The 83,657-nt window shown below is 44.9% G+C and carries 78 protein-coding genes, 4 tRNA genes, 2 pseudogenes and 1 riboswitch; of the genes and pseudogenes, 22 read left to right on the forward strand and 62 right to left on the reverse strand.

Annotated elements, in window-relative coordinates:
* The first annotated feature begins 176 nt into the window (after positions 1-176).
* The gene (locus AC3WTF_RS17005; protein ID WP_007407844.1) at positions 177-1,565 is read left to right on the forward strand and encodes a sugar porter family MFS transporter; all 1,389 of its coding nucleotides are present in this window, start codon (positions 177-179) and stop codon (positions 1,563-1,565) included.
* Positions 1,566-1,607: 42 nt separating this feature from the next.
* On the opposite strand, the gene htpG is transcribed toward AC3WTF_RS17005, so the two are convergent.
* Both htpG and AC3WTF_RS17015 read right to left on the reverse strand, forming a co-directional pair.
* Entirely contained in the window at positions 1,608-3,485 is a 1,878-nt protein-coding gene (gene htpG / locus AC3WTF_RS17010; RefSeq protein WP_492314316.1) for a molecular chaperone HtpG, read from the reverse strand.
* Between the two features lie 177 nt (positions 3,486-3,662).
* Positions 3,663-3,905, reverse strand: coding sequence for a hypothetical protein (locus AC3WTF_RS17015; RefSeq protein WP_492314317.1), 243 nt, complete (start codon positions 3,903-3,905; stop codon positions 3,663-3,665).
* A 127-nt stretch (positions 3,906-4,032) separates the two neighbouring features.
* Here AC3WTF_RS17015 and AC3WTF_RS17020 point away from each other — a divergent pair, with 127 nt between their 5' ends.
* On the forward strand, positions 4,033-4,854 hold the full coding sequence (locus AC3WTF_RS17020) for an SDR family oxidoreductase (protein WP_047936332.1): 822 nt from the start codon (positions 4,033-4,035) through the stop codon (positions 4,852-4,854).
* Between the two features lie 56 nt (positions 4,855-4,910).
* Here AC3WTF_RS17020 and AC3WTF_RS17025 read toward each other — a convergent pair whose 3' ends face one another.
* The 4 genes from AC3WTF_RS17025 to AC3WTF_RS17040 all read right to left on the reverse strand — a co-directional run bounded on the left by AC3WTF_RS17025 (position 4,911) and on the right by AC3WTF_RS17040 (position 9,216).
* On the reverse strand, positions 4,911-5,510 hold the full coding sequence (locus tag AC3WTF_RS17025; protein WP_007407848.1) for a response regulator transcription factor: 600 nt from the start codon (positions 5,508-5,510) through the stop codon (positions 4,911-4,913).
* Entirely contained in the window at positions 5,507-6,643 is a 1,137-nt protein-coding gene (locus AC3WTF_RS17030) for a sensor histidine kinase (protein WP_020958074.1), read from the reverse strand. Before AC3WTF_RS17030 ends, AC3WTF_RS17025 begins: the two co-directional genes overlap by 4 nt.
* A gap of 118 nt (positions 6,644-6,761) precedes the next feature.
* Positions 6,762-7,811: a Delta(5) desaturase DesA gene (desA, locus tag AC3WTF_RS17035; RefSeq protein WP_007407850.1), complete on the reverse strand. Its 1,050-nt coding sequence runs from the start codon at positions 7,809-7,811 to the stop codon at positions 6,762-6,764.
* Between the two features lie 247 nt (positions 7,812-8,058).
* A complete protein-coding gene (locus AC3WTF_RS17040; protein ID WP_020958075.1) occupies positions 8,059-9,216 on the reverse strand; it encodes a TetR/AcrR family transcriptional regulator in 1,158 nt (385 codons plus the stop codon).
* 141 nt (positions 9,217-9,357) lie between these two features.
* Between AC3WTF_RS17040 and AC3WTF_RS17045 the strand changes: the two genes are divergently transcribed.
* Complete coding sequence (locus AC3WTF_RS17045) at positions 9,358-10,695, forward strand: aldehyde dehydrogenase family protein (RefSeq protein ID WP_129004215.1); 1,338 nt, start codon at positions 9,358-9,360, stop codon at positions 10,693-10,695.
* A gap of 37 nt (positions 10,696-10,732) precedes the next feature.
* On the opposite strand, the gene AC3WTF_RS17050 is transcribed toward AC3WTF_RS17045, so the two are convergent.
* Both AC3WTF_RS17050 and AC3WTF_RS17055 read right to left on the reverse strand, forming a co-directional pair.
* Positions 10,733-11,953 (reverse strand): outer membrane protein assembly factor BamB family protein, encoded by a 1,221-nt coding sequence (locus AC3WTF_RS17050; protein WP_129004235.1) that lies wholly within the window; start codon positions 11,951-11,953, stop codon positions 10,733-10,735.
* 130 nt (positions 11,954-12,083) lie between these two features.
* Positions 12,084-12,503, reverse strand: coding sequence for a DUF5391 family protein (locus tag AC3WTF_RS17055; RefSeq protein ID WP_053104143.1), 420 nt, complete (start codon positions 12,501-12,503; stop codon positions 12,084-12,086).
* A 142-nt stretch (positions 12,504-12,645) separates the two neighbouring features.
* On the opposite strand from AC3WTF_RS17055, the gene AC3WTF_RS17060 reads away from it, so the two are divergent.
* The 3 genes from AC3WTF_RS17060 to AC3WTF_RS17070 all read left to right on the forward strand — a co-directional run bounded on the left by AC3WTF_RS17060 (position 12,646) and on the right by AC3WTF_RS17070 (position 14,727).
* Positions 12,646-12,957 (forward strand): ArsR/SmtB family transcription factor, encoded by a 312-nt coding sequence (locus AC3WTF_RS17060; protein ID WP_015240918.1) that lies wholly within the window; start codon positions 12,646-12,648, stop codon positions 12,955-12,957.
* A gap of 78 nt (positions 12,958-13,035) precedes the next feature.
* Positions 13,036-14,202 (forward strand): MFS transporter, encoded by a 1,167-nt coding sequence (locus AC3WTF_RS17065; protein ID WP_053104145.1) that lies wholly within the window; start codon positions 13,036-13,038, stop codon positions 14,200-14,202.
* Between the two features lie 69 nt (positions 14,203-14,271).
* Complete coding sequence (locus tag AC3WTF_RS17070) at positions 14,272-14,727, forward strand: RDD family protein (RefSeq protein WP_014419310.1); 456 nt, start codon at positions 14,272-14,274, stop codon at positions 14,725-14,727.
* A gap of 36 nt (positions 14,728-14,763) precedes the next feature.
* Here AC3WTF_RS17070 and AC3WTF_RS17075 read toward each other — a convergent pair whose 3' ends face one another.
* Positions 14,764-15,450 carry a VOC family protein gene (locus tag AC3WTF_RS17075; RefSeq protein ID WP_047936337.1) on the reverse strand — a complete coding sequence of 229 codons (687 nt, stop codon included), beginning with the start codon at positions 15,448-15,450 and terminating at the stop codon, positions 14,764-14,766.
* Between the two features lie 298 nt (positions 15,451-15,748).
* On the opposite strand from AC3WTF_RS17075, the gene ahpC reads away from it, so the two are divergent.
* A complete protein-coding gene (gene ahpC / locus AC3WTF_RS17080) occupies positions 15,749-16,312 on the forward strand; it encodes an alkyl hydroperoxide reductase subunit C (RefSeq protein WP_004393188.1) in 564 nt (187 codons plus the stop codon).
* A gap of 13 nt (positions 16,313-16,325) precedes the next feature.
* Positions 16,326-17,855, forward strand: a complete 1,530-nt coding sequence (ahpF, locus tag AC3WTF_RS17085; RefSeq protein WP_007614902.1) for an alkyl hydroperoxide reductase subunit F — start codon at positions 16,326-16,328, stop codon at positions 17,853-17,855.
* A 44-nt stretch (positions 17,856-17,899) separates the two neighbouring features.
* Here ahpF and AC3WTF_RS17090 read toward each other — a convergent pair whose 3' ends face one another.
* On the reverse strand, positions 17,900-19,132 hold the full coding sequence (locus AC3WTF_RS17090; protein WP_129004219.1) for a Fic family protein: 1,233 nt from the start codon (positions 19,130-19,132) through the stop codon (positions 17,900-17,902).
* 139 nt (positions 19,133-19,271) lie between these two features.
* Positions 19,272-20,618 (reverse strand): amino acid permease, encoded by a 1,347-nt coding sequence (locus AC3WTF_RS17095; RefSeq protein ID WP_007614904.1) that lies wholly within the window; start codon positions 20,616-20,618, stop codon positions 19,272-19,274.
* A gap of 145 nt (positions 20,619-20,763) precedes the next feature.
* Positions 20,764-20,844, reverse strand: a riboswitch (glycine riboswitch).
* A gap of 298 nt (positions 20,845-21,142) precedes the next feature.
* On the opposite strand from AC3WTF_RS17095, the gene fbp reads away from it, so the two are divergent.
* Positions 21,143-23,068 (forward strand): fructose-1,6-bisphosphatase, encoded by a 1,926-nt coding sequence (gene fbp, locus AC3WTF_RS17100; RefSeq protein WP_492314318.1) that lies wholly within the window; start codon positions 21,143-21,145, stop codon positions 23,066-23,068.
* 39 nt (positions 23,069-23,107) lie between these two features.
* Here fbp and AC3WTF_RS17105 read toward each other — a convergent pair whose 3' ends face one another.
* The 6 genes from AC3WTF_RS17105 to AC3WTF_RS17130 form a co-directional block, all read right to left on the reverse strand.
* A complete protein-coding gene (locus AC3WTF_RS17105) occupies positions 23,108-23,566 on the reverse strand; it encodes a (2Fe-2S)-binding protein (protein ID WP_015418586.1) in 459 nt (152 codons plus the stop codon).
* The gene (locus AC3WTF_RS17110; RefSeq protein WP_007407864.1) at positions 23,559-24,401 is read right to left on the reverse strand and encodes an FAD binding domain-containing protein; all 843 of its coding nucleotides are present in this window, start codon (positions 24,399-24,401) and stop codon (positions 23,559-23,561) included. Before AC3WTF_RS17110 ends, AC3WTF_RS17105 begins: the two co-directional genes overlap by 8 nt.
* On the reverse strand, positions 24,388-26,718 hold the full coding sequence (locus AC3WTF_RS17115) for a xanthine dehydrogenase family protein molybdopterin-binding subunit (RefSeq protein WP_492314319.1): 2,331 nt from the start codon (positions 26,716-26,718) through the stop codon (positions 24,388-24,390). The genes AC3WTF_RS17110 and AC3WTF_RS17115 overlap by 14 nt, the downstream gene beginning before the upstream one ends.
* Positions 26,719-26,723: 5 nt before the next feature.
* The gene (locus AC3WTF_RS17120; protein ID WP_492314320.1) at positions 26,724-27,344 is read right to left on the reverse strand and encodes an NTP transferase domain-containing protein; all 621 of its coding nucleotides are present in this window, start codon (positions 27,342-27,344) and stop codon (positions 26,724-26,726) included.
* Positions 27,341-28,357, reverse strand: coding sequence for an XdhC family protein (locus tag AC3WTF_RS17125; RefSeq protein WP_253620474.1), 1,017 nt, complete (start codon positions 28,355-28,357; stop codon positions 27,341-27,343). The genes AC3WTF_RS17120 and AC3WTF_RS17125 overlap by 4 nt, the downstream gene beginning before the upstream one ends.
* Before the next feature lie 69 nt (positions 28,358-28,426).
* Positions 28,427-29,443: an FUSC family protein gene (locus tag AC3WTF_RS17130; RefSeq protein WP_492314321.1), complete on the reverse strand. Its 1,017-nt coding sequence runs from the start codon at positions 29,441-29,443 to the stop codon at positions 28,427-28,429.
* 191 nt (positions 29,444-29,634) lie between these two features.
* Here AC3WTF_RS17130 and AC3WTF_RS17135 point away from each other — a divergent pair.
* The 6 genes and pseudogenes from AC3WTF_RS17135 to AC3WTF_RS17160 form a co-directional block, all read left to right on the forward strand.
* A pseudogene (locus AC3WTF_RS17135) lies at positions 29,635-29,925 on the forward strand (fructose-bisphosphatase class III); the annotation flags it as partial.
* Positions 29,926-30,431: 506 nt separating this feature from the next.
* Positions 30,432-33,185, forward strand: coding sequence for a type I restriction endonuclease subunit R (locus AC3WTF_RS17140; protein WP_047936343.1), 2,754 nt, complete (start codon positions 30,432-30,434; stop codon positions 33,183-33,185).
* Between the two features lie 186 nt (positions 33,186-33,371).
* Entirely contained in the window at positions 33,372-33,962 is a 591-nt protein-coding gene (locus tag AC3WTF_RS17145) for a restriction endonuclease subunit S (RefSeq protein WP_047936344.1), read from the forward strand.
* 23 nt (positions 33,963-33,985) lie between these two features.
* Entirely contained in the window at positions 33,986-35,539 is a 1,554-nt protein-coding gene (locus AC3WTF_RS17150) for a type I restriction-modification system subunit M (protein WP_047936345.1), read from the forward strand.
* Positions 35,540-35,541: 2 nt separating this feature from the next.
* Complete coding sequence (locus AC3WTF_RS17155; protein ID WP_047936346.1) at positions 35,542-36,747, forward strand: restriction endonuclease subunit S; 1,206 nt, start codon at positions 35,542-35,544, stop codon at positions 36,745-36,747.
* A gap of 69 nt (positions 36,748-36,816) precedes the next feature.
* Positions 36,817-37,470, forward strand: coding sequence for a hypothetical protein (locus AC3WTF_RS17160; protein ID WP_047936347.1), 654 nt, complete (start codon positions 36,817-36,819; stop codon positions 37,468-37,470).
* 84 nt (positions 37,471-37,554) lie between these two features.
* Here the strand turns inward: AC3WTF_RS17160 and rlmH are convergent, their stop codons facing one another.
* From rlmH to AC3WTF_RS17185, 5 genes are all read right to left on the reverse strand, one after another.
* Positions 37,555-38,034: a 23S rRNA (pseudouridine(1915)-N(3))-methyltransferase RlmH gene (rlmH, locus tag AC3WTF_RS17165; RefSeq protein WP_007614932.1), complete on the reverse strand. Its 480-nt coding sequence runs from the start codon at positions 38,032-38,034 to the stop codon at positions 37,555-37,557.
* Positions 38,035-38,114: 80 nt separating this feature from the next.
* The gene (locus tag AC3WTF_RS17170; RefSeq protein WP_004393147.1) at positions 38,115-38,285 is read right to left on the reverse strand and encodes a CxxH/CxxC protein; all 171 of its coding nucleotides are present in this window, start codon (positions 38,283-38,285) and stop codon (positions 38,115-38,117) included.
* Positions 38,286-38,438: 153 nt separating this feature from the next.
* Positions 38,439-38,609 (reverse strand): hypothetical protein, encoded by a 171-nt coding sequence (locus AC3WTF_RS17175; protein ID WP_007407875.1) that lies wholly within the window; start codon positions 38,607-38,609, stop codon positions 38,439-38,441.
* Positions 38,610-38,927: 318 nt separating this feature from the next.
* Positions 38,928-40,088 carry a YycP family beta-propeller protein gene (locus AC3WTF_RS17180; protein ID WP_129004221.1) on the reverse strand — a complete coding sequence of 387 codons (1,161 nt, stop codon included), beginning with the start codon at positions 40,086-40,088 and terminating at the stop codon, positions 38,928-38,930.
* Between the two features lie 10 nt (positions 40,089-40,098).
* Entirely contained in the window at positions 40,099-40,848 is a 750-nt protein-coding gene (locus AC3WTF_RS17185) for a YiiX/YebB-like N1pC/P60 family cysteine hydrolase (RefSeq protein ID WP_020958093.1), read from the reverse strand.
* Between the two features lie 181 nt (positions 40,849-41,029).
* Between AC3WTF_RS17185 and AC3WTF_RS17190 the strand changes: the two genes are divergently transcribed.
* Positions 41,030-42,010 carry an aldo/keto reductase gene (locus AC3WTF_RS17190; RefSeq protein ID WP_119027060.1) on the forward strand — a complete coding sequence of 327 codons (981 nt, stop codon included), beginning with the start codon at positions 41,030-41,032 and terminating at the stop codon, positions 42,008-42,010.
* Between the two features lie 29 nt (positions 42,011-42,039).
* Here AC3WTF_RS17190 and AC3WTF_RS17195 read toward each other — a convergent pair whose 3' ends face one another.
* The 8 genes from AC3WTF_RS17195 to AC3WTF_RS17230 all read right to left on the reverse strand — a co-directional run bounded on the left by AC3WTF_RS17195 (position 42,040) and on the right by AC3WTF_RS17230 (position 48,870).
* Complete coding sequence (locus tag AC3WTF_RS17195; RefSeq protein WP_076424842.1) at positions 42,040-42,513, reverse strand: GNAT family N-acetyltransferase; 474 nt, start codon at positions 42,511-42,513, stop codon at positions 42,040-42,042.
* 47 nt (positions 42,514-42,560) lie between these two features.
* Positions 42,561-42,695, reverse strand: a complete 135-nt coding sequence (locus AC3WTF_RS17200; protein WP_007407881.1) for a hypothetical protein — start codon at positions 42,693-42,695, stop codon at positions 42,561-42,563.
* On the reverse strand, positions 42,682-43,797 hold the full coding sequence (locus tag AC3WTF_RS17205) for a response regulator aspartate phosphatase (protein ID WP_032868107.1): 1,116 nt from the start codon (positions 43,795-43,797) through the stop codon (positions 42,682-42,684). The genes AC3WTF_RS17200 and AC3WTF_RS17205 overlap by 14 nt, the downstream gene beginning before the upstream one ends.
* Before the next feature lie 130 nt (positions 43,798-43,927).
* Positions 43,928-44,818, reverse strand: coding sequence for an arginase (rocF, locus tag AC3WTF_RS17210; RefSeq protein WP_007407883.1), 891 nt, complete (start codon positions 44,816-44,818; stop codon positions 43,928-43,930).
* Positions 44,819-44,891: 73 nt separating this feature from the next.
* On the reverse strand, positions 44,892-46,292 hold the full coding sequence (locus AC3WTF_RS17215; protein ID WP_020958097.1) for an amino acid permease: 1,401 nt from the start codon (positions 46,290-46,292) through the stop codon (positions 44,892-44,894).
* Positions 46,293-46,515: 223 nt separating this feature from the next.
* Positions 46,516-47,721 (reverse strand): ornithine--oxo-acid transaminase, encoded by a 1,206-nt coding sequence (locus tag AC3WTF_RS17220; protein WP_004393130.1) that lies wholly within the window; start codon positions 47,719-47,721, stop codon positions 46,516-46,518.
* Positions 47,722-47,950: 229 nt separating this feature from the next.
* Positions 47,951-48,586, reverse strand: coding sequence for an SdpI family protein (locus tag AC3WTF_RS17225; RefSeq protein WP_032869257.1), 636 nt, complete (start codon positions 48,584-48,586; stop codon positions 47,951-47,953).
* Positions 48,583-48,870 (reverse strand): autorepressor SdpR family transcription factor, encoded by a 288-nt coding sequence (locus AC3WTF_RS17230; RefSeq protein ID WP_492314322.1) that lies wholly within the window; start codon positions 48,868-48,870, stop codon positions 48,583-48,585. Before AC3WTF_RS17230 ends, AC3WTF_RS17225 begins: the two co-directional genes overlap by 4 nt.
* 174 nt (positions 48,871-49,044) lie before the next feature.
* On the opposite strand from AC3WTF_RS17230, the gene AC3WTF_RS17235 reads away from it, so the two are divergent.
* Entirely contained in the window at positions 49,045-50,460 is a 1,416-nt protein-coding gene (locus tag AC3WTF_RS17235; RefSeq protein WP_015418605.1) for a sigma-54 interaction domain-containing protein, read from the forward strand.
* Between the two features lie 41 nt (positions 50,461-50,501).
* On the opposite strand, the gene AC3WTF_RS17240 is transcribed toward AC3WTF_RS17235, so the two are convergent.
* The 20 genes from AC3WTF_RS17240 to dnaB all read right to left on the reverse strand — a co-directional run bounded on the left by AC3WTF_RS17240 (position 50,502) and on the right by dnaB (position 69,997).
* Positions 50,502-51,221, reverse strand: a complete 720-nt coding sequence (locus AC3WTF_RS17240) for a cupin-like domain-containing protein (protein WP_007407887.1) — start codon at positions 51,219-51,221, stop codon at positions 50,502-50,504.
* A 13-nt stretch (positions 51,222-51,234) separates the two neighbouring features.
* Entirely contained in the window at positions 51,235-52,860 is a 1,626-nt protein-coding gene (locus AC3WTF_RS17245; RefSeq protein ID WP_042635660.1) for an ABC-F family ATP-binding cassette domain-containing protein, read from the reverse strand.
* A 27-nt stretch (positions 52,861-52,887) separates the two neighbouring features.
* Complete coding sequence (locus tag AC3WTF_RS17250) at positions 52,888-54,078, reverse strand: MFS transporter (RefSeq protein WP_014306161.1); 1,191 nt, start codon at positions 54,076-54,078, stop codon at positions 52,888-52,890.
* An 18-nt stretch (positions 54,079-54,096) separates the two neighbouring features.
* Positions 54,097-55,419, reverse strand: coding sequence for a periplasmic substrate-binding domain-containing protein (locus tag AC3WTF_RS17255; RefSeq protein ID WP_007407889.1), 1,323 nt, complete (start codon positions 55,417-55,419; stop codon positions 54,097-54,099).
* On the reverse strand, positions 55,416-56,423 hold the full coding sequence (locus AC3WTF_RS17260; protein WP_032869251.1) for a ThiF family adenylyltransferase: 1,008 nt from the start codon (positions 56,421-56,423) through the stop codon (positions 55,416-55,418). Before AC3WTF_RS17260 ends, AC3WTF_RS17255 begins: the two co-directional genes overlap by 4 nt.
* A 231-nt stretch (positions 56,424-56,654) precedes the next feature.
* Positions 56,655-58,073 carry a sensor histidine kinase gene (locus tag AC3WTF_RS17265; RefSeq protein WP_061046526.1) on the reverse strand — a complete coding sequence of 473 codons (1,419 nt, stop codon included), beginning with the start codon at positions 58,071-58,073 and terminating at the stop codon, positions 56,655-56,657.
* On the reverse strand, positions 58,070-58,279 hold the full coding sequence (locus tag AC3WTF_RS17270) for a winged helix-turn-helix domain-containing protein (protein WP_007407892.1): 210 nt from the start codon (positions 58,277-58,279) through the stop codon (positions 58,070-58,072). Before AC3WTF_RS17270 ends, AC3WTF_RS17265 begins: the two co-directional genes overlap by 4 nt.
* A 511-nt stretch (positions 58,280-58,790) precedes the next feature.
* A complete protein-coding gene (locus tag AC3WTF_RS17275) occupies positions 58,791-59,987 on the reverse strand; it encodes a S1C family serine protease (protein ID WP_007407894.1) in 1,197 nt (398 codons plus the stop codon).
* A gap of 86 nt (positions 59,988-60,073) precedes the next feature.
* Positions 60,074-60,868, reverse strand: coding sequence for an MBL fold metallo-hydrolase (locus tag AC3WTF_RS17280; protein ID WP_007407895.1), 795 nt, complete (start codon positions 60,866-60,868; stop codon positions 60,074-60,076).
* Positions 60,869-60,882: 14 nt separating this feature from the next.
* Positions 60,883-61,722, reverse strand: a complete 840-nt coding sequence (locus AC3WTF_RS17285; RefSeq protein WP_080130850.1) for a two-component system regulatory protein YycI — start codon at positions 61,720-61,722, stop codon at positions 60,883-60,885.
* A complete protein-coding gene (walH, locus tag AC3WTF_RS17290; protein WP_015418614.1) occupies positions 61,709-63,067 on the reverse strand; it encodes a WalRK two-component regulatory system regulator WalH in 1,359 nt (452 codons plus the stop codon). Before walH ends, AC3WTF_RS17285 begins: the two co-directional genes overlap by 14 nt.
* The gene (walK, locus tag AC3WTF_RS17295; protein ID WP_004393106.1) at positions 63,057-64,892 is read right to left on the reverse strand and encodes a cell wall metabolism sensor histidine kinase WalK; all 1,836 of its coding nucleotides are present in this window, start codon (positions 64,890-64,892) and stop codon (positions 63,057-63,059) included. Before walK ends, walH begins: the two co-directional genes overlap by 11 nt.
* Positions 64,893-64,898: 6 nt before the next feature.
* Positions 64,899-65,606, reverse strand: coding sequence for a cell wall metabolism DNA-binding response regulator WalR (walR, locus tag AC3WTF_RS17300; RefSeq protein WP_004393104.1), 708 nt, complete (start codon positions 65,604-65,606; stop codon positions 64,899-64,901).
* Between the two features lie 336 nt (positions 65,607-65,942).
* A tRNA-Phe gene (locus AC3WTF_RS17305) sits at positions 65,943-66,015 on the reverse strand.
* A 36-nt stretch (positions 66,016-66,051) separates the two neighbouring features.
* Positions 66,052-66,128 (reverse strand) — tRNA-Asp (locus tag AC3WTF_RS17310).
* A gap of 84 nt (positions 66,129-66,212) precedes the next feature.
* Positions 66,213-66,284 (reverse strand) — tRNA-Glu (locus tag AC3WTF_RS17315).
* Positions 66,285-66,292: 8 nt separating this feature from the next.
* A tRNA-Lys gene (locus AC3WTF_RS17320) sits at positions 66,293-66,368 on the reverse strand.
* Between the two features lie 202 nt (positions 66,369-66,570).
* Positions 66,571-67,863, reverse strand: coding sequence for an adenylosuccinate synthase (gene purA, locus AC3WTF_RS17325; RefSeq protein WP_004393102.1), 1,293 nt, complete (start codon positions 67,861-67,863; stop codon positions 66,571-66,573).
* 238 nt (positions 67,864-68,101) lie between these two features.
* A complete protein-coding gene (locus tag AC3WTF_RS17330; RefSeq protein ID WP_007407899.1) occupies positions 68,102-68,515 on the reverse strand; it encodes a VOC family protein in 414 nt (137 codons plus the stop codon).
* A gap of 117 nt (positions 68,516-68,632) precedes the next feature.
* On the reverse strand, positions 68,633-69,997 hold the full coding sequence (gene dnaB / locus AC3WTF_RS17335; RefSeq protein WP_004393100.1) for a replicative DNA helicase: 1,365 nt from the start codon (positions 69,995-69,997) through the stop codon (positions 68,633-68,635).
* 170 nt (positions 69,998-70,167) lie between these two features.
* On the opposite strand from dnaB, the gene AC3WTF_RS17340 reads away from it, so the two are divergent.
* A complete protein-coding gene (locus AC3WTF_RS17340) occupies positions 70,168-70,365 on the forward strand; it encodes a DUF2188 domain-containing protein (RefSeq protein ID WP_007407900.1) in 198 nt (65 codons plus the stop codon).
* A gap of 30 nt (positions 70,366-70,395) precedes the next feature.
* Here the strand turns inward: AC3WTF_RS17340 and AC3WTF_RS17345 are convergent, their stop codons facing one another.
* Positions 70,396-70,605: a hypothetical protein gene (locus AC3WTF_RS17345; RefSeq protein ID WP_015418617.1), complete on the reverse strand. Its 210-nt coding sequence runs from the start codon at positions 70,603-70,605 to the stop codon at positions 70,396-70,398.
* Positions 70,606-70,723: 118 nt separating this feature from the next.
* On the opposite strand from AC3WTF_RS17345, the gene AC3WTF_RS17350 reads away from it, so the two are divergent.
* Together AC3WTF_RS17350 and AC3WTF_RS17355 are read left to right on the forward strand one after the other, a co-directional pair.
* Positions 70,724-70,867, forward strand: coding sequence for a YycC family protein (locus AC3WTF_RS17350; RefSeq protein WP_007407902.1), 144 nt, complete (start codon positions 70,724-70,726; stop codon positions 70,865-70,867).
* Between the two features lie 86 nt (positions 70,868-70,953).
* Positions 70,954-71,205 (forward strand): annotated as a pseudogene (locus AC3WTF_RS17355) (mannosyltransferase YkcB-related protein); the annotation flags it as partial.
* Between the two features lie 79 nt (positions 71,206-71,284).
* Here the strand turns inward: AC3WTF_RS17355 and AC3WTF_RS17360 are convergent.
* From AC3WTF_RS17360 to AC3WTF_RS17405, 10 genes are all read right to left on the reverse strand, one after another.
* Entirely contained in the window at positions 71,285-72,577 is a 1,293-nt protein-coding gene (locus tag AC3WTF_RS17360; protein WP_020958106.1) for a glycosyltransferase family 4 protein, read from the reverse strand.
* A 22-nt stretch (positions 72,578-72,599) separates the two neighbouring features.
* Entirely contained in the window at positions 72,600-73,655 is a 1,056-nt protein-coding gene (locus tag AC3WTF_RS17365) for a phosphotransferase (RefSeq protein ID WP_007407905.1), read from the reverse strand.
* On the reverse strand, positions 73,648-74,835 hold the full coding sequence (locus tag AC3WTF_RS17370) for a carboxylate--amine ligase (protein WP_015418621.1): 1,188 nt from the start codon (positions 74,833-74,835) through the stop codon (positions 73,648-73,650). Before AC3WTF_RS17370 ends, AC3WTF_RS17365 begins: the two co-directional genes overlap by 8 nt.
* A complete protein-coding gene (locus AC3WTF_RS17375) occupies positions 74,825-76,159 on the reverse strand; it encodes a glycosyltransferase family 4 protein (RefSeq protein ID WP_032866864.1) in 1,335 nt (444 codons plus the stop codon). Before AC3WTF_RS17375 ends, AC3WTF_RS17370 begins: the two co-directional genes overlap by 11 nt.
* On the reverse strand, positions 76,156-76,812 hold the full coding sequence (locus tag AC3WTF_RS17380) for a PIG-L deacetylase family protein (RefSeq protein WP_007407908.1): 657 nt from the start codon (positions 76,810-76,812) through the stop codon (positions 76,156-76,158). The genes AC3WTF_RS17375 and AC3WTF_RS17380 overlap by 4 nt, the downstream gene beginning before the upstream one ends.
* Before the next feature lie 87 nt (positions 76,813-76,899).
* Positions 76,900-77,598 (reverse strand): kinase, encoded by a 699-nt coding sequence (locus AC3WTF_RS17385; protein ID WP_079891422.1) that lies wholly within the window; start codon positions 77,596-77,598, stop codon positions 76,900-76,902.
* A gap of 6 nt (positions 77,599-77,604) precedes the next feature.
* Positions 77,605-78,054 carry a 50S ribosomal protein L9 gene (gene rplI / locus AC3WTF_RS17390; protein ID WP_007407910.1) on the reverse strand — a complete coding sequence of 150 codons (450 nt, stop codon included), beginning with the start codon at positions 78,052-78,054 and terminating at the stop codon, positions 77,605-77,607.
* The gene (locus tag AC3WTF_RS17395; protein ID WP_015240959.1) at positions 78,051-80,030 is read right to left on the reverse strand and encodes a DHH family phosphoesterase; all 1,980 of its coding nucleotides are present in this window, start codon (positions 80,028-80,030) and stop codon (positions 78,051-78,053) included. Before AC3WTF_RS17395 ends, rplI begins: the two co-directional genes overlap by 4 nt.
* Before the next feature lie 30 nt (positions 80,031-80,060).
* On the reverse strand, positions 80,061-80,996 hold the full coding sequence (locus AC3WTF_RS17400; protein WP_032866869.1) for a YybS family protein: 936 nt from the start codon (positions 80,994-80,996) through the stop codon (positions 80,061-80,063).
* 243 nt (positions 80,997-81,239) lie between these two features.
* Positions 81,240-81,392 (reverse strand): hypothetical protein, encoded by a 153-nt coding sequence (locus AC3WTF_RS17405; RefSeq protein ID WP_004393059.1) that lies wholly within the window; start codon positions 81,390-81,392, stop codon positions 81,240-81,242.
* Positions 81,393-81,525: 133 nt separating this feature from the next.
* Here AC3WTF_RS17405 and AC3WTF_RS17410 point away from each other — a divergent pair, with 133 nt between their 5' ends.
* Positions 81,526-82,011: a spore coat protein gene (locus tag AC3WTF_RS17410; RefSeq protein ID WP_007407913.1), complete on the forward strand. Its 486-nt coding sequence runs from the start codon at positions 81,526-81,528 to the stop codon at positions 82,009-82,011.
* 36 nt (positions 82,012-82,047) lie between these two features.
* On the opposite strand, the gene AC3WTF_RS17415 is transcribed toward AC3WTF_RS17410, so the two are convergent.
* Positions 82,048-82,419, reverse strand: coding sequence for a winged helix-turn-helix transcriptional regulator (locus AC3WTF_RS17415; RefSeq protein ID WP_015240961.1), 372 nt, complete (start codon positions 82,417-82,419; stop codon positions 82,048-82,050).
* A gap of 206 nt (positions 82,420-82,625) precedes the next feature.
* On the opposite strand from AC3WTF_RS17415, the gene AC3WTF_RS17420 reads away from it, so the two are divergent.
* Positions 82,626-83,555 carry a manganese-dependent inorganic pyrophosphatase gene (locus AC3WTF_RS17420; RefSeq protein WP_004393053.1) on the forward strand — a complete coding sequence of 310 codons (930 nt, stop codon included), beginning with the start codon at positions 82,626-82,628 and terminating at the stop codon, positions 83,553-83,555.
* Positions 83,556-83,657 lie beyond the last annotated feature (102 nt).

Here is an 83,657-nt window from a genome sequence, read left to right on the forward strand (position 1 = left end):
CTAATTTCGGATAACAATCATCCGTATTCAAACTTGAAGGTGTTTTTATTTGTCTCATCTTATGGGGTCAGTCCCTAAAGGGGCGTGTTTTTTTATGTTTATATTTTTCTCTTCGGGGAATGAAATAGTTATCTAAATAAACTATTATGCGTTCCAAAAGATGAGGAGGATCATCTGTGAAGAAAAACACCAAAAAATACCTGATTTACTTTTTCGGAGCATTAGGCGGGCTGCTTTACGGCTATGACACCGGTGTGATTTCAGGGGCTTTGTTATTTATTAACAATGATATTCCTTTAAACACGCTGACCGAGGGATTGGTCGTCAGCATGCTGCTGCTCGGTGCGATTTTCGGGTCCGCCTTAAGCGGGACATGCTCTGACCGATGGGGCCGGAGAAAAGTGGTTTTCGTCCTTTCACTCATTTTTATTATCGGTGCGCTTGCCTGTGCGGCTTCGCAAACCGTCACCATGCTGATTATCTCCCGTGTCATTCTCGGGTTAGCCGTCGGCGGCTCAACGGCGCTGGTTCCCGTTTATCTATCTGAGATGGCGCCGACGAAAATACGCGGAACGCTCGGCACATTGAATAACTTAATGATTGTAACCGGAATTTTACTCGCATATATCGTGAATTACATATTCACCCCGTTTGAAGCTTGGCGCTGGATGGTCGGTCTCGCCGCAGTACCGGCGGCGCTTTTATTAATCGGAATCGCGTTTATGCCGGAATCTCCGAGATGGCTCGTCAAACGCGGCCGTGAGCAGGAAGCCAGACAAGTCATGGAAATGACCCACGACAAAGAGGATATCGCCGTTGAATTGGCGGAAATGAAACAAGGAGAAGCCGAGAAAAAAGAATCTACGCTCGGCTTGCTGAAAGCCAAATGGATCCGCCCTATGCTGCTGATCGGGATCGGCCTCGCCATCTTCCAGCAGGCGGTCGGTATCAACACGGTGATTTACTATGCGCCGACTATCTTTACAAAGGCAGGACTCGGCACTTCGGCGTCCGTTCTCGGCACGATGGGCATCGGTGTCTTAAACGTCATCATGTGTATCACCGCCATGATCTTAATTGACCGGATCGGCCGGAAAAAACTGCTAATGTGGGGAAGTGTCGGCATTACCTTGAGCCTGGCGTCACTATCAGCCATTCTCCTTCTGGCCGGCCTGTCAGCTTCAACAGCATGGCTGACCGTGCTGTTTCTCGGCATCTATATCGTTTTCTACCAGGCGACATGGGGTCCCGTCGTATGGGTTCTGATGCCGGAGCTGTTCCCGTCAAACGCACGCGGAGCCGCAACCGGATTTACGACATTGATCCTGTCGGCAACCAACCTGATCGTTTCACTGGTATTCCCACTTATGCTGAGCGCCATGGGCATCGGCTGGGTATTCGGAATATTCTCAGTCATTTGCCTCTCATCCTTCTTCTTCGCCGCTTACATCGTTCCTGAAACGAAGGGCAGAAGTTTAGAAGAAATCGAAACGCACTTGAAAAAACGGTTCTCCTTAAAGAAGCGCAGCAAACAAAATCAAATTCTTAAACAGCGCACACTGTAATAAAAAAAGGAATCGCCCCCGCTGGGCGATTCCTTTTTGGCGTCATACCATAACTTTGCAAATGTCATTCGTAAATTCGACCGGATCATGGATCGGCAGCCCTTCAATCAGAAGCGCCTGATTGTAGAGAAGATTTGTGTATAATGCAAGCTTTTCCCGATCTTGTCCGTGCGCGTTCTTTAACGTCTCAAACACTTCGTGATTCGGGTTGATTTCCAGCACTTTTTCCGCTTTGACCTGCTGGCTGTCAGGCATAGCATTCAACACTTTTTCCATTTCGATCGTCACTTCGCCGTCTGTCGCAAAACAGACCGGATGAGATTTTAAACGTTTCGACGCTCTGACGTTCTTTACTTTATCGGCAAGAATCTCTTTCATGCTTTCGAACAGGTCTTTATATTCGTTCTCTTCGGCTTCGGTCTGCTTTTCATCCTCATTGTCGATGCCTAAGTCTGCGCTTGATACGGATTTGAACTCTTTTTCCTCATAGCTTGTCAGCATTTTGATCGCGAATTCATCAATATCTTCCGTGAAATATAAAATTTCGTAGCCTTTGTCCGCCACCATTTCAGTTTGCGGCAGCTTTTCAATCCGCTCATATGAATCGCCGGACGCGTAATAGATATATTTTTGATCCTCAGGCATTCTGGACACATATTCGTCCAGAGTGACGAGCTTTTTCTCCTTAGATGAATAGAAGAGAAGCAGATCTTTTAATACGTCTTTATTCGCGCCGAAATCATTATAGACGCCGAATTTCAGCTGTCTGCCGAAAGATTCATAGAAAGATTCGTATTTTTCTCTTTTGTTCTTCAGCAGGCTCTTCAGCTCGGCTTTGATTTTTTTATTGATGTTTTTCGCAATCAGCTTCAGCTGGCGGTCGTGCTGCAGCATCTCTCTGGAAATGTTCAGCGACAGATCCTCAGAATCCACCATGCCTTTTACAAAGCTGAAATGGTCCGGAAGCAGGTCGGCGCATTTGTTCATGATCAGCACGCCGTTGGAATACAGCTCCAATCCTTTTTCGAATTCCTTCGTATAATAGTCAAACGGCATGTTTTCCGGAATAAACAAAATCGAATTGTAGCGCACCGCTCCATCAACGCTGATATGCACATGGGTCAGCGGTTTATCAAAACCGTAATGCTTCTCGGCGTAAAAAGCCTCGTAATCCTCATCCGTCAGCTCGCTTTTATTTTTTCTCCAGATCGGCACCATGCTGTTGACCGTCTGTTCCTCCTGAACTTCTTCAAACTCGTTCTCGCTGCCCTCTTTCGGCTTGTTGACCGTCTCTTCCATTTTGATCGGGTAGCGGATAAAGTCAGAGTACTTTTTCACGATCGCTTTGATGCGGTAGTTTTCTAAAAACTCATCATAGCTTTCATCTTCTGTGTTTTCTTTTATTTTCAAGGTGATTTCCGTACCGACGGTTTCCTTGTCACACGGCGCGATCGTGTAGCCGGCAGCCCCTTCCGACTCCCATACATACGCCTCGTCACTGCCGAGCGCCTTACTTTTCACCGTGACTTTATCAGCCACCATAAATGCCGCATAAAACCCGACGCCGAACTGGCCGATAATGTCATGGCCGTCTTTCGAGTCATTTTCTTGCTTGAAAGCGAGTGAACCGCTTTTCGCAATTGTGCCGAGATGCTGTTCAAGCTCGTCTTTTGTCATCCCGATACCGGTGTCTGTGACGGTGAGCGTTCTCGCTTCTTTGTCCGCCGTCACTTTTATGTAGTAATTGTCTTGATCAAACGTTAATGAATCATCGGTTAACGCCTTGTAATAGATTTTGTCAATCGCATCGCTCGCGTTGGAAATTAACTCGCGGAGAAAAATTTCCTTCTGCGTGTAAATGGAGTTAATCATCATGTCCAGCAATCGCTTGGATTCTGCTTTAAACTTTTTTTTCCGCACTTCAGATCTCTCCTTTAATTATGCTTTGATGTTATGTAAAATCTTTTCAGCATCTATTTATCATATACAGTGACAATTGTCAACTAGGATTAGCAGATGCATATATTGTAAATTTAACATGTTAATGGATTCATTTCACCCATTTTATCAATAAAAAAGAGAGAATGTTGATCATCCTCACCTCTCTGCTTCTTTCCGGCGGCCGAATTCCTTCTTCATCCATATGTATGACGGATAGAAAAACAAACTAAATAAGATAATTGATCCCAAGTTTCGCAAAGACTCATGAAGAACATTTCTTACAGTGAGAGGAAATATGATGTCCTGAAATAGAATAGAGATAACGGTGTAAATCACAAATCCCATAGGAACAATGGCATAACAATAAAACGCTATCTCCTTCTTATGCTGTATCTTCAAAATATGTAAACCTCCCAATGATGTATATACATAATATTAACATATTTAATAGGTATTTAGAAACAGACCTCCGTATGTTTATCCCCCTATTCAGCGGGAACAGATATAAAAAAGGAGGAATCGCAATATGGGAAGATTAACAGACAAAACCGCAATCATCACAGGGGCCGCGACAGGCATCGGACAAGCGACGGCACGGGTTTTCGCCGATGAAGGCGCCCGCGTGATCTGCGGTGACATCAATGAAAGCGAACTGAATGAAACCGTCAGCGCTATCAGAAAAAACGGCGGAGAAGCAGAAGCCTTTCACCTTGATGTATCAGACGAAGAAAACGTAAAGTCTTTTGCGGACAGCATTCAGCGAAAGTACGGAACAATTGATATTCTGTTTAACAATGCTGGTGTTGACCAAGAGGGCGGAAAAGTCCATGAATACCCGGTCGACCTGTTTGACCGGATCATCGCCGTCGATCTGCGCGGCACATTTCTTTGCAGCAAATACCTGATTCCGCTCATGCTCGAAAAAGGAGGCTCCATCATCAACACCTCCTCCATGTCCGGCCGGGCCGCAGACCTTGACCGCTCAGGCTATAACGCCGCAAAAGGCGGAATCACGAACCTGACGAGAGCGATGGCCATTGATTACGCCAGAAGCGGAATCCGCGTCAATTCCTTATCGCCGGGGACGATTGAAACGCCGCTCATTGATAAATTGGCAGGCACGACAGAAGACGAAATGGGCGAGGCGTTCCGTGAAGCCAACAAATGGATCACGCCGCTCGGCCGGCTTGGAAAACCGGAAGAAATGGCAGCCGTCGCGCTCTTCCTCGCTTCAGACGACAGTTCTTACGTCACGGGAGAAGACATCACCGCAGACGGCGGCATCATGGCATACACTTGGCCGGGAAAAATGCTGATTGATAAGAAGTGGAAGGAAGAGACGGAGTGACGGCGAAAAAGAAACAAGCCAGTGCAAAAACACTGGCTGAACAAGCTGAGGGCAGGTTACTTAAACCAGCCCTTTTCTTTTGATCGGGTAATGGCTTCAATTCGATTTTTCACTTCTAATTTATCCAGGATCATCGAAACGTAATTGCGGACTGTGCCGCTTTTGATGCTGAGGGCGTTTGCGATTTCTTTCGTGTTTTTCCCGTCTGCGACAAGCTCGAGCACCTCTTTTTCCCGTTCGGTCAGCGGGTTTTCTTCACTATAGATGTCCTCCATTAATTCAGGGGCGTAGACGCGTCTTCCTTTCATGACGCTGCGGATGGCGCTGACGAGCTCATCGCTCGGGCTGTCCTTGAGCATGTACCCGCTGACGCCGGCTTTTAGCGCCCGCTGAAAATAGCCGGAGCGGGCAAAGGTCGTCAAAATGATGATTTTCACACCGCTGTCCTTGAGTTCTTCTGCCGCTTCAAGACCTGATTTCCCGGGCATTTCGATATCCATCAGACAGATGTCGGGCGCATGTTTTTCCACGAAATCGATGGCATCCTGGCCGCTTGTGCCTTTACCGACAACCGTCATATCCTCTTCTAAATTCAACAGCGAACCGAGTGCGCCGAGCAGCATTTGCTGATCCTCGGCAATGAAGATGTTGATCATCTGCTACCATCCTTTTCTTTTGATTTTGAATCATTCGGGATTCTCATGGTCAGCTTTGTTCCGGCGGCTGTATCAATGGCTAAACTGCCGTTTGCGAATTCAAGACGTTCCCTCATTCCAAGCAGGCCGTGCCCCTTTGAAAAAAAGCGGTCTTCTTTGCATTGAAAGCTGCCGTCATCTTCTACCGTAATGACAACCTCTTTCCAAAGCTGCTGAATGGTGATGCGGCATACTTTGGCGCCGCTGTGTTTCACGACATTGGTGACGGCTTCTTTAATGCACATGCTGACGATGTTTTCGTTCAGCAAAGAGATATGTTTGGGCGCTTCTTTTTCTTCATACACAAAATCAATTCCTGCCGCTTCAAGAATTTGCCGAACATTGCCGAGCTCATCCTTCAATCGGATGCCTTTCATCGATGAGACGATTTGTCTGACCTCATTTAACGAGGTGCGGGCCGTCTGCTGCACGCTTTTCAGCTCAGTGCGGGCCTGTTCAGGGTCCTTATATATCAGCTTTCGGGCAAGGTCGCTTTTCAGCCCGATTAAGGAAAGCTTTTGTCCAAGTGTATCGTGAAGGTCCCGGGCGATGCGCTGCCTTTCTTCCAGCTTCACAAGATCGGCGATTCGCTCATTTGCATATTCTAATTTCTCCTCAAGGCGCTCCCGTGCTTTTCTGCTTCGAATGCTGAGCGGGAGCAGGATGGCACTGATCAGTGTAATGACGATAAACGGAATTTGTGTCAAAAACCACCCTTTTTTCAGAACAAGGCTGAAGTTGACGGCAACCGCCGCACTGATGATATGAATGTAATATAAGATGTAAAAAGGAACTTTGTCTCGGATATGGCCGATGAAGTAGGCGATAAAGAAGGCGAAGTAAATATAGCTGAACAGCATAACTGAGCCGGTCGAAATGCCGATCAGAAGAAGCGCCCATAAGTAAAGCGGCCAGCCTTTTGCAACAAATGCGAAGCGGTATGCGCCAAAGAAAACAAGTGTGAAAATGATGCCGGCCACGATGACAAAGGTAGAAGAGCTTTTAAAAATAAAATAAAAAGGCAAGATGAAAAAAATCGTCCATATATAAGGAGAAATCCCGTTCAGTTTTTGAAATTTAAAATACTTCTTCATCTTTGTTCCACCTTCTGCTGCTTGTGTCTACCATCACTTTATCAAAACACCGCCTTCATTGCATCCTCACGCATGAAGAGAAGGCCCTTTCTGATAAGAGAAAGAGCCGCGCGCCATATCAGGCATTTTTCTTCAAAGGTTCTTTCGGCACCGGATGGGGCGCCGGTTTTTTCCGCGCCTCCCGAAAGGTGACAAATTGCTTTTCGTCCTCATCCCACAGACGGAATTTCATGGATTCAAGACTTGTTTTAAGCGTAATGGTCGGCACGTTTTTTAAAGGCTCGTGCCCCTCATGAGCGGCTTCCAGCTTGTAGTTCGGCACTTTCGGGCTTAAGTGGTGAACATGATGGTAGCCGATATTGCCTGTCAGCCATTGCAAAAGCTTCGGAAGCTTGTAAAAGGAGCTTCCTTCTACCGCGGCCTGCACATAATCCCAATGCTCATCGGCTTCAAAATAAGAATCCTCAAACGTGTGCTGAACATAAAATAGCCAGACGCCGATTGACCCCGAAATAAGGAAAATCGGACCCTGAACAAGCAAAAAGTTTTCCCAGCCGACAAGCAGGCACGTCGCAGCAGCCAATAAGACAATCGCCGCGTTCGTGAAATAGGTGTTCCAGCGCTCCTTGCGGCGGGCGCCTTTTACATTGAAACGGTTTTTAATCAGAAATACGTAAATCGGGCCGAGAATAAACATAATAAACGGATTGCGATAAAGTCTGTAGCGTACTTTTGTCCAGGCTGAGGCTTCGTTGTATTCCTTGACGGTCATCATCCAAATATCGCCGGTGCCCCGTTTATCTAAGTTGCTGCTCGTCGCATGATGAATGGAGTGGCTGCGCTGCCATTGAAGGAACGGAAACAGGGTCAGCACACCTGAAATAAACCCGAACAGCCGGTTCAGTTTCTTTTGTTTGAAAAAGGATTGGTGGCAGCAGTCGTGGAAAATAATAAAGATTCTTGTCAAAAATCCCGCTGCTATAACAGTAAAGGCGAGGGTCAGAAGATAGGAGACATTGAGGCTGAAGTAAGCAAGAAACCAAAGGGCAAAAAACGGCACAAACGTGTTGAAAAGCTGATTGACACTATGCTTTGTATCGGCGCCGGAAAATGCGGCAACCTGCTTTTTTAAAGATGCTTGTTTTTGAGTTGCGGTGTGATTGGTCATGAATGTCATGTCCCTTCTTTTTCATTATGATCCCAAGTATAACGGGGCGCCAGACGCTTTTGTAGTAGCAGCCATCATGCCCCGAATATGACATTTGTCATGTTTGGCGGCAGAATGCTGATCAGGCGTCATATGGAAGGTATCTTTTTTATAAGGGATAAAGCCGGACACTTCATATCGGCGCTTCTCAAAGAAAACAGCAAAAAAGAACCCGGCCTGTTTTCGGCTGAGTTCTTTTTCATCATCCTCACAGCAAAATCACCCGATACTTCTTCACATCCAAAAACTGCAGAAACTCCCGGGCCAGCATGTCCGGCGCGTGGTCTTTTCCTTCATGAAGACGATATTGAATCAAACCGACGAGCATGGACGCGACATAATATGCATAGAGTTTTTTGCCCGCCTGAATGTGCAGGGGCTGATGAAGATAAAACGATTGCAGCGCTCTGAACATTTCCGGGATGACGTCAGGCACTCCCGAACCCTCTCTCAGAAAATGAACGAGCGGCAGGCCGTCCGACAGTGCCGAAAAGAGACCGACGAGCGCGGATTCCGCTTCTTCCATGGAGCAATCGGCAGGCTCTCCTTTTACCGTCAATAATCCGATCAGATCCCGGCATGATTGATGGATGATCGTTTTCAGCAATGCTTCTTTGTTGGCGTAATGGTCATAAAAAGTGGCACGGCGGAGGTTGCTTTGACGGGCAATATCGGAAATCGTGATTGCCGCGTACTCTTTTTTTTCCGCCATTAAGCCGATCATGGCTTCTTGCAAGGCCTGCCTCGTCCTTGTCACCCGGCGGTCGGCGGGCTTTTTTTCTTCTTGTTCCGGCACCCGGCGGCCGAACAGCCAGTAAAACCGTTTTTGAGAAATCAAATCCCACACCTGTCCGCTGATCGCTTCCGGGGATGCCCCGGGCTCCTCATTCAGCCAGTACAACACAATGGCATACGTGTATAAAGCGCGGTAATGAATGTACATATCCTGTTCAGTCGGTGAGAAATCCGCATTGACCGGTGACAGCAGCACATCATGCCGGAACACATCTTTTAAAAAAGCATGAAAGTGAAAATAGGGCATTTTATTGCGATCCATCATCGTTTGAAAAAACACCCGATGCCGATCAACAAAAGACAGGGTCGGATGCACTTTTTGCCATCCGCCATGTAAATGAAGCACATCTTTATTCTTCAGCGAATCATACAGCGCTTCGCTCAGCCCGTCTTTCATTTCTTCCTCTATATCCTCTAAAATCGCATATTTATCTTCGTAATAAAGGTACAGTGTCCCCCGGCTCACACGCGCCCGTTCGGCGATGTCCTTCATGGTCACACGGCGGATATCCCGCTCTCCAAGCATGGCCAAAAGCGCTTGTTTGATGTCAGTTGTCACAGAATCCGGCATAAGAGACACTCCTTTCATTAGACAGATCACCGCAATTTGTACGGTAACGTATAGATGAGTTTACGCTGTCTTTGCCGCAAAAACACATCACATTATAATAGGCCCTGAAGAAACAAAAAAGCAACCAGAGGAGGAAGACCGATGGATCAGCATATAAAAGCAGACATCAAACGCGTCTTTGAGCTTCAGAAAAAAAATCAAAAAACGCTGCGTGCTTCAACAGCCGGGCAGCGCAGAGAAAAGCTTCAGCGCTTCTTGGATGCCGTCACCGCACATGAAGAAGAAATCATCGAGGCGATCAGACGGGACGTCCGCAAGCCTTATCATGAGGTGAAAAGAGCGGAAACGCAGGGAACGATTAAGGCGATTAAAGATAATATGAACAATCTCGACACCTGGATGGCGCCGAAACGCGTCGGCTCATCCGTCAGTCCCGACGCTGACGGCGTATTAATGTACGAGCCAAAAGGCCTTACCTTAATTCTCGGCCCGTGGAATTATCCGTTTATGCTGACGATGGCTCCGCTTGCAGCTGCCATTGCGGCCGGCAACAGCGCGATTGTGAAGCTGTCCGATTTTACAATGGAGACGAGCCATATCGCCGCGACAGTTATTCGCGAGGCATTTCACGAAGAAGAAGTCGCCATTTTTGAAGGTGAGGTCGATGTCGCCACAGAACTGCTCGACCAGCCGTTTGACCACATTTTCTTCACCGGAAGCACGAATGTCGGTAAAATCGTCATGACGGCAGCGGCGAAGCACTTGTCGTCCGTCACGCTTGAGCTTGGCGGAAAAAGCCCGACGATCATCGACAGCGACTATGATTTAATGGACGCGGCGAAAAAAATCGCCGTCGGCAAATTTGTCAATGCGGGGCAAACATGTATCGCACCTGACTATCTCCTTATGAAGAAAGAAGTGCAGAACACCTTTACAGATCTCCTGCAAACCATTGTCAATACAGGTTTTATGGAGGATGATCATACGGTTGACCGCAACAAATTCACGCAGATTGTCAACGACCGCAACTTTAACCGTGTCAAAGCCCTGTATGATGACGCCATTGAAAAAGGGGCGAAGACGGCGTTCGGCGGCGTATTCGATGCGCATGACCGCACGATTTCTCCGACCGTGCTGACAAACGTCACGCCTGATATGAAGATCATGCAGGAAGAAATCTTCGCACCGATTCTGCCGATTATGAATTACGAAGATATCAGTGAAGCCGTTGATTACATCACTGAACGGGACAAGCCGCTTGCCTTGTATGTATTCAGCCATAATCAGGAGCAGATCGATTATGTGCTGCAGCATACGACGTCCGGCAATGCTTCTGTCAATGATGTCGTCGTTCATTTCACTGACGTCAACCTTCCGTTCGGCGGTGTCAATACGAGCGGGATCGGTTCATATCACGGTGTGTACGGCTTTAAAGAATTCTCTCATGAAAAAGGCGTATTTATTCAAGCCTCTAAATAAAAAAAGAATCCGCGCAGATGACGCGGATTCTTTTTAATTATTTTTTTGCCCCGAATGCGAGCAGTTTCGTATAAGTACCGACATAGAGCGTGCCGTCTTCAGCCAGAACCGGGGAGGAAATGACATTGCTGTCTGTTTGATAGCGCCATTTTTCATTACCGTCAGCGTCAACCGCATAGACATTTTTATCGTCAGAACCGAAGTACACATTGCCGTCCGCATCAATCAGCGGCGCCGTTCTCACAGGCCCGTCCGTATAGAAAGACCAGTTCATATTACCGGTTTTGCTGATGGAAAACAGCTCGCCGCTTCCGGAACCGATATACACATTGCCGTTATGGTCGATCGCTAATGAAGAGCTGGAGAAACCGTTTAACGGGAACGTCCACTTTACAGCACCCGTTGATGTATAGGCGTATAAGTTGCCGTCCTGGTTTCCGGCGTAAACGGTGCCGTCTCTATCAATAACCGGATAGCCTTTAAACCCGTTGGACGTCGTTTTTGACCATTTCACTTGGCCCGTTCCGGAATTGATCGCGTAAAAGATATTATTGTACGTTGCCGTATACAGCGTTCCGTTTGATGCTAACACGGGAGCGGAACCGACCACGCCATTTGTTTTAAACTTCCACTTTTGCGTCCATGTCGAAGGCGACGTCGGTTTAATCGCATAGATATAGTTATCCAGCGTCGACACATACAGCGTGCCGTCAGAGCCGATAGCCGCATCGGAACTAGGCGCTCCGCTCAGCGGAACCGATGTTAAAATGTTTCCGGTTTCTTTGTCGATGAAATATAGTTTTTTATCGTGAGAAGGAAGATAAATGACACCGTTTGTTCCGAGCATCGGAGTCAGCGTATAGGTCGTCCCGAGGTTTTCCGTCACCCATTTCACAGTACCGTCCGGATGATACGCCGTCAGCTTCCCGTCTTTTGATTGAATAAATACGGTGCCGTCCCTGTCAACCGCGGCTCCCGCACCGTTTTGAGGATTGGCCGGAACATTCTTTTCCCATTTTAACGCGCCATCGGCAGTGCTTGTAAACCGGCTTTCTCTTGACCAGTTGAACATCGTCGGAGACATCGCCTGCGCGTCATACCGTCCCGCCAAGAAACCGGATGCCACATGATTTTGTTTAAATACCGTTTCCGCAGCTTGAGCAGCCGCCGGATGCAGCCATTTTGCCCCCGGCAGATCAGAAACCGCTCCCACAGATAAAGCCGCAGCAACCGCAGCGCCGGCCGCCAATGTTTTCATTCGCAATGAAGCTGTCTTTTTTTTCAATGTCAGTTCCTCCCGTTTCTATTAAAAGCTGCTATATCACTTCGATCATACCATAATTAACCTATGAAATATTTGTATTTTCGGTAGATTTATAGAACAAATGTCACATAGCCTGCTGATGCTTCGGGGATGATCGAAACGCGGCAATATACCATACCACATTGACGATAAAAGCCGCGCCTGACCAAACGAGAAGGCCGTAATAAAGAGACAGCTCCTGCCCTAAGGAAATTGCGGTCAATAACGCCACCAACAAGACAGCCGCGCAAATGATAAGCCCGATTCCGCAAAAAACGGCCATGATGATTTTCATGACACGAATACCGAGAATATATATAATGAGCGGGACCGCATATATAACAAAGATCTGGCCGACGGCGGCCCACATGCCCGCGGAATTAAAACGATTCGCGTTCGGCCCCGTTTCCGCAAGCGGAGAAAGCGAGACGAGGACCGGCAATAAACAAAACAGCAGAGCGGAAAGCAAGGTCACCGCAACCGCACCTTTTTTCTTTTGATTCATGTGAATATCCTCCTGACAATAACCCGGCTTTTTTACCGGTAATCTGATAATATGTTATATTTTAGCACGATTTTTACTTAATTTGAGAATGTTTTGTCAAAAACGAATTTACAAATCCAGAAAAATAGATATAATAAACGTTATGGAACCGATATTGATTCATAAAGCGTTATCCAACAAAACACGAAGTGATATTATGACATGGCTTAAACACCCGGAGGACCATTTTGATGAAAGGCCTTATCTTGAGCAGGGCCTCAGTTTCCGCACCGGAATTTGCGTCGGTGATATTCAGGCAAAGTCGGGGCTTGCGCAGTCCGTCATCTCCAGCTACCTGCTGACCATGCAAAAAGCCGGCCTGCTGGAATCTGAACGAATCGGGAAGTGGACCTATTACAGAAGGAATGAAAAACAAATTAAAGCCTTTGCTGACTATGTTCAGCACCAGCTATAACCATGAAAGGAGGGCTTTTTTTGTTCTAACATATCTATTTTTCTGTATATGTAGTTATAAAAGGAGGTATACATAACAATGAAAAAAAGCAGTTCCATCTTCATTCTATTTTTGGCCCTAGGGGTTTTCGGGATTATTACGACCGAGATGGGCATCATCGGGGTTCTTCCGCAAGTGGCGGACAGATTTCAAATTACCGCTTCAAAAGCGGGGTGGCTTGTCAGTATTTTCGCATTCATCGTCGCTGTGTCGGGGCCGTTTTTGACCTTGCTTGCTTCAGGCATAAACCGGAAAGTCATTCTGCTTTTGGCGGTGCTGATGTTTGCCGTTTCAAATGCGGTCTACGCGTATACGGCGCATTTCAGTGTCATGCTGGCGTTTCGGATCATTCCGGCTTTATGCCACCCGGTGTTCTTTTCTGTAGCGCTTGCGGCCGCGGCCCGGCTTGTCCCCGCCGGCCAATCCGGAAAAGCCGTAACGAAAGTCTTTTCAGGCATCACCGCCGGCTTTGCGTTCGGCGTGCCTTTCACGTCTTATCTGGCGGATCGTCTATCCCTTGAAGCCGCCTTCTTATTCGGCGCTATCATCAGTCTCATCGCATTCACGGGCATTCTTCTCTTTTTGCCATCCATGCCGGTCACAGAAAAAATGTCTTTCAGAAGTCAGCTCGGCATCCTTCGCAAACCGGCTTTGTGGCTCAATATCGCTGCCGTCACCTGTCTCTTTGCGGCCATGTTTTCTGTCTACAGCTATTTTGCGGAGTACCTCGGACGGGTGTCCCATATGAACGGCACATGGGTCAGCTTTATGCTGATGAGCTTCGGAGTGATTATGATAGCCGGTAATTTCGTCTTCGGCGCTTTGTTATACAAAAATATGAAAAAGACCGTCATCCTGTTTCCGCTTCTTTATACAGCCGCCTACTTGCTCATATACGGGTTTGGGACGTCTTTCGCGCCGATGGCCGTCCTTGTCTTCGTATGGGGCGCCGTTCATTCCGGCGGTCTCATTGTCAGCCAGACATGGCTTACTGCGGAAGCAAAGGAGGCGCCCGAATTCGGCAACAGCCTGTTTGTCTCTTTTTCCAACCTCGGCATCACCATCGGAACGGCGGCGGGCGGCTGGTTTATTTCACACTTGGGAATCCATCAGCTGATGTGGTGCGGCATCATGTTTGCCCTTCTGGCTTTCGGGCTGATCATGGGACGCTTGGCATTGGGAAAGAGGCTGCTCGCAGAAGCTTAAGCTCCGTTGCAAAATCCGGAATGATTACGTATAATATTCCAGATTAAAGCAAGGGAGAGAAAAAGATACATGGAAAGACCGGCAGGATTTTGGATTCGGTTTCTGGCTTACGTCATTGATCAAATCATCATAGGAATTCCGATTTTTATCATTCAATTTATGGTCTCTTTTTTATTTGCGGCAGGCGTTGCGGCGGCTGACCCCTTCATGACCGAAAATCAGTTTAACATCTCTTTTCTGGTGTTCGGCGTCATCCCGATTCTTGCGAGCTCTTTTGTGATCAGTATCTTATATTTCAGCCTGCTCACGGCCTCAAAGATGCAGGGGACACTGGGAAAAGCATTGCTCGGCCTTAAGGTCGTCAATGAGGATGGCGGACGGATTTCCATCGGCCAGGCCTTCGGACGCGCTTTCGCATATATCATATCTAAGCTCATTCTTTATATCGGTTTCATCATGGGCGCCTTCGGAGAGAAAAAAACGCTGCACGACATCATGTGCAGCACCCGTGTTGTCTATAAATAACGACCTCAAGTCCGGGCCTTTTGAGCCCGGGCTTTTTTATGACGGCTGTGCCCGCCTGATGTCAATGCCGCCCTTTCCGTCAGCCTCAATGCGGATCGTCCCGTTCACAATGACAGACAGCGGATGGAACTCCGCATGCTGATCAGAAAAAATCCAGCGGCGGCCGCTCGGCCCTAAAAGCAAAAACGCCCCATCATTGTAATCACCCATAAAATGAAACCCGTTTTCCCTAAGAGGCGCATGCTTTCTCACCGGAATGCCGAAACGCTGCAGCTTTCTCCCGGTTGATACGACTTCGGCAGCCGTCAGATTCACCTCGCCGATATTCAGAACGGACTCAATCGAAAAATGTTCCGCGCTTGGCGGCGATGTTTCTCTCGCGATGAATTCCGCCAGATTGTTGGACGGATCTTTGAAATAAAAGGAACGCGCCTGAATATGAGAGAAATACACCTCATCCTCCCCATCTTCCGTTTGAAAAACAACTTTATCCTTCATCCACGCCTTCGCCTCATCAAAACGATTATTCGGAATGTTAAACGCGAAATGATACGTCGGATGAGAGTGAGAATCGGCGCGCCTGAATTTCAACTCACTTTCTCCCGCCTTGATGGTAAACGAATCACCGGACTCATCAATTAAAGGAAAACCTAACACCCGTTCATAGAAGTGTTTCGTCTCCTCCAACGCACAACTGTACAAAGTAATGTTATTTATTTGCATGATCATACCCCCTTTGGTTTATACTGCCATATAGAAGGGTTGATTCCTACTGTTTCGATTCACCAATTGAGAATCCCCCTTTCGCCCGGCGCTAAACATGACAAACAGCGCCAAACCGCTTATACCAGGCGATTTTAAACGTCTAAAGCAAAAAAAGCAGAAAATAATACCCCATATAGCTTGACAAAAAATAAATGTTATTTAATAATCTATATATAATTAGAATTATTATTGAAAGATAAAGTGAATGCTTTGTCTTTTTAATATATTTCAAATCACATTTCAGGAGGAAGATATTATGTCTTTAATCGGAAAAGAAGTACTGCCATTCGAAGCAAAAGCTTTCAAAAACGGTGAATTCATCGATGTAACAAACGAAGATTTGAAAGGTCAATGGAGCGTTTTCTGCTTCTATCCAGCGGATTTCTCTTTCGTTTGCCCGACTGAACTTGAAGATCTTCAAGGACAATACGCTGCACTGAAAGAATTAGGTGTTGAAGTATACTCTGTTTCTACAGATACTCACTTCGTACACAAAGGCTGGCATGACAGCTCTGAAAAAATCGGCAAAATCACTTACGCAATGATCGGTGACCCATCTCAAACGATCTCCCGCAACTTCGACGTTCTTGACGAAGAAACTGGTCTTGCTGACCGCGGAACATTCATCATCGATCCTGATGGCGTTATCCAAACAGTTGAAATCAATGCAGGCGGTATCGGCCGTGACGCAAGCAACCTTGTAAACAAAGTAAAAGCAGCTCAATACGTTCGTCAAAACCCAGGTGAAGTCTGCCCGGCTAAATGGGAAGAAGGCGGCGAAACACTTACACCTAGCCTTGATTTGGTAGGTAAAATCTAAGGAGTGCATTCCATTGGTACTTGATGCAAATATCAAAGCACAATTAAATCAATACATGCAGCTAATTGAGAACGACATTGTTCTCAAAGTAAGCGCCGGTGACGATGACACTTCTAAGGACATGCTGGCTCTCGTTGACGAGCTGGCTTCCATGTCATCTAAAATTTCAGTTGAAAAAACTGAATTAAACAGAACACCGAGCTTCAGCGTTAATCGTACCGGAGAAGACACAGGCGTTACATTCGCCGGTGTTCCTCTCGGCCACGAATTTACATCATTAGTGCTGGCATTGCTTCAAGTCAGCGGCAGAGCGCCTAAGGCTGATCAAAAGGTCATTGACCAGATTAAGAACATTAGCGGAGAATACCGCTTTGAGTCTTATATCAGCCTGACGTGCCACAACTGCCCTGATGTCGTCCAAGCATTAAACATGATGAGCGTGCTCAACCCGAATATCACTCATACAATGATTGACGGCGCGGCATTCAAAGAAGAAGTGGAAAGCAAAAACATTATGGCTGTTCCGACTGTATTCTTAAACGGTGAATCTTTCGGAAGCGGCCGTATGACCATCGAAGAGATTCTCGCAAAAATGGGCAGCGGCGCAGATGCGTCTGAGTTTGCCGACAAAGAGCCGTTTGACGTTCTTGTTGTCGGCGGCGGACCTGCCGGCGCAAGCGCGGCGATCTACACGGCGCGTAAAGGCATCCGCACCGGTGTCGTCGCTGAACGCTTCGGCGGCCAGGTACTCGACACCATGAGCATCGAAAACTTCATCAGCGTCAAAGCGACTGAAGGACCGAAGCTCGCTGCAAGCCTTGAAGAGCACGTGAAAGATTATGATATTGACGTCATGAACCTTCAGCGCGCGAAACGCCTTGAGAAAAAAGACCTCTTCGAACTTGAACTTGAAAACGGCGCTGTACTGAAAAGTAAAACAGTGATCCTTTCAACAGGTGCCCGCTGGCGCAATGTCAACGTACCTGGTGAGCAAGAGTTCAAAAACAAAGGTGTCGCTTACTGCCCGCACTGTGACGGACCATTGTTTGAAGGCAAAGACGTAGCCGTTATCGGCGGCGGAAACTCCGGAATCGAAGCGGCGATTGACCTTGCAGGTATCGTCAATCACGTGACTGTGCTGGAATTCGCGCCTGAACTGAAAGCAGACGAAGTCCTGCAAAAACGTCTTTACAGCCTGCCAAACGTCACTGTGCACAAAAATGCACAAACGAAAGAAATCACAGGCGACCAAAACGTAAACGGTATTACGTTCGTTGACCGTGAAACAGGCGAAGAAAAACACGTTGAACTCCAAGGTGTATTCGTCCAAATCGGCCTCGTGCCTAATACAGAATGGTTAGACGAAACGGTCGAACGCAACCGCATCGGCGAAATCATCGTCGATAAGAGCGGCGCGACAAGCGTTCCCGGCCTATTTGCCGCAGGGGACTGCACAGACGGCCCGTACAACCAAATCATTATCTCCATGGGATCAGGTGCAACTGCCGCTTTAGGCGCATTTGATTATTTGATCCGGAATTAATGTGAAAGCCGCCATATGAATGGCGGCTTTTTTAAATATACTAATTAAGAAGGCAGTATTTCCTCTAAACAATCCTCGCTGATTTTATAAGATTTTGGCCTTCTGCTTACCAGCTCAACAAATCCTTGCTGTTCTAAATAATCCATTACTCTGTTAATTTTATGTCTCGATTTATTTGAGAGCTCCATTAAATCTTGCACCGACATCGTAACCTGATCATTTACAAATACATTAATCGTGATAATGATATTAAAAATATCACGTTCATCTTTATAATCAGCCCATTGATCGCTATCAATATAGTTCCTAATTCGTTTCAGTTTCATTAAATTAAATTCAAGATCCTCAATAATCCCTTTTTGTCCTGACAGAAGCAACTCCAGCATATCCATTAAATAAAAAGTCAGCTCTCCCCGGTTTAAAGGTGCGGGAATTTCCTCTAATGCCTTATAATACTTATCTTTGTTCTTATTAACTGCGTAAGAAAAAGTGATGGCTGAATATTTTTCTAAGTATCGGGACAAATAACTCCCAACGATAAGGCGTCCTGTTCTTCCATTGCCGTCATAAAAAGGATGAATGTATTCATAGTAGTAATGAGCTGTCATGTAACGATACAGCTGGGGATGTGTTTCATCATGAAGATAAGCAATTAAAGCCTCAAGCGCTTCTGTTATCTTTTGTTCAGAATTAACGCCGATATGGGTGGTCATGTTCCCATCGTTCACTTCAACATAGCCTTTTCTGAATAGCTCACCATCCGGCGCATCTTCTGTTCCGATTTCATCTGCGACCAGCTCGTCATATAATTCCCTAAAGTCATGAATGCTTGTAAACGACGGAATTCGGTCTATAAATTGATATGTTTTCATCAATCCGACAAACCGCTTATGTGAGGGCTCGGATTGTTCTAACGCTTTAAGAGCCTCTTTCAATTCTTTTTTTGTACTGCGGATTCCTTCAATTTCATTATTACTCTGTGCTTCATTAATAATTAATTTATCAAAATAAGGTTTGACGGCAAATTCGGGGAGCTGACTGATAAGGGATGAAATTTTGGAACTGTTTAACAACACTTCATTATTCAGCTTCATGAGTTTATGTGTATTCACATAAAATAGCTCAAATGAATCGTCCGTGGGTCGGCCTTTTCGGAACCCCCGTATGTTTAATGATGTTGAATAACTGCCATAGCTGCTTGTTCTCTTTTTAAATTCTTTCTCATATGAATCAGCATCCATTTTATAAAAAAGCTTAGATAACTTCTCATACTTCATATTATCACCTCGCTTAATTTAAAATTATACACTTTTTTAAATTATACAATCATTATAGCCTGATTCCTAACAAATATTCTCGCTTTCCAATCAAAACAAAAAACGGCATACTGCATGGCAGTACACCGTCTGAAGCAATTCAATCTGTCTTTCTCCCTCTCGCCCGATAGATAAGAAATAATCCAATAAACCACAGTGGCGTCAGCAGCAAAGCCGGGCGCGTTGCATCCGCAAACAGCATAATCACCAGAATGACGGCAAACAGCGCCAGCACGGCGTAATTGATAAACGGCGCAAACGGCGCCTTGAAAGACGAGCTTGCGTGTAAGTCCGGACGGGTTTTCCTGTATCTGATATGACAGACAAGAATCACGCCCCACACCCAAATGAAACAAATCGCGCTGATGGTGGTCACGATGCCAAAAGCCGCTTCCGGTATCAATTTGCTTAAAAGAGCGCCAGCTGACAGCACAATAACCGATATCCATAATGCGCGGCTCGGCACATGATTTTTATTCAGCTTCGCAAAACTTGCAGGCGCTTGTTTCGTTTTGCTTAAGTTATACAAAATCCGGCTTGTTGAAAACATCCCGCTGTTACAAGCAGAAGCGGCAGACGTTAATACGACAAAATTAATGATTCCCGCGGCTAACGGAATGCCGACCAGACTGAAGGTCTTTACAAAAGGACTTTCCGCCGCATTCAGCTGCATCCACGGATTAATACATAAAAGAATGAGCAATGCCCCGACGTAGAAAAATAAAATCCGCAATGGAATTTTATTGATAGCGGACGGAATATTTTTTTTCGGATTTGACGTTTCCGCCGCCGACACACCCACTAATTCCACACCGACATAGGCGAAGATCACCATCTGGAACGAAAGCAAAAAGCCTGAAAATCCGTTCGGAAACAAGCCGCCGTGCTCCCACAGATTCGCCGCTGAAACCGTTCCGGTATGCGTTTTGAACCCAATCACCAGCAGAACGACACCGATGACAATTAACGCGAGAATCGTGACTACCTTAATTAAGGCGAACCAAAACTCCAATTCTCCAAAAATCTTAACCGTTAACAGATTAAGCCCTAATAAAATGAGCAAACAGATAAGTGCCGGAATCCACTGCGGAATATCAAACCAATATTTCACATACACACCGACGGCGATCACATCCGCCATAGCCGTCATAATCCAGCAAAACCAGTAGGTCCAGCCGGTGACAAACGCTGCACGCGGCCCTAAATACGCCTCGGCAATATCCGTTAATGATTGGTAGCCCGCTTTAGATAACAGCAGTTCTCCCAGCGCCCGCATGACGAAAAAAAGCGCAATACCTACAATAAAATACGCAAAGATGATAGAAGGACCCGCCAGCTGAATCGCCTTACCGGACCCTAAAAACAATCCGGTGCCGATCGTGCCGCCAATGGCGATCAGCTGCACGTGCCGATTCGATAAGTCCCTCTTTAGCTCTCGCTGCTCCACATCTGACTCCTCCTTACCTCTCTAGTGAACGACGAGCAAAAAAAGCCAATAAAAAAAGAGATTGGATGCCCTCCAATCTCATGGTCATAAGAATATCAAATTATATCTGCGCCGCTGACAATCAACAGCATGACAAATACATATTCGGTACTCTTCTGTCCTTTTGCCTGAGATTGTGAACCCTTCGGCGCCGCGGAAAACCCGCGGTCTCTCCAGAAGCCGCTCCTGCTGTAGTTCGACCCACAGCAATCATAGCCTGCTACGTATTGAGTTTCTGATAGAAATACCTATCAGCTAACTTTTTATTTTAATGGAAGTTGAATGCATTGTCAATAGAGGGATGAGCTGCACGGCGTTATCCCGGTCCAATTTTTGATGCCTGAAGCGCGTATTTTCCGTTTTCATTGTCTCAAAAAGGCGTTATGCGGTACTATCATATAAGGTCTAATGAAATAAACATTATGTCATACTTTAAATTCACCTTACCATACAATTGCTCGTAAATAAAAAGGGGATGGACGAGATTGGAAACGAAATATTTAGATCTGCTCGCACAAAAATACGATTGTGAAGAAAAAGTGGTCACGGAAATCATTAATCTGAAAGCGATACTGAACCTGCCGAAAGGAACCGAGCATTTCGTCAGTGATCTGCACGGGGAGTATCAGGCATTCCAGCACGTGCTGCGGAACGGTTCAGGAAGGGTAAAAGAGAAGATCCGCGATATTTTCAGCGGCGTCATTTACGATAGAGAAATTGATGAACTGACGGCTTTAGTCTATTATCCTGAGGACAAACTGCAGCTGATCAAACATGACTTTGATACGAAAGAGGCATTAAACGAGTGGTATAAAGAAACGATTCACCGGATGATTAAGCTCGTTTCTTATTGTTCTTCCAAGTACACCCGCTCCAAATTGCGCAAAGCACTGCCCGCCCAATTTGCTTATATTTCTGAAGAGCTGCTGTACAAAACAGAACAAGCCGCCAACAAAGAACAATACTACTCCGAAATCATAGAACAGATCATTGCGCTCGGCAAGGCCGATAAGCTGATCACCGGCCTTGCCTACAGCACGCAGCGATTGGTGGTCGACCATCTGCATGTTGTCGGCGATATTTATGACCGCGGACCGCAGCCGGATAAGATCATGGAAGAACTGATCAACTATCATTCAGTGGATATTCAATGGGGGAATCATGATGTTCTCTGGATAGGCGCTTATTCCGGCTCAAAAGTATGCCTGGCAAACATTATCCGCATCTGTGCCCGCTATGACAATCTGGATATTATTGAAGACGTTTACGGCATCAATTTGAGACCGCTATTGAACCTTGCCGAAAAATATTACGATGATAACCCGTCTTTCCGCCCGAAAGCGGACGAAAACAGACCGGAAGATGAGATTAAACAAATCACAAAAATTCATCAGGCGATCGCGATGATCCAATTCAAGCTTGAGAGCCCGATTATTAAGAGACGGCCGAACTTTAATATGGAGGAACGGCTGTTACTGGAAAAGATCGATTATGACCGCAATGAAATCACGCTGAACGGAAAAACATATCAACTGGAAAACACCTGCTTTGCGACGGTGAATCCCAAACAGCCTGACGAGCTGTTAGAAGAAGAAGCAGAAGTCATGGACAAGCTGCTGTTCTCTGTTCAGAACTCCGAAAAGCTGGGCCGCCATATGAATTTTATGATGAAAAAAGGCAGCCTTTATTTAAAATATAACGGCAACCTGCTGATTCACGGCTGTATTCCCGTCGATGAAAACGGCAGCATGGAAACGATGATGATAGAGGATAAAGCTTATGCGGGCCGTGAGCTGCTCGATGTATTTGAACGGTTCTTACGTGAAGCGTTTGCCCATCCGGAAGAAACCGATGATCTGGCGACAGATATGACTTGGTACTTATGGACAGGCGAATACTCTTCCCTCTTCGGAAAACGCGCCATGACAACCTTTGAGCGATACTTCATTAAAGAGAAGGAAACGCATAAAGAAAAGAAAAACCCGTATTACTATTTGCGCGAAGACGAAGCAGCCTGCCGAAACATCCTGAAGGAATTCGGTCTCAACCCGGATCACGGCCATATCATCAACGGCCATACACCGGTAAAAGAAATCGAAGGCGAAGATCCGATCAAGGCAAACGGAAAAATGATCGTCATCGACGGCGGCTTCTCCAAAGCCTACCAATCCACAACAGGCATCGCCGGCTACACGCTCTTATACAACTCCTACGGCATGCAGCTCGTCGCCCATAAACACTTTAACTCCAAGGCCGAAGTGCTGAGCACCGGAACCGACGTCTTAACAGTGAAACGATTAGTCGACAAAGAGCTGGAGCGGAAGAAAGTGAAAGAAACAAACGTCGGTGAAGAACTGATGAAAGAAGTGGCGATTTTGGAGAAGCTGCGGGAGTATCGGTATATGAAGTGAAGAATATGGAGTTCAGGGATGATTCTCTGGGCTCTTTTTTTACGGTTTCCCTGTATGTAAAACGGATTTTACCGCTTCTTCAATCTCCCTATAACCCGTACATCTGCAAATATTGGACTCCAGCCAATTTTTTATCGTGTCATCACTTGCATTCGGCTCAGTATTCACTAAAGCATGACAATTCATGAGAAAACCCGGTGTGCAATAACCGCATTGAAACGCGAATTTTTCAATAAAGGCCTTTTGAATCGGCGTATTGATCAGTCCTTCAATCGTCGTAATGTCCTTTCCTTCCCCTTCTGCCGCAAGCATTAAGCAAGATTTCATCGGCACCCCGTCCGTTAATACCGTACAGGCGCCGCAATCCCCATTTAAGCAGCCCGGCTTTGCACCAGTTAATCCGAGACGAAGACGAAGAGCAAATAACAAAGTATCAGCCGGCCTGACCGTAATCTGTCTTTCCTCGCCATTTACTTTCAACGTAATAGGATCAGACATTTGGACCTCCTTCTAATTCCCGTAAGGCATCTAAAATTGTATTTTGCAAGACAAATATTCGGTATTCACTTGAGCCTTCTGCGTCATCAAGAACGGGTTTGGGTACATACTGTAAAGACCTGCGCACTCTTTCTTCTGCTGATCGGTTTTTATCGTTAAGCACAGCCTCCATTTCAGCAGAACGAAACGGAAATGGACATACGCCGCTGAAGGCCATTCTGATCTCATCATCTTTTTTCAGCGCACAGACTGTCACCAATGGATACCCGACATTCCACTGCTGTCTTCTTTTGATACTGACAAATGGCAGGTCAACGTACGCTCGATCGACAACGACATGAAATAAAAAATCACCTTTTTGCAACTGTATTTCCTTGTTAAATACTTTATTTATGGGACGGTAATGAATCCCCGCTCTCCCTGCAATCCCTATCAAACTATCAGAAATCAGCAACGGCAGCACGGCCTCACGGTAATAGATGCCCCCGCAAATGTTTCCGCCCAGGCTGATCTTATTTCGAGTCGTCCGATCGGCTATTTCACTGACTGTTTTACTTAATAGCGGAAATGGATTTTCTTCCTCCAGTTTCGTTAATGACACGCCCGCTCCGATCACCAAATCATTTTCATAAAAGCGGATGGTTTGAAATTCCGGAAGCGCGTTCAGATCTATCACCGCATCCGTATAGATGATATTCAGCCTTCCTAACGTGATAATTTCCGTGCCGCCGGAATAATACATTGGTGTTTTCTTTTCGGCCGCAAGCGAGTGAAATAGATTGATTGTTTCTTGAATGGTCTTCGGTTTAAAATAATCAAAATCAAACGGTATCATCTTTCCACCCCTCTTGCGTCCTCCATAATCGTTCGGGAATGAGAGGAAGTTGATTCAATTGGACACCTAAAGCGGCGGAAAGGCAATTTCCCAATGCTGCCGGCATCCCCAACAGTCCGTGTTCCCCGCCGCCGCGCGCCCCATAAGGCGCAATCACATGCGGGGTTTCAACAAATTCAATGATATATTCAGGCTGCTCTCCATAGTGAAGGGGGCGGTATGTTCTAAGCTGAGGATTTAATACTCTGCCATATGAATCAAATACAAAGGTTTCTCTTCCTCCAAATGCGATTCCCATACTCATCCCCCCCATCACTTGACCCCTAGCAGCTTTTTCATTCAGTACAGTTCCTATATCCACAACAGAATAGGCTTTTGTAATTCGATACGTATAATCCCGTTTATCCAACTCAACTTCAATTCCCTGAGCACCGACAGCCCACTCGGGTCCCGGCTTCCCTCTTCCCGTTTCCCGGTCTAAATTCGTCATCCGGGTTAATGTGTAATTGCCGCTCGTAATGATTTGGCCGCCAATGGTATTTCCATTTGGAAAGGTATATCCGTAAGCAATGTCTTTTATTTCAACATGTACAGAAGGATGATCTATAAAATAAACCTTTCCGTCGGCCACTTCCAATTCCTCGACAGGAACCCGCAATACACATGATGCCACGTCTTTCAGCTTTCGAATGGCTTCCTCCGCTGCATTCAGTACGGCTCTTCCGGCCATTAACGTCCCTCTGCTCCCCACGGTTTTCCAATGCTCGGGTGTTGTTTGTGTATCTATAAGCATTTTTACGTGAATTTTGCTTATATCCATTTTCATTCGTTCCGCTAAGATTTGGGCTAGCACTGTTTTTGTCCCTGTTCCAATTTCCACTACCCCTGACATCAAATTAATGCTTCCATCGGGATTAAAGGTTAGAATCACCCCGGACGTTGCATTTGTATCAAATGTTGAGGTTTTCCAAATGCAGCTGATTCCCTTCGCCCGTATCTTCCGGCCATCGATTTCAATTCGCTGTCCCTCGTCCCAATTCATTAATTCCTTCAATCTTTCAATGCACTTCGGCACATTTCCGACCGTGCTTGAATTGAGAAGAACTTGAGTCGGTGTGGTGTCACCGGGGCGAATGGCATTTTTATAGCGGAGTTCTAATGGGTCCATGTTCAGCTTTTCCGCCAATACATCCATCGTCCGCTCAAAGGCAAATAACACTTCAGCATGGCTGTAGCCCCTGAATGCACTTGGATATGGATGATTCGTATACATACAATATGAATCACACCGTATATGATCGATCGCGTACGGACCCGTACAATCAACCACCGCAGCCCGGCTGATGTCCACTCCTTTATCAGAATACGCTCCGCCATCAAATAAAAGCTGAATGTCCGCCGCCTTTAAGATTCCATCCTTTGTGGCCCCTAATTTGACAATGGCATCCAACCCGATATGAACGGGAGATGTGATCATATCCTCTTCTCTCGTATTAAACAATTTGACGGGCCGGCCTCCAACCGCTTTTGATGCCAAATAGGCAATCACCTCTAACTGAACGGCTGCTTTTCCCCCGTACGCTCCTCCTACTAAAGGCGTTTTGACGATCACCTTTCCGGGTTCGATTCCAAAATACCACTGCATTAATTTTTTAATGGCAAAAGGAGCTTGAGAGGATGTGGTAATGATAATCTCCTCATCCGCCCGAATTTCAACAATCGAGCATCTTGTTTCCATCGCAGCGTGATCAGAAGGGTTAAAGGAAATTTGGAATTCTGCTGTCACATCACTTTCCCTAAACCCGTCTTCAATATTTCCTTTTCTAACCTTATCCAGGTTTGCGATATTGGTCTTCGGAACCGGGAATACACCTTTTGTCTTCTCATAGCGGTCCGCATTTTCATGGACGAGCGGCGCATCCTTTTGAAAGGCCTCACGGGGGGAATTGACGACGGGAAGAGGTTTATAGAATACTTTGATGGCATCCGCTGCCTTTTTAGCTGTAATCGGATTTTCCGCAACAACAACAGCAACCGGCTCACCATGGTATCTGACCCTTTTATAAGCAATCGGCGATCTGTCTTTAATTTCCTCACCTGCAAGCGGAAAAGGTTCATCACCCAATATCGCTCTCACTCCGGGAATCTTCCAAGCCTCTGAAAAGTCCATAGACACAATATCGGCATGAGCATATGGACTGGTCAGCATTTTTGCGTGTAATGTGCCTGTTTCTTGAAAATCATCCGTATATTTCGCTTTACCCGTCACTTTTTCAAGGGCCTCTTTTCGAATGACACTCTTCCCGATATACTCCAACTCATTCACTCCCCGAATTTATTCAGCAGCAGCGTATAATCTTCAACTGTATCGACGTCATAAAAAAGCAAAGGGTCTTGAAAGCTGATCATTTTTCCCATATTGATCATACTTTCACGGATGACATGCCGGGCGCCCTGATCTCCCTTTAACTGAAGCAATACCGGAAAACATTGATTTGAGAATAAAATGGGGGGCATAGGAAGATATTGATTTTCAGCGGAGATAAATAAATAACGGTGCTCCTTTTGATAGGAATCAATTAACGTATTGATGATATCTGCGGTGACAAACGGCTGATCTGCAAGGAGAATGATAACGGCGTCAGCCTCGTACTCTGCCGCTTTTTTCACACCGCATTGTATAGAATGGCCTTGGCCTTTACCCGCTTGCTCACATTCTGCCTGGCTCCACTTGCTTGATATGGGGTCTAAAAAGAAAAAATCCGAAATCCAATGCAGTGAATCTCCCTTTCCCGTAATAACGAAAATATGATCTAATTCAGATAACAAGGCATTTTTAAGAGCTATACTTCCCAGAGAGACGCCATTGAGAAATAAACTGCGCTTATCCGTCCCCATGCGTCTGCTTGTACCGGCTGCCAGGTAAATGGCTGCTGTTTTCATAAGCGAGACCTTTGTTTTCGCATTTCTTTAATCATCTCGCCGACAATGCTTACAGCAATTTCCTCAGGGCCTTGTGCCCCGATGGGAAGTCCGATAGGGGCATGAATATCCTCCGGAATCTCCGCTCCGCCTAATAGCCGCTCGGTGCGACTTCTGGGGCCTAATACGCCTTTATAAAACACATTCTCGTTTTTTAATGTATGTAAAATGATCTGATCTTTTTGAAAGCTGTGCGTCATAATGACAACAAAATCCCTTTTTGTCATGCTCAGACCTTCCATGACTTCTTCCGGTGCTCCTGTTATCAAATGGCCGGCTTCAGGAAAATGGCCGTGATGACATAAAGCGGGACGCCAGTCAATCACCGTCACATGAAAGCCAGTGCCAGCTGCCAAAGAAACTAACGGCTTCGCATCTTCCCCTGCTCCGAATACATATAAACAAGGTTTTGGCACCATCTGATGGATAAAAAATAAATCGGAGGTATGTTCATCCCTCTTGATTCCCTTTTCCGTCTGTCTCAGTTTTTGAATGCAGCCTTGTTCCATAACATCCCCGCTTCCAAACACGCTGCCGTCTTCCACTATGTACAGATCTTCCTTCGGCTCTAACGTTTCCGTGAATCGTTTCACTCGGGTCACAGACTTTTTTTCATCTAAGCATGTCTTGACTGTCATCAGCTTTCGTTCCAATTCCCCTTTTACAGGCTCAAGTAAAACCGTCAAAACACCATTACAGCCAACGCCCTGTCCCCAGGATAAATCGTCTTCCGCGCTCATATCAAAGCGGACAATCACCGGCTCTCCTGCAGCCCAGACCTGTTCTGACCGTTCAACGAGGTCTTCTTCCAGACAACCGGCGGATAACATTCCGACTCTTGTTTTGTCCCCTAAAATCAGCATGGAGGCCCCTTCTTTCTTATAAGCGGACCCCTCAGTTTTAATGATGGTAGCCAGTACCTTAGCTTTTTTAGAAGTGGCGATGACATCCAAAATCCCGTGTATATCATCCATTTCATGTCCCCCGCTTTTACCTGATCATATCTGCATCTGTATATCCGTATTCTTTATTTCCGGAAAACATTACAAACGCTTCAGCAATTTCTTCGTTTCTAAAAAAAAAGAGTCTTTATAGACCTTATGACCGGGCGGCGGGTGCGACAGCATGTCGGAACGGAGAGATTCCAATAACATGATCTGTTCCTTCTGTTTCCAATTGTCTGTTTCACCCTGCTGTATGCCTTTAAAACCCGCAAAGTATTCACTTAACACTTGTAAATCATTCCCCAGCTCTATTTTGTCACTTGAAGATAACTCCCCCTCTTTTTCCCATTCTTTTAACGTTTTCACTATATTTGATAGATACTCAAATCCGGCGTTCAACTTTTGCATCTCAATTTGATAGCTTGAAATGATATTTTTATGTTTTTTTCTAACGGGGTTGAATTTTAAGCTGTCAGAGGCTGTTTGCAGCATCTCTTTTGTTGTATGCAGCTCCTGCAGAAGATTGTTCATTTTATACGCCATGAGGTTCCCTTTTCCTTGTCCCCACTCTGATTGAACCCATTTGGAAAGGTCTGAAAGTGTGCCGGAAAGCTGACGAGCCAATGTTTGAAAAGAGTCCGCTGCCTTTTTTGTGTAGTCCGGCGGGAAAAGGAACATGTGAACCAGAATGGCAATGATGACGCCGATCACCGTATCGATGATTCGGTCGAATGCATAATCTTTAGCGTTTCGTTCAAACGTAAAGACCAACAAAATGGTGAGCGCTACCTGATGTAAAACCGTTACATCTATTCGTAACCACTTCGCAATGTAGGTTCCGCCTAATAGGAACAGCCCCAGTATCCAGCCATTCATTGGCAAGTGACTGACAAGATAGGACGTTAGCATGATCCCAATCGCAGTTCCCGCAATACGATGAAAAGAAAAGCGAATTGACTGATCTATCGTTGGCTGCAAACATAAAATAACAGAAAGAGGCGCTAAATAGGGGTGATCAGAGCCCGCCAGTTTTGCCGCTTCCCACGAAACAGCAGATGCAATCGCCATCTTCCAAACCAAAGATGTTTTGTTTTGAATTTTTTCACTTTTCATCATACGCCCTCTCCTTTCAGAAACCTTTTCCACTAGGTTTCCGTGACAGAAAGGGATTTATACTGACATATGGAAAATGCGAAAGAAGCTGTTGTTCAGAGGGGGATTCTTGCATGACGGCTTCTTTTTGGGGGTTGGGGAAACCGTTAGCCTTCAGAAACATGAGGCGTAAGGTTTGGCTAGAGGAGAATCCTAGTCCATTAAAAGAAAGCGAAGGTAAGATCCGATTAAGGCAAATGGAAAAATGATTGTCATCGTCGGCTACACGCTCTTATACAACTCCTACGGTATGCAGCTCGTCACTGATAAACACTTTAAATCAAAAGCCGAAGTGTTGAGCACAGGAACCGATGTCTTAACGGTGAAACGATTAATCGACAAAGAGCCAGAGCGGAAGAAAGTGAAGGAAACGAATGTGGGAGAGGAATTGTTGCAGGAAGTTGCGAATTTTAGAGAGTTTGCGGGAGTATCGGTATATGGAGTGAGGGATATTTAGGGTTCAGAGATGATTCTATGGGCTTTTTCATGGTTTTAACAGACCATTTAGCCCATTTCTAACAAGGTCTGTTTTTCTACTTTATAACTGCGTAAATAATAAAAATATAGGAGGATATTATTTTTACAAACTCTTATTTTCAAAAAATAAATAATATGTTAAAAAAAACCACAAAAATAGCCATGACGTTATTATAAGCACGAAAAGGATAATGGCTCTACCGATTGCTCTTTGTGAAGAAGGTTTGACTCTTTAACTAATCTTATTGAAACAATATTTATTCATTTTGCTGGTTGCATTTTAATACCTCCTATTCTTTATTCAAGTTAATAATATATATTCAACTTTTGATTAAAAACGTGTGCTGTTAGCTGCTAACCGTATTTATAAGAGAGTACTAATTGCAAGCTATTTATGGAAAAGTATATAAAAAACGAAACCAAACCATACGATACTAAGTATAATAGAACCAGATAGAATTAAGGGGGTTACAGCATGGGGTATCAACCAGAAGCAGAACTAGAGAAAAATTTACATAAACAACTTGTAAATCAAGGATACCAAGCGGTTAAGATTGCGAACTATGACGCATTATTAGCTAATTTTAAGCAACAACTTAATTTATTCAACGAACATAAACTAAATGGTCAACCGATATCAGATATAGAATTCAAGAGAATCCTTACGTTAATCGAAGGAAAGAGCATTTATGATTCTTCAAAGATCTTACGCGATAAACTGTTAGTTGAACGTGAAGATGGTACGCAACTATATGTAGAATTGCTAAACACAAAAGATTGGTGTAAGAACCTTTTTCAAGTCACGACTCAAACAACAATAACTGGTAAGTACACAAACCGCTATGACGTGACAATCCTAATTAATGGCTTACCACTCGCTCAAATCGAATTAAAAAGGCGAGGACTAGACTTTAAAGAAGCATTCAATCAAATCCAGCGTTATCGTCGTCACACCTTTACTGGCTTGTATCGTTTCCTACAGATCTTTGTCGTTAGTAATGGGGTCGATACAAAATACTTTTCAAACTCTGATTATGACATTCAATTTGGCTTTACTTTCTTCTGGTCAGATGAGAAGAATGAACTGATTACAAGCTTGCAAGACTTCAGTCGATCATTCCTACAACCATGCCATCTAGCAAAAATGATAAGTCGTTACATGGTCATCAATGATACAGATAAAGCTCTAATGGTCATGCGTCCATATCAGGTTTATGCAGTAGAAGCACTTGTTAAGCGTGCTACTGAAACAAAGAATAATGGCTACATTTGGCATACAACAGGCTCTGGTAAAACTTTAACTTCTTTTAAAGCAGGTCAAATACTAGCAGACGAGGAAAGTATTAAAAAAGTATTCTTCCTTGTTGACCGCCAAGATTTAGATAGCCAAACCATTTCTGAATTTAATAAGTTCCAAAAGGGGTCTGTAGACCGTACAGACAAAACAGAGATACTAATTGAGCAGGTTAAAGATCCAATGAAACGTTTTATTGTAACAACAATTCAGAAGATGAATAACGCCATTAAAAATCCAAGATACGAAAATATTATGGCTCCTTACAAACAAGAGCATGTGGTCTTTATCATTGATGAGTGTCACCGTAGTCAATTTGGTGATATGCGCAAAGAGATTGATCGTCATTTCCAGAACTCTCAATACTTTGGATTTACAGGAACACCACGCTTTGTTGAAAATAAAAGTCAAGATGGACGTACAACTGCTGACCTATTTGAGAAATGTTTACATCATTATCTCATCAAAGATGCAATTCGAGATGGTAATGTACTTGGCTTCTCTGTTGAATATATTCGTACGTTTAATGCTAATATCAATGAAGAAGATACTACAAAAGTACAAGCTATTGATACGGAGGAAGTTTGGCATGACGAGCGACGTCTTAACCTTATAGCAGACCATATATTAGATAATCATATTCGTCGTTCAAAGAGCAAAGGTTATTGTGCCATGTTTGCAGTTGACTCAATTTCAACACTTATTAAGTACTATGATATCTTCAAAAAGAAGGACCATAAATTAAAGATTGCTGGGATTTATTCATATGGACAAAATGAGGAAAGCGATGGTACTGGTGAGCATTCTCGTGAAGCATTAGACCGTATGATTGTAGACTATAACAAATTGTACAACACTGACTATTCAACAGAAACTTGGGATCGATACTTTTCCGATGTTTCAAAAAAAGTAAAACATGCACAGATTGACATTTTACTTGTTGTAAAAATGTTCCTAACTGGTTTTGATAGTAAACCACTTAACACTTTATATATAGATAAAAACATGGTATATCATGACTTACTTCAAGCATACAGTCGTACCAATCGCGTTGAAAAATCAACAAAGCCATACGGTAACGTCGTTTGCTATCGAAATTTAAAAGACAATACTGATGATGCAATTAAACTATTCTCTCGAACAGATAATGTTGATACGGTATTAATGGCTAGTTATGAAGAATACCTAAAAGCTTTTAAAGACGCACTAAGAAGTCTACGAGAAATTGCAGTAATTCCAGAAGAAGTAGACGAACTAGAACGTGAAGAAGATAAGCGAAAGTTCATCGTCGCATTTAAAAATGTAACAAAAATGCTCCAACGTTTACAATCATTTTCTGATTTTGAGTTTGATGAAACCGAACTGATGATTTCACAACAAACATATGAAGATTACAAAAGCAAATACTTCAAAGTATATGAAGAGTTTAAGCGTAGTGAGGCGTCAAAAGAGTCTATTCTGCATGACATAGACTTTGAATTAGAGCTTATGCATACAGACAAAATTAATGTCAGTTACATTTTAAATCTGATTGCAAGTCTTAACACAGAAAATGAAAAAGAGCGTGACAAAGAGATTCGTTTCATCAAACAAGAATTAGAACATGCATCCGATCCAAAGTTACGTCTTAAAATTGAATTGATTAAAGGTTTCCTAGATAAGGTTGCACCAACATTAGCGCCTGATGAATCTGTCATCGATGCATACAATCGTTACGAGGAAGAAATGAGTGAGCAGGAACTCACAACATTTGCGAAGGAAATAGATATCGAAGATAGTGTATTACGTGAACAAGTATCAACATATGAGTATTCCAATTTAATCGAAAAAAATGCGATTATGGATTCTTTATCAGGATCGTTCTTGAAGAAGAATAAAGCAATTAAACATATTACTTCGTTCATTCGTGATTTTACAGATAAATACGGTGCATAGAGACCAATTTTTAATTAATCCAAATAAATATTCCATTTATTAAGGAAGAGCGCAAAAACGCGCTCTTTTTTGATATTTTTAAAAATATCAAAAATAAAACTAGAAATTTATTGATATTTTTAAAAATATCAGTTACACTAAGTTTAGTGGTATTGATATATTAAAATATATCATAGGAGGGGTGTTGTGAAACTTAATCAAATTGCACAATTTACACAAGGGGCTTTTGCAAATCGGTTAGAAACTTTCTCTAACAACATCGAGACAACAAAAGTAAGACTGCTTTCACTCAAACAATTTAACGAAACCCTTGGACTGACTTATCGAATTTCAAATGAGAAAAGTGCTGAAATAACTGTACCGAAAGAAAAATTAACACCACAACTTTTAACAGATACAAATAGTTTAATTTTACACACACATACCCAAAAAGTTGCTTTGTTACCTGAGAAATATAGCGGGTTATTATTAACAAATAACTTTATTAAAATTCAATTGACAGGCAATGCAGATGCCTCCTTCTTTGAATGGTACTTTAATGAACATCCAGCGATTCAAAAACAGCTGTCTGTGTTAAGTGAAGGAACAGTTATTTCATTATTAAAACTTTCTCATTTAAAGAATTTAGAGATTGACTTACCACCTATTCAAAAGCAAATAACAATTGGAAAAATTGCTCAGTTGAAGAAGTTACAAGAGTCACTAATGGCTGAAAAACGCGACTTACAACAGATCTATATTCAACAGAGGCTAATTCAAAGTATCAACGTGAATTAATAATATCTAAGGAGGAACTTATTATGACAACAAGTGAAAAACAACGTCAACAACAAGCTGAATTACATAAAAAATTATGGGCAATGGCAAATGATTTACGAGGTCAAATGGATGCCAACGAATTTAAGGATTATATTTTAGGCTTAATTTTCTATCGTTACTTATCTGAAAAGGTAGAAGCACGTGCAAAAAAATTACTAAAAGACGATAACATATCTTATGCAGTAGCATGGGAAAATGAAGAATACCGTGAGGACTTAGCAGAGTATCTTATTGATGAGTTGGGTTATGTAGTAGAGCCGCAATTCCTGTTCTCACGTTTCCTTGAAGAAATCGAAAAAGGGGCAAATGGTAACTTTGATGTAGAGATGCTACAAAACGGTGTAAAAGCAATTGAATCATCTACTTTAGGTACTGAAAGCCAAGATGATTTCCAAAATTTATTCGACGATATGGATTTAACTTCTTCCCGCTTAGGGCGTACAGTGAAGGATCGTACAAATTTAATTTGTAAAGTAATTGTCAACATTGCCGATATTCCATTTTTACAAGATGATGTAGAAATTGATATTTTAGGTGATGCATACGAATACATGATTTCTCAATTCGCAGCAAACGCAGGGAAGAAAGCTGGAGAGTTCTATACGCCACAACAAGTATCTAAAATCTTAGCGAAGATTGTAACTGCGGGAAAATCAGAAATACGTGATGTATATGACGGAGCTTGTGGTTCAGGATCTTTGCTACTTCGTGTAGGTAAAGAAGCTAAAGTACACAAATATTACGGACAAGAAAAAGTATCAACAACATACAACTTAGCTCGCATGAATATGTTGCTACATAATGTCCCTTACCAACGTTTCGATATTCAAAATGCGGATACATTAGAAGAACCACAACATATCGACCAGCGCTTTGAAGCAATCGTTGCCAATCCTCCATACTCTGCAAAATGGAGCGCAGAGGATAAATTTAAAGACGATGAGCGTTTTAGTGCCTATGCAAAACTAGCACCAAAATCAAAAGCAGACTTTGCATTCATTCAACACTTTGTCCATCAATTAGATGATAATGGTACAATGGCAGTTGTATTACCACATGGTGTACTATTCCGTGGAGCGGCAGAAGAAGCCATTCGTAAATACTTAATCGAAGAAAAAAATTACTTAGATGCAGTGATTGGTTTACCAGCGAGCATTTTCTATGGCACAAGCATTCCAACGTGTATCCTTGTATTCAAAAAATGTCGTAAGCATGGTGACAATGTATTATTTATCGATGCATCTATGGAATTTGAAAAAGGAAAAAATCAAAACCTTTTATCTGATGAACATGTTGAAAAAATTATTGCTACATTCTTAAGTCGCAAAACAATCAACAAGTATTCATACGCAGCTACATTAGAGGAAATCAAAGAAAATGATTATAACTTAAACATCCCACGCTACGTGGATACATTTGAAGAAGAAGTTCCGATTGATTTACAAGCAGTGGAACAACGTCTAAAAGAAATTGATGATGAAATTGCTGAAGTGGACCGTGAGTTAGAGAAGTACTTTAAAGAGTTGGGGGTGTAAGGATGAGTGCACCTAAATTAAGATTTAATGAATTTAATGATGAATGGATTGAAAATAACTTAGGATCAGTTTGTTCATTCTCTAAAGGCAAAGACCTATCAAAAGCAGATTTATATGAAACAGGTGAACCATGTATCTTATATGGGGAACTTTATACAAAATATGGACCTGTCATTAATGAAGTTCACAGTAGAACAGCAAAAAATTCAGATTCTCTTATAAAAGCTAAGAAATATGATGTATTAATACCTTCATCAGGTGAAACTGCCATTGATATTGCTTGTGCAAGTAGTTTAAATCTAGATAATGTATTAATTGGTGGAGATTTAAATATCCTTACTCCTTCTACTGAAGTAAACGGCCATTTCCTAAGTTATCAAATAAATGGAAAACGCAAATATAAATTATCAACTTTAGCACAAGGTGCAACAGTAACACATTTATATGCAGATTCAATTAAAAAACTAAGTTGCTATTTCCCTTCATATGATGAACAAAAAAAAATTACTTCTTTCTTACAGCTAATTGATCAAAAAATCCAACTTCAACAAGAAAAAATCAACTTGCTGAAAGAAAAGAAAAAAGGCTATATGCAGAAGATTTTTAATCAAGAATTGCGATTTAAAGATGCAAATGGTAAGAGTTTCCCCAACTGGGAAGGAAAATTAGTTAGTGACATTTTAAAACTTAATCTACGTGAAGTAGATAAACCTACAAATGCTTATATGAGATTAGGCCTTCGAAGTCATGCAAGAGGTACATTTCATGAACTAGTTACCAATGTAGAATCTGTAAGCATGGATAAGCTTTATGTAGTACATGAAGGTGATTTTATTATTAACATAACATTTGCTTGGGAACAAGCTCTAGCAGTAGCGGATAATACTGATCATGGAAAATTAGTTTCGCATAGATTCCCAACCTATTTATTTAAAGAAAATCATCATAAAGATTTTTATAAATATTTCTTTACTACTAAATATTTTAAATATTGTTTAGGCAATGCTTCTCCAGGTGGTGCTGGTCGAAATAGAGTATTAAATAAAGCTGCCTTTATGAATATTCAAGTTAATATTCCAACGTTTGATGAACAATTATTAATTAGTAACTTCTTAAGTAATTTAGATAAGAAATTACTTTTTGAGGAACAAAAACTAGAATTATTACAACAAAAAAAACAAGCCTTCATGCATCAAATGTTTGTTTAATAACGGATAAAAAGCTAGAGTATTATGAACGTACTCTAGTTTTTTTAAAAAAACAAGGAGGTTTTCTCGATGAAACCTATTTTTTCATATAATACTGACATCAATAAAAATGCTTACATGAATTGGAGAACAAACCGATTTGATCATATTCATAATATGCTTGTAATAGCAGAGGGTTTTATGAATTCATCAATTTCTTTAGCCGAAATCTGCATAAAGGACAATCATGATAAAAAGGCAGATATGTTAATTTTTCCTATTATATTTAATTTAAATCATGGTATTGAAGTCTACTTAAAAGCCATGTGTTGGAATTTAAATCAGCTATTAAATAAAGCTAAAACCTTTGAGCCATCTCATAATCTTAAAAATTTAATAAAGGAAACGAAAAAATTAATAATAGAATTTGATAACCGAACTGAAGCATTACAATGGTCTTTACAATTAGAAAAATATATTGATGAACTCTATACTAAAATTGAAACTGTCAAAGATAATGGCAAAAAAGTTTACGATATTACATTTGCTCGTTATTCCTTAACAAGAGATTTGGAACCACAATTTTACATTACAGAATTCAACAACGTTGTAATTGACTTAGAAAACTTCGTACAGTTTTTTAATGATGTATACAGAGATTTAGACAATATGTCATCTTATTTGTTAGATATATTGGAACAAAGAAATGAACTTAAAGCTGAAATGGAATCTGAATATCATTAAATTCATAACCATTCTTTTATAGGAACAGCACCCTCCACTTTGAAAGGTGCTTGTGCTGGTTCTTATTTTCTCAAAAAACCTCATTTACTTATGATAAGGCTCCCCGCGATTAATCCGAAACGCCCGATAAATCTGCTCCACCAGAATCAGCCGCATCAGCTGATGAGGAAATGTCATCTTCGAGAATGACAGTTTGTCGTCTGCGCGCTTCATGACGGCGTCGCTTAGGCCGAGTGAGCCGCCGATGATGAAGGTGATTTTGCTTTTTCCATATGTCGCCAGCTTATCTATTGTATCGGCCAGTTCTTCGGATGTTTTCATTTTTCCTTCGATGGCGAGGGCGATGACATGGGTGTCCGGGCTGATTTTGGCCAGGATGCGTTCGCCTTCTTTGTCTTTGACGATTTTCATGTCTTGGTCGCTCAGGTTTTCCGGCGCTTTTTCGTCCGGGAGTTCGATGATGTCGATTTTTGCGTAGGCTGAGAGTCGTTTTTTGTATTCTTCAATGCCTTGCTTGAGGTATTTTTCTTTTAGTTTTCCGATGGTCACAATATTGATATTCACAGGTCATCCCCACTTTAGAAACAAGTTATTCATATATATTGTCCACAATTGTGGATATCTTTTCTGTATTTTGTGTAGGATCATTCGTTCCCTACTAGATATGTTGCAGTGTCCCCACATAATTCACAGGCTGTGGATAAACTGTTAGTATGTTCGATTTTTCTGATTTCGGGCGGAAGTTCATGATCATCTATGTACATGTCCAGCACGGTTTCGATATGTTCTTCACAAGAATAATAAGCGGTTTTCATTGTTACATCCTCCGATTTTCTTTTGCGCGCGGCAATTGTTCTCCTTTCAATATAACCTATTTATACACATGTTAGTAGTGCTTCGGGCTGAGTTTTATCCACAATTCGGCAAATCACGCGCAAAAAGAGCCGGTGTTTTCAGCATCCGGCTCTTTACGTGTTTTCTCTTTTTTCTAAGCGAAGGACGAACAGAATTCCTAATAGACACGCCAGCAGTGTAGAGCAAACATCAATCCAGTCCGGCTTTCCGCCGTTTAAAAAAGAGTTGGTAATTACGGAAACCAGGAGAATGGTTACGGTCACCGCGGCAAGCTTTTTCTTCATCGGCTCCCTCCTTCATCTGACTGTCTTCTGCTTTTACGGTTCAAATTCCTCTATCTCTATGTTCGGTCGGCTTTTTTCTTGCTATATAGCCTTATCATGAGGGTCACAACGATATATACAATCATAATCAATGCCCCGTTACTCACATCAGGGTATCCAATCAACATATTCATTATGACAAAAACAATGGTTATACAAATGACGGACAACAATAAGAAGATACTGAATGATTTCAAATGACCACCTTCTTTCTTGCAGTAACGTTTCATTATAAAAAGCTTACCAAAACGGCAAGCTCTTCCGATATGTTTATACTCTTCAAAACCCACCCATCACCTGCACATCATACAGCTTGAGATGGCTTTTCGGCGTGACGATGTTTTTTAAATTTGGGATGGTCAGGTCGTTCAGCTTTTTGCCCGTTTTCAGGTCGAAGGATTCGATTTTGGCAGGCTTTTTGTAGCTGTACGTGAACAGATACAGCTTTCCGTTTTGATGGGTCAGCTCCTTGAAGTCGGCTTTCATTCGTGATGCGGGGAGCTTGAAGGCTTTTTTGCTTTTTCCGGTCTCAGAGTTGATACGGTACACGTTTCCGAAGCCGTCAACGAAATAGAAGCTGCGCCGCTCCATGAAAAAGCTTTTTTTGAAGCTGAACGGCATGGAGTCATAGATCGTCTGTTCGTCATTTTTATAAGCGGCGATATCATACGTTTTGATGGCGCCGCTCTTTCTCATAACTTTCACCATTTGATAGATGTGATCTGCTTTTTCCCCTCTGGTGACAAAGCAGACGGCGCTGTCGTCCGCGGCGAGCTGGGATTCGACAGACGTGCCATCTTTATACGTCCATGTCGCGATTGATTTTGTATGGAGCTTCTCTTTATCAGCCTGAATGTCTTGAACGTGATAGCCTTTTTCGTCATCTGTCGGCGTGAGTGCGAAAAGATGATCTTTAAAAAAGCCTGAAGCGCGGATATAGTGCGGGATGACGTCTTGCTTCCACTTGCCGTCAATCTGGCGGTACAGCTCTGAGCGATAGCTGCCGCCGCTCTTGTCGTAGCCCGAATTATACAGCGTGTAAAAGCCTTTCGCCCGCTCGATATATCCCGCGCTGTCTCCCGTATGCTGGTACGCTCTTTTATATGTGTGAAGGCCGTCCTGAACGGTATAGATTCCTTTTTTGTCCTCCAGCAGCACGCTGCCGTCATGCACTTTGGCCGATCCGAGCTCAAGCCCCTTCATGTGATAAGAAGAGAGCCGTCCTTTTTCATCGGCGAAGAGGGCGTAGCTTTTTCCGCCGCCGAACGTGTCTTGGTCAGCCGCAGTGGAGAAGTACAGCAGCGCCTCTTTATCTTTCAGAAAATCAGGGTCATTTAATGTGTCTCTCGCAACCTCCGCAGGGTCTTCCGTGCGGAAATAGAAGAAGCATAAGATCGCTGCGGCGATGATCACTAAGGATATCCAGATGATTTTTTTCACGTTGTTCTCTTTAGTGAATGGTCAGAATCGTGGTTGTGTAGGACGAGCTTGTGATGTCGCGCGGGTATACGCCTAAGCCGCCGTTAGAGTCGATATCAATCCCGGCTTTTAAGAGGAATGCCGACCACAGCAGTTTTGAGCAGTTTTTGGCGCCTTCATGGCCCGTATTTCTGTTATTGACGAAGTTGAAGGAGTACTCATCACCAACTCTTGATACAGCCCAGTCAGCGGCGGCTTGTTTTTGGGCATCGGTAACTTTCACGGTCTGAACGATTGAATTGTCTTCGACTTCTCTGCCGTTATAAGCAATCTGGCGGACGCCGTCTCCCGGCACGGATTCAACAATTTTATCAGCGGATGAATACATGCCGACATGCCCGTGGTTGTAATAAGCGGTGTATGAGTTCGTGTAATAAATATTGCCTTTTGTGCTTTTCGGAAGTTTTTTGGTTCCTGACGATCCGCCCATCGCAGAGAGCCCTTCTTTGGAAGCGATTACATTTCCCTGCACCTTGTCTGCCGTGATTTCTTGATGAAACTGCTTGAGAATTGCTTCTGTTGAAACGTGCTTCTGTTTGGCAAGCTCTTTTGCGGATTGGAGAACGTCTTGAGGGGTCGTGCCCTGCTGAAGGTCTGCGATTTCTTTTGCGTAGCGGGCTGTTTCTGTTTCTTTCGCTTTTACATTCATACCGGAGAATGACAGAACCATGGTGAATGACAGGGCAAACGGGAGGACGGCTTTGAACAACTTTTTACACATATTACTTCGCCTCTTTTCTTTGAGTATAATTTTTCCACATTTGTATTATATGACGGAATTGCGATAAAAAAATAGATAATTTACAGATTTTTAAAAATTTTATAACAATATGTAAATCATATGCATAAACATTTTCAAATATCAGGAAATCCGGTTATCATACAAGAAAGGGGGAGGACATATGAAGGACAGAACGATCGGTTCGATGCGGGTTTCCGCAATGGGGTTAGGGTGCATGGGCATGTCGGAATACTACGGCAGCCAGAGTGAGGAAGAGTCGATTTCCACCCTGCATCATGCCGTTCATCTCGGCGTGAATTTGTTTGATACGGCTGATCAATATGGATTGGGTGCAAATGAAGAGCTTGTCGGCAGAGCACTCGCCCCATTCAGAAAGGAGCTTTACCTCGCGACGAAATTCGGTTATGTCCGAAGCGAAAAGGGTGAGTTTATCGAAATTAACGGACGGCCCGATTATGTGAAAAAAGCGTGTGAAGCCAGTCTGAAACGCCTTGGGACGGATTATATCGACCTTTACTATCTGCACCGGGTTGATCCGCGGGTGCCGATTGAAGAAACTGTCGGCGCCATGAAGGAGCTGATAGACGAAGGAAAGGTGAGATATATCGGATTGTCAGAGGCTTCCGCAGAAACGATCAGGCGCGCCGTCCGCATTCACCCGATTGCCGCGCTTCAATCGGAATATTCTTTATGGAGCAGGGAAGCGGAGGAGTATGTGCTGCCCGCCTGCCGTGAGCTCGGCATCTCATTTGTGCCTTACAGTCCGCTCGGCAGAGGTTTTCTTTCCGGAAAGATGACGTCGACCGATCAGCTGGATGCCGATGATTACAGAAGAAGAACGCCGAGATTCCAGGGAGACAATTTGGCGGTGAATATAGGGCTCGTCCAAAAACTTACCGCCATTGCCCGGGAAATGAATATCACTGCTCCTCAGCTTGCGCTCGCATGGGTTCTCGCAAACAGCGATGACCTTATTCCGATTCCGGGTACAAAAAAGAAACACTACTTGGAAGAGAACCTCGCCGCTCTCGACATTGTGCTTCCCGAGGATGTGAAGGCGCGTTTGGATGAGATGTTTCCGATCGGCACGGCGGCCGGCGAGCGTTATCCGGAACACATGATGACATTGTTAGATGAATAACAAAAGAGGCCCATCGTGCGGGCCTCTTTTCATGACAGCTTTTTGCTCATGATGACATCCGTCTCCAGAAATCCGGTCTTCTCATACAGCTTCCGCGCCGTTTCGTTATGAGCGAACACATGGAGAGAAATCTTGCGGACACCCAGGTCTTTGGCTTTGTCCTCCAGCCTTGCGAGCGCCTCTTTTGCATAGCCTTTGCCGCGGAAAGGCGGATGAAGGCCGAAATCATAAATAAATGCGTCCTGCTGCGGGTGGTCCGGATCGGCGTGCAGCCACAGCCAGCCGGCATTTTCCTTTCCGTCCAATGTCAGCGTCCATAAATAGTGATCGGCCGTCTCCAAGCCGTCAGGAAGCAGGTCTTCAAACGCCAGCTCCGCTAATTCCGGCGCTTCGTCAGGCAGCCACGTTCCCGCTTTTACCTTTTCTTCAGCGTAATGCTTGGTTGAATGGGCGAGATAGGACTGAAATTCTTGTTCTGTCATCGGCTGCAGCGTGATAGCCATTGAATCACTCCTTACAAAACACAGACTGAAAGCGGTATCATGAAGTATTATCCGAAGGCTCCGTTTTCCGCCGGTTTTATGATTTGTTCGGCTTGTGCCGTTGAACCAGTTTGCGCAAATAATCCAATCGAAATGAGACTTGCCAAGGCTGCTGAGAGTACAATGAATTTACATGTTTTCATTACGAATCCCCTCCGTTAATCTCAAAATTTGGTCATTGGCATCAATTGATTCTTGAAAATACTTCGCCGCCGGTTTGTAATTCTCCTGTTTTTTAAAATGCGCCGCGGCCTGATACGACAAGTCGGAAACGTCACTCCACAGCTCTTTCCTTCTTAACTCGGCGAAAGCTGATTCAAGCGCTTCTTCATTGCGGTCAATAAAGACATGCTGTAAGATGCGCAGCTTTTGGGTGTATACGGGCTCGTTTTTTTCTTCAGCGGCATTCAGCGCTTTATGCAGCCAAAACCGGCCCTCATCCGCCTGTTCCTGTTTCAATAACACTCTGGCCAGCATGTACAGACTCCGCACCGAATACGCTGATTGCAAATGCTCCTTTTGATCGAGAGCCGTTTCAAACTCGACCCGCGCCTCCTCAAGCTTTTCCTGTCTTTCATAGCAAATGCCTGCGTTAAAGTGGGCGAGCGCCTCAATATGCGGATCGCCCGCTTTGGCGGCTTGATGAACCGCCGTCTGCAGGAGCTCTTCGGCTTTCTGATAGTGAAACAAGTCCATTCTGTTACAGCCGATCACCATTAAACACTGTGCTTCTCTGACCGCGTACATTTCATTGGCTTTGTAGATCTCCAACGCTTTTTCCGCGTGGTTCATCGCAAAGTAGTTTTGGCGGATTTCATAGTAGGCAATCGCCACTTGATAATTAAACTCGGCTCTTTCAATCTCATTCGGTATGTGCCGGAGCCTGCTTTCAGCAATCCGGTAAAAATTAATGGCGTTCATAAACCGTTTACGGTAAAACTCGTGCATTCCGGAAAAGAAATAATAATAGTATTGAATCATCTGGTCTGTTTTTTCTTTATCGGCGTTCAGCTGGATCGTTTTTAAAATGCCGTCTGTTTTCTCATACTCTTCCATCAAAAGCTTATAGCGGGAATCAATTAAATTAAAATAAAGGAGCACCGTTTGATTTTGTGTCATATTTTGCAGATCCGTAAGCAGTTGTTCTCTTAACGCCTCAGCCGATTCAGTGTTGTGCTTTTTGATTTCCTCATACCAGTCACTGATTTTTTTCGCAACTGTTTCGTGGGCCATCACCTCAGCCATCTGTCAGGACACCTCCCTTTCCCATTTTGTGTAATAAATATATCATATTTACAGGTTCAAAAAGAGGGTGGCAGCCCGCTAGTTTCCTCGTGGCAACAAAAAAACCTCCGCAGGTGCGGAGGCGCATATTTTATAATAGTTTTTTTCCCAACAAAGATTCTACCAGCTCGACCGCTGTTTTGCCGGTTTTGTTTTTGTGATCGAGGATCGGGTTGACTTCGACAAATTCAGCTGAAGTGATGATGTCGGCATCATACAGCATTTCCATTGCCAAGTGGCTTTCACGGTAGCTGATGCCGCCGACGACAGGTGTGCCTACGCCGGGTGCGTCGCTCGGATCAAGGCCGTCGAGGTCAAGGCTGAGGTGAACGCCGTCACAGTCTGACAAGTAGTCAATGGTTTCTTCAATGACCTTTGTCATGCCGAGGCGGTCAATCTCATGCATCGTATAGACCTTCATGCCTGTTTCCTTAATGTATTCACGCTCGCCTTCATCAAGCGATCTCGCGCCGATGATGACGACGTTCTCCGGCTTGATTTTCGGGGCATACCCGCCCAGGTTCACCAGCGTGTCGTGCCCGACGCCGAGGCTGACGGCCAGCGGCATTCCGTGAATATTGCCTGACGGCGATGTTTCCAGGGTGTTTAAGTCGCCGTGCGCGTCGTACCAGATGACGCCGAGCTGTTTATAGTGCTTTGCCGTTCCTGTCAGCGTTCCGATCGCGATGCTGTGATCGCCGCCCAAGACGAGAGGGAACCGCTCATTCTCAATGACGCTGTCCACCTTTTGGGCGAGCTGCTCGTTCCCCGAGAGCACAGAGTTCAGATTTTTCAGCTCTTCATCATTTTTGAGTTTTTCACGATTGACGGGGATGTCGCCTAAGTCTTCCACCGCATACCCCATGTCAGATAACCGTTCAATGAGATGCGCGTAGCGGATGGCGCTCGGGCCCATGTCCACTCCGCGTCGTGCTTGTCCTAAATCCATCGGCATTCCAATAACTGAGATATTCTTGTTCATCCGTTTTTCCACCTCAACATGTTGTATGTTGTCCTGTGCGGGTTTCTCAAAGATGACTTGGACACGAAAAGATTTAAAGCTCTATCTGTTTTTCTGACTGCTTATGCTTTTTTACATACAGATGATAGACGATAACGCACACCGCCATGAACGGGATGCCGCAATAAAGGGCGAGCCGCTGTTCTGAATCAAATGCGAGGCTGATCAGAACAACCGTGTTTAACGTCAGCCCGATAATAGGCAGCACCGGGTACAGCGGTGTTTTAAACTTCAGGTCTTCCACTTTGCCGCCTTCGCGGATGTATTTCCGTCTGAACATCAGCTGTGACAGGGAAATCGTAATCCAGCCGACCTGCGCGCTTAGTCCGGCTAATGATAAGAGAAACATATAAACGGTTTCCGGCGCTGCCACTTTAGACAGCAGTGACAGGCAGGCGACGGCCAGCGTCACGATCAGAGCGTTCATCGGCACGCCGCGTTTATTTATTTTGCCGAGCGATTTAAAGGCTTGTCCTTCGTTCGCCATAGCATATAAGATACGCGTCGATGCAAACAGGCCTGAGTTGGCCACTGAGAGCAGCGCAATTAAGATAACAAAGTTCATAATATCGGCGGCATATGGAATACCGATTTGTTCAAACACCACGACAAACGGGCTTTCGACCACTCCCGCCTGCCTCCACGGAATCATCCCGGCAATGACGATGATGGAGAGAACGAAAAAGACAAGCGTTCTCCATACCGTCTGCCGGATAGAGCGCGGAATCGTTTTCTCAGGATTTTCACTTTCTCCCGCGGCAACCCCGATCAGCTCCGTTCCCTGGAACGCGAAGTTTACGGTAATCATCGTAATAAGCATAGCCTTAATGCCGTTCGGAAACAATCCATCCTCATAAAAATGAGAGAAGAAAGGAGCCTGCTCGCCGTGTTTCATGTCAATCAGGCCGAACATGGCGGCGCCGCCCAAAATAATAAACAGCAGAATGACTAAAATTTTAATACCGGAAAACCAAAATTCCGACTCAGCGAACGCTTTTGTGGTAATGGCGTTCAACAGAAACATCAGGCCGACAAACACGAGGCACCACACCCATACGGGAACATGCGGAAACCAGCGGAGCATCAATTGTCCCGCAGATAAAAACTCAATGGCGCATGTCACCGCCCAGCCGAGCCAGTACAGCCAGCCGAATGCGAAACCGAAAGCGGGGCTGATGAATTTGGTTGCGTACGTCTGAAACGACCCTGATACGGGAAGGGCAACCGCAAGCTCGCCTAAGCAGAGCATTGTCAAAAACATTATAAAACCGCCGACCAGATAAGACAGAACCGCGCCCAGCGGTCCCGCCTGGTTAATTGTAAATCCGGTACTCAGGAAAAACCCGGTGCCGATCACTCCGCCCAAAGAAATCATAAACAAATGGCGTGATTTCATTGTGCGCTGAAGCTGATTCTCTTTTTGATTTGTATTCACTATTCTGCACCCCTTCAGCAACTTGTATTGGAACCAAGCCGGTGCTTTGAAACCGATTTGCTGTCCAAAGAGCCTCTATTTGTATATGAATGTTATATGAAATTCATTTTCGTACATAAAGATACATTATACTAAAATACTGTCGCCGCGCAAATAGAGTGTGCTGAATTTTTTATTTGTAAATTCCATACAAGCCGAGGGAAAGCATTGCCGCATCAAAGTTTTACGCGTTTTGAAGCACGTTTGTGATCTTTTGGATCGCCCAGTCCAAGTCTTCCTTGGAAATCATTAACGGCGGTGCAAAACGGATCACGGTATCATGTGTTTCTTTGCATAAAAGCCCTTCGCCTTTCAGCTTTTCACAGTACGGGCGGGCCGCTTCTGTCAGTTCAACGCCGATAAACAGGCCGCGTCCGCGCACGTCTTTTATGATCGGGTTATCGATTTTCTCAAGCTCTTCTTTAAAATAACGGCCAAGCTGAAGGGAACGCTCTGCCAGCCCTTCTTCCTCAAGGACTTCAAGAGATGCGAGCGATACCGCGCAAGCGAGCGGGTTTCCGCCGAATGTCGAGCCGTGGGAACCCGGGTTAAACACGCCGAGAATGTCACGGTTCGCCGCGATGCACGAAATCGGGAAGACGCCCCCGCCGAGCGCTTTGCCTAAGATGAACATATCCGGTACGATATTTTCCCAGTCAACCGCGAATGTTTTCCCTGTGCGGCCGAGTCCCGTCTGAATTTCATCAGCGATCAGAAGCACATTTTCTTCCTTACAAATGGCGGCCGCTTCTTGTAAAAATCCTTCCGGCGGAATGACGATGCCCGCTTCTCCCTGAATCGGTTCGAATAAGAAAGCGGCTGTGTTCGGCGTGATCGCCCTGCGCAGCGCTTCTGCGTCTCCGTATGGAATTAATTTTATACCCGGAAGCATAGGTCCGAAACCGCGTTTATACTCATCTTCTGAAGAAAGGGATACCGCAAGCATCGTTCTGCCGTGGAAGTTGCCGATACACGCAATGATTTCCGCCTGATTATCCGCTACTCCTTTGACCTCATATGCCCAGCGTCTCGCCGCTTTGACAGCGGATTCAACGGCTTCCGCCCCCGTATTCATCGGCAGAATCATATCTTTTCCGGTCAGCTTGGCTGTTTTCTCATAAAACGGACCGAGCTGATCATTATGGAACGCGCGTGACGTCAGAGTGATTTTATCCGCCTGATCCTTCAGCGCCTGAATGATCTTCGGATGTCTGTGCCCCTGGTTCACCGCAGAATAAGCACTCAGCATATCCATATATTGATTGCCTTCAGGGTCTTTTACCCAAACACCCTGCGCTTCGGAAATAACAATCGGCAGAGGATGATAGTTGTTCGCGCCGTAATGTGAAGTTTGGCTGATAATTTCTTGAGATTTTGTGAAAGCTGACATAATCTGATTCCCCCTTGTTTTGTAATCATTCAACATTAGATCTTGCTTTCCCTTTTTATAAAGCAAGTTCCGTGCCAATCCGAAAAAACGGGATGTTTCGCCAGCATTCTTTCTTTTCCCGCAAAATTTTCCGGCAGTTTGTGTGCAAACTTCAGCCAAGCGCAAAATTTTTTTGCGTTTCCCGCTGACAAAATAGGAGCAATCCAATTAGATTGCTCCTACTCAACAGTTATTTATTCAATTGTCTCTGATATACAATGTAAGAATATAGTAAAGATAATATGATACAGCCGATTGCAGCCATGAAAATGACTGACACTCTATACACCGGCGGCAAAAAAGCTGCAAGCATCATGAGCATGCCCGCTAAGACAAAAAGTTTCGAACTAACCCTGTGTGTATCCTTCCAAACGCTTTCACTGCTCAGCGTCCAAGGTGTTCTTATCCCTAAAAAGAAATTAGGCTTAACGATCTGAATGAAGTTTCCAAACACCATGAAAATGACTCCCACTATAAAGTTTCCTAAATAAGATATAGGGAGATCATACCCCAGGCCGGTCAAGATGGTAATCAGATTAATGACAAACAGAACCGCAAACATTGTATTAAATATAGCCATATATGGCCGGATAAACGTTTTGTAGTTATTTTTAGGATCAATCTTAGGGATGATAACCATTAAAATATATAGAATAATCATGATGCCAATAAGCATCATCATCGCATTAGCTTTCGTTTGGTAATCATTTGCACTTCCGTTTAATCCCCAGTGTGTCGCCAAATTGTCCGGTAAAGATGAATATGTGCAAACCCATGTGAAAACAGTTAAAACTATGATTCCTGCCGAAAAGAGATATTTTTTCATGATTCCCCGCCTTTCTTATTATCATGTTCTGAATCAGTCAGAGAAAAGAACCAGCCTATAAGATCCTGTAATACAGTGGTATTTAATGAATACATAATAAATTGGCCTTTCCTCTCATCGTGAACCAAATCAGTATTTTTCAATATGGTAAGGTGATGAGAAATACTGGGTTTTGACATGTCGAAGTGTTCCGCAATTTCACCAGCCGTCATGTCTTGTTTCTTTAATAAATCCAAAATTCTTCTCCTTGTAGGATCGGCCAGTGCTTTAAAAGTTTTATTCAAAAACTTTCCCCCTCTCATACATACATAATTTAGATATTTAAGTATATATCTAAATATCAACCATTTCCTTAAAAAAGTCAATGGTTTTATTACCTTAATTTCCATTTATTTTTAAACATCGTCCAAGCGCAAAATTTTTTTGCGTTTCCCGTTCGATTTATTTTAAAATAATGAATGTTAAGACGATTGAGAGGGGGAATTGACCTGCACACAACCAGCGAATTTTACACACTCGTGTTACAAAGCATTCTGGAAGAGATTGATGTCGGGCTGCATGTGGTGGACGAAAAGGGCAGCACCGTCATTTACAATAAGAAAATGATGCAGATTGAAGATATGGATGAACGGGACGTCCTGCATAAAAACCTGACTGATGTATTTATGTTTTCCAATCAGCAGGACAGCACGCTCGTTCAGGCCCTTCAAGAAGGCAAAACGATTAAAAACGTGAAGCAAAGCTATTTCAATAACAAAGGCCAGGAAATCACGACGATCAACCACACCTTCCCGATTGTGCAAAACGGCGAGATCAAGGGAGCCGTGGAAATCGCCAAGGACGTCACCAAGCTCGAACGGCTGATCAGGGAGAACATGCACAGGAAAGAACAGAACAGCTACACGTTTGACAGTATTCTCGGCAACAGCCCGGTCATTCGGGAAGTCATCGAAAACGCAAAACGGGCAACCCGCACATCATCATCGGTGCTTTTGGCCGGCGAGACGGGAACGGGCAAGGAACTGTTCGCCCAAAGCATTCATAACGGCAGCCAGCGCTCAGGCGCCCCGTTCATCTCACAAAACTGCGCCGCCCTGCCGGATAGCCTGGTCGAAAGTATTTTATTCGGCACGAAAAAAGGCGCCTTTACCGGAGCCATCGACCAGCCCGGGTTATTTGAGCAGGCGCAGGGAGGCACCCTGCTCCTTGATGAGATCAACTCGCTCAATCTCAGCCTGCAGGCAAAACTGCTCCGCGCCCTTCAGGAAAAGAAAATCAGGCGCATCGGATCAGCGCAGGACAAACCGATTGACGTCCGCATCATCGCCACGATGAATGAAGACCCGATCACCGCCATTTCGGAAGAGCGGCTGCGCAAAGATTTATACTACCGCTTAAGCGTTGTCACGCTGATCATTCCGCCGCTCCGGGAGCGCAAGGAGGACATTCTGCCACTGGCCGAAGTCTTTATCCAGAAAAACAATCACCTGTTCCAAATGCATGTCGATTCGATCAGTGACGATGTGCAGCGATTCTTCTTGGAATATGACTGGCCGGGCAACATCCGCGAGCTTGAACATATGATTGAAGGCGCCATGAACTTTATGACGGATGAAACGACGATTACGGCGGCCCACCTGCCTTACCAATACCGGATGAAAATCAAACCGGCTGACACGGAAACCAAAGCCGCCGCAAGCACCCAGCCCGGCACCGATTTAAAAGACAAAATGGAAAACTTCGAAAAATACATGATCGAAAAGATCCTGAGAAAACACGGCAATAACATATCCAAAACGGCAAACGAGCTCGGAATCAGCAGACAGAGCCTGCAATACCGCCTGAAAAAATTCGGTCTGGACCGAATGAAATGAATCCATACAAAAAAAGGCTGAGATGCTCCTCAGCCTTTCGTTTATATCTGATTGGCAAGCCGCTCTCCGGTAAACCAAAAGTTCTCACTCACTGCCAATGTATGTTCCGTATTCTCGACTTGATGCCACCAATGGCGCGGCGCGTAAATGATTTCTCCCGCCTTTTGTCTGAAGCGGATCGGAGACGCCTTTTGCACCAGCGGTTTTTGCTCAATGTCTTTTTCATCAAAGACATTGATATTTCCTTCGTACAAATACGGAGAGTCGTCCGGATGATAGAAGATCCATTCCTTCTCCCCGAAAATGACGCCGTTCCACGCGTGCGTGTTGTTAAAATCCTGATGCAGCGGTGTGCCTGTCTGCTTTGAACCGAGAAAGAACCATTTCCAGTCCCGTCCCGTTTCTTCATCCGCTCTCAATGTGTCTTTTGTAAAATACTCGGGTGCGGAATAGACAAGGTCTAAGTCATTTTGGTTCAGCTGCGTAAAATTCCAGTCACAGTACCATTTGTCATCATTCTGATCAATGTACTCGATATAGTTGGAAAGCTTTACTTGTTTAAAGGTTTTGACCCCTTCGATATCTGATTTCCGGATGGTGACCATTCTGTCCCCATAGTGTTCGTCAATGTATTCAAGCGTCCACGGCCTGCATTCCCAGTGATCCATTGCCCCCGTCAAAATAAAAGGTTTCTTATCAGCATACTCGCTTACAAAAAGATCGTACGATAACTCATTGATTGTCAGTCTGTCAATGGTCATATCCATTCCCCTTTTATTCGGCAATCTGCCGTTTTTTTTGTTTGGCGTAACTGTATGGACCTGAAAAGATGGTGACGTTTTGATTCTCAAGCCAGAAAATCTTGTTGAACTTCTCCAGCAGGTTTCTGTCATGAGAAACGCAGATGATGGTGCCTTGAAACTGCATCAGGCTGTTTTCGAGAATTTCCTGAGATTCAATATCCAAGTGGTTGGTCGGCTCATCCAGGATCAGGACATTCAGCTTTTTTTCCATTAAGATGGACAGCTTCAGCCTGATTCTCTCACCGCCCGACAGGACGGAAAGTTTTTTAAAGACTGACGACCCGTAAAATCCGTACTTGGCCAGCATATTCCGGGCCATGCCCTCTTCAGTCAGCAGATTTTCTTTAAAAAATTGCAGAATAGTCTGACTCGAATCTCCTACATGGCTCTTTTGATCAATGTAGCCTATCTTAAGATTTTCTCCCACTTTAATGGTGCCGTCCGACAGTTCTCTTTCCCCGATGATACAGCGGATCAGCGTTGTTTTGCCGACGCCGTTTCTGCCGACGATGCCGATTCTGTCTTTATGCTTTATGCGCAGATTCACATTTTGATATAAAAGGGAAGATCCGTTGGTCACCTTTCCGTTTTCAATGAACACAATATCTTTTGAACCGGCGCCCGCTTCCTGAAATGCGTTTTTTAATTTTTGCTCCGTCCGGACCGGCTTATTGATCAGCTCGATCCTTTTCAGTGCCTTTTCCATATTATTCGCGCGTCTGTGCAGGCCGACAGACGGCGGATTTGAGCGGTTGGCCCAATCTCTCAGCTGGGCGATGGATTCCTTCATCTTCTGTATTTTTCTCTGCTGTTCTTCATATTTCTCAAACTGGGCGATGATGAATTCTTCCCGCTTTTTCAAGTATTCGCTGAATCCGTAAGGCCAAATCTTCACCTCGGTATCGTCAATCTCGAGCACCTTCATCGCCGTTTGGTCGGCAAACGTTTTATCGTGGGTCGTAAACAGAATGGTTTTGTTCGATTTTTTAATAAACCCTTCAAGCCACTCAATCGCATGGACATCCAAATGGTTGGTCGGCTCGTCCAGCAGTATAACGTCGTCGTTGCGGATTAAAATTTCGGCAAGGCCGGCTTTTGTTTTTTCGCCGCCGCTCAGCTTTGAAAACGGCTGATCCTTTAATTCGCTGAGGCTGAGCCCGTTGCATACCTCGTCAATCATCGCGTGCATCTGGTAGCCGTTGTTCCGCTCAAATGTTTCCGTGTATTGACTGTACTTTTCCAATAAAGCAGTCAGCTCGTCATCGCTCATCGGTTCCGAAAGCTTCAGCTCAATGGCCTTCATTTCCTTCTGGATCGCCGCTAGAGCTTCAAATGATTTTTCCAGATATTGATACAACGTCAGATCCTCATTGGGATCAGCGATCTGCTTCAGCAAACCGACCTTCGCCCCTTTGTTGATCGCAATCGTTCCTTCATCTGCCTCAAGCTCTCCGGAAAGCACCCTGAACAGCGTGCTTTTGCCGGAACCGTTCGGCCCGGCCACAAGCACTTTTTCGCCTTCATTGATGAAAAAAGAAACTTGTTTGAAAATCGTATCTCCCGCTAAATTTACCGTAAGATTATGAATATTCAGCAACTCACATCATCCCTTTGTCATTCTGGTTCAAAGCTCGACTTTATTCTGGATGGCGACGCTCGCTTTCAGTTTGTAAAAGCTGAGCATCATAAACAGCGACAATAAGATGGATAATACCCCGATTGCGGTCAGCAGCAAAGCTGAATCAAAATAGTCCGTTAAGAATCCGATAAACGGAAAGGCAATGAACATGAAGAGCGAGGTCATCAAACTGATAATGGACAGCAGCGTGGCTCTCGTTCTGGACGGAATCTCATTATTCACCACCTGACTGGATACGGGTTCTATCACATCATAGAGCGCGTTAATGACGACAAAAGCTGCAATCGTCACGTACAGACTGCCCGATGGTATAAACAGATAGGCCGCCCCGATGATGCAGAATGTCAGCAGAAGCACGCGCCTCGGCGTGAATTTTTCCGCCGGCTTGGAAGAAAAGATGGAGCACAGTGCCTGCAAGATGGACAGTCCCGCAAAAATAATGGATATATTGCGCACGGACAGCCCTTCCTGACTTAACAAATCTTGTCCGTACATATAAAAAACCGATGTAATCGCAAAGAAAACGGAGAGTGACAGCACCAGATATTTAAAGGCTTTGTTCAGCCTGAAGAAATCTTTGACTTCTTTTAAGATGTCACCGACCGTCTGCGTTTCGTGTTCACTGTTTTCAAATTTAATTTCCGTCAGCTGTGTAATGACCGCCATTGCAATCAGCTGAGTGACAATCCCGGCGATAAACACATACGACCATGATATTTCCTGCAAGTAGCCGCCGATGCCCATGGCGATCGCAAGACCGAGTATGACAAGTCCGTTATAATTTCCGATGGATTTGCCGTACCACTTTTCTTTCCCTTGTTCTTTCAGTGAATCAAACAAAAAGGCATGATCCGTTCCTGATATAAACGTCAGCCCGATACCGTATATAATATGGGCGATGAAGAGGGCGATGAAGTTATGGAAGCTCAGGAACATCACCAAATAGACAATGACCATAAAATGGCCGAGCAAGAGCGATTTTTTTCTCCCGATTCTGTCCGAGATGACGCCGCTCGGCACTTCCGCCAGAAACATCGCCAAATTCAGGACCGATTGCAGGATGCCCACAAGAAATAATGAATAATTCATGCTTGTTAAATATAAAATCCAAATTCCCCGTTCGAAAAAGAAGTTTCCGAAAAAACCGGAGAAGTAAAGCAAATTTCGATTCCGCAAATGAATACCCCTTTCCAGCTATCTGCATTTAACATCATGAACAGAAAGGAGCCCGTCAGTCTTTACACTAAAACCCTCTATACATGGATCTTGCAGATACAGACTTTTCCCAAAACAAATTGGGCAATAATGAGTTGTATTCTCGAATAACCCAAAAAGTTCCTTCTTTTTTTCAGATCCTACGGCATCAATGATCGTTTTTTTCTTCCCTGGATCGCTGATGTCGCGGATGAAATATTTGATATAGCTCAGCTCATGCATGTAAGCCGGCAGGAACAAATGGAGCTCAATATCAAACCGGCTTTTATCCATATGGTAATAATCATTGAAATGACTGACGCGGGAGACGGACACGTCCGCTCCGGCCCGCCGAAACAAATCAGCCAGCCTTTCAATGATCTCTCCGTTGGGATAATAATCGGCATAAACGATTCGGATCGGTTCTTCTCTTGTCAAAAGGGGCGGATCTTTCTGCGGTGTCCTCCCGCTTTCCCATATACCGATCAGTGAATCAGTCGGCGTGATGATATGCCCCAAATCCCCGGCCAGCTTTTGTTTATCAAAATAATGCTGAATGAAAGTTCTCAGCATGTCGTCCTTTACCTTGAAGGTAAATAACATCGGCAAATGATTTTCTTTAAAATCAGCATACTGCCGATACCTCATGTTTGAATGATGAAACTGGGTGTGGCAGGTCACGTCCGTTTGATTCGCTTCGTACAGCCCGATGCTTTTTTCCAGATCATCATTCAAAATAAATTGGATGGTCTGAACCGTGCGGTGATCCGCGGGCGTCATTTTATATTGCGGATTCCGCTCAAATTCCAGCCCCTTCTCAAACGTGCGCTTGAATCGGTACGGGCCGTTTTCCGGCACATCGCCCCCGGCGGTCCCAGGAATCAGAAAGCTGCTCTGCAAAACGGCTTCTATTTCATCAGACGGCTCGTCCAAGGTGACTTCAAAGCGTTTTTCGCCTGTTACGTTCACCCCGAGCTGATCGGAAGAGACGAGGCCTTTTACATACGGAACGGCCTGTTTTATGTTCAGGAAACTGCCGAGATGGGGGCTTTGATTTTCTTTCGTCAGATGATAGATGATCGTTTGAACCACACCCTCGGCGTCGCCTAAATAGTCCGGGTGAATGTCCACCTGACAGGTGCGGGGATCTTTGCGGATGATCCGGCAGTTATAGCCGTCCTGCAGACTTTCATACATAATGCTGCACATCATCTTGCTTGTGTAATCCTGCGTATCTAATGGGTTCAAGCGTATCGGGCTTGTGTCGATTTCTATTTTCAGAGGGTCGCCCGGTTTTCTCGCCGTACGATGCATCGTCTTCATAAAGCGCTTTCCTTTTGAGAAAGCTTCGTTTCTGTAATATGAAGGCCGTCAAAGTCCAGGCCGATGCGGGTATTCAGGGATTTCGGGCTTCCGCCTGCAAGGTATGTGATAATGTCATGAGACATAAACGAGGATATAATACCGTTTGTCGCTCCTAAGGAACCTTTGATCGGTTCATCGGGGTAACAGTTCAGAAGTCCGGCCGGCATGTTTTTTTCATAGGTGACGCCGGATTGATAGGATTCAGGCGTGAGCAGAGGCCCCCATTGGCCGCTGAAGCTGCCGACACCCCCGGTCATAAACGCGATATTCCGCTCCTTACAATACCGGTAAACCCATTCAGAAATGTTATGGGGTTTGTCAGCGGCATTTATGACGATATCAATTTCGTACGGATCTAACACACGCAGATCCTGCGGCTGTGTAATTTCCTGATGGTAAAGTGCTGCGTCCGCATGGGGATTGATACCCGCAATATAATCTCTGCATTCTGAGATCTTTAATTTGCCTACAGAAGATTTATTATAGACGAATTGTCTGTTCAGGTTATGTACTGATACGGCATCGAAATCAATGAGAATAAAATGCTGCATGCCCGCCGCCAAAAGGTTTTGAAGAATGATCGTTCCGACGCCCCCCAGACCCACGATCGCTGCCCTGCTGCCGTCTAATCTGTTTTGGATCAGATTGGGGTTTTGGTTGTATTTCTCAAAATGGTACAGCTGCTTTTCAGTGATGCGGCCTTCACGGCCGTTTTGCCATGGCTCTATTAAAGCATCCAATTTCATTAACGCATCGAAAAACTGGTTTCCCGCTTCCTCTCCCAGAAGATCAGAAAGCTCTTGTTTTTCACAACCGATGGTCAGCCGTTCAACCGCCTCTTTGATCTCACTCGTATGCGCAAGCTTAATCGCCTTTCGATATTGAATGATAATATGCGCCGTGTAGGTCAGCACCTGCACGCTGTCTTTAAACTTCCAGCGCTTACAGTCCGTTGACATCATGACATACCCCCTGAAAGATAATAACTCCCCAATGAGGGGAGTCACGGCTTTACTAGCAGCGATGCACCAAGCTTGCTGTTTCTGTATCAAGATCAAGTTCTTCAATCTTCATCAGTACACACCCCCTTTACCAATAACTAGATATTATCACCAATATTGGAAAAGGACAAGTTATTTTTTGAAAATTTAGAATTTACATATAAATTGTGATATTTCTTCCTGCTTCCCGGTTTATCCCGGCAGCCGGATGATGAACACGGAGCCTTTTCCCTGCTCACTTTTCACTTCAATTGTTCCGTTATGGCTGTCGATAATGGTTTTTGTAATGGCAAGACCCAGCCCCGCGCCGCCGGATTGACGGGATCGGGAGGTTTCCGCCCTGTAAAACCGGTCAAACAAATGAGGCACATGCTCCGGAGCGATTCCCGTTCCGTTATCCGCAATCATAAGCATGATTCCTCCGTCTTTCTGCAGGGAGACGGTGATGACACCCGTGTCTTCATCCGTATGCTGCACCGCATTGTAAAAGAGGTTGAGAATGGCCTGCTTCATTTTGTCTTTGTCAAAAACGGCTTCTATCTTTTGATCAACAAAGAACTCGAGCTTCCGGTTTCTCGCGAGCAGCTTCAGCTGAGCCTCCATTTCCAAAATGACGTCTCCCAATGCGCCTTTTTTCATTTCAAAGCTCGGCACCCGGTCAATCTGCGCGAGAAACAGAAGATCCTCTATCAGCTTATTCGCCCTGGCGGATTCCGCGTACATGCTTTGAAGCGCTTTTTCTTTCTGCTCCGGCTTCTCCGCCGCTCCGCGCATTAAAATTTCGATACAGCCGTGAATGGAGGTAAGCGGCGTTCTCAGCTCATGTGATGCGTCTGATACAAACTGCCGGATGCGCTCCTTCGCTTCTTTTTCCGCCTGAAAAGAGGTTTCAATCCGTTCCAGCATCTGATTGATGGAGATGCCCAGCGACTCAATTTCGGCCTGCTTCCTATCGATCGGCAGCCGTTTATCGAGACTGCCGGCAGAAATGTCACCCATCATACGCACAATGCGGGACAGCGGCTTGAGTGTGAGCCGGATCACCGGCAAGAAAACAAACAGTCCGATGACCAAAGCCGCAAAGGAAAGCACCGCGAAAATGCTGATCTGGCGGAAAAGCGAATCATTCAAAGGCTGTGTCAGCGTGCTCATCTGCACAACTCCCGCCTGCCTTCCGTCAACGGAAATCGCCTGAAACACGACGATGATTTCCTCACCCGCCTCATTGTGAGCCACCTGATAGTGAAGCGCCATGGTGTCTGTCAGCGCATCCCGGTACACTTTTTTCGGAAAAGAAGGAGCGGCCCCCGCGTGCGGGTCTTCTGATAAAACAGACATCTTGTATGATTGATTGATAAAAGCAACCGTCACCCCGGGGTAAATCAAATTCGGATGAGCCGGTGTTTCGGAACGGGCAAGGGTTTTGATTGACCTCCATACGCTTTGATCCATTGAATTGATATCACTCTGAATGCTGATCGCCTGATTTTCATACATCGTCCGTGTCATAAACATGTACTGAGTACCGCCGATGAAACATAACAGCAAAGCCAAAATCGCCAGTGACCTGAACAGGAGCTGGAACCGCAGGGTTCTGTACAGCCGTTTCATGCCAGATTCATCCTGTACCCGGCGCCCCGAACCGTGCGAATCACCTTGTGCTCTTTGTCCTTCAGCTTTTCGCGCAGAGAACGGATGTACACCTCGACGATATTGTCTTCCCTAAGGACCGTTCCGTAATGAAGCCCCATCGTTAAAGAATCAATGAGTGCAGACTCGCCGTCTGCACTCAGCTTGATGCCTTTCAACTTTTCCATGATGCAGTCTCTCCTTAGATGTATCAGCCTGTGTTTATTTTTTTCGCTTCCCCTTCTATTATTCGCTTTTATCTGAAACAAAACGGAATCTAAGCTGAATTGGTGAAAGGAAACGCTGAAAACGGAGCCATCTGCAAATAAAAATCATTATCTGCCGCTTCAATTCAGCAGCACCAGTCTGTTTCAATCACAAAGTTCTAAGTTCATGTCTACCTTTTTTTCAAATATATCCATTTTTAACTGAACGTGTTGTGACCCGCGTTCAGTTCTTTTTTATGGCTTCTGAAAAAAGGCATAAAAAAAGCGCCCTGAAAAAGGACGTTTAATATGACATGTTTCATTTTCTTAAATTCTGCATTCTAAAATAATTCTTCCTTCACATTCACCCTCGATTTCATTCAATACGATGATCACATCAGCCGTTTTCATGTGTGTCACCTCCCGTTTTCATAATAGTATAATATTAACAAATAAATCAATAAAAAACAGCCCGGTTGTCCGGGCTGTTTTTTTATTTCTGTAATCGATCCGCTTCTGTCAGTTTGACTTCCGCTGTTTTTTTCTTTCCCGAACGGTAGAACGTGATGTTCACACGGTCACCGATCTTTTTGCGATACAGGCGCTCACGGAGATCCACAACGTCATTGACCTTATGTCCGTCGAACCCGGTGATCACGTCGAGCTTTTTCAAACCCGCTTTTCCGGCCGGTGAAAACGCGTCGACACCCATAATGACCGCCCCGGTTTTAATGCCTTTCGGAAGTTTCAGCGTCTGGCTCCAATGGTAGCTCGCAATATCCGTTAAGGATTTCATCTCAATACCGAGGAAAGGCCGTCTGACTTCTCCGTATTTTTCTAAATCCTGAATAACGGGAATGACAAGCTTTGACGGGATGGACAGGCCGATGCCTTCAACGGCGGATTCAGCGATCTTCATTGAGTTGATGCCGACCACCTTGCCCGATATATCCATCAAAGCGCCGCCGCTGTTGCCGGGGTTAATCGCGGCATCGGTCTGCAGCACTTCCGCATTCCAATCCGGCTGTCCGTCGCCGTTTGAGTCAACGGGCACCGCCCTTTCCGTGCCTGAAATGATCCCCTGTGTCACTGATCCCGCAAATTCAAGCCCGAGCGGATTTCCGATCGCAATGACCGGTTCTCCGACTTTGACCTGATCAGAATTGCCGAACTGGGCGGCCGATTTGATTTTATCAGACTTCACCTTCAGCACGGCGAGATCCATCAGACGGTCGCTCCCGATCAGCTCAGCAGGCACGCGTGAGCCATCCTTCAGGCTGATCTCAATCTCAGTCGCACCTTCAATGACATGGTGATTGGTTACGATATAAGAAGTGTTTCCGTTCTTTTTGTAAATGACGCCCGACCCGCTTCCCGCTTCGCCGCCCTCTCCCCAAATATCGGTCTTTTGGATATTGAGAACACCGACTACCGAATCTGATACACGGCTGACCATATTCGTGACAGCGTCATTGACATTTACGTTGACTGTTTTCACCTGTTCGCTGCCGAGACGCTGGCTGGTGCTTTTGCTGCTTTCTCCATGGTCTCCGCCTGTCCAGTACGGCAGCAGGAAAGCCATGAGCGCGGCCCCGACGATGACGCCGATCAGACTTGATAGAAAGTACCCTCTCTTGCTGCGGCGGGGCTGTTCGGAGGCGTACTGTTCATCATCGCGATTATAATCCACCCTATCTCAAATCCTTTCAAGAGTACTCGATTTGCTTATAGTGTGGGTCAGATCGCGGATTAATAATCATGATTCATTTGGAAAAATTACACGGCGCACAGCGGCGTCGGGATTTTCGGATCGGTATCAAATAACTGAAACGTTTCCCCGGCGACAAATCCTTTCGCAGCCAATGTCTGCTGCACGGACATTCTCGCCAGTTCCTTCATATTGTTGTCTTGGCTCAGATGCGCCAAATAGATGCGCGATGTGCCGTCGCCGATGACATCAGTCATGGCGAGCGCCGCGTCTTCATTGGAGACGTGGCCGACATCGCTTAAAATCCGCCGCTTAATGCTCCATGGGTATCTGCCCATTTGCAGCATGCCGACATCATGGTTGCTTTCAAACACAAACACATTGGCCGAACGGATAATGCCTTTCATTCTGTCGCTCACATACCCGGTGTCCGTCATCAGCGCGAGCTTTCTGCCTTGGTAGTGGAAAACATAAAACATCGGCTCGGCCGCGTCATGGGAGACGCCGAATGACTCAACATCAAGCCCGCCGAAGGATTTTACGCTTTCCATCGGGAACAAAAACTTTTGTCCGGTATCCAGCTTGCCGATCTGATTCTCCATCGCTTTCCACGTCTTTTCATTGGCGTAGACGGGAAGTCCGTACTTTCTCGCAATGACGCCGAGCCCTTTAATATGGTCGCTGTGCTCGTGAGTGACAAAGATGCCGTCGACGTCGTCTATCTTGCGGCCGATTTTCTCCATCAGCCCGTCCATCGCTTTACCGCTCAGGCCGGCATCCACCAGAAAAGAGTGCTCCTCTGTCTCCAGATAAAACGCGTTTCCGGTACTCCCGCTCGCAAGCACGCTAAATTGCAAGCCCATTGTGTCTCACTCCATTATTTATTTTGATTGTTATCAATGACTGTGCTTTCCAATGCATTCACAGTGTACGTTTGCTGTGTCTTTTTCTTCGTCCCTTTTGACTTATCTTCAATTGTAATTCTCCATACCGGCGCCAGCACCTGCGTACTTGTCAGCGGATATTGGGCAATATAGCCGAACTTAACGCTTTTAACGGCGCAATTCGCTTTTAAGTAATTTTGAGAATACAATAATTCGACCGCATCAAGCTCAGGAATCAGGCTCTCCGTCTGGATTCGCTTGAATGACTCCAGCATGGTCTGCTCGTAAGATACGACCTCGTTTTTATCGTTCAGATGCAGAATCACCTGTCCGATCGCATCCGTGGACGAGTCAAAATCCTGATAAATAAACTGGCCGTCATACATCTGGTAAAAAATGATCTGTTTTTTATCCTTGTCGACTTTCCACAGTTTATATTTTTCACCGCCGGTTATTTTAGAGCTGACGAGCGATTCCGCATCCTCCTGCGGTTTTTGCTTCGATAAACCGACCGGATCGGTAAATTTCATTTTCAGTGTGGTAACCTTGTGATCATCCTCCGGCATCTCCATTAAAGGCTTTTGATCTTTCAAAGCATCAATATCTTCAGCGGTAAATACCTTTTGGCCCGCCGTCAGCCGGTAGCCCGTCGCGGAATCAGAAGACAGGTTGCCGAAAGTGATATGATCCATCTCCATGTCTTTTTCCACATTTGAATTTTTAATCACTTCGTATTCACTGCTCGAGCGTTTTTCAAAAAACTGATAGCCGAGAAAAATATCGAGGATGAGGAAGGCAATGATGAAGATCGTTTTTGTCTTATTCCACTCCATTATCGTCCTCCTCCTTCCCCAGCAGATCTTTCGTAATCGGGACGATCTTCCCGTTGATTTTCATACTCCAGACGGGTTCCAGTTCAACGAGATCATTCGTTGATGAAGAGACCATTTGATAGGACAGGAAGATCTGGTCGATTTTATTCACGTCGTATTTATCCTGCTGCTCCAGCAGAGACACAACCTCATTGCCGTTCATCATTTTTACGTCTTTTGTTTTAATCGGATTCGGTCCGAGAACATAGTTCGGCCGCTTGTAGCTGAGAACCTCGTCATTGGCCCATTGCAGGGTCAAAACAGGTCCGGATCCGAAAGGCTTAGACGTGCTGTTGATCACAGGCATTTGGTCTTTAAACATGTAGAAACTCAGCTGCTGGTTATCACTCACATTGAAAAATTGATAATGATCCGTCCAGCTTCCCGTATCCTCTAAATATTTATAGCTTTTCTTAATCAGCTCCCCTGTTTGATAAGAAGCGCTTTGTGCCAGGTTCCGATGCTGGAATTGAATCTGCCGCTGTGTCGAATTGATTTCCAGACGGCTGATTCCGTCAGTCAGCACATTCCGATTGTAATTCGGGTCTTCTCTGACCGTGCTCGGATCATTAAAAAGCGTCTGCTTAAACAGGTTCGTCTTAATGGTTTCAGTGATAAATTCTTTTTCCTTCATATTAAACCGCGCATTCGGCATGAGAAATTCTTTGCTTTTTCCGACCGAATAGAGGTGGTATAACGGCATACTCGACTTTTTGCTGTACAGCTCATTCATCAGATTGCGGTAATTCGCCGATTCCACAGTCACTTCCAAAATCAGCTGCTTGCTGTATGAGACCATGTAAATCTTCTTATTTGTCTTATTCTCATTAAACGGAATGACAATATGGTCAAATGAGCTGTATTCCATTGACGGATTCGACCATTTAAACATTGTTTGGAAGAAATCAATCGGAATGGTGTCATTGAATTGCAGATCGAGCTTTGCCGAATTGCCGTTTCTGCCGTAAAGCCAATTTTTAAAACCGAGCTTGTCGTATTGATCGGAAATATCCTTCATCCCTTTTACTTCCCATTGCGGCAAATCCGCCCACAGGTCATTAAAGAGCGTCTCATCATCCACTTTATAATGAGAGCCGTTTGTATGAATAAACATATCCCGGGGTTTTACCGTTTGCGACACTTTTTGGCTCGTTTTATCAATTTTATGCTTTTCCCGGACAGTCGATTTGGTTGAGGCCGTGCCTTCTGAAAAATTGGGCTGGAATGTCCAAATTCCCCATGTTAAAACAAGACTAATGACGACCAGCACTGACAGTATGACTGTTTTTATATTTTCACGCCTCATCCCAATCATCCTCTTGCTCTTCTTTATATGGAAGAGTAAATGTAATCTTCGTTCCTTTGCCTTCTACACTGTCGGCCCAAATGTCTCCGCCGTGCGCCTGAACCATCTCTTTTGCAATCGCAAGGCCGAGTCCGGTGCCGCCGAGTTTTCTCGTGCGCGCTTTATCCACTCTGTAGAAACGGTCAAAGACTTTTTCCACATCTTTTTTCGGAATGCCGATACCTTCATCTTTTACGCTGATATAAAGCAGCTCTTCTTTCTCGTTCACATCGACTGAGAAAGTGACATGCCCGCCTTCCGGTGAGTATTTCAGTGCGTTAGAAATGATATTATCGAGAACCTGCGTCACTTTATCCTGATCAATCTCCACGTACAGATTTCTGTCCGGAAGCTCGCGGATAAATTCGACATGCTGTTCTTTCGTCATTTCAAAACGATCGATAATCAGTGACATAAAGCGGATCATATGAATCCACTCTCGATTAAACTGATAATCTTTGCTGTCGAATTTAGAAAGCTGAAGCAGGTCGTTCACCAATCTGATCATGCGCTCAGTCTCATTTTGGGTCACCATTAGGAAACGCGGAGCGATATCTTTATTTTCCCACGCGCCTTCTGCAAGCGCCTCTAAATAGCTTCGCATGGTCGTCAGCGGTGTCCGCAGCTCATGAGACACGTTGGCAACGAACTCTCTGCGTTCCCGATCGAGTTTTTCCTGTTCGGTGACATCATAAAGAACCGCGATTAAACCGTCGATTTTTCCGTGCTCTCTCTGAATAACGGAAAAATTCACCCGCAGTACAGTCGTTTCATCGTCACGTTCGATCTCCAGCAGCATTGAATCCTGCTGTTCTACTAAATCCTCAAATGTAAAGTTCTCTTTTATGCCCAATAAAGACGTAATCGGCATCTCTAAAGCCGTTTCACGTGAAACATTCAGCAGCTCAAGCGCAGGGCTGTTTAAAAGAATAATAGCCCCGTTGCGATTCGTAGCGATGACACCGTCCGTCATATACGCGATAACGGAAGAAAGCTTTCTTCTCTCCCCTTCCGTCATGGCTTGGGCATCTTCAAGCTCTCTCGTCAGATGGTTGAACGTCGTTGCGAGCTGACCGATTTCATCATGCCCGTATTTCCGCACCTTTCTGGAGAAATTCCCTTTTGCCAGTTCCATCGCCTGCTTACGCATATCCGACAGCGGATGGGTAATGGTGCGGGCGAGAAATATACCGAGAAGAGCCGTCAGAACAAGGGCTAAGCCTGTTCCTGAAGCAAGAATCGAGTTGACGGTTTTCATCTGGTTAAAGGTATCTTCCATACTGGCCACGACATAAATCGCGCCGACAACTTCCTGATTCTCTGTGACGACAGGTTTTGCTGAAATCAGCACTCTGTTTTTACTTTTAGGATCATAATATTTTTTTGAATAGGCCTGTTTTGTTGAGAAAATCCGTTTAAAAATCGGGTCAGTCGTCTGTTTCCCCGCTATTTCCTCGCCATAAGGCCTCGAGGAACCGACGACCTCATAGCTTTTATCAACAAATGTAATCTCCCGTATTTCATTATTCTTCGTAAAATCATTCAAAATCCGTTTGACGTCATCTTTAATGACGGTGCTGTCATTATCTCCTTTATATTCCTGCTCAATATAATAGGAAAGATTGTCAATCCGCTGATTTAACGATAATTCATAGGACTTGAGAAGAGAATTCTCCACCTGTTTCACAAAGTACACGCCGATAATCTGCATGGCGATGATAATGAGAAGCACATAGATCAGCGTGATCTTAAACTGAATCGACCGAAAAAAACCAACCTTATTCATCGCCGGTTAGTCCTGTTCAGGGTTTCTCAAGTAATAACCGACACCCCGTCTTGTGACGATCCAGTTCGGATGGCTCGGATTATCCTCGATTTTCTCACGGAGACGGCGCACTGTTACATCCACCGTTCTCACATCACCGAAATAGTCATAGCCCCACACAGTCTGCAGCAGATGCTCACGCGTCATAACCTGTCCGATATGTTTGGCTAAGTAATGAAGCAATTCAAACTCACGATGAGTCAGCTCGATCGTTTCTTCTCTTTTTGATACGACATAAGCGTCAGGGAAGATGACGAGAGAACCGATATGAATGTCATTAGAAGCTGATTCTTCCTCAGCCGGCGCAACCGTAAGCTGGCGGCGCAGGTTCGCTTTGACGCGGGCCAGAAGCTCACGCGTGCTGAAAGGCTTCGTGACATAGTCATCCGCTCCGATTTCAAGCCCGATGACCTTGTCAATCTCCGAGTCTTTTGCCGTCAGCATAATAATCGGCATATCATATTTTTTCCGGACTTCCCGGCACACTTCAACTCCGTCTTTATTCGGAAGCATAATATCTAAAAGAATTAAATCAGGCTGAAGCTCCTCCACCATTTCCACGGCTTCGTTTCCGTCGTACGCACAATGCACGTCATAGCCTTCTTTTCTTAAATTAAACTCTAATATATCTGCAATCGGTTTTTCATCATCGACTACAAGGATTTTCTTATCCATCATCTTGATTTTCCTCCTGCCAGAATGACTTCATTTCATCTATTGATGTTTCATGATGATCACAATTCGGATCGTGAAAAACGTTCCCCGTCTATTATAACGGTTTCAGGTCAAAAGATAAAAAAATTAAAGAGAACAGCGCAAAAACGTATTGAACTGCCATCCTTTTGTCATGTTTTTTATTTTCTTTTAAAAAATAATATTTTTTTGAAACCTCACGAAAAAAAATGCCGTCTAGTGTTTGACGTCTTCTTCTGGGCCGGCTGAAAAGCCGGCTCTCCCTTTTTTATAACAAAAGAAAAAACGCACCTACTATTGCAGATGCGTTTGGGTAAGTGGCTCGGGACGGAATCGAACCGCCGACACACGGATTTTCAGTCCGTTGCTCTACCAACTGAGCTACCGAGCCAGATGTTTCTTTTCTATACTATAAAGTAAAGTAAAATGGCGGTCCGGACGGGACTCGAACCCGCGACCTCCTGCGTGACAGGCAGGCATTCTAACCAACTGAACTACCGGACCTTACAGTAATTTGTCCGGAGAGCCGTATCGTGGCGGCCCTCCGAGGACAAATAAGGAGTTAGCAATAACGCTAAAGTAAATCAATGACCCGTACGGGATTCGAACCCGTGTTACCGCCGTGAAAGGGCGGTGTCTTAACCGCTTGACCAACGGGCCATAAAAAGTGGTGAGCCATGAAGGACTCGAACCTTCGACCCTCTGATTAAAAGTCAGATGCTCTACCAACTGAGCTAATGGCTCCTGATGTGTCGGATTATGTATCATAGAGCATTCAGACAAAAGCTTTCTTGCAGTACTCTATTGAAGCTGTTCCGTAACAACGAGATTTATAATATCATAGAACATTCGAAAGTGGCAACTACTTTTTTGAAAAAAATCTATTATTTTTTTCCTACATAAAAAAACAAGCCTCCGTGACCGGAGGCTTGTTTGCTGCAAATTCTTAGTTAGCGCGGTATACACTGCGGATGACGTTCGTTTGTGAACGGTCGGGACCGACAGAGAAAATAGAAAGCGGAATACCTGTCAGCTGAGATACGCGTTCCAGATAATGGCGCGCATTTTCAGGAAGATCGCTTAATGTTTTTGCGCCTGTGATATCTTCCGTCCAGCCAGGCATTTCTTCATATACCGGTTCACACTCTGCGAGAGCTTTCAGACTTGCCGGGAATTCTTCAATCACTTCACCTTTGTAGCGGTAAGCGACACAGATTTTCAATGTTTCAATGCCAGTCAGCACATCGATTGAGTTCAGAGAAAGATCTGTGATTCCGCTGACGCGGCGGGCGTGGCGGACAACAACGCTGTCAAACCAGCCGACACGGCGCGGACGGCCTGTCGTTGTGCCGTATTCGCGTCCGACTTCACGGATTTGATCCCCGATTTCATCTTTCAGCTCAGTCGGGAAAGGACCGTCACCGACACGGGTTGTGTACGCTTTAGATACACCGACGACGTGCTGGATTTTTGTCGGGCCTACGCCTGAACCGATCGTCACCCCTCCGGCGACCGGGTTGGATGAAGTGACAAACGGGTATGTCCCTTGGTCAATATCAAGCATAACCCCTTGAGCGCCTTCAAATAAAACGCGGCGGCCTTCATCCAGCGCGTCATTTAAGACGACGGATGTATCGCATACATACTTTTTAATCTGCTGGCCGTATTCATAATACTCATCCAGAATATCTTCAATTTTGAAGCCTTCTGTTTCATACATTTTTTCAAGCAGACGGTTTTTCTCTTCAAGGTTCCGTTCAAGCTTTTCTGCAAACACGTCACGATCTAGCAGGTCTGCGATCCGGATGCCGATCCGCGCCGCTTTGTCCATATAAGCAGGTCCGATGCCTTTTTTCGTTGTGCCGATCTTGTTGGCCCCTTTGCGTTCTTCCTCTACTTCATCCAGTTTCAGATGGTATGGAAGAATGACATGGGCTCTGTTGCTGATTCTCAAGTTATCCGTGCTCACATTGCGTTCATGAAGATACGCAAGCTCCGTTACGAGCGCTTTCGGATCAACAACCATTCCGTTCCCGATGACACACGCTTTTTCTTTATAAAAAATTCCTGATGGGATTAAATGAAGCTTGTACGTGACGCCATCAAACTTGATGGTATGTCCTGCATTGTTTCCGCCTTGATAACGTGCGATCACTTCTGCATTTTCTGATAGGAAATCTGTAATTTTACCTTTTCCTTCATCGCCCCACTGCGTACCTACTACGACTACTGAAGACATATATCCGTGCACCTCCGTTAACCTTTCAAAACGATATCTCATTCAAACAAATTAAGTGTATCAGTGCCGAAACAGAAAGTCAATCGTAAATCCGAACATTTAAATCTTATCAATCTATATTTGTTCGCCTTAAACATGATTAAAAGCGTTTTCTCTTTCATTTGCTATCTATTACTCCCGAAACTTTCATGCTTTAACAAGAAAAAGAACCCGTAATCAGGGTTCTTCAGACAGTCATTTATATGCCACTTGTATTCATCAGGACGACCCGCCAGCCGTCAGGATCTTCGATGGTCACGCCTTTTTCTTCCCAGTACGGGTTTTCGGGTGCTTTCTCCTCATATCCCATCTGCTTTAATTTCGTGCTGATGCGGATGACCTCCTGCTGATCCTGGATGTAAAAGACAAGCAGGCTGTCGCCGTGCGGAACGGGCGCCGGCTGAGACGCGCCGGTTTCTTCGGTGAATTCTAAGTGATATTGCGTATGGGGCAGGCCGAACATGACGCCGCTGTAGCCCTCATGTCCGGAAAAACTGCCGACCCTCTTCAGCCCGAGGCCCTCTTCATAAAACCTGATGATTTCTTTGAGCTGTCCGGTCGGCCGGGCAATCCGGATTTGCGCCGCTTGAAATTGCGGAAATTCAATTGTCATCATCATCCCTCCCTTAATGCCATTATATAAAAGCGCCTTCTTTTTTTCGTCTGCCGAACGGACGGCATTCTCTCATTCTTTCGGTTGAAAAAAAGCCTCAAGACATTGCTTGAGGCTTTACGCACCTGCCGGAACACCGCCGTCATCAAAGCGCCTTTCCAGGTTTACGAACTTATTGTATTCTTTCACAAAAGCCAGTGAGACGGTGCCCACCGGGCCGTTACGCTGTTTGGCAATAATGATTTCGATGATATTTTTGTTTTCGGATTCTTTATCATAGTAATCATCACGATACAGGAAGGCGACGATGTCGGCATCCTGCTCAATACTTCCCGACTCACGGATATCTGACATCATCGGACGTTTATCCTGCCGCTGCTCAACACCCCGGGAGAGCTGAGACAGGGCGATGACCGGGACTTCAAGCTCCCGCGCCAGCGCTTTTAGCGCCCGTGAAATTTCCGATACCTCTTGCTGGCGGTTGTCGCTTGAACGGCCGCTTCCCTGAATGAGCTGCAAGTAGTCAATTAAAATCATGCCCAATCCGTTCTCCTGCTTCAGTCTGCGGCATTTTGAACGGATTTCGCTGACGCGGATGCCGGGGGTATCATCTATAAAGATACCGCTGTTTGACAGGCTTCCCATCGCCATCGTCAGCTTGCCCCAATCTTCTTCCGTCAGATTTCCCGTTCTGAGATTTTGGGCATTAATATTCCCTTCAGCGCAGAGCATACGCATGACAAGCTGCTCGGCACCCATCTCAAGACTGAATATCGCGACGCTCTCATCCGTTTTGGTGGCCACGTTTTGCGCAATATTTAAGGCGAATGCCGTTTTCCCCACAGACGGACGGGCCGCGACAATGATCAAATCATTCCGCTGAAACCCCGCCGTCATCCGGTCAAGCTCAATAAAACCAGTCGGAATCCCGGTAATATCGCCTTTCCGGTTGTGAAGCTGCTCAATGTTGTCGTATGTTTGCACAAGCACGTCTTTGATATTTTGGAAGGCGCCCGAATTTTTTCGCTGCGCGACCTCCATAATCGTTTTTTCCGCATCGCTTAATAAATCTTCAACTTCATCCTCTCGCGTATACCCGTCTTGAGCGATTGAGGTCGCCGTTCTAATTAAACGGCGGAGAATGGATTTTTCCTCAACGATTTTCGCGTAATATTCTATATTAGCCGCTGTCGGAACGGAATTCGCGATGTCCGTCAGGTAAGAGACGCCTCCCACCTCTTCTAACAAATCGGTATTCGCAAGCTCTGACGTTACCGTGACCAAATCAACCGGTTCACCGCGGTCTCCGAGCACGAGCATGGCATTGTAAATTTTTTGGTGTGACATTCTGTAGAAATCATCCGGAATCAACACTTCAGAAGCCAGTGTTAACGCAGACGGCTGTAAAAAAACAGCACCTAACACGGCCTGCTCAGCTTCTATGTTTTGCGGCGGCAGCCGATCATTCAGAAGGTCTGTCATGCTAAGCACCGTCCTCTCCTTAAAAAATATCCAAACTCCATTTTACCATTTCTCAAGAAAAAGAATAGAAAAACATCACTTTCCCTGTATTTGTCAAACAGCGGCTGCGTGTTTCGCCATTCCGAATGCCGGGAAACAAATAAATAAATCGAAACCAGGAGGTAAGAAGGATGAAAACATATGCAGTAACACCCAGTGTTGATGCGGACGGATGGTTTGTGAAGGTGGAAAATGTGGCGCCGACGGCTCTTTATACATCAAAGGACGCGGCGATCGAGAAAGCGGAGCAGACGGCTAAAGAGAACAGCCCGTCTAAGCTTGTCATTTATGATCAGCATAAAAACATTGAAGAAGAACGGTCCTTTTAAGAAAAGCCTTCGCCCGAGCGAGGGCTTTTCTTATTCGATGAAACGGATGTGCAGCACCGTCTGCGCCATGAGATCGGCCGTTTTTTGATACAGCTCCCATTCTTCACAGGCGGCGAATACTTTCATCATGTCCTGCAATGTCTGTTTCAGTATAATAAATTCGTCAATTGTCCGCAGTTCTGCGGCTTTTTTCTGATAATCAGCCAGCTTCAGCTGTAATAACATCAATGGCGATTGCATAAAAAACCTCCCCCATTCTGTTATAAAGCCCCGCTTTTCAAACCTCCATTCCTTTGTCATATCCTCTTACGATAGATTTCTGATTTTAGTACAATAAAGAAACGGAAGGAGTGATCACATGAAACCGCTGCAAATTTCCGCCGAAACGGCGCAAAAGCTCGCAGAATCACTGAATATGCCGCTTGAGAGAATCATGCACATGCCTCAGCACATTCTGCTTGCCAAATTAGCTGAAGTCCAAAAAGAGAACGATCACAAATAAAGGCTGCTCTCTCATATATATGTGCGGGAGGCGGAAGCGATGGCTTTCCGCCTCTTTTTTTCGCGAAGAAAATTTTGGCAAAACATTCTTTGAACGGAACCGATCCGATTTTAACCGTCTCACAGCTGAAAAAACTTGTTGACGAAGGAAAAGTGAAATATTTCTTATTATCCGGAAACAATTCAGGCAATACGAAGCTTGTCTCATGGAGGAAAAAGAACGGCACAAAAATCTCAGCTGACCAATACAGCACCGGAAAAACAAGCTCAGCCCGGAAAGGAATGACGGGCGGCCCGGGCGGACAAAGTCAGCAGACTCTGTATGAGATGAAAAAATAGTTCGGAAAGAGGCTGGATAGTTAAACGCCGGCCTCTTTATTTTGCTCTTGAAGCACCTGCCATGCGGCGCCGGTATCATTCAGAAAAATGATTGATAAATACTTTCTATTTTTGAAACCATCAGTTCCTGACGCAGATGCCGGCCGGCATAGGAGCGCGCTTCTTTTCCAAGCCGTTCCCTGAGAGACTGATCCGTAATCAGCATTACGAGAGCATCAGCAAGTTCGCGGCTGTTGCCGGGCTGACAAATAAGCCCTGTGGCCTCATGCCGGATCATCTCAGGGATTCCTCCGCAGTCAGTTGCGACAATGGCTTGACCTGAGAACATCGCTTCGATGATCGCTATAGGGAAATTATCATTCAATGTCGGCAGGACAAATATAGATGATTCAGCCAAAAGCGCCGGCACATCACGTCGTTTTCCGAGGAAAAACACATTTGAGAGGCCCAGTTTCCGTCTCTTCTCTTCCAGAAACCCTCTCATGTTTCCGTCTCCGATGATCCATATATCAACTCCGGATAAATGGTGCCGGATGCGGGCGAGAGCGTCCAGCATCACATCATGTCCTTTTCGCTCGGTCAGACGGGAAACGCACGCAATCACGAGCTTTTCAGCACGTTTTGACTCAGGGGCATCCTGAATGTCAATGCCGGTATGAACAGTCTTCAGCTGAGCCTCCTTCGCTCCGTACTCCAGCAAAGGCTCGTGAAAGGAGTCGCTGATTGTAATGATTTTATCCGAAGCTTGAATACCCTGCCTTTCTATTTCACTGAAATATGCCTCTTCTATTGAACCCTTTTGGATTTTATGAAACTTCATCCGGCTTTTCGTAAAATGTCCGTGCGGCGTGAAAAAAAGAGGACGCTGGTACGTTTGATTAAGGTATCCCAGCAAAAATACCGCAAATAAATCCTGCGCGTGAAACAGGTCATATTGTTCTAAGTCTTTCTCCTTCAAAAATCTTTGAAAGACATGTAAATAGCTGAGATTCTTCACAAACTTTTCATTTGCGGCGCCGTATCTGCCAACAAGAAACGCTCTGATCTCGTCAGCGGCCCGCGGGATATCTTCCTGAAAAAAAGTTGGCGGCATTTGGAGCGGCGAGATGACATCCGCCTGATGACCGATGCGCTCAAAACCCGTCTTAATTGATGTGATATAACTCGCCAACCCTCCGACATTCGGGTAACGGAGAAAGGTTGCGTACAGAATACGCAATGGCTTTTTTCGTTTGGGGGAGCTTTTTCCTTCCGCACAGAACGAATACAGCATCTCTGGCTCACCTTGATGTTCGATCCCGTAAAATTGATCCATGACGCGCAATAAGGCTAGAGGCACCAGACCGTTCGGCTTGCCGATCTCTTCTTTCACATCCGCTCCCCCTCTCTCAAACTTATAATCCTAATTCCCGTCCCCATTTTGACACTTTGTCAACATGATACGGCAGCAGTTCCCCTCCCCGATTGTCGAAGATTCTCCGCAATTGGGTATGAAGCCCTTTTTCAAGTGTTCTCTGCAAATAAGCCATTTTATAAAGCGTCATAGGAGGGGTCTGAAAATGAATGCCCCGCTTTTTCATTTCTTTCGTATACACTTTTACGCAATACGTCCGAATATCTTCTGCGTGCCGGCTCCAATCTTTTCTGAAGCCAAGCAGAATTTCAACCAGCACCGTCATATCAAACCAAACCGGCGCGTATTTTGCGGATTCCCAATCGATGAATTGAATATCCCACGGTTCATGCCCGGACGCATCGTGGGTGCAGATATTCTGCATATGAAGATCACCGTGTGTGATGGCTGAGCCGTTTTGTATCAATTCAGGGAAAAAATCCGGCTCCTCCTGCTCAAGCAAGTTTGTGATTTGCCGATAATGAGGCTTCACGATATCTTTTGTGCGCTCATCTTTAAGAGCCCTATCCAATAATTCCGCTGTCTTTTTGATCTGCTTTTTACGCCCTTTTCTCATGGTTTCCGATTCATATACCGGCAGCCACGACCGCCATTTACCGTCAGAAATATTCTTATTTTCAAAGGTGCGGCTGTGCAATTCTGCGACAGACGGAATAATATACTTGAAATGCTTCGGGTGAAATGTAAGCTGTCCCCTGATCTGGCTGACAAACTCCATAAATATCCACGTTTCATGGTCACTTTCTTCTATAAGATAGATGTCCGGCAGCAAATCCCCTAAAACGGAACGGGCTTTCCCGTATATATTAATCTCGACCTTATTTTTTTCACGGGAAGATTTATATACCTTCAATATCAGCGGAACAGTTCCGGATTTTTTCTTTACAAACAGTTTATAAATGGCGCTTCTGTCCGTCGATTTCAGGCATGTGATGTCATCCGGATTCACCGCAGCCCTTTCACCGAACGAATACGACAGTTTTTCGTCAATTCTCAGTTTTTGAAATGCGCCATACAAAAGATCCTTTTCATACATGCCGATCTTCCTTCCGCTTCCGTTTCCAGCTGTTTTTGAGATGAGACCAAGTGTTTCTGATAAATGGCATCGGGTCATTCCAAGCAAAAAGAGCGTACTCTTTTTTTCCTTTACACCCTTTCCAAAAATCCCGGAACGTCATTTCTCCTCTTTTTCGTTTCTTCAAAAACGTTAAGAAATAACGCACCTCATAAATCCAGTTGATTCCGTCTTTTTGTTCGAGCTGGGGCTTCACATGTTGTCCGGTCAAATACAGATAGTACATGTAAACGAAATGAACGCCTGCCGGTTCTGTCAGGCTATGGCTGAGCCAAAAGCGCGGATTAATTTCGATAAACTTGTAAACATTGTCCCGGGGATCCTTTTTAAATTCCGCCATGCCTACTCCCTTCAGCTGAATCGCTTCAAAAAACGGCAGGGTCTTCTCGATTAAATCAGGAAGCCGTTTGCTGACGACGTGGGCCCCCGCGCCAAAATCTGCAGGGAATTGATGGTTCTTTTGCAGAGAGAATAGGCCCATTAATTTCATTTGGTCATCATAAAAAGTGGCGACTTTATAAAAACACTGGTTGTCTCCGGGGATGATCTCCTGCACGAGCAGTTCTCCATTTTCTCTGTAGGAGCTGAACTCCTTGCGCAATTGTGCGGCATCCTTCATTACAATTGCTTTTTTGTTTACTTTTTTTCTGTATTCATGGCCGGCCACCGGTTTTAAAATACACGGGAAGTCAATATTGGCGATGGCCTCTTCCAGCTCATCCCGGTTGTTCGGAAAAAAGGTTTTCGGGCAGGGGATGTGATGCTTGACCGCTAATTCATATGCTTTGCTTTTATCTAAGACCGTTTCTAACAGAGAGCGGCTCGGGAGCAAAAACAAAAAAAAGCCGGCTAATGTCTCGCGGAATTTAGATATAAATCCCGCATAATCATCAGATCCTGCGTACAGAACCGGCTTTGCTTGGAATCGCTTCCCGAAATCAGTCAGAAATGTCAGCAGTTCTTCCTCTTGTGTTAAAGGGCTGGGACATATCCCGCAATCTGCCAACCTTGATTTTCCGATACGATAAGGTCCCTCCGTGTCAAACGCGTAAACATCGATTCCTCTTCGGGCCAGGCTGCGAATGATCCCAATCCCGTTTGCACTGAAATCAAGTACAACGGCTGCATGTTCATGTTTCATGATCTCCCTCCGAGCTGTTGGTATTTTGATAAATCGATTCGATATTTTTTATCATCGTCTCACTGCTTAAATATTTCTCTGCGTAGGCCTTTGCGTTTGAAGCAGCTATCTTCCGCGCAGATTTGTTAGTGATAAAAAACGCTAAAGCCCGGGCAAGAACCTTTGCATTTCCCGGCTCGACAATAAGCCCCGTTTTGTTATGGCGGATCAGATCCGGAATACCCCCGCAATCGGTCGCGATGATAGCCGAGCCGCTGAACATCGCTTCAATAATCGAAATAGGCAGACTATCATTAATGGTCGGCAGTACGAATATGTCCGTCACATTCAAAATAGCGGGAACATCATCTCTTTTTCCTAAAAAGGAAACCATAGATAGATTCAGTTTTCGAGCCTGTTCCTCTAAGGCGCTCCTCATCTCTCCGTCGCCCGCGATCAGCACTTCAACATGCTCAAGTACATCAGATGGAATTCTCGAAAGTGCGTCCAGTAAATATTTGTGACCTTTTCTCGGGCCTAATCTTGCAATACACGAGATGATGATCTTATTTTTCGGTACCGGGGTTTTTCTTTTCCCGCCTGTTTTTGCATCGTAATCGATTCCTGTGACCACCGTTGTCATGTCTTCCTGTTCGGCTCCGAGCTTCATGAGCGGGCTGCGGAACGTATCGCTGATAATAATCAGGCGATCTGCGTATTCAATGGCTTTCATCTCTAATTTTTTATAATAAATCTCTTCTACCGAGCCTTTTTTAAAGATGTGAAATTTAAGTCTGTTGAAAGTAAACATGCCATGCGGTGTGAAAAATAAAGGTTTTTTATAGATTTGATTGAACCTGCCTAACATATTGGCTGTAAATAAATCTTGAGCGTGGAACACATCATATCTTTCCAAATGAATCTTTTGAAGCATTTGCTCGTATATAAACATCAGCCGATTATTTTTCAAAATATGATCGTTATAAACCCCATATCTGTCTTTAAAGAAATCTTTTAATTTCGGAACAACAGCCGCCCGCAGTTCTTTTACCTGTGCGGACGGAAACAGATTAGGGGATATGACATCCACCTTATGACCTCTCTTTTTCAGGCCTTCACTAAGCGTTTTAATATAGTTTGATAAACCGCCCGTGTGCGGGTAGTCCCAAAACGTGGCAATCAAAATGGATAACTTCTTTTTTTTCCTGTATAACCGCGGAATATGATGTTCATGTTTCAACTGTGTCTTTACTGCCGCCTTTTTTCGCGGGCGCGTTTTGACCCCGTAGTAGCGGTCAAGCGTCTGGACCATATACGGATAGGGGACGGAAAATGTCTTGATCATTTCCAGATCCTCCGCACGACTTCAAAAGCTTCAGCGTATTCCACACCCGCCGTCATCCCTCTGACTTTTCCTAAATGTTTTACGCCTTCATATGAACGGGGATGAGGGTAATCCCTCATTTCTACGTCATAGTGGTGAAGCGCCGCGAGTTTGGCATCCATTGTGTCTGTGATGTTAACGAAGTAATTAGGCTTGAAGAGTTTATCAGCCGTATTCCTCTCCCACTCGCTTGAAGATAGCGTTTCAAACGTAAGCAGTTCGATAGGCTTTTGATTCGGAAGCGGTCTGGCGGCTGTTAAAACTGCTTGGAATGTTCTCTGGTGGTCCATATTGATATCGCCGTAATGATGTGTAAAGATTTTATCAGGCTGATAGACGCGAATGAGCTGCTCTAATTCTTTGACAAGCTTATGAAGAGGGATACATTCCAGCTCTAAATTCGTGTGCTCCAAAAAGATGACTTTCTCAATTCCAAGCTCTTGATTCGCGCGTTCGCCTAATTGTTTAATATGATGAGCTTCTTCTTTTCTTCCTAATGCCGTAATAACGGAAATTACTTTATATCCTTCATTGATCAGCCGTTTTATGGTGCCCGCTGATCCCAATAGTTCATCATCGGGATGAGCGCCGATAACCATAATGTATTCTGCCATTTTTTCCACACTCCACCAAACAAATGTTACAAATATCATATGACGACCCTACAAAAAGGAAACTTACATGTGCGGATTTTCAGAAACTTACATGTGCGGCTGCCATTCCAGGTAACGTGACGGATTTAATTTTTTTATAGTGTTCAAAAACTCATCCGCCAAGCCGTATTTGTCCAGTCCTTTTAATAGTTTTACGGGAAACCGGGTAATGGCGGAAAAAGCTCTTTTATGGTCGATGACCTTAAGATTTCCGTGTTCGTTGATCAGAATGTGCCTGATTTCGGCATCCCATCTGGTAAAACCGATTCTTTTTAATTCATCCAGCATATTTAAAATATCAGCAGTCAGTTTGACGGACAGGGATTTTTCTTGTTTGATATGGCGGGCAAGAGAGGTGCCTTGGACATATTCCATCACAATATAACGATCTCCGTATTCATACAGTCTTGGAATCACCGGGGAACCTTGTCCGGTCTTTAAAGCTGCCAATTCCTTTTTGCATGTCCCTTTTTCAAAGAAGTATTTTACGCATTTGTTGTGTGTTAAGCGATAGACTTCCCCGTCTTTTCCATCACCGATCAGCGGATAGTGCTCCAGCGCCTTTTTATTCTCCGGATTATTAAAATATGTTTCAGAAAAAAATCGTTTCATACCGACACATCCTTCGTTATGATGTAATATAATATGCAATCTGGTGATGATCGGAAATGAAACAATCTCATCATTTTCTTGCGCTGCGCCGTCTGCTGACATGAAAAAAACCCGCCGGATCGGCGGGTTTTTCATTGTGTATTACGCTTCTTCTTTTACGTGAACCTTCAGCACAGCCTGAACTTCAGGGTGCAGCTTTACAGGAACGTTTGTATATCCCAGTGTGCGGATACCGTCTTGGAGCTCCAATTTCCGTTTATCCACTTTAATCTTATGCGTTTTTTGCAGCGCTTCTGCAATCTGTTTGCTTGTGACAGATCCGAATAGACGGCCGCCTTCACCGGATTTGGCACTCAGCTCAACAGTCAGCTGTTCAAGCGTTTCTTTCAAATCTTTGGCTCTTTCAAGCTCGGCAATCGCTTCTTTTTTCTCTTTTTCTTTCTGTCCTTTCAATGCGCTGATGTTTGTCGCATTTGCTTCGACAGCGAGGCCTTTTTTAATGAGAAAGTTATGTGCATAACCGTCTGCTACGTTTTTCACTTCGCCTTTTTTTCCTTTACCTTTTACATCTTGTAAGAAAATAACCTTCATCTCTGAACGCCTCCCTCAAAATATTCATCAATGGCTTCCTTCAGCCGGACGAGCGCTTCTGAGACAGAAATGCCCGATAACTGGGTTGCCGCATTGGTTAAATGCCCTCCGCCATCCAGCGCCTCCATAATAATCTGCACATTGACCTCGCCCAGCGATCTCGCACTGATGCACACCGTATGCTCATCCCGTCTGGCTACCGCAAATGAAGCTTCCACTTCACTCATCGATAAGAGGGAATCAGCCGCCTGCGCAATCAGCACCTGGTCAAAGTACTCCTCTTCGTTCTCAGGAAGAGAAGCAATCGCGATATGTTCTTTATAAAGAGACGTATGCTGGATCAGCTTCGCCCGCTTGATATAAGAACCGACCGATTCTTTGAGAACTTTCTGCACCAGAACCGTATCTGCGCCTTTCGCTCTCAAATAAGAAGCGGCGTCGAACGTCCGCGAGCCCGTGCGAAGGGAAAAACTCTTTGTATCCACTATTATACCAGCTAACAGGGCCGTCGCTTCAATCATATTGACTTTGAGCCGCTTCGGCTGGTATTCAAGCAGCTCCGTCACGAGTTCTGCGGTGGATGAAGCGTATGGCTCCATATAAACGAGCAGCGGGTCTTTAATAAATTCCTCGCCTCTGCGGTGGTGGTCAATCACAACGATGTGCTCGATTTTGTTCACGAGACGCTCTTCCATCACAAGGGACGGTTTATGTGTATCAACGACGACAAGCAGCGTGTCGTCATTTGAAATTTCCATCGCCTCTTCCGGCGTGATGAACCGCGACCACAGCTCTTCATATTTTTTAATTTCTTCAATCAGACGCTGAACACTTGATCCGATCTGGTTCGGATCAATGACGATGTAGCCTTCTTTGCCGTTGGCCTGCGCCACCTTCAATATTCCGATTGCGGCTCCGACTGCGTCCATATCAGGAAATTTGTGCCCCATGATAATGACATTGCTGCTTTCTGAGACAATTTCCTTGAGCGCGTGAGAAATCACCCGGGCGCGCACCCTTGTGCGCTTCTCCATCGGATTCGTTTTGCCGCCGTAAAATTTCACCTTGCCGTTCGGCATTTTGATCGCCACTTGGTCGCCTCCGCGGCCGAGAGCCAAATCGAGGCTGGACTGCGCCAGATCTCCAAGCTCCTTCAAGGAAGAAACCGATGCGCCGATCCCGATGCTGAGGGTCAATGATACAGTGTGGACGGATGTTTTTTCTCGGATTTCATCCAAAATCGAAAATTTCGCGTTTTCAAGCTCCGTTAAAATGTGTTCATTTAACACCGCGATAAACCGCTCCGAGGACGTCCGTTTCAGAAAAATGCCGTACTCCTGCGCCCACGCATTTAATAATGAGGTGACCTGGCTGTTCATCGTGCTTCTCGTTTGGTCATCCAGCCCCTGTGTGACGTCATCATAGTTATCTAAGAAGATATATGCCAGCACGGTTCTCTCATTTTCGTACTGCTTTTCAATCTGAATCTGTTCTGTCACATCAAAGAAATAAAGCAGGCGCTCATCTCTTTTAATCACTACTTTAAACTTCCGCTCATTCAAGGTGATCGTTTCCGAATCGACCTCCTGCTTGATCAGCGGCACGACGGCCTCGCATGTGTCATACAGCGAGCGTCCGACGAGCGTGCTTTCATTAAAACAGGAAGACAAAAACGGATTCGCCCACTCAATGTAATATTGATCATTAAACAGCATAATCCCGATAGGCATTTCCATTAATGCCTCTTCGCCTACTTTTTTCAATCTATACGATAACGTGGAGATATAATCGTCAATTTCTTTTCTGATCAGAGAATCCGCACGCTTAATGAAAAACAAGATCACGGCGAGCAGCACAACGCCGATGGCTCCTATCAGCCAGTTAAAGTAAATGCTGATGAGAATTATGATGATTGACAATGCAATCAATGCATAGATGGGATACCGAAACAACGGTTTTTCATAAAAACTAGGCATTTCTATCAACTCCCCACCTGTAAGTCACACTCAATTTCGCGTCACCTTATTTCTTATGTTAAAGCCTATGTCAATGATGCCTAAGAGGAGATACACGGACAAGATGAGCGGAAAAAGCACCCCCAGCACAATTGCTAATACAGGAACGGCTTTCGGCATCTCCATTTCGCGGCAATAGAAAAAAATAAACGCTAATCCTTGAATACAAATCAGCAAGCTGAGAATAAATCCCCCATTCAATGAAACCGAATACAGCATATGCCCTTTTTCTAAAGGCAGAAACCCTAATATCGTCACAATAAAATACAGAATGACAACGCTTTGCGGGAGTTTGAGCTCTCTAAAAGGCTTCATCTTCGGAAGATCAGGGGAAAATCGCCGTAAAAGCGGCCTTGCCATAGCATAACTGAGGAAAGAAAAAACGATGCCGGTCAATACGAGCACTGTAGGAAAAAGATATTGAACCGTGCTCAGCTGACTTTCCATCAGCTTGATCTGCTTCCCGAACTGGTCTCCGTAACCCAGCTGTTTTGACATGGTATCAGCCACAGACAGCGACTCCCGAAGCTGGGACATGGTGGTATCAACCACATTCATGTTAAGGAACACGATGCTGACCACAAAAAAAACGACGCCGCACAGCACATACGCCATAGCGCCGGCAGCAACCGCATAGCCGGACTGTTTCTTTTTAAAATAATATCCCATGGCGATTCCCGTACAGGCCGCCGTAAAAGCGCCTGTAAGCCCGGTAAACGAACTTACAATAAAGCTGACAGGAAGGCTGGCAAGCCCCATCCATACCCCGGGCTTCAGACCGTGCCGAATGGTGTAAAGAATGATCGGCAGCGGCAAAGCAAAGAGAAGAATTGCCCCCAGTAAAGGGAGGTACACGACCAAAAGGGAAATGATTGCAAAAATACTGATCAAAATGGCGCCTTCTATTAGAGCCCTTGTATTTTTCACTTACTCACCTCAAACCTTGTATCATTCGAACATACGAATAGAAAAGAGCAGCTTAGACGACTGCTCTTTTGACGCCGCAATGTCTCTTTCAAGACCTGAATTTTCCATAAACTCTCCAAAATACACGTATATATTTTAACATAAGTCGAAATCGCAAGTAAAATGAGCGCGGACAGCCGCAATGTTCCATGTGAAACATGAAAACAGACAAACGGACATCCCAGTGAAAGAATGCCCGTTGTATCAGTGATCCTGATCATCCATGAAACCAGAAGTATCTCTGTTTTTCTTTTTGGTTTTTCGTACATATAACAAGACGATAACGATAAGTAAGAGAGTGGTCGCCTGCAAAACACCGCTGCTGAAAAGGAAGAAGTTCTTTATCATGTCCCACATATAGTTTCACCTCTATTTCGTATTTCCTTTACATTGATTTTCCCTTTCTGGAAACTTCAAAACATCAGGAACAACATCGGAACCGGGGCATATGCTGATAGTGAAAATGAAGGATAAAGGAGATTCTTACACCATGACTGAGCGGAGAACATTAGCATGGCATGAAACGTTAGAACTGCATGAGTTAGTGGCTTTCCAGGCAAACGGACTTGTGAAATTAAAAAGAACAGAGCGGGACGTAAGCGATGCCAGATTAAAACAGCTTTACAGATTTTCCATCCATTCTTTGGAACAAAACCTGCGTGAACTGCTTCCTTTCTTCCCTGAAGCTCCCGCTTTTCGTGAGGATGAAACAGAAGAGCGCGCTGATTCCTCCTTTTACAGCGGCGGCCTGCTCATTCTGGCCAAAACATCTGTCCGCAATTATGCCGGAGCCATTACAGAGACGGCCACACCTCAATTAAGACACGTCTTCGTCAAGCACTTAAACGCGGCCATCAAGTGGCACCAAATGGTCTTTGAGTATATGGAAGAACGCGGTCAATATCCGGCTTACAACCTGAGCGAATTGCTGAAGAATGATGTGCGCAACGCCAGAAAAGCCATCGCGATGAAATAAAAAAAAGCAGCAAGGAATTTAATCCTTTGCTGCTTCTTATTTTTGAGCGGACTGATCTTGAGGAGACGTTTTATCCCGGTATGTCTCGAGAAACTCCCGGTTGGCATCTCCCCATTTCTTCATTTGCAAAACGATCGGTTCCAGCGACCTGCCGAATTCGGTAAGAGAATACTCCACCTTTGGAGGCACCTGCTGATATACCTCGCGATGCACGATGCCGTCCGCCTCAAGCTCGCGAAGCTGAAGCGTCAGCATACGCTGCGTAATGCTGGGGCAAATGCGCCGAAACTCATTAAACCGCTTTTTTCCGCCGATCATATGATAAAACAAAATACCCTTCCACTTTCCGCCGATAACGGAAAGCGTCAGTTCAACCGGACAACCTTCTTTATTCGGATATATGTTCATTTTTCATCCTCCATAGTACCTTTTTTGATACTATATGCTGATTAGCATCTGACTTACCCAGTATTTTACTCGCAATCCTCTCCACCTCTCAACAAAAATGCTTCTTTTTCACATCAATTTTTAAGGTTTTGAAGATTACACCCTCCTCAAGACGTGTTAAACTATAAAAAGATTGTTTACACTACAAAAAAGGACAAGGAGTTATTATGGAAAAAATTCTTATTTTCGGACATCAAAACCCAGACACAGATACCATTTGCTCTGCCATTGCCTACGCTGATCTAAAAAATAAACTCGGCTTCAATGCTGAGCCCGTCCGCCTTGGACAAGTCAACGGCGAAACACAATACGCGCTTGATTATTTCAAGCAGGAAAGCCCGCGTTTGGTGGAAACAGCCGCAAACGAAGTAAACGGCGTCATCCTTGTTGACCACAATGAACGCCAGCAAAGCATCAAGGATATCGAAGACGTTCAGGTTCTTGAAGTTATCGACCACCACCGTATCGCCAACTTCGAAACAGCGGAACCTCTTTACTACCGTGCTGAGCCGGTCGGCTGTACGGCTACGATCTTAAACAAAATGTACAAAGAAAATAACGTGAAAATCGAGAAAGAAATTGCGGGCCTCATGCTGTCAGCAATCATTTCCGACTCTCTGTTATTTAAATCTCCGACTTGCACGGAGCAAGATATCGCAGCGGCAAAAGAGCTTGCTGAAATTGCCGGCGTAGATGCGGAAGAGTACGGCTTAAACATGCTGAAAGCGGGCGCCGACTTAAGCAAAAAAACTGTGGAAGAACTGATTTCTCTTGATGCGAAAGAGTTCACGCTCGGCAGCAAAAAAGTCGAAATCGCCCAAGTCAACACAGTTGATATTGAAGATGTTAAAAAGCGGCAGCCGGAATTAGAAGCGGCTCTTTCAAAAGTAATTGCTGAGAAGAACCTTGACCTGTTCCTTCTCGTGATTACGGATATTCTGGAAAACGATTCCCTTGCGCTTGCCATCGGTGATCAAGCGTCAAAAGTGGAAAAAGCATTCAACGTGACTTTAGAAAACAACACGGCTCTTTTAAAAGGCGTCGTATCCAGAAAGAAACAAGTCGTTCCTGTTTTAACAGACGCGATTGCAGAATAACCAAAACACCCCGGAAACCCGGGATTGACCCCCGTTTTTGAGACAGGGGTCAAAACACCTTTTAAACAGCCAATTGCCGATAGTTTATCGGTGATTGGTTGT

Source organism: Bacillus sp. EB106-06-01-XG163 (assembly GCF_058791615.1).

Bases quoted from the DNA above. Each gene is read 5' to 3' on its own strand.
- AC3WTF_RS17020 (WP_047936332.1), top strand. From the start codon at position 4,033: ATGGGAAGATTAACAGACAAAACCGCAATCATCACAGGGGCCGCGACA.
- AC3WTF_RS17025 (WP_007407848.1), bottom strand. From the start codon at position 5,510: ATGATCAACATCTTCATTGCCGAGGATCAGCAAATGCTGCTCGGCGCA.
- AC3WTF_RS17030 (WP_020958074.1), bottom strand. From the start codon at position 6,643: ATGAAGAAGTATTTTAAATTTCAAAAACTGAACGGGATTTCTCCTTAT.
- desA (WP_007407850.1), bottom strand. From the start codon at position 7,811: ATGACCAATCACACCGCAACTCAAAAACAAGCATCTTTAAAAAAGCAG.
- AC3WTF_RS17040 (WP_020958075.1), bottom strand. From the start codon at position 9,216: ATGCCGGATTCTGTGACAACTGACATCAAACAAGCGCTTTTGGCCATG.
- AC3WTF_RS17045 (WP_129004215.1), top strand. From the start codon at position 9,358: ATGGATCAGCATATAAAAGCAGACATCAAACGCGTCTTTGAGCTTCAG.
- AC3WTF_RS17050 (WP_129004235.1), bottom strand. From the start codon at position 11,953: ATGAAAACATTGGCGGCCGGCGCTGCGGTTGCTGCGGCTTTATCTGTG.
- AC3WTF_RS17055 (WP_053104143.1), bottom strand. From the start codon at position 12,503: ATGAATCAAAAGAAAAAAGGTGCGGTTGCGGTGACCTTGCTTTCCGCT.
- AC3WTF_RS17060 (WP_015240918.1), top strand. From the start codon at position 12,646: ATGGAACCGATATTGATTCATAAAGCGTTATCCAACAAAACACGAAGT.
- AC3WTF_RS17065 (WP_053104145.1), top strand. From the start codon at position 13,036: ATGAAAAAAAGCAGTTCCATCTTCATTCTATTTTTGGCCCTAGGGGTT.
- AC3WTF_RS17070 (WP_014419310.1), top strand. From the start codon at position 14,272: ATGGAAAGACCGGCAGGATTTTGGATTCGGTTTCTGGCTTACGTCATT.
- AC3WTF_RS17075 (WP_047936337.1), bottom strand. From the start codon at position 15,450: ATGCAAATAAATAACATTACTTTGTACAGTTGTGCGTTGGAGGAGACG.
- ahpC (WP_004393188.1), top strand. From the start codon at position 15,749: ATGTCTTTAATCGGAAAAGAAGTACTGCCATTCGAAGCAAAAGCTTTC.
- AC3WTF_RS17090 (WP_129004219.1), bottom strand. From the start codon at position 19,132: ATGAAGTATGAGAAGTTATCTAAGCTTTTTTATAAAATGGATGCTGAT.
- AC3WTF_RS17105 (WP_015418586.1), bottom strand. From the start codon at position 23,566: ATGTCTGATCCTATTACGTTGAAAGTAAATGGCGAGGAAAGACAGATT.
- AC3WTF_RS17110 (WP_007407864.1), bottom strand. From the start codon at position 24,401: ATGATACCGTTTGATTTTGATTATTTTAAACCGAAGACCATTCAAGAA.
- AC3WTF_RS17120 (WP_492314320.1), bottom strand. From the start codon at position 27,344: ATGAAAACAGCAGCCATTTACCTGGCAGCCGGTACAAGCAGACGCATG.
- AC3WTF_RS17125 (WP_253620474.1), bottom strand. From the start codon at position 28,357: ATGGATGATATACACGGGATTTTGGATGTCATCGCCACTTCTAAAAAA.
- AC3WTF_RS17130 (WP_492314321.1), bottom strand. From the start codon at position 29,443: ATGATGAAAAGTGAAAAAATTCAAAACAAAACATCTTTGGTTTGGAAG.
- AC3WTF_RS17140 (WP_047936343.1), top strand. From the start codon at position 30,432: ATGGGGTATCAACCAGAAGCAGAACTAGAGAAAAATTTACATAAACAA.
- AC3WTF_RS17150 (WP_047936345.1), top strand. From the start codon at position 33,986: ATGACAACAAGTGAAAAACAACGTCAACAACAAGCTGAATTACATAAA.
- AC3WTF_RS17155 (WP_047936346.1), top strand. From the start codon at position 35,542: ATGAGTGCACCTAAATTAAGATTTAATGAATTTAATGATGAATGGATT.
- AC3WTF_RS17160 (WP_047936347.1), top strand. From the start codon at position 36,817: ATGAAACCTATTTTTTCATATAATACTGACATCAATAAAAATGCTTAC.
- AC3WTF_RS17170 (WP_004393147.1), bottom strand. From the start codon at position 38,285: ATGAAAACCGCTTATTATTCTTGTGAAGAACATATCGAAACCGTGCTG.
- AC3WTF_RS17175 (WP_007407875.1), bottom strand. From the start codon at position 38,609: ATGAAGAAAAAGCTTGCCGCGGTGACCGTAACCATTCTCCTGGTTTCC.
- AC3WTF_RS17185 (WP_020958093.1), bottom strand. From the start codon at position 40,848: ATGTGTAAAAAGTTGTTCAAAGCCGTCCTCCCGTTTGCCCTGTCATTC.
- AC3WTF_RS17190 (WP_119027060.1), top strand. From the start codon at position 41,030: ATGAAGGACAGAACGATCGGTTCGATGCGGGTTTCCGCAATGGGGTTA.
- AC3WTF_RS17195 (WP_076424842.1), bottom strand. From the start codon at position 42,513: ATGGCTATCACGCTGCAGCCGATGACAGAACAAGAATTTCAGTCCTAT.
- AC3WTF_RS17200 (WP_007407881.1), bottom strand. From the start codon at position 42,695: ATGAAAACATGTAAATTCATTGTACTCTCAGCAGCCTTGGCAAGTCTC.
- AC3WTF_RS17205 (WP_032868107.1), bottom strand. From the start codon at position 43,797: ATGGCTGAGGTGATGGCCCACGAAACAGTTGCGAAAAAAATCAGTGAC.
- rocF (WP_007407883.1), bottom strand. From the start codon at position 44,818: ATGAACAAGAATATCTCAGTTATTGGAATGCCGATGGATTTAGGACAA.
- AC3WTF_RS17220 (WP_004393130.1), bottom strand. From the start codon at position 47,721: ATGTCAGCTTTCACAAAATCTCAAGAAATTATCAGCCAAACTTCACAT.
- AC3WTF_RS17225 (WP_032869257.1), bottom strand. From the start codon at position 48,586: ATGAAAAAATATCTCTTTTCGGCAGGAATCATAGTTTTAACTGTTTTC.
- AC3WTF_RS17235 (WP_015418605.1), top strand. From the start codon at position 49,045: ATGTTAAGACGATTGAGAGGGGGAATTGACCTGCACACAACCAGCGAA.
- AC3WTF_RS17240 (WP_007407887.1), bottom strand. From the start codon at position 51,221: ATGACCATTGACAGACTGACAATCAATGAGTTATCGTACGATCTTTTT.
- AC3WTF_RS17255 (WP_007407889.1), bottom strand. From the start codon at position 55,419: ATGAAGACGATGCATCGTACGGCGAGAAAACCGGGCGACCCTCTGAAA.
- AC3WTF_RS17260 (WP_032869251.1), bottom strand. From the start codon at position 56,423: ATGATGTCAACGGACTGTAAGCGCTGGAAGTTTAAAGACAGCGTGCAG.
- AC3WTF_RS17265 (WP_061046526.1), bottom strand. From the start codon at position 58,073: ATGAAACGGCTGTACAGAACCCTGCGGTTCCAGCTCCTGTTCAGGTCA.
- AC3WTF_RS17270 (WP_007407892.1), bottom strand. From the start codon at position 58,279: ATGGAAAAGTTGAAAGGCATCAAGCTGAGTGCAGACGGCGAGTCTGCA.
- AC3WTF_RS17280 (WP_007407895.1), bottom strand. From the start codon at position 60,868: ATGGGCTTGCAATTTAGCGTGCTTGCGAGCGGGAGTACCGGAAACGCG.
- AC3WTF_RS17285 (WP_080130850.1), bottom strand. From the start codon at position 61,722: ATGGAGTGGAATAAGACAAAAACGATCTTCATCATTGCCTTCCTCATC.
- walH (WP_015418614.1), bottom strand. From the start codon at position 63,067: ATGAGGCGTGAAAATATAAAAACAGTCATACTGTCAGTGCTGGTCGTC.
- walK (WP_004393106.1), bottom strand. From the start codon at position 64,892: ATGAATAAGGTTGGTTTTTTTCGGTCGATTCAGTTTAAGATCACGCTG.
- walR (WP_004393104.1), bottom strand. From the start codon at position 65,606: ATGGATAAGAAAATCCTTGTAGTCGATGATGAAAAACCGATTGCAGAT.
- purA (WP_004393102.1), bottom strand. From the start codon at position 67,863: ATGTCTTCAGTAGTCGTAGTAGGTACGCAGTGGGGCGATGAAGGAAAA.
- AC3WTF_RS17330 (WP_007407899.1), bottom strand. From the start codon at position 68,515: ATGACAATTGAATTTCCGCAATTTCAAGCGGCGCAAATCCGGATTGCC.
- dnaB (WP_004393100.1), bottom strand. From the start codon at position 69,997: ATGACAGACCTTCTGAATGATCGGCTGCCGCCGCAAAACATAGAAGCT.
- AC3WTF_RS17340 (WP_007407900.1), top strand. From the start codon at position 70,168: ATGAAAACATATGCAGTAACACCCAGTGTTGATGCGGACGGATGGTTT.
- AC3WTF_RS17345 (WP_015418617.1), bottom strand. From the start codon at position 70,605: ATGCAATCGCCATTGATGTTATTACAGCTGAAGCTGGCTGATTATCAG.
- AC3WTF_RS17350 (WP_007407902.1), top strand. From the start codon at position 70,724: ATGAAACCGCTGCAAATTTCCGCCGAAACGGCGCAAAAGCTCGCAGAA.
- AC3WTF_RS17365 (WP_007407905.1), bottom strand. From the start codon at position 73,655: ATGTATGAAAAGGATCTTTTGTATGGCGCATTTCAAAAACTGAGAATT.
- AC3WTF_RS17370 (WP_015418621.1), bottom strand. From the start codon at position 74,835: ATGAAACATGAACATGCAGCCGTTGTACTTGATTTCAGTGCAAACGGG.
- AC3WTF_RS17375 (WP_032866864.1), bottom strand. From the start codon at position 76,159: ATGATCAAGACATTTTCCGTCCCCTATCCGTATATGGTCCAGACGCTT.
- AC3WTF_RS17380 (WP_007407908.1), bottom strand. From the start codon at position 76,812: ATGGCAGAATACATTATGGTTATCGGCGCTCATCCCGATGATGAACTA.
- AC3WTF_RS17385 (WP_079891422.1), bottom strand. From the start codon at position 77,598: ATGAAAAACCCGCCGATCCGGCGGGTTTTTTTCATGTCAGCAGACGGC.
- rplI (WP_007407910.1), bottom strand. From the start codon at position 78,054: ATGAAGGTTATTTTCTTACAAGATGTAAAAGGTAAAGGAAAAAAAGGC.
- AC3WTF_RS17395 (WP_015240959.1), bottom strand. From the start codon at position 80,030: ATGCCTAGTTTTTATGAAAAACCGTTGTTTCGGTATCCCATCTATGCA.
- AC3WTF_RS17405 (WP_004393059.1), bottom strand. From the start codon at position 81,392: ATGTGGGACATGATAAAGAACTTCTTCCTTTTCAGCAGCGGTGTTTTG.
- AC3WTF_RS17410 (WP_007407913.1), top strand. From the start codon at position 81,526: ATGACTGAGCGGAGAACATTAGCATGGCATGAAACGTTAGAACTGCAT.
- AC3WTF_RS17415 (WP_015240961.1), bottom strand. From the start codon at position 82,419: ATGAACATATATCCGAATAAAGAAGGTTGTCCGGTTGAACTGACGCTT.
- AC3WTF_RS17420 (WP_004393053.1), top strand. From the start codon at position 82,626: ATGGAAAAAATTCTTATTTTCGGACATCAAAACCCAGACACAGATACC.